This window comes from Bradyrhizobium sp. AUGA SZCCT0160, from assembly GCF_018130105.1.
Lineage (GTDB): Bacteria > Pseudomonadota > Alphaproteobacteria > Rhizobiales > Xanthobacteraceae > Bradyrhizobium.
The window spans coordinates 228,121-334,902 of the sequence record NZ_JAFCMD010000006.1 but is presented as its reverse complement, the minus strand read 5'-3'; the positions used below and the strand labels follow the sequence as shown (position 1 = coordinate 334,902).

Here is a 106,782-nt window from a genome sequence, read left to right as displayed (position 1 = left end):
AAGCGTACGGCAAAACCGTGTGGTCCTGGCGCCCGTTGCAGGCGTCAAGCTGTCGGGTAGGCGAGAGCCGAAACGGCAGCGACGGAGTCAACCAAGAACTCGTCTCCGGGGAGATCACGGCATAAGCCGTAAAGCCATTGCGCAGGGAAGGCCGGGTGTTCACCGCTGCCCTGTATGCTCGTGTGCAGCCTTTTTAGTGCAAACCGCACGCGAGACCGCGGGTGCAGCGCGCACCCGGTCTTCCCTGCGCCCTCCATTTGCAGAGGGCGGGAAGTTTCCAGCAAAGCTCGGGCGCAATGCGTCGCGAGAATGCGGCCACATATTCAACTGTCATCGCCCGGCTTGACCGGGCGACCCAGTATTCCAGAGAAGCCGATGATAGAACCGAGAAGCCGCGGCGTACTGGGTCCCCCGCTTTCGCGGAGGACGACGGTCACGGCATGGGGCGCATGACGAGTTCACGTCCCGCAGAACGTCTGCAACACGCGCTGCTCCGGCAATGGCGGATTGGCGTAGTCAGCAAACTCCGGCTGGTCCTCGAACGGCTTTGCCAGCACGCTCAGCAATTCCTCGAACGGCGCGTAATCGTCATTATTCATCGCGGCCTGGATCACGGCTTCGACGCGGTGGTTGCGCGGGATGAAGGCCGGATTGACCCGACGCATCGCGGCGTGTCGCTCCGTCGCCGATTGCGGTTCGTCAGCAATACGCTGCCGCCAGCGCGCCGCCCACTCATCGAACGCCGCGGGGTCGAGGAACTGGGCCCTGACGCTGTCGTCGTTCGCGTCGAGCGCGACATCGGCGAGGCGGCGGAAGGTGAGGGTGAAGTCGGCCTGGTTCTTGGCCATGGCGTCGAGCAGGTCCTGCACCAGCGCCTCGTCGCCGTCACGCTGGCTGAACAGGCCGATCTTGCCACGCAGTCCCGATTGATAAGCGGTGGTGAATTTTTCCGCGAATTCGCCGAGGATGAATTGCGCCTGTTCGATCGCCTTGTCCTTGTCGTCGGAAAGCAGCGGCAGCAGGCATTCGGCCAGCCGCGTCAAATTCCACAGCGCGATCTGCGGCTGATTGGCGTAGGCGTAACGGCCCATCTCGTCGATCGAGGAGAACACCTGCGCGGGGTCGTAATGGTCCATGAACGCGCATGGGCCGTAATCGATGGTCTCGCCCGAGACCGAGCAATTGTCGGTGTTCATGACGCCATGGATGAAGCCGACCAGAAGCCAGCGTGCCATGAGATCGGCCTGCCGCGCCACGACGCCTTCGAGCAGCGCGTGATAGGGGCGCTCAGCCTTGGCGGCCTCCGGATAGTGGCGCGCGATCGCGTGGTCGGCGAGCTGGCGCACGCCGTCGGTGTCGCCGCGCGCGGCAAAGAACTGGAAGGTGCCGACCCGGATGTGGCTAGAGGCGACGCGGGTCAGCACCGCGCCGGGCAGCATGGTCTCGCGCTGGACGCGCTCGCCGGTGATCACGGCCGCGAGCGAACGTGTGGTCGGAATGCCGAGCGCATACATCGCCTCGCTGACGATGTATTCGCGCAGCACCGGGCCGAGCGCGGCGCGGCCGTCGCCACGGCGGGAGAACGGCGTCGGGCCGGAGCCCTTGAGCTGGATGTCGCGGCGGACGCCGTCGGCGTCGATGACTTCGCCGAGCAAAATGGCCCTTCCGTCGCCGAGTTGCGGCACGAAATGCCCGAACTGGTGGCCGGCATAGGCCATCGCGATCGGGTCGGCCCCATCAGGGACGCGTTTGCCGGCCAGGATCTCGGCGCCCTCGGGGCTAGAGAGCACCTCCGGATCAAGGCCGAGATGGGTGGCCAGCGCCCGGTTCAGCTTGATCAGCCGGGGGGCGGCCACGGGGGTGGGCGCCACCCGGGCGAAAAAGTTCGCCGGCAGCGCCGCATAGGTGTGCTGGAACGGGAAATGGACGGTCATGACCACAAAGATAGGCGCGCCCGGGGGATAGGCAAAGGGGCCATCTTCGGCGGGTTCAAAACAGCGCTTTTGGGGCCAAAACGGGGGCCTCCACTGGTTGCCGCACCCGGTCTCGTCGGGTAAACCCTCCCGCAGTTCGAGAAGGGCTTTGGCCCTCGATTCGACCCCTCCAATATCAGTTTTTGGGATTTCCATGCATCGCTACCGGTCACACAAATGCGGCGAGCTCCGCGACATCCACATCGGCGAGACGGTCCGCCTCTCGGGCTGGTGCCATGTCGTCCGTGACCTTGGCGGTGTACTGTTTATCGACTTGCGCGACCATTACGGCATCACCCAAGTCGTGGCCGACGCGACTTCGCCAGCCTACAGGCACGCCGAAAAGTTGCGTTCGGAATGGGTGGTGCGGATAGAGGGCAAGGTTCGACGTCGGCCCGAGGGAACAGATAATCCGGAACTAGAGACTGGGACTGTCGAGGTCTACGTCAACGAAATTGAAGTATTGGGTCCAGCCGCCGAATTGCCGATGCCTGTGGCCGGCGAGCAAGAATATCCTGAAGACATAAGGCTTAAGTACCGTTTCCTCGACCTGCGTCGTGAGAAACTGCACCAGAACATCATGACCCGCGGCGCGATCGTCGATTCCATGCGCAAGCGGATGAAGGAGCAGGGCTTCTTCGAGTTCCAGACCCCGATCCTGACCGCGTCCTCGCCCGAAGGCGCACGCGACTTCCTGGTGCCGTCGCGGATTCATCCCGGCAAATTCTACGCGCTGCCGCAGGCGCCGCAGCAGTACAAGCAGCTGCTGATGATGTCGGGCTTCGACCGCTACTTCCAGATCGCGCCATGCTTCCGCGACGAGGACCCGCGCGCCGACCGCCTGCCGGGCGAGTTCTATCAGCTCGACGTCGAGATGAGCTTTGTCGAACAGGACGACGTGTTCGCGGCGATGGAGCCGGTCGTCACCGGCGTGTTCGAGGAATTTGCAAAAGGCAAGCCGGTGACAAAGGGCTGGCCTCAAATTTCCTACAGTGCATCAATTCGTGCGTTTGGATCAGACAAACCGGATTTGCGCAATCCGCTGTTGATCCACGATGTGACAAACGTGTTCCGCGGCTCAGGTTTTGGACTTTTTGCTAGGGGAATTGCCAGCAACGAGAATGTTCGAATTTGGGCAATTCCTGCTCCGTCAGCGGGTAGCCGCGCTTTCTGTGACCGCATGGATAGTTGGGCAAAGGGTGAGGGGCAACCGGGTCTGGGGTATGTCTTCTGGCGAGACGGAGATGTTTCCGGCGCTGGTCCGATTGCCAAGAACTTGGGAGCCGATCTGACCGCAATTCTAATGAAGGAACTTAATGGACGGAATGGTCAGTTCGTCCGGTTGCCAGTGCCCGTCGAAGAGCAGACCACGATAGACACTCTTTTCGCTGAGAATTTCCCTCTACAGGTTGCAAAACCGTATCGAGATATGCGGCCAGACGGTCTGTTAGATGGTGACGCGGTGTTCTTCGTGATGGGAACACCAAAAGATATTTACAAGTTTGCAGGCGCCGTTCGTGGCAAAATCGGCGAGGAAATGAATCTCATTGATAAAGATCGGTTTGAACTGGCTTGGATCATCGACTTCCCGATGTTCGAATACAACGAAGAAGAAAAGAGAATCGACTTTTCACACAATCCGTTCTCGATGCCGCAAGGAGGCTTAGGAGCGCTCATAAACCGCGATCCCTTGCGCATACCTGCCTTCCAGTACGACATCGTCTGCAACGGCTACGAGATCGCCTCCGGCGGCATCCGCAACCACAAGCCCGAGACGATGGTGAAGGCGTTCGAGATCGCGGGCTATGGTGAGAAGGACGTCGTCGAGCGGTTCGGCGGCATGTACCGCGCGTTCCAATACGGCGCCCCGCCGCATGGCGGCATGGCGGCCGGCGTCGATCGCATCGTGATGCTGCTGTGCGGCACCACGAACCTGCGCGAAATCTCGCTGTTCCCGATGAATCAGCAGGCCGTCGACCTGCTGATGGGCGCGCCGTCCGATGTCGCGATCAAGCAACTGCGCGAACTGCACATCCGGCTCAACCTGCCGGACAAGAGCTAGTGCAGGGTTAGAGTCCCGTCGAGGCCTCGATCCGGAATTGCGACAGCGCGAGCAACGGGTCGGTGTTCATGAACTGGTTGAGCTGCTGGAGCGGCAGCTTGCCGCGCGGCGTGAGTTTGACATTCAACGTCTGCCGCGGCGTCTCGATAAAGCGGGCGACGGCGTCCAGCGCCGCGAGCACGTCGGGATAGGCCGCGGCCGGTTCGCGTGCCGACCGGATCATGTCGACGATGGCGCTCCGCGCCGCCTCGCGGCTCACGTCCTGAAGGCGAGCATATTGGGCAACCGCGATGTCGATCGCGCCGGTGTCGCGCAGCACGAGCTCGATCGGGCCGGCCTCGATCTGCTCGGCCATCGCCGCCGCCTGCACCGGGTTGAGCGTGAACACGCCGCGAGGCACGTTGGTGAGCGACAGTTGCGCATTTGCCTTGAGGAGCCCGCCCAGTTCGAGCGACACCGGCTCAAGCGCGAACGTCTTCGTCGCCTCCGTCCAAACAGCGCCGACGTCATTATCGATGACTGCCTTGTCGAGGCCAGCCGCGATCAGCGCCATCAGTATAGGATCGGAGGCGTCGAGAGGCGTCGTCATCCTGGTGGTCATGCGGACCTTGGTCGGGATCGGGCCGACAAACTGCCCCCAGTCCAGGCTGAACTGTTCGATGCTGACCTGCTTGCCGGTGTTCTTGAAGGGGGCCACCAGTCCCCTGAGTTCAGCGCCCCCGATCAGCGGAATCATGTCCAGCGCCTTGTCGGGCGGCGGCGGCGAACCGGCGAATTGCGCCGACAGCCGCAGCAGATTGGCGACGTCGAGGGATTTGAGGGCAAAGCGGCCAAGCTTGACCGGCCCTTCGGGAGCGCGGCCATCGACGCCTTCGATCGCGAATTCGTTGACCTTGCCATTGTCCAGATCGAGCCGCATCGCCGACAGCTTGACGGGGCCTTGCGGGGTCTCCACGGAGAATCCGCGCATCTCGGCATTGCCGATCCGCATGCCCTCGTACAGCTTGGCCACCTTCTCGATCATCGCGCGCGCCTGCGCCGGCGTCGGCGGCGCGGCGCCGGGCGCAGGTATCATCGCCAGCAGATCCGGCACTTGCATGCGCGAGGGCCGCAAGCCCAGATCATCAATCGTGATGCCATCGATCCGCATGTTCAGGCCTTGCCCGGAGCTGACAACATAGGGCCCCGTCGTGATTTGGCGGTAGGCGCGGTAATATTGGTCGTCGCTGGCCTTCTGCGGATCGAACATCGCGGCCACCGCGCGGCTGTCGATGTCGTAGCCCGCGATATTGGCGAGGTTGCCGGTGAGCTTGTCCGGCTTGCCCCCCGCGCCTTGAGCGTTGACCGTGAACACCGCACCGTCGATCTTGGCGCTGGCGACCTTGCCTTCCTTGATGTCCTGCATCGCAAGGCCCGTATACGCGACCTCGCCACCGCCCGGCGTCGCAACGCCGGAGTTGATGGTTCCGGTCAGGCTAGGGGCCGTGATCGACGTCGCCGCAACGCCTGCGAACTGCTCGAGTACGGACCGGTAGATGTCGGCAAGGGCCGACGAGGCCGGCGGCCGCTGCAGGCTGGCGGGACCGGAATATTCCTTCACTGTGATCCGCGGCAGCTTGTAGGAGAGGTTCGATGGCGGCTGTGGGCCGATTGCAGCGCCGATATCGAGGTCGGCGATTTCGATGGTCTCGGCCGAGAACCGCGCCGCGTCCGGCTGGCTGACGCCGGATGCTGTGAGGTTGCCGATCTTGACGCTGACCGGCGGTTGCGCCGCCGACTGAGCCGCGATTTCGGCGATCGTGACCGTGCGGTTCAGGAGGTCGAACGACACCTTGCCGCGGCTCGCCTTGCCGCCCGCCGCGCGAACCTGCTCAAGTGCGGCGTCGACCTCGCTGGCTATTCGATGCTGGGTATAGAACTGAAAGCCGAAGAAACCGCCCACCGCGATCACGATTGCGGCAACCAGGCCGCTCAGAACCTTTACCATTCGGGCAGCTCCGGTTGCCGGTTGGGCGGAGGGCAATTTGCCGTTGTCGGTCGAATGACCGGGGATGGGGAGGGGCCATGCTACCGGGTTCGATCGTTTGCGTCGATCCGCCGGCCTCCGCGCCCTGTTGATGGGGGCGCCGTCAGCTGTTGCATCCAAGCGGTTGCGCGTGCTTCACATCCGGCTCAATCTGCCGGCAAACTGACCTCGTCCGGACGTGGCGAAGAAATAAAAGATCGGGACCGGGAACGCGGGAGTATGCATGTCGTCTTATTCTGAAGATCTCCATTCCGCAGCACTGGCGTACCATCGGCTGCCGCGGCCCGGTAAACTGGAAATTCAGGCCACCAAGCCGCTCGCCAACCAGCGCGACCTGGCACTGGCCTATTCGCCGGGCGTTGCAGCCGCCTGTACCGAAATCGCCAACAATCCAGCTGAAGCGGCGACCCTGACCGCCCGCGCCAACCTGGTAGCCGTGGTCTCCAACGGGACGGCCGTGCTCGGCCTCGGCAATATCGGCCCGCTGGCGTCCAAGCCGGTCATGGAGGGCAAGGCGGTCCTGTTCAAGAAATTCGCCGGGATCGACGTCTTCGACATCGAGATCGCCGCCGATACGATCGAGCGCGTGGTCGAGACGGTGGCGGCGCTGGAGCCGACCTTCGGCGGCATCAATCTGGAGGACATCAGGGGTCCGGAGTGTTTCGAGATCGAGGCGCAGCTCAAGGCGCGCATGAAGATCCCGGTGTTTCACGACGACCAGCACGGTACCGCCATCATCGTCGCCGCCGCGATCACCAATGCGCTGCTGCTGAACGGCAAGAAGCTTGCCGACATCAAGATCGTCTGCTCCGGTGCAGGTGCCGCCGCGATCGCCTGCCTCAATCTCCTGGTGTCGCTCGGCGCGCAACACAAGAACATCTGGGTCTGCGATATCGACGGCGTCGTGCATGAGGGCCGCAACACGCTGATGGATCGCTGGAAGGCGGTCTATGCGCAGAAGACCAGCGCGCGGGTGCTCGCCGACGTGATCGGCGGTGCCGATATCTTCTTAGGGCTATCCGCACCCAACGTGCTGAAGCCGGAAATGGTCAAGGCGATGGCGGATCAGCCGCTGGTGATGGCGCTGGCCAATCCGAATCCGGAAATCATGCCGGACGAGGCGCGAAAAGCGCGCCCCGATGCGATGATCTGCACCGGACGAAGCGACTTCCCGAACCAGGTCAACAACGTCCTGTGTTTCCCGTTCATCTTCCGCGGCGCGCTCGACGTCGGCGCCACCGGGATCAACGAGGAAATGAAGCACGCCGCGGTCGACGCGATCGCCCAACTGGCGCGCGATCCGCCGTCGGACGCGGTGGCGCAGGGCTTCGACAGCGGCGAAACCCAGGGCTTTGGACCCGGCTCGCTGATTCCGAGCCCGTTCGATCCCCGCCTGATCCTGCGCATCGCGCCGGCTGTCGCCAAGGCAGCGATGGATTCCGGCGTGGCGACACGGCCGATCAAGAATTTCGACGAATACACTGCGCTGCTGGAGCGCTTTGCATTCCGTTCCGGCCTCGTCATGAAGCCGGTATTCGCCAAGGCGAAATCCCAGCCGGTGCGCGTGATCTATGCCGAGGGCGAAGACGCGCGCGTGCTTCGCGCCACCCAGGTCGTGCTCGAAGAGAAACTGGCGCGGCCGATCCTGGTCGGGCGGCCCTCGGTGGTCGAAGCCCGGATCAAGCGGTTCGGGCTGTCGATCAAGGCCGGGCAGGATTTTGACCTCGTCAATCCCGAGGACGATCCGCGCTACCGGTCCTACGTCCAGACCTATATCGACGTCGCCGGAAGGCGCGGTGTCACGCCCGAGGCCGCGCGCACCGTGGTTCGCACTAACGCCACCGTGATCGCAGCGCTAGCGGTGGTCCGCGGCGAGGCCGACGCGATGATCTGCGGCGTCGAGGGCCGCTACATGAGCCATCTACGTCATGTCCGGGAAATCGTCGGCTTCCTGCCGGGCGTCAGCGATTTTGCGGCGCTGGCGATGATGATCACCAGCAAAGGGTCCTACTTCATCGCCGACACGCAGGTCAGGCCCAATCCGAGCGCCGAGGAATTGGCCGAGATGGCATCGCTGGCGGCGATCCACGTCCAGCGCTTCAACATGAAGCCCCGCGTTGCCTTCGTGTCACATTCCGACTTCGGCAGCTATGATACCGATAGCTCGCGCAAGATGCGTCTGGCCACCGCGCTATTGAAGGAAAAGCATCCGGAGATCGAGGCCGACGGCGAAATGCAGGGCGATACCGCGCTATCGGCGGCCGCGCGCAAGCTCGTGCTGCCGCATTCGAAGCTGGAAGGCGATGCCAACATCCTGATCATGCCGAACCTCGATACCGCCAACGTCGCCTACCAGATGATCAAGACGCTGGCGGATGCGCTGCCGGTAGGGCCGATCCTGATCGGACCGGCGCGTCCGGCGCATATCCTTACCCCGGGGGTGACCGCGCGCGGCATTCTCAACATGACGGCGGTTGCCGCCGTCGAGGCCCAGGAGCGTGCCGGCCGTGCGCAACCGACCCTGTTCGGCTAGCTGATGTCGACGGGTTCTAACGCGGATGGCTTCGATTTGATCGTTTGAAAAGCAGGGGCGAAACGCTCATAATCGCCTTGCGCGACCGCTTGTGACATTGCATTGCCATCCAGTGAGGCCGACCCATGCCAGCGTTCTTTACTTTCGGGCGAGTTTTGTTTGCCGTGCTCTTCATCTACACCGGAGCAACCAAGCTCTTCGGCATCCAGCAGACGGCGGATTTTATCGCGTCCAAGGTGACCATTCCCACGCTGCTCGCGCCCTATACTTCGCAGCTCGAAACCTTGACGGGCATGTCGACGCCGCAATTGCTGGCAATTTCGATTGGCGGGTTCGAGATCATCGCCGGGCTGATGATCGCGGTTAATTTCGGCGCGCGGTTCTTTGCGATCCTTCTGATCTTCTTCGTGCTGACAGCCACCTTCTATTTCCACGATTTCTGGAATCAGGCCTCGCCCGAGAACGCCAAGACGTTGATCGAGGCGTTGAAGAATCTCTCGATCATCGGCGCTCTGTTCATGATCGCGGGCTACGGCCGCGGGCCGCGATCGTCGGAACCTGCCTACGACGTCTAGAGCGGACGTGCTCAGGTCCGCCGCCACGGCGTGACGGTGACGTCAGCCGCCGGGTCGAGCATTTGCGGTTGTCCGGCGCGTAATCCGTGCGACGCCAACACCTGTTGCGGCGAGCGCGCGGGCACCCCGGGGAAGCAGGGCTCGCCGTCCGGCAGCCGCACGTGCGGGGCCTGTGACAGCCAGAACTCGTCGTAGCGGTCCATGAACATGCCGAACACATAAGGGCCGCCGATCACGGCGACTGTGCCGGCGCGAACCCCGACTTGCGTGCAGGCGGCCTCAAAGGAGGCGCCGGCCGGATTCCATAGCGTGGCGTTGGGATTGGAGGGATCGGGCGCAATCGCGCGAACCTTTCGCGTCAGGATCAGGCGCTTGCGCCGCGGCGAGTTCGGCTGGTCTTCGAAGGAATTGCGGCCGTGCAGGATCAGGTCGGCGCGGTCGAGCGCGGCTGTGAAGAACTGCTTGTCGCCTTCGAATTTCAAGTCATCAGGCATGACATTGCTGGCGTTCGCCAGCATGCCGTCCGCCGAGACGATAACGTAGCCTTCGATGCGCAGCGCCGGCATGGACTTGTCGCCGAGTCGAAGCCGATTATTCCGAGATCGTCTGCACGACGCTGGAAACCGGGCGCGAGCTTACGGTCGGCAGCTTGGCTTCCTTCAGCAGTTCTTCGTCGGATTGCGGGAGGGTCTGCACCGGCGTCTTGGCGCGCATCGCAACCACCTTGTAGCCGCCGGCCTTCAGCTTCTTCAAGAGTTCGGGCAGCGCCTCGGCGGTGTGCTTCTGGAAGTCGTGCATCAGGATGATGCCCTTGCCCAGCTTTTCGACCTTGCGCATCACGGTATCGACGATGGTCTGCGACTTGCTCGCCTTGAAGTCGAAGGAGTCGAGGTCACAGGAGAAGATCGCAATGTTGCGGGTGCCGAGATAGGTGACGATCTCAGGCGGATGCTGCAGCGCCGGGAAGCGGAAGAACGGTGCCGGCGAGGTGCCGCCGAGCGCCCACTTGACCGCGCTGAAGCCTTTTTCGATCTCGTCCTTGCGCTGCTGCTCGGTCAGCTTCTTGTTGACCAGGGCTGCGTGTGACCAGGTATGTGAACCGATCGCATGGCCGGCTGCATAGACCTGTTTGAGAATTTCCGGATAATAGGTGGCATGCTTGCCGATCGGGAAGAAGATGCCCGTGGTGCATTCTTCGGCGAGCGTCTTCAACACCGACGGCGTGTTGACCGGCCACGGGCCGTCGTCGAATGTCAGCACGACTTCCTTGTCGCGCAGGAAGTCCAGATCCTTGAAATGTTCGAAGCCGAAGCCGGGACCGCCCGTTGTGTCGATCTCCACAGTGCGGCCGACGCCGAGTGCGTTCGGGTTGGTGCAAGGAGGCCGAGTCGGAGCGGCCGCGGCCTTCGGGGCAGGTGCTGGCTGGGGTGCTGCGGCAGCAGGTGCTGGAGCTGCCGCCGGGGCCGCAGCGCCGCCCTTGGCTGGCGGCGTCTGCGACCAGGCCGCGCTCGAGGTCAACAACGAAACCGCGCCTGCAAAGATCAACCCTGCCGCAATACGCATCTTGTTTTCCTTAAATGATCCCGCGTCCGGTACCGGCTTTGCCGTCGTCCGGCCGCTTCCCGCCCCAACGCACAATAGCCTAGTTGCCGCTGCCTCGCCAAGGCAACGGCTGCCACACAGGCAGCCGATTTGTCGTCGAACCGGTTAATTCAGGGGATTATTTCCCGCTGCTTCGACGCGTGGCCCGCAGCGACCCGCTAGCCGCTTCGTTCGGAAACACTTGGTGCGAGCGCCCGCGCAATCGCGGTCTTCACCCGCGTATCCGAGGGGTCGACGGATTCCGGGAAGACTTCGGCGATATAGCCGTCGCGGCCGATCAGGTATTTGTGGAAGTTCCAGCGCGGAACATCCTTCGGCCGTGCTTCTGCTGCCCATTTGTAGAACGGATGCGCATTCGGCCCTTTCACGATGGCCTTGGCCGATATCGGGAAGGTCACGCCGTAATGGTGCTGCGCGGTTGTTGCGATTTCGGTCGCGCCGCCTGGTTCCTGGCCGCCGAAATCGTTGGAGGGAACGCCGACGATCATCAGGCCGCGGTCGCTGAACTGCGTCCACAATTCCTGCAGCCCCTTATATTGCGGCGTGAAGCCACAAAGCGAGGCGGTGTTGACGATCAGGAGGGGACGGCCGGCATATTCCGAAAGCCTGATATCGCCGCCGGCCAATCCGCCAAACGAAAACGCGTAGGCGGTGATCCGGCTCATGCCGGCCTGGGCGTTCGCGATCCGGGTTGAGCCCATACCCGCAATGGCGGCCAACGTTGCCGTCATCATGGTTCTGCGGTCGATCATGGCCGGCCTCGCGCGAGATTGATCGGCGCAAAGCATAGCTGAACCGGCGAACCGGCGCTCGTCAACAAGCTGTTATGCGAGTCAGCGCAGCGGAACGATGAAGTCGGTGCCTTCGCCGGTTTCGCCGGTATTGATACCGTGATCGGACACCACGATCGAGCCGCCCGTCGTCAGGGCCTCGGCGATGCGCGCCATCGCTTCCGGCGGCACGGTGATGCGGTCCAGTGCTTCGGCCGGGCTGTTCGGCGCCGGTGCCGGCTTGGCCTCGGCCGGGGCTCCGCCGGCGACCTTGCGCCGGCGCGCGGCGCGCTCGTCTTCTTCCTTGATGGCCGCGTTGCGGGCGGTCACCGGCAGTGACACCACCGACCAGCGCAGCAGATTGGGATCGTTCTTGTCGACTTCCGCCGTGAACACATGCGTGCCCAGCATCCGCTCGCTCGGCGCGATCGTCACGGGCACGTCGAACAGCGGGGTGAAGTTCTGCCGCACGTAGAGCTTGCCGTCCTTGCGGCTGACGAACACCGCGATCTGCCCGGTGCGCTTCGGTTCCGGCTTCGCCGCGGCCTTCTCGACGCCTGGCAGGCGCGACGGATCCTTTTTCGCATCGGGCGCAACGGCAGGCGTATCGGCGATTGCCTTGACGGGCTCGGCCGGTTTTTCGGCGGCCTTGGCTGCTTCAGCTTTCGGTGTCTCGACCTTGGGCGCGTCCGCCTTGAGCGTCCCGGTTCTCACCTCGTCCGGTTTCACGTCGGCCGATTTGGCCTCGACCGGGGCGTCGCTGGCGGAGATTTCGCTCTTGATCGTGTTGCCGGTCTCAACCGATCTGACCTCGGCCGTTGCAGCATCCGACGAATTGGACTCGGACGATGTCACTTCGGCCGGCTTGGTGTCGGTGGACGCGGCGTCGGCACTCTTGGCGGGCTCTGGCTCAGCGTCCGATTTCACCGGCTCGGACTTCGCGGCTTCGTTGGAGACCGGCATCCTGCTCGCCGAGGACGAAGCATCGGACATCGTCACGGCGGAATTGGTCGCCGGCATGGCTCCGCTGGCATCCGCAGTATGGGTTCGTTCGCGTAACGGCGTCCGATCGGGGGTGCCGTGACCGTGACCGACAGTCGATCGCAACTCGAGGCTCGTGTCTGAACTCGCGGACTTGATTGCGGATCCAGCGTCCGCGCCCTTGTCGGATTTCACCGCCGGCGCGTCCGACATCGGCTCGTCGGCGGCCACAGGTTGCGGCACGACCTTCTGCGCCACCAGCAGCGGGTGCGAGAAACTCGAAGGCGTCATCTCGCCGGGCGTGACGATGACCCGCGCGCCCATCTTGGTCCACTTCCACATCTTCGCGGCAAAGGCCATCGGCAAACGGATGCAGCCGTGCGACGCCGGATAGCCGGGCAGGGCGCCGGCATGCATCGCGACACCCGACCAGGTGATGCGCTGCATAAACGGCATCGGCGCGCCGCTGTAGATGTTGGAGTGGTGCATCTTGTGCTTCTGGATGATGCTGAACACGCCCATCGGGGTCGGATGACTTTTCGTGCCAGTCGACACCGGACTTTCCGCGAAAATTCCGTTGGCGTCGTAGACCCTGACCTTTTGCTGGTTGATCGAGATCGCGATGATCAGGGGGCCCTGCGGCTTGGCGCTGACTTCCTTTTCGGCGGCCATCATGGCCTTCGAGGGCTTGCGGGTCCGCTGCTTGCGCGGCTGGGCTGATGGTGCCGGCCGGTAGAAGCTGGGGTCGGAATCCTGCCAGTAATACAGGGCGGCGTCGGCGTGGGAGGAGGCGGCGATCGTGCCTGCGGCAACCAGAATAGCTATCTGCCAAAATCGCTGGTTCGCGCTGCTTACGCTCGTACTATTCAACCCAAAAAGCCGATGCCCGCTCACGCCCAAATTCCCTAAGTCCAGATCGTCGAATCCGATGTTCCGATAATCATTTGTTGTTGCAGACGCGAAAAGCGTTCACCAGCTTAAGCCCTCTAAACCCGCGCTTTTCGCCGCAAGCGTAGCAAAAAAGCCTCACATTCCGTTAAACGCGAGCTCCCCCGCACCGTTCCTCAGCCTTCCTGTGCGGCATTTGCACATTACATAACCGGTGGGTCCTTCAGCGGAGATAGAAATGACATTCAAGGCCATCGGTAAGTGTGACAAGTCATGGAGAAATCTGGCCTTGGGCGTATCGTTGGCGGTGTTGGCCGCGATGGTGTGGCAGGCCGGTCCGGCCTTTGCCGCCGACGAGCCGGACCTGATCTTCCGTCGCTCCACCGTGTTCAAATGGCTGAGCCCAAATGACAAGCTTGCGACCTACGGTGTCGATGACCCCGAGGTCGACGGCGTGGCCTGCCATTTTACGGTGCCGGAGAAGGGCGGTTACAAGGGCTGGCTCGGGCTTGCCGAGGAAGTTTCAGATATTTCGCTGGCCTGCCGCCAGATCGGGCCGATCCGGTTCAAGGGCAAGATGTCCCAGGGCGACGACATGTTTCGCCAGCGCCGTTCGCTGTTCTTCAAGAAAATGCAGATTGTCCGCGGCTGCGATCCCAAGCGGAACGTGCTCGTCTACATGGTGTATTCGGACCGACTGATCGAGGGGTCACCCAAGAACTCGACATCCTCGGTGCCGGTCATGCCCTGGGGAGCCGCCGACGCCGCGGTGCAGAAATGTGCCGAGTTCATCCAATAATGGTCCGGGCCAGGCGGCCGTCCCGGGACTTACCGTTTCACCGGATTGGGCTGTGGGCGGACCTCTGAGCCGGCGGGCCGGACCTTAGGCTCGTGGCAGCCAACCAGCCGCACGAACTTCTGTGGCGAGCACTGATTGTCGCCCATGACCGGTGCGCCCTGCTGCGACATCGCACCAGCCATCTGTTGCTGGCCGGATTTGCGGGGCGAGGATTGATTGCCAACACTGATGTTGCCATTGCCCACGACGGCTATCCTTTGTTGGATTGTGAACGGGAACAACGCCGAACCAACGGGAAAGGTTGCACGGGGTGTCTGCTTGAGTCGGGCGGACCGAGGCTTCGGTTCACAACTGAGTATGCTGCGCTGCGGCCTATTCAGCAGACAAAGATTAAGAACCTGGATTAAGAACTTGCGACGGCGTCGAACCACCTGACAGCAAGGGGCGTCTCATCGCCAGATGGTGAATGGAGACGTCAGATGCGCGCCCTCAGCTGCATAATTGCCCTTGTTTTCGTCCTGACCGACCCGTCACTGGCGGGCAGTGCCGATCGCGACATGCCTGGAGTAGGGACGTTCACCTATTGCGGATCGCCTGTCGTGACGCCCGAACCCGATTTGACTGCTGTCGACAGCGAGTGAGCCCGTTTCGCCTCCCTTCGGCGGTACACGGCAGGGCCCAGACTCAAAATCGCGAAAACAACCCCACGCAAAGTAGAATGGCCCCGGTTCGCAGGTGACCTGTAGCTCTATGCAGCCATTGATACTGAAGTCATTGGGTTTTTCTCGCTAATGTTTCGTCCCTGGCCGACCGACGAAACAATTCACCCCTGCAATGAAACCATTTTCCGCTTTTGGCGCAGATATCCGGAAACAGCCGTTGGCTATCACTCTGCCAACGAAACGGCGGGGACGCCGGCACCGAAACCGGAGACAGTCAAATGCGGACCATCAGCTTCATCCTCGCCTTCGCCTTCATCCTGGCTGGTCCCTCGGTCGCGGGCTCCTCGGATCAGGGCTTGCCCAGCATCGGCACCTTCTCCTACAACGGCGCGCCGGCGGCGCCCTCGGCTCCGCAGCCGATCGTTGTCGCAGCTGTCAACTGATCGCAGCTAACAGCTCGCAAGAGAATTTGCCGGTAAAGGCTCAGTATGTTTGTACGTTTTGGTGCCGCTGCGATTTTGGTTTCCTGCCTGCTGGGCGCTTCAGCCCAGGCCCAAACCCAGTTAACGGCGCAGATGCGGTTCCAGCAGGGGCCGATCGGCTCCATGTTCAAGCTCCCCGATCCCCGCGGTGAGTTTGTACGGCTGTGCGCGCCCCACATGGTCGGACGTTGGGCGCATCCCGAAACAGTTTGCACTTGCCTGCACGATCATGCGGCCGCGACCGTCGAGGATAACGATCTGCGCGAAGCCTTGCTGCGCGGCATCAGCGAGACCGGCGTGCCCACGATCGAGACCGCCTGGGTGCCAGCGTCGAAGCAGTCCGAAATCGGCCCGACCTTCACCAAGATCGCCAAGCCGACGCTGCAATGCATGTTCGAGCCGTCGAACTAGTTCGCGCGAGATCTCACGCAACCACTGGTTAACGGCGATCTCGATGCCGTCACGGGTTCGGCAAGCCGTCACCGCCATGATGTGCAATGTTGTTCGATGATCTCCGGGGAGCGCGATGGCGTTCGCCCCCGCGCGCGGGAGTCGGCCAATGCAGCAACGACGAATTTTTTCCACTTATCTCCTTGCATGCTTTCTTGGTGCCCTGGCAGTCCCGGCCTTTGCCGCCCCCGACGAGGACCTGCTCGGCAAGGACAAGGGCTATCCAGTCGGCACCCGCGCCAACTGGTTCTTCGATGAAGGTGTGCGGGTTGGATCCTTCAGTCATATTGACGAGATCTTTCCATACAACAGGCTGGGCAAGGCGGAATCTCCATTGCCTTTTGTTGCGGCCGGCGGCGAAACAAAGCTCGGCTACCGGTTCGAAAACCAGAGCTGGACCCTCGACGATTTTCTCGCGCACCAGCGCGTTACCGGGCTTTTGGTGATCAAGGACGGCGCGGTCCTGTTCGAGCGCTACCAGTACGATCGCAAGCCGTCCGACCGCTTCATCTCGCATTCGATGGCGAAATCCATCGTCAGCCTGGCTGTCGGGATGGCGCTCGCCGAGGGCCGCATCACTTCGCTGGATGATCTGATTTCGAAATACGTGCCCAAACTTGCCGGCAGTGCCTATGGCGAGACCACCATACGCAGTGCCCTGCGCATGTCGTCCGGCGTGCAGTTCAGTGAAATCTACGACGGCAAGGACGATCTGACGCGGTTCGTGATTGCCCGCGGCCGCGAAGGATCGATATCAGCGCTGCGCCAGTTCGAGACCCGCGACGCCGAGCAGGGCACGCGGTTTCACTATGCCTCCAGCGAGACCGTTCTGCTGGCCGTGCTGCTCCGCGAGGTCACCGGCACCACGCTCAGCCAATACCTGACCACGCGGCTCTGGCAACCGATGGGCGCCGAAGCCGACGCGACGTGGACCACGACGGCGGACGGCTCGGAAGTAGCGTTGGGAAATTTCAATGCGACGCTGCGCGATTACGGACGTCTGGGAATGCTGCTGGCCAATGATGGCGCGGTCGGCGGCAAGCAGATTGTGCCGAAGGACTATCTGCTGGATGCGACCGACTGGCAGCGGCAACCTCCGGCATTCGCGCCGGGGAAGGCCACGCCGTATTTCGGATACGGCTATCAGTTCTGGCTCTATCCCGGCGAGAAGCGGAGGTTTGCCTTGCTCGGTGTCTACGGCCAGTCGATCTTCGTCGACCCCGAGCTCAAGCTCGTCATGGTGGTCACGGCCGCAGCCAAAAACGCCAATGTCGGAAAGGAATCGTTCGCTTTCGAACGCGGTGCCGTCTGGCGCGGGATCGTCAGCAAATACGGCCGCTGGTAAGGCTCAACGGGCTGGCGAGACGGCGCGAAACGATGGCGGCCTTTACGACCACGCTTTAAGCGGCGAATTGATCTGACGTGACGCCGCCGCATGTCGGTTTCGTGCCAAAAGCGGTCGCATGGCGTGATTGCTGCGCGGTGACCCGTCAGTATGAACCTCTCTAGCCACTGAAGACACAAAGGGCGGGTATGTCGCGGAAGAACCGCGACGGAGGCAAATGTGATGAAGGCCATGAAAGCATCTATCCGCATTGCGGTCACCGCGCTGGCCCTGAGCCTGTCAGTCATCGTGCCATCCTACGCCGAGCAGGATGAGGCAAGCCGTCTCAACCAGGAATCCAAGGAACTCTATCGGGTCGGAAAGTACGCGGCAGCGCTTCCGCTGGCCCAGCGGTTGCTGGCCATGCGCGAGAAGGAGTTTGGTCCCGATGATGCAATGGTCGCGCTGCCGCTGAATGACCTCGGCACGATCCACTACAATCTGGGTCAATACGCCGTCGCCGAGCCGCTGTACAAGCGTTCATTGGCGATCAGGGAGAAGACACTCGGTCCGGATCATGCCGAAGTCGCAAGCGTGCTGAATAATCTCGGCGAACTCTACCGCGCGGTAGAGCGTTTTGCCGAGGCGGAGCCGCTGCTCAAGCGGTCGATCGCCATTCGTGAGAAAACGGACGGTCCCGACGATCCGGACATCGTGCTGGCGCTGAGCAACCTGGCCGCTCTCTACAGCAACCAGCGTCGATACGATCAGGCCGAGCCGCTGTTCAAGCGCGGGCTGGCCATTCTCGAGAAGGCGCACGGTCCGAGCGATCCAGAGGCCACGGTTTTGATGAACAATCTGGCCTATGTCTACATCAACCGGCATCGTTATGCCGATGCCGAGCGGCTGCTCAAGCGGTCGATGGCCGTGACCGAGAAAGCGTTCGGTCGCGACCATCCTGATGTTGCGCAGGCGCTGAACAGTCTGGCCACTGTTTATGGGCGACTGGGCCGTAACGCCGACGCCGAGCGGTTTTACAAGCGGTCGGTGGCCACCTTCGAAAAGACGCTCGGCCCTAACCATCCGGACCTCGCGGACGTTCTGCAAAACCTGGCCGGTCTCTACAAGGATCAGCGCCGCTACGGCGATGCCAACGCGCTTTTCAAGCGGTCGATGGCCATTCGCGCGAAGGCAGGCTCGCCTGCCTGAGATTGCGACTATCGCGGTTTAATGAGCACAGGCCCTACCGCCGCTGCTTCGTCCCCAGGCGCGGAATGCATTTGTGGGTGCGCAGCACGCCGGATGTGGTCATCTGCGAGCCCGAAACTTCCTTGATCTGTCCGGCAGGACATGTTCCGTCGTCGACGAGGATGCGCTGACCGAGCCGCAGATCGACAATATTCCGCTCGTTGGGGACGACCTGCTGCGCGGCGGCAGGTGAGGCGAGCAGACACAAAGCGAGGCCGGCAGAAAGTGCAAGAGCGGCGGCCGTGACGGCCTTCGTGATTGCCAAATTGGCCTCCCTCACTTGCTCTGGATCTTCAGCCCGTCGGGGCCGACATTGATCTGCACGCCCTCGGGCTGTTTCCTGGCCTGATAGAGATTGTAGCTGAGCACGCCGACGGCAACGACCAGCACACCGATAATCAGGTACATGACGTTGCGATTCGCTGGCATCCGGTGTCTCCATCGTGACGACGATTCAATGCATTTAGCGGATGCGGCGGCGATTCTCCTAGGGTGCTAAGCTAGCCCGCCGATCGGGATCGCGCCGACGCCGGCCTTCGCGATTTTCCGGTTCCGCCGCTGTCCGGCTTCCGGCTGGCCCGCATCGCCGCCAGCGATGCCTTGGCCAGTTTCTCGGCCGACGCTTTCAGTTGCGGAAGCGGGTGGCCGGCAAATCCCAGCACAAATCCCGGCAGCGGTCGGGCGCGAGCATAGGTGTCCGCCAGCAGCCAGCCCTCGACGCCGGCCGCGGATTTGGCGTGGGCTGCAACCTGCGCATCGATCGACGGATCAAACCGCGCCACCAGATGCAGGCCTTGCGACGGCACCGGCACGGTGAGGCGGCCCTCCGAGGCCGCCGACAGCGTCGAGGCCAGCACGTCGCGGGCCTCGCGGTAGAGGGTGCGCACCCTGCGCAGATTGGCAGCGAACGCGCCAGAATTCAGCATATCCGCGACAGCGCCTTCCAGCAGCGTGCCGGGAAAGCGGTCGAGCGCGGCGCGGGCCGTCGTCACCGGTCCGATCAATCTCTCGGGCAGCGCGCAATAGCCGATGCGCAATCCCGGAAACAGCGTCTTTGAAAACGTGCCCATGTAGATAACGCGCCGCAAATGATCGATGCCGGCAAGCGACAGCAATGGCGCGCCGTCATACCTGAACTCGCTGTCGTAATCGTCTTCCAGCACGAACGCGTCGGCGTCCCTGGCCCAATCCAGCAGTTCGAGCCGGCGGTTCATCGTCATCTGCACGCCAAGCGGAAACTGGTGCGAGGGCGTCACGTAAGCCGCGCGCGCCGATGGCGCTGACGTGCGGCCTTTGGCGACGATCAGGCCTGATGCGTCGACCGGCACCGGGGCCGGGCGGTAGCCGCAATGCTCGATGGCGCGCCGCGCGGCGGGATAGCCGGGGTCCTCGCACCAGACCTGATCGGCCGGCCTCAGAATGGCGCTGAGCACAATCCGCAGGGCGTGCTGGGTTCCCGATGCCAGCATGATCTGGTCCGGATCGCAGCGCAGCCCGCGTGCCGACAGCAGATGATCGGCGATGGCGGTGCGAAGTTCGTGGCTGCCGCGGGGATCGCCGTAGTGCAGGTGGTCGGTGCCGAAGGCGCGCATCCGTCGCCCGACAAAGGACCGGAAGCGCTGCAGGGCCCGCTCGTCAATATGCGTGCAGCCGAGCGACAGGGTGCCTTGTGGCGGCGTCTCGATGACGATCCTGGCCTTGCCGGCGCCGCTCACCTGCGCCGGGATGCGCGCGGCGACGAAGGTGCCGGAGCCGCCAATGGCCATTGCAAAGCCGTCTGATATCAGCCGCTCATAGGCCGTCGTAACCGCGTTGCGGCGAAAACCGGTCTGGCTTGCCAGCGTTCGCGAAGGCGGCAGCGGTTCGCCGGGCTTGACGATGCCGCTGACGATGGCGTGGCAAAGCGCCTGATAGAGCCGATGCGGCGAGGAGGCCCGCGGCGTCACATGCGGCCCGGAGAGGTCGAGCGGCAGCTCGGTCTTCCGCGGCGGCGCCGGAGAATTGGTCGGAATTTTTCGCATGGAATTGGCACTATCGCAGACCAAATTCGCCGCTACAACTCTCGTCATTGATTGATTTGACAGGAACTGCCGTGACCGAAATCGAAGCCACCAATTCGTATCCGGTGTCGCCGCGCAATCGGGTGAAGCGCCTCCATGAGCGCGGCCGCTACGATCACGCGACGGTCCACGGCCTGCTGGACGCCTCGATGCTGTGTCACGTCTCCTACGTGATCGACGGCCAGCCCTATTGCACACCGACGTTCTTCTGGCGGGAAGGCAGCAGGCTGTACTGGCACGGCAGCAGCGCCAGCCGCATGCTGGAGAACCAGTCGGACGGGCAGAAAGTGTGTTTGACGGTTGCGCATCTCGACAGCCTGGTGCTGGCAAGGTGCGGCTTCAACCATTCGGCCGACTACCGCGCCGTGATGGCGTTCGGCACCGCCTACATCGTCACCGACCCGGACGAGAAAGCGCGCGCGCTTGTCGCGATGGTCGATCGGTTCTTTCCGGACCGCACCGCCTCCTTGCGGCAAAGCACCAAGCAGGAAATCAAGGCGAGCGCCGTCATCGCGATGGAGATCGAGCAGGCGTCGGCCAAGATCCGCACCAAGGGCGTCGCCGACGATGATGAGGACTACGCACTGCCGATCTACGCCGAGCGCATTCCGGTCCGCACCGTGATCGGCGCGCCGGAACCTTGCCCGCGGTTGTTGGACGGCGTCAAACGGCCGCAATCGCTGCGCGCCTATTCGGAAGGCCGTCTGCTCGATGACGCCTTGCGGGAGACCCATCTTCTGCATTACCCCGGGGGCTGAGATCGGGCTAAAGTGCGCGTTCTCGTGACGCAATTCCCGATTGGAGCCGCCGCATGACCACCGATACGCAACAAAGAATCCTAGACGCCGTCGATGCCGGCTTTGATGCGCAGCTTGCGACGACTGCGGATTTTGTCGCGATTCCCTCGACGCGCGGCGCCGAGGGGCCGTGCCAGGACATGATCGGCGACCTCCTGCGCGCCCGCGGCTATGAGGTCGATGACTGGCATATCGACGTCGAGGATTTGAAGGACCTGCGCGGCTTCGGGCCGATCGAGCATGATTTTTCCAAGGCGCGCACGGTGGTCGGCACCTACCGTCCGCCGACCAATGGCGGCAAATCGCTGATCCTGCAGGGGCACTGCGACGTGGTGCCGGCCGGCCCGCTCGACATGTGGGAGACGCCGCCGTTCTCGCCCGTGATCAAGGACGGCAAGATGTATGGCCGCGGCGCCTGCGACATGAAGTCGGGCACCATCGGCGCGCTCTATGCACTGGATGCGATCAAGGCCGCCGGCCTGCGGCCGACCGCGCGGATTCACTTTCAATCCGTGATCGAGGAGGAGTCTACCGGCGTCGGCGCGCTTTCGACGCTGCAGCGCGGCTACCGGGCGGACGCCTGCTTCATTCCCGAGCCGACCAACGGCAAGATGGTGCGCTCGCAGGTCGGCGTGATCTGGTTCCGGCTGAAGGTGCGCGGCATTCCCGTGCATGTGGCGCAAGCAGGTTCCGGCTCGAATGCGATCATGGCGGCCTATCACCTGGTTCATGCGATCGGCAAGCTCGAGGCCGAATGGAACGAGCGCGCCAAGGCCGATCCGCATTTCAAGACACTGACGCATCCGATCAACTTCAATCCCGGCATCATCAAGGGCGGCGACTGGGCCTCCAGCGTGCCGGCGTGGTGCGACGTCGATTGCCGCATTGCCGTGCTGCCGGGCTGGTCGATCAAGGATTGCCAGAAGGAGATCCTGGCCTGCGTCTCCGCGGCCTCGCGCGACCACCGCTTCCTCTCCAACAATCCGCCCGAGGTGCAATGGTCGGGCTTCCTGTCCGAAGGCTATGAGCTGAAGGATGCCGCCGCGCCGGAAGCGGCCTTCGGCAAGGCGTTTGGCGTCGTCTATGGCGGCAAGGTCGAAGACCTCGTCTTCACGGCCCTGACCGACACGCGGTTCTACGGCCTGAACTACAACATCCCGAGCCTGTGCTTCGGCGCCAGTGGGGCTGCGATCCACGGTTTCAATGAATATGTCGATCTGGACTCGTTGCGCAAATCGACCAAGGCCACCGCGCTGTTCATCGCGGAATGGTGCGGGGTGGAGAAGGTGTAGCTCTAGATTTTTATTTTGACGCGTTTTCTTCACGCGAACCGGTATTCACTTCGCTCGAAAACGCTCTACGGCTTGCTTTGAAGCTTTCGACCATCGCTCGGAATTCCGGCAAGGCCTCGTCAAATCGCTCCGGCGGCGCCATGCCCAGCAGGACAAAGGGGCGTCCCGACGGATAGAGCGCAACGACGAGGTAGCGGAGCGGGCGGCCACCAGCGCCTTTGCCCTCTCCAAGATATTCGAAGCCGGCCATGTTCGACGTCGTGAGCGGTCTGGTGCTCAGAATTTTCTGGTCGGTGATTGTTCTCGAGCTGAGAAATTGCTGCTCTCCGAAGCGCTGCTGATCAGAGGGCGCAATGGTGGCTTCGGTCGCGAGACTGACGATGAAGCCGACGTCGTCCAGCTTCCCTTCCGGCGGAGGCGGCGTTTCCTTCAGCAACAGGCCTCTGCCGGCCAGCGGCTTGCGGTAAGCAAAGCGCGCTGCCGGCTCGATCGAGAACGGCAGGGCGGCGATCGGATCGCCCGAGGCCGTTGCATGGATGCGGACGCTGGCAAGCGCGGCGCGGATCACGGCATCCGACAACTGCTTTGGCGCAGGCTTTGCGATCGAGACGGTCAACATTCCGGTCATGTCGGGGCCGTTGATGACCATCAGCCATTTGTCAAAAACCTGATTGCCGGCGCGCTGCTCCGCACGCACGGTGATCTGCTCGTAGGGCAGCCCCTCGATCGTCTCCGTCGACAGCAGGCGCATGCCGCGCTTGACCATGGCTTCCGCGGTCAGACCGTTGCGGAACTGTGTGAACGCGACCGGAGGGAATTCCGCCATCAGGATCGATGCATGGTGCGCCTGATCCTGAAAGCCGGTGAATGTGGTGGCGACGACAAAGCCCTTCGGCGGCGCGAGACTGATGCGGCTGCCGGGTGGCGTGACCGGATCGGCAGCGTTTGCGAGGCCGGCGAAGAGGCCGCCGGCCAGAGCCAGGCCGAAAGCAAGATGTCGCTTCGCTGTCGATAGTAGCCACATGCTGCACAACTCTCTACGTCACATTCAACGCGATGATTCTGAGACCGTTTGTTTCAGAAGTGTCCGTGTCGGTTCAAAGTCGGCTGCGGTGAAATCATCCGCCTCCCGGCGGCCACAACGCCTTCACGATCGCATCGAGCCCGTCCGTCAGCGCGGCCGGACCCGGCTGCAGGATCAGCGGCGATTTGATCTCGACAATGCGGTTGTTGCGTACCGCCGGAATGTCGCTCCAGCCCGGCCGTTGCCTGATCCGCTCGGGCACGACCTTCTTGCCGCACCAGGAGGCCAGGATCACGTCGGGCGCGGTGTCGCGCACCGTATCCGCCGAAATGATGCGATCCTTGGCGGCCTGCTGAAACCGCAGCTTTGGCAACACGTCTTCGCCGCCGGCAATCTCGATCAGTTCGGACACCCAGCCGATGCCGCTGATGATGGGATCGTCCCATTCCTCGAAATAGACTTTTGGTTTGGGTGCGGGACGGGGCGTTGCGGCAATCGTCGCGAGGCGCCGTTCAAAGCTGGTCGCGAGCTGATCGGCGCGATCCGCGGCGCCGACCAGCGCGCCGAGGGTGCGGATCATCGCCAAAATGCCGGCGACGTCGCGCTGGTTGAAGACATGGATGGCGACGCCGGCGCGCACGAGGTCGGCGACGATGTTAGCCTGCAGGTCGGAGAAGGCGAGCACGAGATCAGGCTGCAGCGCCAAAATCTTCGGAATGTCTGCCGAAATGAACGCCGATACCCGCGGCTTCTCGCGGCGTACCTGCGGCGGCCGCACCGCATAGCCGGAGACACCGACGATGCGGTCCTGCTCGCCGAGCCAGTACAGCGTCTCCACGGTCTCTTCGGTGAGGCAGACGATCCGGCGGGGCGGGAACTGGCGCATCGGGACCATATGCAGAATTACCAGCCTCTTGTCACGGCACCATTACCTCAGAGGTCATTGCCTGATTTACCTGGCTCCTTCATGCTTCCTGCGGAATGGCTTGCAAGGAACAAGAAAAACCGGAGGACTCATGACGCTGCTGGAAAAAATCCAATCGATGAAGATGCCGTTTGCGGAATTGAAGGGCGTGACCTTTATCGAGGCCGACAAGGATCGCGTGGTGGCACGGATGCTGGTGCGCCCCGAGCTCTGCACGCTGCGCAGCACGATTCACGGCGGTGCGGTGATGGCGTTTGCGGATTCGGTTGGCGCAGCCGCGACCGTCATCAATCTGCCCGAAGATGCCAAGGGCACCACCACGATCGAAAGCAAGACCAATTTCATCGGCGGCGCCAAGGAAGGCAGCACAGTGATTGCGACCGCGACCCCGGTTCACCGGGGACGGCGCACCCAGGTCTGGCAGACCCGGCTCGAGACCGAGGACGGCAAGCTGGTCGCGATCGTCACCCAGACCCAGATGGTGCTGTAGGCGGGCGCTCTACGCGGCGTCCGCCGGCACGGCGTTCAGCATCCCGGTTCGCGGGTGGCAGTCCAGATATTCAAAGAAGGCTTCGTCGGCCCGCGCCACCGTGACCTCGTGATAGAGCCGCAGCTTCGCGGCAGGACCCAAGGTCGACAGATATTTCATCGCGGCACCAAAAATCCGGACATGGGTCGGATGCGATTCCGCCCATCGCTCCAGGGCGGCGAGGCTCTTCCACCAGCTCATGCCGTAGGATTTTTCGGTGCGTGCGCCGTCGGACGCGACCACCGTCATATAGCGGTTGGCGTAACAGCCGATCGAGCGGCCGTCATCGCGCAGGAAGTCCATGCCTTCCCGCAACACCGGCTCGACGTCCTCGAGGTACATCTTGCGTTCGGAGGCTTCGGTATCGCCCCAATCCTGGCCGGATCGGATCAGGCAGACATTGTCTGAAGATATGACCCTGATGCGGGCGCCATCACGGACAGCGGTGTTCGTTCCTGATGGCGCCATCTCGCTGGTTTGGGATTTGGGAATGCGATCGCGCATGCCGCCCCAATAGGCGTGCTCCTGAATTTCGCCGCTCATGCCGTCGGCGAGAACCGCGACGCCTTCGGGTCTTCCGAGGGAAGAGAACAGCGTCTCATAGCCTTCCACGGATGGACGCAGCACCTCGATGAACGTGCCTACACCGCCGGCGTTTCGCCGCTCCCCGGTCCAGCCATCGCGCGCCGCCGGGAACCAGCCGTCGAACCTCGTGCGATCGTCCCAATAGGCAACCGTCACGATATTGGAGTAACCGGCTTCGTCGACATAGCGCGCCCGGTCCCAATGCGTCGGGCCGCCATTCTGCCCGAAAGCGGCGACGATCCACGCCAGCGCCTGCTGCGCGGCATCCGACGGCTCGCCACGGGTCTGGACGCCGAAATAGGCCATCACCACCCGCGCCACTTCAGGCTTGTGGCGCGCCACGAACGACGGGTAGGGCGGTGCGTAGTCGTCAGGGACGCGGCGGTGGCGTGTGCGCGCGGTTCGCAGATGTTCGGGGATCGCGGATTCCATGGGTTCGCTCCTCGTCGGCTAGCAGCACCTCTTGAAGCTCTCAGGCCTGAAGCCTGATTTCGCTCATGACCTCGGCGTCGACGGGTAAGGTAAAATGCTCGACGCGGTTGGCGCGGGAGGTGTTGAGCAGCAGCCGCGTGACGTCAGGCCGGGAATAGTGTCCGGCGGGATCGGCGGCGTTCTTCGCCACCCCGATCATGCCGAGATCGATATCGGCATAGAGAATGCCTTCCTGATCGGGCGGCAGTTTTTCGGCGAGCGAACTGCCGTCCGGCCCATAGATCACGGCGTGGCCGCCACCGGCGTGCAGGAACGCGTGCTTCTCGGGGGAGTCGCAGAGCTCGTCGATCATGGCCTGCGAGACCACGGCGCAGGGAGCGAGGACGAAGCATGAGCCCTCGACCGCGTAGATCTTGCTCGCGGCGTTGTTGACCTCATGGCCGAGCGCGTGCGCGAACGGGTCGTACAGCGAGAAGCTCGGCCAGGCGCCGACGTGAACCTGCTCGTTCTGGGCGTACATCGCGTATTTCGACAGCGGCTGCAGATGTTCCCAGCAGCACAAGGCGCCGAGCCGCCCGACATCGGCGCGATCGTGCACGGCAAGGTCGCTGCCGTCGCCTTCGCCGAACACGGTGCGTTCGGCATGGGTCGGCCGCAGCTTGCGGCGCCTTGCGATGGTCTCGCCGTCGGGCCCGATCAGCCATTGCGCGATGTAGAGGCTGCCGCCGGCGCGTTCGGAGAGGCCGAGAACCGCGGTGAGTTTGGCGCGCTTGACGGCGTTGCGGATCTTGTCGGCCTGCGGGCTGTCATAAGCCAGCGAGTTGTCGAAATAGCGCTGCACAAAACCGCGGCCGATCGCCCAGGCGGGCGCGCCGAGCCAGATCTGCCACGGATATCCGGGAATGAAGGTTTCGGGAAACGCGATCAGCTTTGCACCCTGGCTGGCAGCCCGTTCGATCAGCGCGATCGTCTTGTCCACGGTCGCATCGAGATCGAGGAAGACCGGCGCCGCCTGAACCACCGCTACCTTGTACTTCTGGTGCACGAGACCCATCGAAATCATCCTTCTGCGTTGGGAGATAAGGCAATCGCTGGGTCGAAAGCCTACCGCCGCCCCTGGCCGTGGCGCTTGTCCGTGGCAGAACGAAAACTTGTCTTAACTTGCAATTGTCAGCTGCAAGGCGGAGAGCCGGGCGCGTCGCCGCAGGCCGGCGTTGTGCCGCCGCGGGAGGCCGGACCGATCGGAGGAGAGCTTATTGCGGCGGGTGCTCGCGCCATTCGCGCGGCGAGGCGCCGTACCTCTGCTTGAATATCCGGCTGAAATGGGCGAGGTCGTTGAAGCCCCACGCGAATGCGATGTCGCTGATGTGCCGGGCCGCATGCGCCGGGTCCGACAGGTCGCGCCTGCATCGCTCCAGGCGTTGCATCTGGACGTAACTGCGGAACGAGTGCTGCTCGTCGGCCATCAGATCGCTGGCATAGCGCGGCGAGATTCCGGTGGCCGCGGCAACCTGCGAGATCGAGAGGTCGGGATCGCTCAGGTGCGTCAGGATGTAATTCCTGAGCCGATAAAGCAGCGCAGAGCGGTGAAACGACTGATCCGACGAACGCGCATGCATCCGATCGGCGAAGGCCATGGCAATGAGATCCAGTCCCTGATCCAGGAGGCGGGATGCTGTGGCGGGATCGACGTGGTCGACGACCTTGCTGGTGCTGATCAGAAACTCGTAGGCCAGGCCTTCCAGGGGACGACTGCTGCAGAAGGTGGTCGCGGTCAGCGCGTCGAACGCGCCGATGCGTTGCTGCAAAAGTTTTCGCGGCATCTGCAGGATCGTCTGTGAAAAACTGTCGTCGAAGCGCAACTCGTAGGGCCGGGTGGTGTCGTAAATGACGAACTGTCCCGCGGAGACGACGGCATCGCGGCCGTCCTGATACACGCCGTTAACGCCGTGGTTGCCCAGCGCCACCAGCACGTAATCCTCGCTGGCGCGTGCGATCCGGGATGGCGTGCGGAACACCCGCTGGGCGCAGGAATCGACGCGGGTAAACGTCGCGCGGCCGACCGCGGATTGCGAGACCGCGCCCCAAAAACCCTCCCGCATATCGGAATGGCAGTCGAGACCGACAAAGGTGTCGCAGACGATGTCCTGCCAGACCGCCAGGCGTCGATCCGGAACTGAGGAACTCGTGTCGAGCACGACAGCCACGATGGGACCTCCGGGAACCGGCATAAGTGTGAGCCAAAGACCGGCTCAAATCCAGTGTCTGCAATTAGCTTGCCTGGCGCCGCGACTGGCGTCGATTTGGTTACCGAATTGTTAAGCTAAGAATGTCTTTTTATTAGGCATTTGAAGGGCTTGAACTTCATATTGCGACGCACAATATTGGAGGTCTAGGGATTCGACGCCTCCTCGAGGGCCACCACGAGGAGTTATGACTATGAACTACCAGACTACCGCTCCGAGCCGCGCCAAGGGTATCGCGGGCACCGTTCGGATTCTAAGCCAGCAAGAGGAATTGCCGCTTCTGCGCGATCACCTTTTGCGGCTCGACCGCACCAGCCGCCATGATCGGTTTCATGGCTTCATGGATGACAGCTTCATCGAACGCTACGCCGAAAAATGCGCCAACGATGGCACGGTCATCATCGCCTATTTCGAGGATGGCGTGGTGCGCGGCGCCGCCGAACTGCATCCGCCGGAGCAATCGCCTGACGCACTGCCGGAGATCGCCTTCAGCGTGGAGAGTTCGGTGAGGCGCAAGGGCGTCGGCAGCATCCTGTTCAGGAAGCTGATCGCAGAGGCGCGGGCCAAGGGATACAAGAGCCTGCGGATCACCACCGGTGCGCAGAATGAAGCGATGCGGGCGCTCGCCAACAAGTTTGGCGCACACCTGACGTTCCGCTACGGCGAATCCACCGGCAGCATCGATCTGGCCAAACAAAACCAGCCAGAGTCGGCGCCGTCCGCAATGGTGACGACGCTTGAAGCAGCCCGTGCGATCACGAACTTCAATCGCGCTTATTGGGCCATGATGCTGAGAATGTCCGGCTGGGGCCGGACGGCCTGACCGGAAGGCCAATCGACAGAGCCCCGTTCCGCTTGCATCGGAACGGGGCTCTGTATTTTTGATTTGACGCGTTTTCTTGACGCGAACCGGTGCCCACTTCGCTTGAAAAACGCTTTAGCGGCAACTCGCGGATCTGCTCGATCGCGCGAATTGCCCGGGGGCCTTTAACATTAGGATCTTCAGGAGTGGGTGTCAGGTACCGGTGCGCTTGTCGTTACCGAAGCGCCTGATCACCTTGCGCTCGACCACGACCGAGCGCTGAGCGCCTTGCTCACCCGTGATGACGCGGGTGGCGGTCCGCGCAACGGCGCGGCCGGTCTTCTTCACCTCAGCCAGCACTTCTTCGAACGGCAGCCCCATCAGCGCCGCGGCGATTTCCGCCTGCTGCTGCTGATCGTCGGTAATGCCGACGGCGGCGAAGATCGCTTCCTCCAGCGTCGGCGGATCGCGCCGTACGCGCCGGGTGCCGTATTTCGTGTTCCAGTCTTCGCTCATCGGGGCCTCGCATATGATGCGGAGATACCTATGTGCCCTTATGTTGCATTGCAATATGAAATTCGCATGGCATTACAGCCATGCGTTTATAATTTCTCCAGTCTGGTAGCGTCGTACAGTTCGATGGACGTGGCGGCCGCGGCCAGCGACTGCAGCGACTTGACGAAATCGCGCGAGGCGGGGACCGCGAAATGGTTAAGCAGCGCCGCGCGGTCGGCCCATTGCTCGAAAAACACCAGCCGCAGCGGGTTTTCGCAATCGACATGCACGGCGTGCGAGATGCATCCGGGCTCACCGCGCGAACGATGGACGTGCTCGAGGCTCAGCCGGCGAACCTCGTCGAAACTGTCCTGGCGCGCGGTCACACTGCCGGTAACCACGATCATTTTGATCCTCCTTGTGCCGTCGTTCCAGATACCGGCTTGCGCCGAGCTATTCGGCGGCGGTCAGATCCAGCGCGTGTTGCGGCCAGCGCTTGAGCGCGGCGTGTCCGGCATCGGTCAGGACGTAAATGCCGCGCTCGGCGCGATCGAACCAGCCATAGACATTGTGCAGTAGAATCTTGCCGGCGTCCGGCATCTCGATCCGCAAATCCTTCACGCGCCGCGGACCACCCGAAAGCGCCGCAGCGCAGGCCAGCGCCTGTTGGCGATAGGCCGTCATGATCGGCGCGCGCGTAGAGCCGCCCATCGCCGGATCGCCCTTGCGTCGCTCATGCTCCCTGATCAGCCGCGAGCGCTTCTTCGGGTTGCGGCGAGGGGCCGTCGTGGCGGGTTTGACGATCACCTCGACGTCGCCGGTGTTGGTGACCGCGAGCATACCGAAGCCGAGCCGACGACAGAGGTTGCGATAGCGGGCGTCACTTTCGCGGCCCTTGCCGCGTGCCGACAATTTGGCCGCCAGCCACACCTCGTCGCAGGCGCCGGCGCGATCGACCGCCTGCAGGATCAGTTCGAGGTTGAACGTGAGCTTCAGTTCCCCGATCACCAAGACAGGCGGATCGTCGCCGCTGAGCGCCACCAGGTCGCAACCGCCGATCTCGCCCTTGACCGTGAAGCCGAGCTTTTCAAGGAAGCGTTTGACGGGCAGATAAAGCGCGGTTTCCAACGACAGGCTCCGGCGGCAAAAGCGGCCGCGACTCAGTGTCACGAGTTTAGCCCGGATTTGGCCAATTCGCGCGTAAGCGGCTATCTTGCCGGCGGGACAGACAAACGGGCGCGATCCAATGCTGCGCCGGCTTGCAGACTGAGGATCTAAACCCGCCCGCTCACCGGCAGCAGCGCGCCGGTGACGGCGGAGGCGGCGTCGCTGGCGAGGAACAGGATGACGTCGGCCAGTTCCATTGGCCTTACCCATTTACTGAAATCGGCTTTCGGCATGCTGGCGCGATTGGCCGCGGTGTCGATGATCGACGGCAGCACGGCGTTGACCGTGATTTTGCCCTTGTGTTCGGCGGCGAGCGCTTCGGTCAGGCGATGCACGCCGGCCTTGGACGCGGCATAGGCGCCCATGCCGGCGCTCGCCTGCAGCGCGCCAAGCGCGCCGACATTGACGATACGCCCAGTGCCGGACGCGGTCAGATACGGGATCGCCGCGCGCGAGGCGTTGAGCGCGGTCGTTACGTTGAGCGCGTACATGCGCTGCCACGTCTTCGGATCGCCCTCAATGACCGTCTCGAATGCAAAACCGCCGGCGATGTTGATCAGCGCGTCGAGCCTGCCGAAATGCGATGCCGCGGCATCGATGGCCTTTTTCGCTGCCGCCGCATCGGTGAGGTCGACACCGCCGAGTTCGAACTGATTTGATGTCGCCGGTACTTGCGTCGGCGCGTGGTCCACGCTCGCGACTCTGGCGCCGGCCGTCAGCGCCTGGTCAACGACGATGCTGCCGAGTGCACCGAGGGCGCCGGTCACGACAATGACTTTTCCATCCATAATGGGCCTCCGCAATAAGAGCGACAACTATCGTCAGGGTTTTTTCATCAGCAATGCGGCGAATTTCACGTCCAAAAAGGCCGAACCGGCGTTGCGGACTACGTAAGAATACGGATCAAGGCCGATCGCTAAAATTTGCGGGAGTTGCGCAAGTCGATTGCAGGTTCCATTCACTACAAGGGGAGTCCAATCCAAGGCAGGGGCATCACGATGGGATCTCTACCCGACCACGGTTTACCGCTTGTTCAGCTTAAGGAGCAGCGGCGGGATCTGGTGGTCGCGCTGCAAAACCGCAACGGTCCGATCAAGGACTGGGAGCTGATGCAGATCGCGGCGATCCAGCAGGCAATCCAGGCATTCGAGGACGTCATCGCCGATCTCGATGCAGAAATGGAAATGGAAGCCGCGGCCTGAACGATCGCAAGACACATTCGCGCGGAAGCACGGCAGGCTTGCCGCACGGATGCGGCGGGGAAGGCCGATTAAATCAGGATTGCAAATAGAGCGCGGCAAGCGCCGCGCGCTCCTTTGCCCCAAGGCCGATGCCGTCGCGCAGGTAAGCTTCGAGGTCGCCATAGTCGGCGTCGATGGCTTCGAACGCAGCGCCCAGGAACGCTGTTTGCACCGAGCCCAGCACCTGCTTGACGTGATCGGGCAGGTCGCTGCTGGCGGCGGGATCCCGGCGGTAGAACTGGTTGGTCAACAGATAATCTTCCGCAATCACCTCGTCGGGGACGCCAAGCGTGTGCAGGATCAGTGCGCAGGCGAAGCCGGTGCGATCCTTGCCGGCGGTGCAATGGATTACCAGGGGCGCGCGATCTTCCAGCAGATGCGCAAACAGCGCGCGGAAGCGCGGCGTGTTCTGCTGCACATAGCTGCGGTAGGAATCGCGCATCACCTCGACGGCGTGGTCGGCCGACAGCTCCGTGCCGCCGGCGGCGATGGCGCGAAGTGCGGCGACCACCGTTGGCTCGACCGGCAGCGAATGCACGGTGATATCGGCGAGGCCACACAGCGCCTCGGCGCGCTCCGTCGTGCCGCGAAAATCGAACGCGCTCTTGACGCCGAGCGAGCGCAAGACCGCAGCGTCATCATCGGTGAGATGGCCGAGATGGTTGGACCGGAATATCTGCCGCCAGCGTACGGTGCGGCCGTCGCGGGTGAGATAGCCGCCGAGGTCGCGGAAATTGCTGGCGCCAGCAAGATTGAGATGACGGGCAGGGGAATCTGACATCGGGCGGCCTTATGGAATTCTTGATGGAATTCTTGGAGAAGCAATTCTTGTGCGGCGCTTGAGCCGGGGTGTGTCGCGTCTTGACCTCTGGTCTATACTCGGGCCGTCTGGAGGAGAATATGAATAATCGCAAGATCGCTGGTTTCGCGGCGGCGCTGTTCCTGGGAACGGTGGTTCTGGGAACGGCGGGCTCGGCCGCGTGGGCACAGGCGACCTTCAAAAACTATCGTTGCGCCGACGGAACGCAATTCATTGCCGGATTCTTCCGCTACGATTCACGCGCCCACCTGCAGCTCGATGGCAAGGCGGTGACGCTGAAAAAGGGGGTGGCGTTGTCGGGGGCGCGCTATACGGCCCGCGGGATTACCCTGAGAGTCACGAAGGCCGGGCTCACCACGCTCAAGCACGCCAAACGGCCGGTAACGGCGTGCGAGCAGACCTAAAGACAAGGTTTGCATGAAAAAGGGCCGAAACGATTTCGTTCCGACCCTTTTCTACTTCACTGACCGCGCCTGAACTCTTTGACGCGGATTTGCCGAACGTTGGGCTGGCATCAGTGGTCGCGCCCCGGCTTGGTTTCCTCGATGGCGGCCGCGTGGTACCAGCTGCCGCTGCAATCGGCGATATCGACCGCCGGCGCGGCAGCGTCGGACTTGGTCTCGCCGTAGCGGCGCCCCGCCAGGGCGGACCGACCCCCGGCTGGGAATTGATAGATCTTGGCAGACCCCTCATTCACACCTGTATTGACCATTTGAGTCTCTCCGTAGGTCGAGCGAACCACCATGGTGCGCCCGACTCGTTCTGTAGTCGTTACTGAAACCGCGATATCGTTTGCGCCTCCGGGAATGCAAGTTGCTCAAAAAAGCGCCGAGAATGTACATTTTGTAGGCACTTGCTGTTTTGCTTCGTGGGAGGCAATGGGCAGATGGCTAACGCTTGGGCCGGCGTGAAGGTTGCCGGTGGCGGCCGCCTTTGGCGTCGCATGGGCAGATCAGCTGCTGCAGCTTTAATCGGGCCGGAAAGCCGGGGGCAAAACTGCTGTAGAATCGGGCTTCAACCGGGGACCAAAGCGACTTTTGGCCGCCTGGCGCGCATGTCGGGCGCGCTCCTATGCCGCAGCAAAAAATGCACGCGCGACGGTGAGCATCTCGACGCCATCTGATGCCGCGCTGCAGCGATTGGCACTTTAATTGCTTGGTAGGAAGCGGCCTGACGTGGCCGGGTACACGTGTGCGGGGACGGCAGGGGCTTCTAACCTCCAAAGTCCGGGGTTTCCGCACTTTGCAGCACTAAACTCAAGAGAGGCTCAATGACCAAGTACAAGCTCGAGTATATTTGGCTCGACGGATATACGCCGACACCCAGTCTGCGCGGCAAAACACAGATCAAGGAATTTGCTTCGTTCCCGACGCTCGAGCAGCTCCCGCTGTGGGGCTTCGATGGCTCCTCCACGCAGCAGGCCGAAGGCCACAGCTCCGATTGCGTGTTGAAGCCGGTCGCGGTCTACCCCGACGCTGCGCGTGAAAACGGCGCACTCGTGATGTGCGAAGTCATGATGCCTGATGGCAAAACCCCGCACGCGTCGAACAAGCGTGCGACCGTCCTCGACGACGAAGGCGCATGGTTTGGCTTCGAGCAGGAATACTTCTTCTACAAGGATGGTCGTCCGCTCGGCTTCCCGACCGACGGTTATCCGGCGCCGCAGGGCCCGTACTACACCGGCGTCGGCTACAAGAACGTCGGCGACGTCGCCCGCAAGATCGTGGAAGAGCATCTCAATCTCTGCCTCGCTGCCGGTATCAACCACGAAGGCATCAACGCTGAAGTGGCGAAGGGGCAGTGGGAATTCCAGATCTTCGGCAAGGGCTCCAAGAAGGCGGCCGACGAAATGTGGATCGCCCGCTACTTGATGCTGCGCCTCACCGAGAGCTACGGCATCGACATCGAATTCCACTGCAAGCCGCTCGGCGACACTGACTGGAACGGCTCCGGCATGCACGCCAACTTCTCGACGAGCTACATGCGCGAAGTCGGCGGCAAGGAGTATTTCGAGAAGCTGATGGCGGCCTTTGAGAAGAATCTCATGGACCACATCGCCGTCTACGGGCCTGACAACGACAAGCGCCTGACCGGCAAGCACGAGACCGCGCCGTGGAACAAGTTCAGCTATGGCGTGGCCGACCGCGGTGCTTCGATCCGCGTTCCGCATTCCTTCGTGAACAACGGCTACAAGGGCTATCTGGAAGACCGTCGTCCGAACTCGCAAGGCGACCCCTACCAGATCGCTTCCCAGATCCTGAAGACGATCTCCGAGGTTCCGACCTCGGCCAAGTCGGCCGCGGCCTAAGCGACACTGCATACCCGGACGGGGCCGTTCGGCTCGCTACCCTGATCCGCCAAAGCGCGACCGCTTTGGCGGATCATTGCGTTGCGATGACCTTGCCTCAAATGTATCGATTCAGGCCCTTTGCCCGATTCAAGCCGTTCCCCTGCGTTATGAACCGCGCTAGATAGCGGATGCGCTTGCCGGGGACACGGCCATTGCTCGAGGGTTTCTACAAGATCCGGTTTCAGCTCAACGACGCGGTCGGCCGCAGCGTGATGTATGTGGGCGCCGGCAAGATGCTCGGCGGCAATTCCGCCTTTGCTCATATCGGCACTTATCAGGAAGAAGCCGATGGCGAGCTTGTCATCGAGATCAAGACCGTTCGCCATAATCCCGACCCGAATTACCGCGCGATGGCCGGCACCGACGACGCCACCCTGCTGGCGCGGGGCAAGCCGGACGGCAAAGTCTACCGGTTTGAAGGCGGCCTCAAGGAATTGCCGGGTGCGAAATTCAGCTCGGTCATGACGCCGATCGGGGAGGAGGAGATCCCGATCGCCGGAGGCGTCGGCCAGGATGGTATCGTCAATGGCCTCTATTCCATTCACATCCGCATGCTCGACGGCGTTGACGGCGGCCTGACCGGCGTGATGCTGCTCAATGAAGGCCGCATTCTCGGCGGCGACGCGTCGTTCTACTACATCGGCAGCTACACCTCCGAGAAGGGCCGCTGGAAAGGCCAGATCCTCAATCAGGAGCACACGCCGGCGAGAGGCGAGAACCCGGTGTTCGGCGGGCACGAGGTCGGCATCGGCTTTGCCGGTACCTGCGACGACCAGGGCGCGCTGCTGGAGGCCACCGCACTTGCGGGCAAGCGTAGCCTGCGGCTGACAGCCGTGCTCAAGCTGATGCATCGGGCGTAACGCCATGGACAATGCCGTGCGCGTGCTCTCGACACTGGCGCTGAAGGGCGCGGTTCACAATCTGGCTGGGCATTATCAGGCAGCCGGCGGTGTGCGCATCGATGCCGATTTTGCGCCGACGCTGGCGCTGCTGGATCGCCTGCGCGGCGGCGAGGGCGCAGACATCGTGATCCTGACCCGCGAGGGGCTCGACGACATGGTCCGCGAGGGTCGCGTGGTGGCGGATAGCTGCGTGGATCTCGCGCGATCCTATGTCGGCCTCGCGGTGAAGGCGGGCTTTTCCCATCCCGACATCGCAACCGAGCCCGCGCTGCGCACGGCGCTGCTTGCCGCCCGTTCGGTGGCCTATTCGCGGATCGGCGCCAGCGGCATTCTGTTCGCCCAGTTGATCGAGCGCCTGGGCATTGCGTCCGAGATCAATGCGAAAGCCTGCATCATCCCGTCGGGCTTTACCGCCGAACGGCTGGTGGCGGGGGAGGCGGATCTGGCCGTGCAGCAGATCAGCGAGTTGAAGCAGGTCGGGGGTATCGAGGTCATCGGCCCCATTCCCCGCGAGTTGCAAACGCCCGCGGTGTTCTCCGCCGGCCGCGTGGCGGCCTCTGCCAAGGCTGCTCAATCGGATCGGCTGTTGCGGTTTCTTGCATCGCGCGAGGTTGCGCCGGTGCTGCACGAGAGCGGGCTCGAGCCTTGAATTTGCGAGCCTTGAATTTGCCTGCCGGTCGACGCAACCTGCCGCCCCATGAGAAAGCTGTTTTACGGGGTCGCGGTTGCGATAGGTGTGTAGATGTTGCCCGTTCTGGCGCGCGCAAATCGGCCGATCTCGTGCTCTGCGGCCGGGTCGCCGCCGAGGAGGGCGGGGACTACTTCATGTAATAGCTGATGTAGTATCGGGCCCGCTGATAGGTTAGTTCGAGATATCCGGGATAATCTCTTGCCGCCAGCTCGACGGCGCGCTTGTAGCGTGCGCCGAACTCGCCCTTGATCTTGTCGAAGTAGCCAAAACAGGCATCGTCGAATCTCACCGCGGCAATGATGGCCTGCTTCACTTCCGCTTCATCCATACCGGGATGGGTGAGTTGCAAGCGGTCGAAGGTCAGACCGTCTTCGGGATGATCGTGCTCGAATTTGACCTCGATCGAATTCTCCGCCGGCCGCGACCGGAACACGTCACGCACGTTCGGCGGCATCGCCCGCCACGCGAGCAAGTCGAGCTTGGAGCACTCCCGCCACAGCAAATACGCCGCGTCCTTCAGCGGCAGCTCACTGGCCTCGGCGATGGTTCGGGCGATGGTCTCTTCATCTTCGGTCATCGGTATCACCGCAATGGAAATCGCCCATTGGTCGGCTGCTGCGGCCAGCCGGTTCACGACGGCGGTGCCGACTGCGTGAGGTATGACACGGAACGCCCAGAACCTGCGCTAAAACGACCGCTGGTACTGGTTCCCCGCCAGTGCTATGCCCCCGCGAGATGATGCAATGAAGCAGGAAATTTGCTTTGCTGGACGGGCTTTACAAGGCTGAGTACGGCGTGAACGATGCGTTCGGTCGCAGCATCATGTGCATGCATGAGGGCAAGCTGCTGGGCGGCAATTCCGCCTTCGCGCGCCTGGGGAGCTACCAGGAAAACGGCGATGAGATTCTCGGCGAGGTCATCACCCAACGTCATAATGAGGACCCACATTACAAGCCGCTGATGGACACCGACGTCGCCGCGATCAGTGTGCGGGGAACGACGGACGGCACCAATATCCGCTTCGAAGGCAGCGCCGCGCCCCGGCCGGGAGCACTGTTCTGGGCCAATCTCACCCGGCTCGATGACGAGGCATTGCCGCCGGTCGGCGAAGTCGGATCGGGCGGCATTGTGAACGGGCTCTATTCGATTCACATCCGCGCGCTCCACGGCGTCGATGCCGGGTTGTCCGGCGTCATGCTGCTGATGAACGGTCGCATCCTCGGCGGCGACGCGTTCTTCTATTACCTCGGTTCCTACAGCTCCGCCGATGGCCGCTGGAAAGGCGAGATACTCAACCAGGAGCACACACCGGCAAAGGGCGAAAATCTGGTGTTTGGCGGCTATGAGGTCGGCATCGGCTTTTCCGGCACGTGCGACGGCGAGGGCGCGGAACTCGAAGGCATCGCGCTCGCTGGAAAGCGCAGCCTGCGGCTGGCCGCCACCTTGAAGCTGATGCGGGCGGCCTAGAAAAACCCGATTGGCCCGCGCCTCGGATTAGGCTTTCCCCTGCGCGCTACATGGAATAAGAGCGGCCAGCAATTTCTATGTTTGGGTAACAATGATCCGTCTCGATAACGTCTCGAAGCAAGTCGGCCACCAGATCCTCTTCATCGAAGCTTCGGCAGCCCTGCAAAAGGGCGAGAAGATCGGCCTTGTCGGCCCGAACGGGGCTGGAAAGACCACGCTTTTCCGGATGATCTCAGGTCAGGAACTGCCCGACGAGGGGCAGGTGTCGCTCGATCGCGGCATTACCATCGGCTATTTCAGCCAGGATGTCGGCGAGATGGCAGGCCGCAGCGCGGTTGCCGAGGTGATGGATGGCGCCGGCCCCGTCAGCGTCGTGGCGGCCGAGCTTCGGGCGCTTGAAGGCGCGATGGCCGATCCGGATCAGGCGGATGAGATGGAAGACATCATCGCGCGCTATGGCGAGGTGCAGCACCGCTTTGAGGAGCTCGACGGCTATGCACTCGACGGCCGGGCCCGCGAGGCGCTTTCGGGCCTCGGGTTCAGGCAGGAAATGATGGATGGCGACGTCGGCGCGCTGTCGGGCGGCTGGAAGATGCGCGTCGCGCTGGCGCGCATTCTATTGATGCGGCCGGATGTGATGCTGCTGGACGAACCGAGCAACCATCTCGATCTGGAAAGCCTGATCTGGTTGGAGCAGTTTTTGCGTGGCTATGAAGGCGCGCTGCTGATGACCTCGCATGATCGCGAGTTCATCAACCGCATCATCAACAAGGTGGTCGAGATCGACGGCGGCACGCTGACGACTTTTTCCGGCAATTACGAATTCTACGAACAGCAGCGTGCGCTCAACGAGAAGCAGCAGCAGGCCCAGTTCGAGCGCCAGCAGGCGATGCTGGCCAAGGAAATCAAATTCATCGAGCGCTTCAAGGCGCGCGCCTCGCATGCCGCGCAGGTGCAGAGCCGGGTGAAGAAGCTCGACAAGATCGAGCGCGTCGAGCCGCCGAAGCGGCGCCAGACGGTCGCGTTCGACTTCCTGCCGGCGCCGCGTTCCGGCGAGGACGTCGTCAGCCTGAAGAACGTCCACAAGGGTTATGGCAGCCGCAGCATCTATGAAGGCCTCGACTTCATGATCCGCCGCCGCGAGCGCTGGTGCGTGATGGGCATCAACGGCGCCGGCAAGTCGACGTTGCTGAAACTGGTGGCGGGCTCGACCGAGCCTGATGACGGCACCGTCGTGGTCGGCGGTAGCGTCAAGATGGGTTATTTCGCCCAGCACGCGATGGATTTGCTCGACGGCGAACGCACCGTGTTCCAGTGGCTGGAAGATTGCTTCCCGCAGGCAGGCCAGGGCTCATTGCGTGCGCTGGCCGGCTGCTTCGGGTTTTCCGGCGACGATGTCGAGAAAAAATGCCGGGTGCTGTCGGGCGGCGAGAAGGCGCGGCTGGTGATGGCGCAGATGCTGTTCGACCCGCCGAACTTTCTGGTGCTGGACGAGCCGACCAACCATCTGGATCTCGCGACCAAGGAAATGCTGATCAACGCGCTCTCCGAATTCGAGGGCACCATGCTGTTCGTCTCGCATGATCGCCACTTCCTGGCGGCGCTTTCCAACCGCGTGCTGGAATTGACGCCCGAGGGCATCCACCAGTTCGGCGGCGGCTATACGGAATACGTCGCGCGCACCGGCCACGAGGCACCGGGCCTGCGGAGCTGATGCGCTATCTCCGTCGCACCAGCGGGGCGATTGTTTCGATTTCGTTGGTCCAGATGCCGCCGGAATATTTTTCGGGCAGCCGTTGCAAGAGCTCCGGCGTGTCGATGCCGGACGAAAACTCGCCACCGCTGTAGGGGCCCAGCACGAAGACCGCGCTGTTCGCCGCGTCCATGCGGTTCAGGAACCGGTCCGGCCAGCCCCACAGCCACGGCGCGACATTGATCGGCACCAGAACCATCGCGTTTGCGCACGCCCGCGGTACCATGCCAGTCCAGCCATATCCGATGTAGCTGACAAGACAGCTCTTGATGGCCGCGCGTGAAATCGTCCTGATGTCCGGCACCAGTCGCCGGACCGCTTCGATCGGCTCGTCGCCGCCATAGACCATGATGAGGCGGCGGCGCTCGGCGGGGAGGGCTCGAAGCACGGCCGCCAGCTTCTCGCCCTCAGACCGATCGCGGCTTTTGACGTTGATCAGCAACCGCTTGTCCGGGAAGGTCGCGAGCGTCTCGCCCAGCGTCGGCATCTGGCCGATGCCCTTGCCGCGGAATGGAAACGTCTTGCCGTTGTCGGCCGTGTATCCGTAACCGATGTCGCGCAATTTCAGTTCGGCCATCGCATGCTCGCGGGTAACCCCGCGTCCATCCGTGCGGCAGTCGAGCGTCCAGTCATGAAATACCGCAAACTCGCCATCGGTTGTCGGATGGACATCAATCTCGACGATATCGGCGCCGGCCGCAAACCCTGATCGCATCGAACGAATGGTATTTTCCAGATAGTCGTGCGTCGGCGGCAACATCCGTGCCGCCGTGCAGGTGTCGTTCTTCAAATCGCGTTCGTCGAAGCGCTGCGCCACGCCTCGATGTGCGAGAAGGACGGGAGGGCCTTCGCGATGCGCGGTCAGCAGATTGGTGTTGTTGATGGTGATGCAAGCGGCGATTGTAGCGATTGCTCCGGCGACGTACTTTATTTTCCTGCCCAATATCACACCTCTTTTGAGATGTGCTGCTAAGCAGTATTTCTGTTCGATTTGCGGCGGCGGCAAGCGACAGGACCAGCCAAACGCATTGGAGGCACGCGTGCACGCTGGCTTGAACCATCAGTGTCTGCCCGATACGCTTCTTGCAAAATTCGGGGGCAACGATGCGGCAGATCAGGATCGGCGACATCACCATCGACGCGGTGATCGAGCGGGAGGGGCCGTGGCGGCGGCCGCAGGATTTCTTCCCGGCCTATAACGAGGCTGTATTCAGGCGGCACCTGCCTGATATGGAGCCGGAATTCTTCGACACGGCGTCCGGCAAGATGTTCATCACCTACCAGACCTTTGTGGTCCGCACCCCGCGCCATACCATCCTGGTCGACACCTGCACCGGCGAGGACAAGGGCCACCCGCCGCCGTTCGATTTCCCGGGCAAGGAGCGCTGGCGCAATGAGCTGTTCGCACTCGGCGTGAGCTTCGAGCAGATCGACTACGTGTTCTGCACGCATCTGCACATCGACCATACCGGTTGGAATACCACGCTGCGCGACGGGCGCTGGGTGCCGACATTCCCGAACGCGAAGTACATATTCCACAAGAGGGAATACGCGGTGTGGGAAGCCGAATACGCCAAAGGCGCCGAGCCGCCCGGCAAGGTGTTTCGCGACAATTGCCTGCCGATCGTGGAGGCCGGGCAGGCGCTGCTGGTCGATGACGACTACGCGCTGGACGATACTGTCACGCTGACGCCGACGCCGGGGCATTCGCCCTGCCATTGCTGCGTCAACATCTTCTCGAAAGGGCAGCGGGCGGTGGTGGCCGGCGATCTGATGCACCATGCGATCCAGTGCCGCGAGCCCGACTGGTCGCCGGGCGTCGACTGGGACCCAAAGCAGTCGGCGGTGTCGCGCCGCACGTTCTTTGCCTCCGTCGTCGGCACCGATACGCTGATCCTGCCGGTTCATTTCCCGAATCCGACGGTCGGCCTGATCACGGCCGATGGCGATCGCTTCGATTATCGATTCAAACGAGATTAGCGCCATCGGCTGCGGCGCAACAGGGATTAAGGTAAACTCGTGGCCATTAGGGCAAGTTCGGCTTTGGCCTCGCCGAGCAGCGCCATGCCGCCTAACCGACCCAATTCGTCCGAACATTTCGCGCTCTTGCCGTAGCAGCCGAATGCAACCACTACGCGCTCCGAAAGCGGTCCGATGCAGGGCAGGCCCGTGTCGCCAAAGCTGGTCATGCACGGCACCACGCGGCGTTCTTCGAAATGGAGGTCGCGAATACGCTCAAGGATCTGCGTTTGCAGCCGATCAGCGACCTCAATCGACCCGCCCGATCGGAACCAGTTCTTGATATCCGCCTCGCTTTCGAGCGGAAGATCGACCGGATCACCGCCGAGCTTCAACCAGATTTGGCCGTCCGGATAGGCGATCGGCGGCAGAATATAGGGATTGTCGCCCTTGGGACCCAAACAAAGCATCGATGGCATTCCGTTCAGGCGTTGAGTCTCCGCCGCACCAAGCCGAAACATCGCCACGGTACGCCCATAGACCGTAACACCCAATGATCGACCGAGCAGCGATTGGGTATGCCCGCCTGCCGCCACGAGAACACGTTCGGCCTCGACACTGCCCGATCTCGTCCGGATCGTCACGCCCGCGCTGCTTTCCGAAATCCCCAGAGCCGGTTCGTCGATGATCCGGGCCCCGGCGCGCTCCGCCGCGATCGTCTGCGCGCGGACCAGGCGGCGCGGGCTGATGTATCCGGCATTGCGTGGCTGGAAATATCCCTGCACTCCCGCCGTCGATCTCAGAAACGGAAATCGCTCCGCGAGCCCCGCATCATGATATGCTTCGCACAGGATCCCGTCTTCGGCGCAGATCTTGCCAACCGAAGCGACGTTTGTCGTTTCGCTGTCGCCGACGTAAAGCGCACCGACTTCCCGGTAGAACGCCACACCGCTTTCCGCAGCAATCTCGCCGTAGCGCGAAATCGCAGCGCGGTTCATTTGCCGCCAAAATGGCTGCGGATCGTAACTCCGCGTGATACGGCCCTCATCGTAGTGACTGCCGAAGACGCCGTCATGGCGTGAAAAATCCGCCGGCTCATCGGGCCCGATCAGTGCAACATCGTGACCCATCTTGGACAGATGCCGCGCCGCCGCCGACCCGATCATGCCACGCCCGATCACCGCAAGTTTGATCGCTTTATTCGCGCTCACGATTAACTCCCGCGCCTTGCCGCTTGCTCTTTAAGACGGGCAATTGGCCCGAACGCAAGTCGATCATGCACAACCTCTCTCGATCCATCACAATCGACAAGTATCATTTTTAATCATGACAACAGCCAGTATAGTCGACGTTACCCAACACAGGACAGCATCATGGATCAGCGCGACCCAAGGACCGGAAAGGAACACCGGGAGTTCTTCAACATCGATCTTTCCTCGGGTTGGGAAACGATCGCGCCGGGTATCGAAGCGAAGACGCTAGCGGGATCGCTCGATGAAGCCGCCGGCAAGGGGCATCTCAATCGCCTCGCTCGCTGGGCGCCGAATGCCGAGATCGATGCCGTGCGCGCCCACGAGTTTTACGAGGAGGTCGTGGTTATCAAGGGAACGCTCCTTGTGGCCTCGCAGGAGCCGCCACATCGTTTCGAGGCGTTCCACGCTCCGGCTTTCGCTTGCCGCCCTCCGCATGCCAAACACGGCCCCTTCAAGGCAGGTCCGGAAGGCTGTTTGCTGCTTGAAACATCGTTTTTCTACTAGGGCGGGGGATTATCTCCAGCGCGCGCAGAACCCCTCGACGTCGCCGGACTGGAATTCCGGCAGGCGCTGAAAGATGGTTTCGGCCGGCCAATCCCACCACGCAATTGCTGCGAGCCGCGCGGCGATATCGCGACTAAAGCGCTCTCGGATCTGCTTTGCCGGAACACCGCCAACTATCGTATAGGGCGCCACGTCACGGGTAACCACGGCGCCGGCGGCCAGCACGGCGCCGTCGCCCACCGTTACGCCCGGCATCACAATGACGGCGTGCCCGATCCAGACATCGTTTCCGATCACGACGCGGTCGGCGCGGCGTTGCCGAAAGAAGGTATGATCCCGCTTTGCGTCGGCAGTGTAGTATTCAGGGCAGTAGGTAAATCGATGCTGCGACGGCCGGTCGAGGGGATGATTGGGTGCGCCGATGCGCACCTGCGCCGCGATCGCGCAAAACTTTCCGATCTCTGCGTCGGCGACCATGCAGCCCGGGCCGAGATAGGAGTAATCGCCGAGTTCGGTGTATTCGATGGCGGTATCGCCGAGAACCTCGCAGCAACGGCCGACGGTGACCTCGCGCAATTTGACCGTGGGCTCAATAACGGTTTCGGCAAGCTTTGGGCGCCGGGGAGCCAGTTGGTGCATAGCGACTTGCTCGTCAATCAGGCGGCCCAGTGCCGCTGATGTCATCTACCACAGCTGGCAGACGACCGCGCGTGAAGGTTAGGACGGGCAAGCATGCGCTGGCTGCAGCGGTCCCGCTTAGGCGGCGCGAACCTCGCTGAGGAAGCGGTTGACCTGGCCGGCGAGGTCCTTGGATTGCGACGACAATTGCTCGGCTGCGCCCAGCACCTGGGTGGCGGCGGAACCGGTCTCGTCGGCAGCGCGCTGCACGCCGGAGATGTTGGCGTTGACCTCCTGGGTGCCGCGCGCGGCTTCCTGGACGCTGCGGGAAATCTCCTGCGTGGCCGAACCCTGTTCCTCGATTGCGGATGCAATCGCAATGCCGATCTGGTCGATCTCGGCGATGACGTTGGCGACGTTCTGGATGGCCGTCACCGTCTCGTCGCTCGCGGCCTGAATGGCGGCGATCTGTTCGGAGATCTCGGTGGTCGCCTTCGCGGTCTGGCCGGCCAGCGATTTGACTTCGGAAGCGACGACTGCAAACCCGCGTCCGGCATCGCCGGCGCGTGCGGCCTCGATGGTTGCGTTGAGCGCGAGCAGGTTGGTTTGGGCCGCGATGCTCTGGATCAGCGTCACGACGTCGCCGATCTTCTGCGCGCCCTCAGCCAGCAAAAGGGCGGTGTCGCCGGTGCGGCGCGCGTTGTCGACGGCACGGGCCGCGATCTCGGTGGACTGCGCGACCTGGCGGCCGATCTCCGAAATCGACGAGGTGAGTTCTTCCGTGGCGCTCGCAACGGTCTGGACGTTGGTAGAGGTCTGTTCGGAGGCGGCGGCCACAATACCGGCCTGACGGTTGGTGGCTTCCGCGGTCGAAGACATCGACTGCGCGGTGCCTTCCATGACGGATGACGCCGCGGACAGCCCACCGACGAGTTCGGTCACCTTGGCTTCAAAACCGCGGGTGAGTTCGTCGAGCACCTGGGCGCGCCGCATCTTGCCGTCGTTCTCGGCGGCCTTTTCCGCCGACAGGCGTTCGGCCTCGATCATGTTTTCCTTGAAGACACGCACGGCAGCCGCCATCGCGCCGATCTCGTCGCCGCGCTCGGCGCCCGAGATTTCGTCGGAAACGTTGCCGCTGGCAAGGCGTGTCATGGTGGCGGTAAGGTCGACGATCGGTTTGCAGACGCGGCGGCGAACCATCAGGATCAAGCCGGCGCTGGCGCCGATGACGGCGAGCAGCCCTGCGAGCGCGATGATGAAGCTGAGGCGCGCCGAGGAATAGGAGGCGCCCAGGACCTCCTCGGCATTGTCGTAGAACGCGTCGCGCAGGGTAACAACCGAGCCGAGGCCGAGCTGGGATTCGGCGTAGTAAGTATCGACGCTATGCTCATACTTGCCGCTGATGGCGCCATCCTTGACCATCTTCAGCTCCTTGCCGAAGCGATCGACGTAGGCCTCGTTCATCTTGTCGAGCGCAGTGGCCACGTTGGCCGGTGTCGCGGGATTGCCTCGTAACTGCTGCAGCGACATCAGGATCTGGTCGTTGCGGCCCTGGGAGCGGCTGAGATCCATTTTTTCGGCGTCGGTCGCAACGCGGTTGGACCCGACGAGGTTCTTGTGCAGGCTGGCGTTGAGGCCGCCCACGTCACGCAGGGTCCAGGCGATGTTGGCGTAGCTGGCCTGCCGGTAGGCGTTGCCATCGAGCTGCGCCATCTTGCGCACCTGCTCGTCGAGCAGGGCGGTCACCGCGGTGTTGAACACGGCATTGTCGGCCACGATCTTCCGGGCGGCGTCCTTGCGGGCATCGGCGGGTCCATCGATGGCCTTGTCCATGGCCTCGCGCAGGCCGGCGAATTTAACATTCAGCGCGTCGATGCCGCTGCCGACAGCGGCGCCATCGTCAAGCGCAGAGAGGTCCTTGCGGAGCGCGTTCATCTTGTCGCGCGCGCCGTCCGTCTGCTTGCGGTACTTTTCGATCAGTTCCGACCGCATCTTCGGATCCACGACGGCCGGTCCGTACAGGATGTTGGTGGCAAAGCCGCGCTCTGGATTCATGTAGCGCGGGATTTCGCCGATGGCCCGGACCACCGCCAGCCGGCTCTGGGCCACGGAAACCTTGTCCATGGTCTGGTATTTCGTGACGGCCACATAGACGGCGAGGCCTCCGCCCACAGCAGAAAGCGAGACGATGGCGGCGGTCAGGAGGGTACCGATTTTCATGGGATTTGGGCCATTCACGATGGTATGGGAGTGCTGGCCTCCATCCTAAGTGGTGCGCATTAATCTTGGGTTACGGTGCGAAATCAGTGTGGCGGAAAGTACGGGACAAGGTAGCCGGTCTGCTGGAGCAGCAGCGCGAACAGCCCGGCGCCTGCAACCAGCCCGATCCAGAACAGCGGTGCCGGTATCTCGCGGCGAAAGCTACAGAGGCTCAGAACCATTCCGAAATAGAACACCATTGTCATGACCTGCCCGGTGTGCGGCGTCGGCGACAACAATTTCCAGATGAAATACCCGATCAGAAAGCAAGGCAGCAGGATCGAAACCACGCGGATGCCGGTGGTCGTGGATGGCTGGACTGGCGGATTGCTCATAATGGCCTCTTGGTTCGCGACGTCGCCTCTCAGGCAGTCGCGTCCAAGTGGCAATGCGTTCAAAGGCGGAGGTCGGTTTTCTGGCTGCGTTGCGGGGGCGCGAAGTGCCGCCTCGACTGCCACCCGCACTCGCGCAGAGATAACGTGAACTTGCTATCTCACGCTTCAGCGGTTCTCTTCATCCGTCTTTCGCGGCGGGGACTTGCGCGACGGGGCGGGAGCGCCGAGTTCCTGGCAGGGCAGTTCGGTCCACGATCCATCTGATGTCTGCTGGTAGGAATGGCAGGACGATGACGCCGGCTGCTCGCTGGTCTTCGGCGTCTCGGCGTTTTTGGCAAGCCCGGGTACCGCCGCCGCGAGCAGGGCGGCTATCGTCGCCACAAAGATCGCGTGTCCTAACCGCATGGAAATTCTCCTTTTTGAAAATGGAGTTCCTTTCGTAGCGGACATTGTGGATTTTTTTTGAACAGGAGCGTGCGTGCGCGCCGGTTTGATTAATGATCTCCAAATCGTGCGCGCTCGTTCACAGCCGCGTGACGCGCAACCGCAGGGCATTGCCGACGACGCTGACCGACGACAGCGCCATGGCCGCGGCGGCAATGATCGGCGACAGCAGGATGCCGAAGCCGGGATAGAGGATACCCGCAGCAATCGGGACGCCGGCGGCGTTGTAGATGAAGGCGAAAAACAGGTTCTGCCGGATGTTGCGCATGGTGGCCTGCGACAGTTTTCGTGCGCGGACGATGCCGCCAAGGTCGCCCTTCAAGAGCGTGATGCCTGCGCTTTCCATCGCCACATCGGTGCCGGTTCCCATGGCGATACCGACTTCGGCTGCCGCCAGCGCCGGAGCGTCGTTGACGCCGTCGCCGGCCATGGCGACGATCCGCCCCGCCTTCTGCAGCCTGGCGACCACCGCGCTCTTCTGATCCGGAAGCACTTCGGCCTCGACGTCGGCGATACCGAGCTGCCGCGCGACCGCTTGCGCGGTGGTCCTGTTATCGCCGGTCAGCATAATGACCTTGATGCCTTCTTCCGCCAGCGCCTTCAACGCCGCTTGTGTTGAAGCCTTGACGGGATCGGCGATGGCGAACAATCCGGCAAGTTTGCCGTCCACTGCCATATTGATGACGGTGGCGCCATCGGCGCGCATGCGCTCGGCATCGGAATCCAGCGTATGGGTGTCGACGCCAAGCGAATTGAGGAACTTCGAATTGCCGAGCAGAACAGATTTGCCGTCGACCTTGCCGGTCGCACCTTTGCCTGTCGGCGAGTCGAACGCCTCGACCTTGCCGAGTTCCAGTCGACGTTCCCTTGCGGATCGCACGATGGCGTCGGCGAGCGGATGCTCGCTGGCAAGTTCGACGCTGGCGGCAAGCCGCAGGATTTCGTTCTCGTCGTATCCCGCGGTCGCCACGATCGCTATGACCTTCGGCTTGCCTTCGGTCAGCGTGCCCGTCTTGTCGACCACCAGCGTGTCGACCTTTTCCATGCGCTCCAGGGCTTCGGCGTTCTTGATCAGCACGCCGGCCTGCGCGCCGCGCCCGACGCCGACCATGATCGACATCGGCGTCGCCAGGCCGAGCGCGCAGGGGCAGGCGATGATGAGCACGCTCACGGCGGCGACGAGGCCGAACGCCATGCGCGGCTCCGGCCCGAAATAGGACCAGACGCCAAAGGCGATCAGCGCCACGGCAATGACCGCGGGCACAAACCATCCCGCAACCTGATCGGCGAGCCGTTGGATCGGCGCGCGCGAGCGCTGCGCATCCGCCACCATCTTGACGATCTGGGACAGCAGCGTGTCGCGGCCGACTTTCTCCGCGCGCATCACGAACCCGCCCGATTGGTTCAGCGTGCCGGCAATCACCTTTGCCCCGGTCTCCTTGGTGACGGGCATGGATTCGCCTGTTACCAGCGATTCATCGAGCGAGGAGCGGCCTTCGAGGATGACGCCGTCGACCGGCACTTTTTCTCCGGGCCGGACGCGCAACATTTCCCCGACCGCGAGGCTGTCGATTTCGACTTCATGGTCGGCGCCGTCCTCGCTGATGCGGCGCGCGGTCTTCGGCGCCAACTGGAGCAAGGCCTTGATGGCGCCCGACGTCGCCTCGCGGGCGCGCAGCTCCAGCACCTGGCCGAGCAGGACGAGCACGGTGATGACGGCCGCAGACTCGAAATAGACCGCGACTGCGCCGCCATGACCGCGGAAGGCGGCCGGGAAAATTTGCGGAACAATGGTGCCGACCAGGCTGTAGAGATACGCGACCCCGGTGCCGACAGCGATCAGCGTGAACATGTTGAGATTGCGCGTCAGCAGCGATTGCCAGCCGCGCACGAAGAAGGGCCAGCCGGCCCAAATGACGACCGGCGTCGCGAACGCGAGTTGAATCCAGTTTGACAGCGCCGGGTCGACGAGGCCGTGACCGCCGACCAGATGCCCACCCATCTCCAGCACCACCGGCGGAACGGATAGCACGAGGCCGATCCAGAACCGCCGCGTCATGTCGGCGAGTTCGGGGTTTGGCGGCGTATCGAGGCTCGCAACCTCCGGCTCCAGCGCCATGCCGCAGATCGGGCAACTTCCGGGTCCGACCTTACGGATTTCGGGATGCATCGGGCAGGTGTAGATCGTGCCGTCGTCGGCGCCTTGAGGGACGGGCTTCGCCGATGATTTCTCGAGATACTTCTTCGGATCGGCTGCGAATTTGGTTTTGCAGCCCGCCGAGCAGAAGTGAAAGGTTTTCTCCTGGTGGTCGAAGCGATGCTTGCTGGTCGCGGGATCGACCGTCATTCCGCAGACGGGGTCGAGCACCTTGGCAACGGCGTGGTGATCCTGATGGCTGTGGTGCCCGTGATCGGTGTGGGCGTGATGATCGTGGCCATTGCAACACGATTTGGAGGTTGCGCCGTCCGGATTGGCCTTTGTGTCCGGGGTTTTGCTTTCCGGATTCTTGTCGTGGTGGTTCATCGCGAATGCAGTCCCTTGCAACCTATACCCTGTAGGGGTATATAGGCCGCATGAGAAAAGACATCAAGGCATCCTGTCAAAAACGTCTGAGCCGCATCGAGGGCCAGGTCCGCGGCCTGTCCAGGATGGTGGACGAGGACCGCTACTGCATCGATATTGTGACGCAGATATCGGCGGTGCGCGCCGCGCTCCGGCGCGTCGAGGAAGAGGTGTTGAAGGATCATGTCTCGCATTGCGTCGAACACGCGATTGCGAGCGGCGACAAATCGGATCAGCGCCAGAAGATATCGGAGCTGATGGCGGTCATCGGCCGGTCTGACCGATAAAACGCGATCTGTCACCGCCGACGGCGTGCAATCGCACCGGCAACGGTCTGCATGGTAATTCCCAAGACCCAGCCGAGCATGATCATCCAGGTCCAGGCGAGGTGCGGATCGTGACGGAGCACGATCACGCAGACGGAGGCAAAGGCTGCGCCCGCGGCGAGGAACGTGCCGACCGCGCTGAGCAATTCCGGCGCGTCGATCTTGCCATCCCAATGCCCGTCCGTCGGCTTGCCATCGGTGTCGAAGGGACGTTGCGGGGTGTCGATGCCCAGATAGAATCCGACGGCGCCGCCGAGCATCATCAAAAGCAGGAAAGCCTGCGACGTGAACTGCGGGATGCTGGTACCGACGAGTGCGGCCACAAACAATCCGCTTGCAGCGCCGGCCATCGCAAGGCCAAGGCGCTCCAGGACGTGCGCGGTCTTTCTGACGCGGGTTTGCATGGGGGCTCCCGCAGACTGTGAGCAGGGAAGGTTAGGACGTTTTGGCGCCGGTTGAAAGACGTCTACAAGTTGAAAGACGTCTACAAGGCGACGTGATACGCGCCGACGGATTCGTGTAAGCGGTGGCTACGGATAAGCGTGATGCAGCCAGCCCCGGTGAGGCCGCGCCACCGTCCTGCGAAACGCTTGCTAGTTCTTGGCGCGGATAAAGCCTGCAAGCCTGCCCTTCTGGGTCTCGCACCAGGTTGTCATGCCGATGCGCCGCTGGTCGAGGTCCGTCGTCCTCGTCGCGATGGCGACCTCCTGCAAGAGCAGGTCATCCGGGCGCTCACCCATTTTTCCGCCGGTATGCACGTACGCAATGGCCTTTCGGACTTGCTCGGTGGTGCCCTCCGGCTGCTGCATCTCCTGAGCCTTCTGCACCAGATCCTGATAGACGACATCCGTGCCGGGACATTCCACCTTGGCCGCGAACGCCTGCAGCATCATCGTCACATATTCGGAGCGAGGGCCGGCATGCGCCGCCGTCGCAACGAGAACCAAACCAACAAGCAACGCAGCACCGCGCATCATGACCTCTCCCTGACACTTTTCCTTAGGCTTTTACGGTTTTGGGTTTTCCGGTTTCGGGAAGGCTAGCGCCGACGGCAGCCCGGCACAACCTTCGAAAAGCGTCGGGCGCATCAAAGCGCCGTCAGTTCGCCCTTTGCCCAGATCTCGCGCAACTTGAACTTCTGGATCTTGCCGGAGCCCGTCAGCGGAAACGCTTCGACCACGAACCAGTGTTTTGGCGTCTTGTGCGGGGCCAGCGAGGCCCGCATGTAGGCTGACAGCTCCTCCTTGTCGATCACGGCACCTTGCGCCGGGCGGATGAAGGCGGCGACTTCCTCGCCCCATTTTTCGTGTGGCAGTCCGACCACGGCGACCTCGCTGATCTTGGGATGGCGGAACAACAGTTCCTCGAGTTCGCGCGGATAGATGTTCTCGCCGGCGCGGATGATCATGTCCTTGAGCCGGCCCTCGACGGTACAGTAGCCGCGGGCGTCCATCGCGCAGAGGTCGCCGGTATGCAGCCAGCCATCGGAGTCGATGGAAGCGGCCGTGGCGTCCGGCATCTCGAAATAGCCGAGCATGACGTGGTAGCCGCGCGTGCAGAACTCGCCGATCTCGCCGATCGGCACGGTCTTGCCGGTGTCGGGATTGACGATCTTGTTCTCCATGTTCGGCAGCGGCAGGCCGATGGTGCCGGCCTTGTCCTCGATGGTGTCCGACGTCTTGGTCATCGCCGCCACCGGCGAACATTCGGTCTGGCCGAACACGATGGTGAAGGGCGCGCCGAGTTCCTTTTCGAACCGCGTCACCAGTGCGGCCGGCACGGTCGAACCGCCCGAGCAGATCGCCTTGACCGACGACAGGTCTGTCGTGGCGAAGGAGGGATGCTCCAGCATCGCCACCAGCATGGTGGGAACGCCGACCATGGCGTTGCCGCGATAGGTCGCAAACATTTCCAGCACGAGGCCCGGCTCGAACGCTTCGATCAGCACCTGGGTTGCCGCGCGCGACACCGCGCCGAGCACGCAGCAAACGCATCCGCCGGTGTGGAACAGCGGCATCGTGGTGATGAAGACGTCGCCGGGCTCGACCCCCATCTGTACGGCGGTATCGGCGCCGTTATTGGCAAGCCCGCGGTGATGCAGCAGCGCGCCTTTCGGAAACCCTGTTGTGCCCGACGTGTACTGGATCATGACCGGATCGCTCGGCTTGACGTCCGGCAGCGCGATACCCTGGTCGTCGCCGGTGGCGATGAAGGAAGCCCAGTCGTCGAACGAGATGATCTCGCGCAATTCCGGGCAGCGGGCTGAGACTTCCCGCACGGTGTCCAGCATCGCATTGCCGCGGAACGCCGGCACCACGAAGACGCCGGCCGCGCGGGACTGCTTCAGTACATATTCGACCTCGTTGGCTCGAAAACCCGGGTTGACGGTGACCAGCACCATCCCGGCCATCGCGGCGCCGAACTCCATCATCACCCATTCCGGCAAATTATACGCCCAGACGGCGACCCGCTCGCCCGGCTTGAAGCGGCGGAGCAGGGCGCGCGCGGTGCGCTGGGCTTCGGTATGAAGCTCCACATACGTCCACTGGCGGCGCGCCGCGGGGTCGGGGACACCCGCAATCAGCGCGAGCCGGTCCGGCGCCGACCGCGCGGCCTGCTCCAGCAACTGGCCGAGCGTGACGTCGCGGACGGTGGTGGAAACTCCCGCGACGTGAGATTCCTTCAAGGCCATTGTCTCTCCCATGGGGTCTTTGCCGGTATGATGCCGATTTACGGCAATTGACCCGACTATGGCATCCGCCGCTTGTGTTTTGCAGCCGGGTTCCGAAAGAAATTGTGGTTCTTGCCGGTCGATGCGGTTCGTTGCGCTGGGCGTATTGGCGCAGACCGGTGCGCCGACTTATGCTTGATCGCGATACCGTCTGGGAGAACGCCATGAGCCTGCTCGGCAATCCATTCGACCCCGCACGCGAGGCGGCGCTGGTGACCGGCGCCGGCAACGGCATTGGCCGGGCCATCGCGCAGGCGCTGGCCGGCGAGGGCGTGCGGACCGTATTCGCCGATATCAGCGAGGAGCGGGTCGCGGCCGCGATCAAGGCTTCGCCGCGGCCGGAACTGGCCGTGCCGTGGGTCGGCGATATCGCCAGCGCCGCCGCGCGAGAAACGCTGCTGACGGACGCGCAATCCGCCGTCGGGCGGGTGACCCATTTCGTGCACAGCGCCTCGCCGCCGCGGCGGGAGGCCGATCATGCCATGGCCGTCAGCACCGAGACCTGGGCGCAGATGCATGCGGTCAATCTCGAGGCCGGCTTTCACCTTTCGCGCGAACTGGCGCGAAAGCTGATCGCGGCGAAACAGCCTGGCTCGTTCCTGCTGCTGACCTCGCTGCATTCAGGCACGCCGCGCAATCTGCCGCATTATTCGACCGCCAAGGCCGGGATGGCGATGCTGGTGAAGGAACTCGCGAAACCGTTCGGCCGCCACGGCATCCGCGTCAACGCGCTGGTGCCCGGTGCGATTGCCGCCGGCGGTTTTGTTGCCGATCCGTCGCTGGCAAAACACATTCCGCTCGGCCGTCTCGGGCAAGCCAGCGACCTCGCGCCGCTGGCGCTGGCGGTGCTTTCGAACCGGGTATCGGCCTATGTCACGGGGGCGGCGATCACGATCGATGGCGGCTTGTCGCTGACCAACTGGTTCGAACCGCCGGAGCTCGGAGAAATGTGAGGCGGACGCTCGATGGGGGTGCCCGGCGTGGAACGAGCGGGCCGGTTCGGCGGTTCTCACAACAGGCCGCAGCCTGCAGGGGAACCGGTTCCTGCGGCGCCAACCTCAGGGAGCGCGACATGACATCCGAGATGCAAATCCACACCATCGCGCGGCAAATGCTTGAAAAGCACGGCCCGGCGGCGATTGCCCAGGCAGCGCAGAACGCGGTCGCCTGCGAGCGCAAGGGCGAGAAAGAGGAAGCCAGTGAATGGCGCCATATCGAAGACGCCATGAAGATGATGCGGGGACCGCATCAGAGCTGAAGGTCGCCCCGGCGTCCGGTCCGGAGGACGACGGCAGTGAACCCTTTTCCATCCGCCGCGACCAAAGGGCATGGAAAATATACCTCAATACATCGGAGTGACGCTGATACTCGGCGTCTTTGTCTGGGGCATGATCGGCTTCTATCGCGGCCTGTCGATGCCCAGGAACGAGCATCGTCTGGATCGCTCGGGCGATACCTGGACCTGGTTGAGCTGAGCCAGCCCGATAGCGAACCCCCGGCGGCCGTGTTAGCCTGCCGCCGCCATGCCCCATCGCATTCTCGTATTCTACGGCTCCTATCGCTCCGACCGCATGGGCATCCGCCTGGCGCAGTTCGTCGTCGAGGGCCTGCGCGGCCGCGGCGACGATGTCGAACTGATCGATGCCAAGGCGGTCGGCCTGCCGATGCTGGACCGGATGTACAAGGAGCATCCGAAAGGCCAGGCACCGGCAGTGCTCGAAGAACTCGCGGGAAAAATCCGCGGTGCCGATGGCTTTGTCTTCATCACCGGCGAATACAATTGGGGCATGCAGCCCGGCCTGAAAAACCTCACCGACCATTTTCTCGAAGAGTGGTTCTGGCGCCCGGCCGCCATCGCCAGCTATTCGGCCGGCCGTCTCTCCGGTGCGCGCGCCGCGACCGCCTGGCACGGCACGCTCTCGGAGATGGGCATGGTTGTGATCTCTTCCACGATCGGGGTCGGGCCGATCGCGCAAACCCTCTCAGACGACGGCGAGCCGACCGGCGAGGCCGGCAAGGCACTGGAGCGGGCGTTCCCCCGCTTTGCGGATGATCTGGCGTGGTGGGTGGAAGCGGCCAAGGCGCAGCGGGCGAAGAAGGCGCCTCCGTACTGAGCGGCTAAATCAGATTGCAGCAGCGGCTGCCGCGCCATGCTTGGCGTACCATTTCGGCCCCGGGCCGCGCATGTAATGCCGCTCGGGCCGGTAACCGTCGAATGCGCGGTCGATCAGCCGATGCCAGCCCGTGACGATCCGGTCGAGGCGGCGGAACAGCGGCAGGGCGATTTGCGCGGTGCTCATGACACCCTCAATTCGGCTTGCCGAGAACCGACGAGAAGGAGACTTCGAAGATCTCATCGTCGAAATCGTCGCTGACATGCACGACCCAGTCGCGCCAGTCTTCCGCGCTTTGTTCCATGATCAGCGATCGCACCACGCAGGCGGCGCGGTCGCGCGCCTCGGCGAGGTTGCTCACCACCGCGCCGAACTGATCGACGCGAACTTCGCGGGAGCTGGAGCAGTGGAAATAGACCTGGGCCATTTTCGGTCTCCTTCACAAAGCGAATCGAATCTGCGGTTCAAAAATAGCAGCGGCGGATTCCGCTGGATATTCCGGTAGATCCCCGACGGGGAATTACGGGGATGTCCCGCAACGTGACACCAAACCTACCGGGACGAATCGCGCCCTTCCGTGATTCACATCACGCCGATTCCGTTAAGGTTTGATTAACCAGGTTCGCGCAGGATTTCTGTTATGGAATCGCAGCGGAACCGGACCCGAGCCGGCAGTTGCAAGAGAGGCCGGTGGCGTAACGCCCGCCGGCCTTTTCTCTTTGTGGCGCTCGGTTGTCGTCTGGTTCGAGCATCAAACAAGCGTGATTGCTAATCCCCTCCAGGATGCGGCGATCACGCTCACGTCAGGGATGACGTAGGCATAGGGGAGTTCGTGATGGCTTACGCGCGCGCGTTGCGCGCAAAGGTCATGCTGATCTCGGAGCGCGTCTTGCTGACGTTGGAGAGGATCTCGCCCATCAGCTTCAGGTTGGTCATCATCTCCTGGATCAGGAAGCCACCCGCCACGAGCTCGAGCTGTTCGGGGGCAAGCTGCTGCACCTTTGTATCGTGATCGCACGTCATGGCGTTCTCCTTGCGGGTTGACGTAGGGGATTGCATCCACGCGCGGCAGCCTCGTCCAGAAACACGGGCTCGGCCGTGATCCCGATCACGTTGTGGGAAAATCGCCTTGGCCTTTCGCCTTCGGGCGCTACGCCGGGACCGGTCGCTCGCAATGACGATTTTTTGACGTCAGGAGTGCTTCGCAAGGGATCGCTTAGCGGGTGTTCCCGCCGCCTTCTTTGCGGTAGCATCGGCGCATGAGCGAAACCGAGACCTTGTTTGCCGCGCTGCGCCAGTCGGCCGACGAAACCATCGTGGACGTGATCGAGCGCATGGTGCGGGACGCCCCGGACCATGCCTTGAACAAGATGAACGCGTTGGAGATCGCAACCAAAGAAGGGCTCGACGAGGAGCGGGTCATCGCAACACTCCTGAATGCGGTCGGGCTCGGCATGTTCGAGATGACATGGAACGTGATGTGCCCGAGTTGCGCCGGGGTGCTTTCCGCCAACAGGAGCCTGAAGACGCTCAACAGTGCGCAGTACAATTGCGCGTTCTGCGCCGCGGGCTACGAGACGACGCTCGACAATCTGGTCGAGGTGACCTTCACGGTGAGCCCGCGCGTTCGGAAGATCGCGGCCCATAGCCCTGACGAGTTGTCGGCGGCTGAATATTATCGCCAGATCTTCTGGAGTTCGGCGATCGATCTTCCCGGCGATGTCGAGAAGCTGCTGGGTGAGGTCACGCTCGAAATTGTCGACTTGCCGCCGGGCGAAAGGGCCATCCTTTCCCTGCACGCGCCGGAGGGCACCTTGATCGTGTTCGATCCCGTGACGCATGCGGCGCAGTTCATCGAGGTCAAGGGCGAGGAGACCGGCGAGCGCCAGAATCTGTCCGTGATGTTCAACAAGGTCCAGGTTCCCGTCGACACCGTTGCCTTGCGCCTCGGACCGCTGCGGCTGGCGCTGGAAAACCGTACCGACGGCCGCGTGTTGCCGGCGGTATGGGTGGCGAACGCGGCGCTGGACGCCATCCTGACGCGACGCAAGCCCGTGCTCTCCGCAACGCGTCTCCTCACCAACCAGACTTTTCGCGATATCTACCGGACCGACACGCTCGCGATCGGCCAGAGGCTCAAGATCCTGAGCCTGACGTTCCTGTTCAGCGATCTCAGGGGCTCCACCGAACTCTACGAGCGCGTCGGCGACCTCACGGCCTTCGATCTCGTCAACGAGCATTTCCGCCTGCTGCAGGAGATCATCGCGTCCGAACGGGGCGCCGTCGTCAAAACCATTGGCGATGCCGTGATGGCGACCTTCGAGACGCCGGACCGTGCCATTGCCGCCGCGATCCGCATGCGCGAGGCGATGAGCGATCTTGGCGCCGAGCGGCAGCATCAGAGCCTGAGCTTGAAGATGGGCATCCATGAAGGATCGTGCCTTGCGGTGACGCTGAACGCCCAGCAGGACTATTTCGGCCAGACGGTGAATATCGCTTCGCGCGTTCAGGGCCTTGCGGCGTCACGCTCGATCGTGGTGACGGAGCAGGTGGTGGAGAACGCCAAGGCCCGGTCTTTGCTTGAGACAAAGGGGCTGAAGCCAACACCCAGAAGCGTGGCCCTGAGCGGCATCGCGGACAAGGTGTCGGTCTACGAGATATCCTGAGCCGGCCATTGCGTGTGAACTGTGGAACCGCGACCGGGCAAGTTCCCTTAGCTGCCGGTGCGAGATCTGCTCCAGGCATCTTTAGCGTGTTGCCGCGATTTGCTATTGTTGCGGTGCAACCGAGCCTAGATTCGCATATTTTACCGAGGGTTTTACCAATGACCGCTATCAAGTCAGGCGATCTCGTGGTGCTCAAATCCGGCGGGCCGACAATGACCGTCGATACGGTCAACACGGATATTTTCGACGACAACAAAATCACCGGTGTGCTTTGCGTATGGTTCGTTGGGGACAACCTCCAGCGCGTGAGGTTCGATCATGGCGCTATCGAGCCTGTACAATTGAAGTCAGCGCAATTGGAGAAAGCCCTTCCCGATGATGCGCCTTCGCAGGAAGCGAGCGTTGATTACAAAGCGGTCCTTGAAGAGATGGTTGATGCCTTGAACCTCCCGGCGGAGGAGGCGAAGGCAGCTTCTAGCGCTGTCCCCGGAAAATCGAAGCGCGCGAGGGCTCCCAAGCAAAGCGAAATTGTTCGACACAACTAACTGACGACGTCCGGTTCACCGGGCAAAAGCCGGCAACCGGCCGCCCTGCGCTGTGGCCCAATCACCACACTGCAACGGAATTGCGCTGGCGGACCGGGCCTGACTTGTTCCGGCCCCGGTTCCGCCCCGATTGGATTCGGAACATTGGGCGTGGTGGTTTTCGGCTTGGGCTGGGGCGCAAGTTGGGGATTGCAACATGTCCATCGAGCGCGCTGGTATTTCGTACGTCGACATCGGAACCGACCGCACGCTGCGCTGGGCGCATTCGCCGGCCGCAGGGAAAATAATTCGGCTGCTTGCCGTTGCCGTAGCAGCGGCGTCGCTTGCGGCCTGTCAGACTTCGGCCGTCAGTCAGAAATCCGAATTGCGCGCCAGCCGGGTAGCCTCGCTCGACAACGAACGGGCGACGTCCCCCATGATCAAGCGGCGCGTGGCAGCGACCAGAAGGTATACAAGGTTGGCCGCGCGCAGGAATGGCGGCGAACCCAAGACGACGGCCTCGCATGGCGTGGCGAGCTTCTACACCGAGGGCACCAAGACGGCGAGCGGCGAACGGTTCAACACGATGGACATGACCGCGGCGCATCCGACTTTGCCTTTTGGCACCAAGCTACGCGTGACCGATGTCGCGAGCGGCAAGTCGGTGACCGTGCGGGTCAATGACCGCGGTCCCTACGTTCCGGGGCGCGTCGTGGACGTCTCCTATTCAGCGGCGGACGCGCTGGGAATGGTCGGAAAGGGCCTCACCAACGTCAAACTCGATGTGGTTCAGTAGCCGACAGGGACAGGCCGAATTGCGCGTCAATCGAGCAGCAGGCGGCCGACAGGCTCAACGCCGCCGGCGTTTCCGCCGCGGACCACGACGATCTCGCCGCTTGCCGGCGAGATGCCGGTGAGCGCCGATATGTTCGCGCCGTGGGTCACGACCAGCAAGTTTCCGAGCCCGTTCCATTTGCCGATCACCGCGCGGGCACCGGCGGTCAAAGCCTCGGTCTGATCGCGCAGCACGACCACATTGCCGAACGTCGGCGCGGTTTCAACCGGGCCGAGTTCCAGCAGGGTTGCCGTGTCCATGCAGCGACACCATGGCGAGGCGAGGATTTGCTCGACTGCGATTCCCTCCGACTTGAGCCGCGCACCGGTCCGTTTGGCATCGGCACGGCCCTTGGCGCTGAGATTGCGCTGGGTGGCGCAGTCCTCGACCCGGAAGCCGGGCGGATCCCCGAAGCCGCCCGGCGCATCGGCATGGCGCATCAGCGCGACATGCCGGCCCGCGCGCAAGGCTGACCAGGCTGCGGCCTCGTCGGCCCGCGCGATCTCAGCCGCGGTTGCAAGGCCGAGGAAAAGGGCGACGATGGCGAAGCGGTTGCGGCGCATGCCGGCGACCTCCTCATAGATAAGCGATCAGGCGCCCGGCGCAGACGGCGCCGAGCCACAGCAGCAGCGACACCAGCGCGGTGACCTTGGCGCCGGCAGGGGCTTTGTCATGCCAGAGCGCCACGCGCCGCCACGGGCCGGCATGGGCGATCACGACATTGACCAGGGCGGCGGCGATCAGCAATAGCTTGGCCTGGAAGGCGGGGTTGCGCACCACGTGCGATGCATCCGCGCTGAACAGCAGGAAGCCCATGCTGATCGCCAGCAGAAAACCGATCCGCGACAACGGCAGCAGCAATTTCGCCATCGGCGCGATCGGGATTGCGCGCCCCCATCCGAGCAGCCGCAAATCGAGCGCGAGGATCGATCCCACCAGCACGACGAAGCCGAGTATATGCAGGATTTCGACCGCGGGATAAAGCGCGGGCGACGAGCGCATCAGATGACCCATCGCGCTTTCCTGCAAGGCCAGGAAGATCGACGCGGCGGGTTGCTGTTCCACGCGGGTTTATCGCAATTCGATGCGCTTGCCGTCGAGAATGACGTATTCGATGCGCGCTTCGTCCGGCTTGCTGCTGTGGGGATAGCCGAACACGGTGCAGGTCTTGCCGGGCGCGATGAGGTCCGCGGTGATGCCGCGCGCCTGCATGCGCGAAGGCGGCGCCAGCACAAAGTGCCAGTGCTTGCCATCGACCACCATCTCGATCTCGCAGTGCGGGTTCTCGAAGGTCGATTTCAGGATCTTGCCGGTGACGGTGAACGATTTCGAGGTGTCGTATCCGCCCCAGCCGTGGTGGGCGGCCGCAACGCCCGGCGCAACGGCAGCCGCCAGCGAGAGGAACAGGCGTCGGGTGATTGTTGTCATGACGGCCTCTGCACGATGAAGGACAACACCGATCCGCTGCCGGATTCATAGCGCGTTTTGCGTGACCATTCAAACGATCCGGACCAACGCACGTCACGATCAGGGTGTCGAAGGGGCAACGATTGAGCCCGTCAAAAGTTCTATACGGGATGTTCGAGGAGTGCCGTCCGGTTCATTGCCGCGGCAGTGCGGCCAAGGCGACAAGGAGATACCGGCGGTGCGCAGGATTGAGGGTCAAAGTTTTCTGTTGTTGCTGCTCGTGGTCAGCGTCGCGTTTGGCTGGATTCTGAAGCCATTTTACGGCGCAATTCTCTGGGCCACCGTCGCAGCGGTGATTTTCGCGCCGCTCAACCGGAAACTGGTGGCGAGAACGGGCGGGCGCTCCGGGATCGCCGCCCTGGTTACGGTCCTGATCATCATCGCCATGGTCATTTTACCCCTGGCCATGATCGCGGCCTCCCTGACACAGGAAGCTTCCAGTCTTTACGCCAAGGTCCAGTCCGGCGAGTACGACTTTGCCCGCTACGTTCAGCGGATATTCGATGCCCTACCGGCCTGGGCAACAGGTCTGCTCGATCGCTTCAACCTGAACAATCTCCCGGCGGTTCGCGACTGGCTGGCATCCGGTGCGGTGAAGGGTGGACAGGTCCTCGCGCCGCAGGCGCTGAGCATCGGTCTGAACACTTTCGACTTCATGATTGGCCTCGGCATCATGCTCTATCTTTTGTTTTTTCTGTTGCGTGACGGCAAAGCGCTGGCTGATCGGATCAGGCGGATCGTTCCCCTTCGCGCCGATCAAAAGGCGGCACTGTTCGGCAGATTTGCCGACGTCGTCCGCGCCACGGTGAAAGGTGGCATCCTGGTTGCCATTGCCCAGGGCACGCTTGGCGGGTTGGCGTTCTGGTTTCTGGGGATTCACGCGCCGTTGTTGTGGGCGGTGTTGATGGCTTTCCTGTCCCTCCTGCCGGCGATCGGATCCGGACTGGTCTGGGTGCCCGTTGCAATTTACCTGTTGGCTAGCGGCGCCGTGTGGCAGGGCGTTGCCCTGATCGTGTACGGGGTGCTCGTCATTGGACTGGTGGACAATCTGCTCCGTCCATTCCTGATCGGGAAAGACGCCAAGCTGCCAGACTATGTCGTGCTGATTTCCACGCTGGGCGGCATTGAAGTGTTCGGCTTGAATGGCTTTGTGATCGGCCCGGTGATTGCAGCGATGTTCATGGTGACGTGGGAAAGTTTCTCCGCCGCCCGGCAGGGCAACGACGCCGGGGCTACGGGCTAGCTCGCCAAATCGGCCGCTTGCGGAAAATCGATCGCGGGGCGATATGACGTTACGGGAACGCTACGTCCGTCTCCCGGACAATTCCTTGCCGCGCTCCGCCAGCTTCACCATCACCTGCAGCGCCTGATTGGTCGGCGTGGGAATGCCGAGTTCAGCGCCCTTGCGCACCACATAGCCGTTGAGAAAGTCGATCTCGCTGGGCTTGCCGCGCGCCAGATCCTGCGCGGTGGAGGACATCTGGTTCGGCATGTTGGCGGGGATCTTCATGATGTGCCCGGTGATGTCGTCGGGGATCGCGACCCCGCTGGCGCGGGCGACCGCGATCGCCTCCTGAACCGCGCGGGCGACGACATCGCTGACGCCATCGACTTCCAGCATCGGTCCATAGGAAATGCCGGCCACGGCGGACAGCGCGTTGAAGGCGCAGTTGATGATCAGCTTGCTCCACAGCGTGACTTCGATATCGTCCGATATCGTAATGCCGACACCGGCGGCTCGCAGCGTTTGCGCCAGCGCTTCGCTGGCGGCCGAGGCGCCGATCGCAAGGTCGCCGCCGCCGTGATGCCTGACATGGCCGGGCCCGGCCATCTCGCTGCCGACATAGACGACGACGGGAATGACGGCGTGGCCGATGATAGCGGCGAGGCGCGGCGCGTTGTCGACGCCGTTCTGCAGGCTGAGCACGGAGGTTTCCGGCCGCACGCGTCCAGCCAGCGACCGCCCGGCCTGCTCGGTATCGGCCGACTTGACGCACACCAGCACCAGATCCGGCGAGGCGAGGGCGCCAGCGTCGGTTGCGGCTTTGGCGGGCAGATGTCCCTTGAACGTCCTGGTGTCGAACAGCAGGCCGTTTGCGTTGATGGCATCGACATGCGGCTGCCGGCCGATGAACGTTACCTCATGTCCGGCCCGCAGCAGCAATCCTCCATAGTAGCAACCGACCGCTCCGGCGCCGACGACCGCGATTTGCATGCTGTTCCTAGCCCTTGAAGGTGGGCTGGAGTGGATGCACGTAATCCTTAAAACTGTCAAAGCCCTTCCACGCCGGCTCGGGCGCCTCATATCCGGCGCGCGGCGCGTAAACCGAGGGATCGTTGAGCTGCATGTCCGGGATGTAGCGCGGACAATTCGGAAAGATCACGCGCGCGGCGACGCGGACGATCAGCTGCGCGCCGACGGTGCTGGCGAGAAGCGGATCTTCGCGGCTGACGGTTGCCGTACCGTTGACACGCAGGCGCTGCGGCCTGCCATGCATGGCAATGAACAACAGGCCGACATCGGCGTTCACCAGAATATTGCCGAGGCTCTTGAACATGCCATTGCCGTCGTAATCGGGGAAGGCGAGCTCGGACGGCCCGGTGACAGTCACGAAGCCCGGCATGCCGCCCTTGAACGAGCAATCGGGCCGGCCCTCGGCATCGGCGGTCGCCAGGAAGAAGTACGGCTGGTTCTCGATGAACACCCGGTCGTCAGGTGTGAATTCCTCGCGGGAAAATTCCTCCAGACGGTCGGAAATCCGGCGGCTGTCGAATTGATCCTGCAGCCGGCGATTGCCCTCGTGAAACATGACGGTATCGGTCATCGCTTGCCTCGTCGGTCACAGGGGGCGTGCAGGTGCTTACAGCAGCTTTGCCAGCACCGCGACCAGCTCGGCCTGCCGGTGCACGCCGGTCTTGGCGAAGATGCTCTTGAGCTGGCTCCGCGCGGTCTCCTTTCCGATCCCGAATTGATCGGCGACGTTTTCCAGGGACTCGCCGCGCGACAGCTGCGTCGCGAGCCTGGCTTCCGCCTGGGTCAGGCGAAACACCGTACGCAAGTTCGTTTCCGGCGTTGGAGATCGGCTATCGGGATCGATCAGAATGACCATGGCCTGGCAATCAGCCAGTGCATTGGCGGTCGAACTGGAAAGTCGCGCCGGGTACGCAAGCAGCGGCCGGCCGGTCGCACGAGGCAACGCGACCGGCGCGGAAAGGCCACCGGTCGGACGCCACAGCAGATTGTGCAGGGCGCGGTTCAAGGCCGTCGTCGCCCGCGCATCCTTGGCGGTCAGCTGGCCCTGTACGATCCTGACATCATCGACCAGAAGACGCTCGGCCGACGCATTGGCCTTCAATACGTTGCCATGGCGGTTGATCAGGACCACCGCCGTGCCGCTCATTTCAAAAGCTTCCAGCGCGCCTGACGCGGCCGACGCGCTGAGCGCGCGGGCGATCGCGGCGCCGCTCGAAAGCCGACTCGATATGCGCGCCAACTCGTCCTTCTCGTCGGCCGAAAACGGTCCCTGATCGATCGTTCGCTGCAGCGCCACCGCCCACAGGTCGTCGCCGCAGGCGACCTTGACGCCGGCGTACCAGCGCAGCCGGTGCGGTCCGAGGAACTCCTGGTAATAGGGATGTTTGGCGATCTCATCGGCGCTGTGGCCGTCGAAATCGTCAGCGACCCCGCGCTGCGTCAGGGTCGGGACGGTGCGCATTCGCTCGTCCTGCGAGTGCCAACCATCCCGGAAATAGTCTTCCATCACTCTGGAAACACTTTCCGTATAGGGAACATTCGGGAGGGCATCGCCCGACAGTGGCAGCATGACGGCGCCAAAGCTCCCGGTGGCCGCGGCCACGGAAGTGAGCGCCTGGACCCAGCGCGCGGGATCAAGGCCAGCCTCGGCAAATTCCTGTTCGGCGGGGCCGAAATTCCACGCTGGCAAGGGTTCTCCCGATCGCAAGCTAGAATCTGAAGCTGCTCAGAAATTACGCCGGGGTCGCTGGGAAGGCAACAACCAGCCCGATTTTCCGGCGCCAACCTTGCCCGTTACGCGCTACCCAGGATTTCCGACAGTGCCGACAACAACCGGTCGGTTTGCCCGTCGGTACCGACCGTGATCCGCAGATAGTCGGATATCCGGGGCGCGGCAAAATGGCGGACGATCACCGCACGCTGGCGCAGCGCTGCAGCCAGCGCCGCGCCCTGATGCGCCGGATGGCGTGCGAACAGGAAGTTGGCGGAGGACGGCAGCACCTCGAAGCCAAGCCGGGCCAGGCCGTGGGAAAGCCGCTTGCGGCCTTCGATCACGCTGGCGCGGCTCTGCTGAAACCAGGCTTCGTCTTCCAATGCGGCGATGGCGCCGGCTTGGGCAGGGCGGCCGAGCGGATAGGAGTTGAAGCTGTCCTTTACCCGCGTCAGCGCTTCGATCAGACCGGCGTCGCCGATCGCATAGCCGACGCGCAAGCCGGCGAGCGCCCGCGACTTCGACATGGTTTGCACGACCAGCAGGTTCGGGTGCGAGGCGACCAGCGGGATCGCGGTCTCGGCGCCGAAATCGACATAGGCCTCGTCGATGACAACGGGCGCATCGGGGTGTTGCTGCAGCAGGGAAGCGATCTCGGCCCGCGACAGCGCCACCCCGGTCGGCGCATTTGGATTGGGCACGATGATCGCGCCGGCGGGGCGGCGATAATCGACGAGCCAGATCCGCATGGCCTCATCGAGCGGCACGGCCTCATAGGCGATGCCGAACAGGCGGCAATAGACCGGATAGAAGCTGTAGGTGATGTCGGGGAATAGCAACGGCGCATCGTGCTTGAGGAGGGCAGCGAAGGCGTGGGCCAGCACCTCGTCCGAGCCGTTGCCGACGAACACCTGCTCGGGGCGCACCTGGTGGTAGGTGGCGAGGGCCGCGCACAGCGCTGACGCCTGCGGATCCGGATAGAGGCGCAAGCTATCGGCGGCCTCGCCACGGATGGCTTCCAGCACGCGCGGGGAAGGGCCCAGCGGGCTTTCATTGGTGTTGAGCTTGACCAGATCCGCGATGCGGGGCTGTTCGCCCGGCACATAGGGTTTCAGGTCGTGCGTCAGGCGGCTCCAGAAACGGCTCATGTCTTCTCCAGCGGGCGTCGTCATTCCGGGTTCGGAATGACACTATCAATTGCGCGCCGCAATGGCATCGAAAACACGTCTCGGGTGGACGCACGCGCCAACGGGCGTAATCCGCCGCTCCGGACAACCCCAGAAGCGGCGGATTACGCTGTCGCTAAGTCAGCCTAAGACTTCTGCCTGTCCATCATCATCCGAATCTCGAGGAGGAGTTCGTACTGCTTCAAACTCACCTGATGGCGTCCACCTGACACGGCGTTGAGTTCCTTGTCGGAGAGCGCATCGATCTTGGCATTCACAGCTTTATCGGCGTTCATGGCATTTCTCCCTGTGGCAGGGGGTGCGCGACCACCGCGTCCCGTTCTGTGATCTGGAGCATGCCGCCTGCCGAATGCGAGTTCCGTGACTCACGTCACGCCTGGCCGGTTGGGGTTTGAACCCACGATCCGCCAATGGCGACCGCGTCGAACCGCCGCTTCGGATTAACAAGCTCCGGCCCGCTCTCGACAATCCGCATTTCCTCCGTCCCGCGCGCCGCGGTGCGCTCCAGCACGGCTGATATGGCCGACGCCGCGTGGCCGAGCGCTTCCGGTGTGGCTTTGTTCTGAACGCGCGCGGAAGCGAAGAGCGCGGCGAACAGGTCGCCGGTGCCATTCGGGCTGATGGGCAGTTTCGGCGTGCGCACACGCCAGGCGCGTGTCCGCTCGATGGCGAGGGTTTCGATCTCGCCGTCAGGCGTATCAGACAATTCGGCCGACGTGACGACGACCGTCGATGGACCGCGCGCCATCAGTGCGCGCGCTGCTTCGATCATTTGATCCGATGTGGAGGCCTTCGCCCCGCACAGCCACTCGAACTCGAAATGATTGGGCGTGATGATGTCGGCGAGGCCGCACAGCCGGTCGCGCACCAGCGGCGGGATGTCGGCTTTCACGAACAGGCCGCGGTCGCGATCGCCAAGCACCGGATCGCAAACATAGCAGAGGGCCGGGTTGCGGGCCCTGGCGCGTGCGACGAAGTCGGCGACGACAGCGGCAATGTCAGCCGAGCCGAGATAGCCCGACACGATCATCTGACAAGTATCGACCGCCTCACGCTCCTCGATTCCGAGCAGGAGATCGGCGACCAATTGCGCCTCCAGCACCCGGCCGCGGATGGTTGGATAGCCCGGCCGGTTGCTCAGCAACGTCGTCGGCACCGCAATCACGTCGATGCCGTGCATCTGCATCGGAAACACCGCGGCAGAATTGCCGACATGGCCGTAAGCGACCTGGGACTGGATGGAGATAACGGTCATGAAATCGAATGTAGCCCGGATGGAGCGCAGCGCAATCCAGGATGCTCACTTGTTTCCCTCTCCCCTTGTGGGCGAGGGTGGCTTCGCGAAGCGAAGACGGGTGAGGGGTTCTATCCCCACGATAAAGCCTGCCGTAAGGAGAGAACCCCTCATCCGGCGCTTCGCGCCACCTTCTCCCACAAGGGGAGAAGGGAAGACAACAGATCATCCAACGCTACTAACTCAAAACACAGGCTCGCCGATCGCCACCTCGCTGCGCGGGCCGAGGACGATCACGCTGCCATCAGCGTCCTTTGCGCCGAGGATCAGCAGTTCGGATGTGAAGCCCGCGATGTTCTTCGCACCCAGATTGCAGACGCAGACGACCAGCGAGCCGAGCAGGGCTGCGGGCTCATAGTTCGTGATCTGCGCGCTCGACCACATGATCCTGTCAGCGCCGACGTCGACGCCGACCTTGAAGGAGGGATTGCGCGCGCGGGGGAACGGCTGCATATCCACGACCTTGCCGATCCGGATGTCGAGACGGGCGAAATCGTCGTAGGTGGCCGGGGGTTTCAGAGCGGACATGTCCTGCGTATGGCATATTCGCGATGTCACCGGAAGTGAGTTGCGCAGGCAACCCAGCCGATGGACGTCTCGTGCAAGGCGGCGAGGCGCGGTAGCCGCCATTTTCGTTTCAGCCAAGGCGGCGGACTACGCCTGCGGCTCAATCCGTCCTACTGACTTTTTTCGATATTTTGATCGATACAGATCCCCGGCGCATGTCGGTGATCCCTGACGATCTGAGAAAGGCACGCCGCTGGACGAAACCCTCATCGGGGTCTGCGGTAATACAGCCATCCTGCAGCTCATCGTCGAGGAATACTCTGACATCATAACCGTCCGCGATGAGCGCCAGATGATTGCGGTAGCCGGGATCGAACATCACAGACGATATACGGCCAAGGAAATGCTGTTGTACAAAGCGGCGGAGTTCAAATGCGTCCGCGGTCATCACACATAGCTCCAACTCGATGCGTGATGCTGGCTGAATAATGCTTTGGCCTCGGATTTGTTCCTCCGGAATCTCTCCCGCTAATCGTCCCCGCGTACGTGTTCGCAGGGACGACAAGCAGCGGGCTACTTGCTCATTAGAGGTTGCACAGGGATCGGTTCTGCGGAAAATTGCAGGCGATCTCGCAACTCGCGATATCTGTCACGGGGCACCTGTAAACAATGACCACCAACATTTCCATCTTCGACGGCCACAACGATGTCCTGCTGCGTCTTTACAAGTCTGAATCCAGCGACGTGGTGTCCGATTTCCTTGATGGCGAAGACGCCGGCCATATCGACCTGAAAAAAGCCAGGGTCGGAGCTTTGGTCGGCGGTCTGTTCGCGATGTACTCGCCATCGCCAGGCAACTTTGCGTCGCTCAGCAAGCAGATGACGGGCGGCCGTTATGCGGTGCCGCTTCCCGATCCACTTCCCATCGAAGAGGCACGGAAATCCGTCGCCGGTGAGCTGGCGATCCTGATGCGGATTGTCAGGGGATCGCAGGGCGCCGTGGCGCTTTGCAAGACGACCGCGGAGATCCATTCGGCGATCGAGCGCGGAGCGCTGGCGGTGGTGCTGCATCTGGAAGGCGCCGAAGCGATCGACGGTGATCTGCATTTTCTGGAGGTGCTGTATGCAGCGGGCCTGCGCTCGCTGGGGCCGGTCTGGAGCCGGAATAACATTTTTGGTCATGGCGTCCCGTTCCAGTTTCCCGGCGGGCCGGATACCGGCGACGGGCTGACCGTATCAGGTGAAAAGCTCGTCAGCGTCTGCAACGAAATGAAGATCCTCATCGACCTCTCGCACATCACCGAAAAGGGCTTTTGGGATGTCGCGCGGCTTTCCAAGGCGCCGCTGGTCGCGACGCATTCCAACGCGCATGCGTTGTGTCCTTCGCCGAGAAACCTGACCGACCGGCAATTGGCCGCGATCCGCGATTCCGGAGGAATGGTCGGTCTCAACTTCGCGACCTGCTTTCTTCGCCCTGACGGCAGCATGGCCGCCGATACGGATGTCGAACTGATGGTGCGCCAGCTCGACTATCTCATCGACAAGCTCGGCGAGGACCACGTCGGATTTGGATCGGATTTCGACGGCGCGACCGTGCCGGCGAAAATCGGCTCGGCGGCTGGGCTGCCGGTGCTCATCGGGGCTCTCCGGCAAAATGGATACTCCGAACCGCTGTTGAAGAAGCTGGGCTCGACCAATTGGCTCAATCTGCTCGAGCGAACGATTGGCTGAAACCGGCAGTCGTCGCTCCCGACCACGCCTGCTGCCTGTCGTTCGCGCGATCCTCGGAAAATTCGGGGTACTCCGAAAGGGTAGCTTTTGGTCGCGCAACTTTGCGGACCTGCTTCACGCAAACAGGTCGGCGCCGGCGGGCGTGAACTTCACTTCGGGGGCGGACTGGTGTTTCCAGAGCCAGCCCTTGGACCGCCCCACGATCCGTTATTCGAGATCGGGGTGATAAAATCCCTGTGCAGGGCCGTTGGTCTGGTGGCGCCATCGAACAACACGGTAACGCCCGTGTTGCTATGGCTCACTTCGACAACGATCCCAGTTTGCCCGGCCAGTTCCGGGCATCGAGCGGCACCGAGTTCACTCATCTTAAAACGAGTGCCGGCGACCAATCTGGTGGTTTCCTGATCCATCCCTGAAACTATGCAATGGTGAAAAGGTCTTTCCGGCTAAAATGCAATGATGCCAACTGGTTATAATAATTAATTGCGCGACTCAGGCAGTGACCAATTTAAGTACGTTCCGGGTTCGGTCGTCTGTTCGATATCCGACATTACGGGCGCAGTTACCACTCTTTCCCGGGAATTCGATTGAAGCGAGCGACCTCGAAACCGGGAACGCGGCGCGTGTACGGCGCGGATTAATATTGGTCGCAGGCTGCGCGCTTTTGGTTCAAAGGGCGGGGCCTCAGCCCGCGCTCCTGACCGATTGCCGCAGGATCGTCTTGAGCTTTTCCGGCGGCATCCGGCGTGCATCGCTGAGATAGATCTCGTGATGCGGCCCCGCAAACGTCATCCCCATCGCAGGCATTGCCCTTGCAATGGCGCAATCCATCGCTTGAGACAGGTAGCGGCGGATTACGCTCCGCGAATCCGCCGTGCAGGCTGCGAATGGTTGGCAAACATGTCGCCAACGTCAAGCGCGACGTGGTGCGCTAGCAGGCGAGGGCGGCGCCTCTCATCCGAGAGGCGGCGCATTCATGCTTGGTCTTTGGGCACGTATTTGCCCGCGATGCATTTGTATCGCTGCAGTTTCCATTGGTGATACGGACCCTTGGCGAGCCATTCGGCAATGCCGATTTGCGCGTTGACCATACAGGCGGTCATGGTGATGCCTGACTGCTCACTGTTGGTGACGACTTTCTCCAGGCATAGCTGGCCGTTGCAGAGAACGGCGACAAGAGTAACGAGCATGGTGTCCTTCGTTGATAGGAAATTCCCGGTCAACTAACTCCATGCAGGTTGCATGCCATGATTCTGCATGCGCCGTACGCAGCCAAAGGCTGTCCCGGTAGAACTACGGGCGCGCGAATCCAAACGCCGCAAGCGCGCTCCTCGGTAGGAGATTGGCGCAATGGATCCGCGCAAGGCGCGGCCCACCTATGGCTCTACGGGCTGCGCGGCGACCATGGCCATGACACTGACGATTGCGGTTTTTTGGCTTGCGGCCGCGCCGCGGCTGGCGCCGGCTTTTGCGTCTGGGCGACATTGGCCGGCTGCCGCGGCCGCGGCAGTGGCGTTCCGGGCATCACCTTTGGCTCTTCAGGGATCATCTTTGGTTCTTCAGACATCGCCTTTGGCACTTCGGACATCGCCTTTGGCTCTTCGGGCAGCGTGTTTAACTCTGCCGCGCTGGCGATGATGCGGGCGAGTTGTTGCTGGCTTGCGTTGACGCGTTCGGTCAGCGTCTGGCTTTCGCGCGCCATCTGGATCTGGGTCGCCCTAAGCTGTTCGATGATGCCGTTGTTGCGCGCGATTTCTTCCCGCCCCGCCGCCAACTGGCTTCTGAGATTTTCATTGTCGCGGATCAGTTGGTCTTGCGTCGCCTTGTGCTGTTCGAGTGATTGCCTCACGGCAGCGAGATCGCGCGCCATCGGTTGGAGTTGCTGCTCCAACGCGGCAGACGGGGCAATAGCGACAGGTGCGGCGTCCTTCGGTGCAGCGGCTTCCGGCGCCGCCTGTGCCAGAGCTATCGGAGCTGAGGGGGCTGCCGTCATCGCGGTATTAGGGGAGGATGACCACCACCACGCGACGACACCCATGCATGCCGCCAACAGGCAACCGGCGACAGCCACATGGCGCCAATCCGCCAAGCGATGCTTCGTTGCCGGCGGGGCGTGAGGCGTCCGCGGCGGGGTAGAAGGATTAAATCCCGCCTCGCGCGCCAGGTTCGAAAGCTGCTCCTCCAGGCTCGCGATCTGCCCTTCGGCGAGCCTGTTGCTCATTGTGGAATCCATTTGGTGCTCCGTATCACATGCAATGGCACCCGCCTGATAGCGATCCGCACATCTGCGTTTTAACGCAGCCGAGGAGGCGGAACTATGTTCACGGCCGGAGAACTACGGAAGGAACTCTGACCTTTGCGAGCGCGCCGCATCCGTCGCCAGCCAGCGTAGCCCGCACGCGAAACTTGCAGCGAAGCTTCTCGGTTCATCACATTCCAGCATCACATTATTGTGCGTTGCAGCATTGAACTATTGCGACGCAGCAAATGACACCTAGATCCCCGTTCCAAGCCATCGAAGGAGAATTGCCGTGAAGAAGATTTCCCTGTCCGTCGCTGCCGCCGCCATGTTCGCGATCACGGCCGCTGGCGGCGCTGTCGCAGCCGAGTTGCCGTCTTACGAAAAGGCAGGCTTGCCGGTCTCGGCCGTGCAGCTTCAGGTGATGGGCGCTGAAAACGTCCAGCAAGCATCGCCGGCCGCCACGTCGGTCACATCAGTTCAGCTCAGCGTCCTGACACCGCGGAGCAAGATCACGACCGCCCAAGGCCGCAGCGAAACCATCGGCCGCGCCATTCAGTGAGGACAGATGCTTGGTCGGCGCTTCAACCGGCGTCGACGCACGAGCACCCTGTCGCGCTTGCAAGAAGCCCGCGATGTCGTCGCGGGCTTTTTGTCGTGACGAGCGCGCACAACGGCGAGGCAACGTGTTGTTAGGAATTGATCCGCGCTGATTTGCGCGATTCCGATTCGTTCCTTGCGAACAAACTGGAGTCGGATGGAGAACAAAGCCGCCTTGGCTGATCCATGCTGCGCAGGGGCCAGGCCGGTAGGGCGCTTCGCTGGTTTCGATCATGACAATGATGGTCCATGCGTCCGCGATCTCGCGGCGTGAAGCGTCCGAGTTTTGCGACTTGACCCTCCTGAAGGAGGGCGCAGGGAATGCCGGATGCGCGCTGCACCCGCGGTCTCGTGTGCGGTTTGCACAAAACAAAGTGCACACGAGCATACAGGGCAGCGGAGAACATCCGACATTCCCTGCGCAATGGCTTTACGGCTTATATCGCGCTCTCCCCGGAGACGAGTTCTTGATTGACTCCGTCGCCCCTGATCAGCTTTTGGCCTCACAGGAACTTAACGCCAGCAACGGGCGCCAGGACCACGCGTCTTCGCCGTACGCCTCTGTCGCGTTACGTCTCCGCAACATCGGCGTCCACCGCAACCCGTCCAACGTCCGTGACGACGGCCGACGCCCTTCTGAGTAGGACGGGATGGCGAAAGATATGCACCTGATTTTCATTCTGGTAAACAGAAATATTTTTTATTTCGGGGCTTGACAGGATTTCCGTAAATCAGAAGTGATTTGCCCGTCGGGTTGATTTGTCGCAGCTGGTGCACGCAAAGCGGTCTTGACTGTTTTGGCATGCGTGTCGGGTATCATTCCGGACACAGCGGTACTTGTGAGCGCACGCCAAACTTTTGCTGAACTCCGCCAAAAGCGCACAGCATCCCCGAGCAGGTTACCGCTGGCCCCATGCGACACGCGACAGCGCTCACCGCCTTTGTGTACTTGTCGTACACAAAATTAAAGCCGGGAATGCGCGATCGCAAACATCCTCAAACGTCGCGGTCGCGCGGTACCCGCATCGGATTTTCGGCCTTCACCGTACCTTGCCGCCGACTGCGCAGGTCGCCATCCTTACGACGGTCCCGCGCCGACAGTCATCACGCCGCGTCGGCCTGCACCCGGTGCGCTTACCCCTGTTGGGTCAGTTGCTGCATAATCTGCTGAAACATTTGGGCCGCATCGTTCTGACCACCCGCACCACCGCCCGTTCCTCCGCCTTTGATTTCCAGCACTTTGACCGCCACTAGGGGGAGCCGCATAAAGCCGCCAGACACCGCATCAAGCTCGCGCACATTCAGAACTTCGCTCGCGTCATTATTGGTCATCATAATTCCCCTTTGAAGCCAGCGGGATTGCTGGTGCGGCCACCTTTAGCGGTACCGTTCTCGTCGCGATGTGACGGCGATCACACTGCCAGCCCTCGCGACCGGCGACAGCGGCAGTCCAGGCGCAACCGGGCAACGGGCCGCAGCATAGCCCACGGTGGTGCACGAAATTTGAATTGCGCGCGAAGCGACGCAGCGAGCGGAGCGGTCTACGCCTTCGCCTCAGCGCATCAGTCGGCGTCGGCGATCTGCCGCTCGTAGTCGGAGGCATTGGATTTATCCGTCATGACCTGCGGACAGCGGAAGCAGGCCTCCTTGCCTTCCTGACGAAACCAGCGACAGGTGGATCTGATCTGGCACGAAGGAAGCGCGTTGACCACCACAGGGGTGCCCGCAACGATGCGTTCGGCCAGGCTGCACGCGTTGCCTTTGAAGTGCTTGCAGCCGCCGCTGGCGCCGGCGCACGGTGCCGCAATTCGGAAAAGTTGCGTGGGCTTGGCCGGTCCTGCCAGCGCCAGCAGCTTTTCGGAGACCGGCAGGGTCTCGGTGAGATAGCCGACCCTGTGTTCTTCAGGTGTGCCTGTCATGACGCCAAAGACGCGCGCGCCATCAGCGGTTGCCTGGGCACTCGGGCAGTCGATCTCTTGGCTGGATGCTCGGGACATCAAACGACCCTCCGGTTCAAGGCCGGTGCCGATCGATTGCCTCACCGCAGTTGGGTGTGCAGTGGGAAGCGCAATCCGCGGCTCTGCCTTGAACGCTCAGTCTCGCAAATGCTTATCTGAAAAGCCTTCGAGACGGCGTCCGGCGCATCACGCGCCAAACGCCATCCCGCATCTGGAATCAACTAACTTGTCAGCTTGGTGGTGGTCGTCTTCGGCCCAACGGCGCCTGTCGTGGTCGTGCCGGTGCCCTTGGGATCGGTGCGCCTGATCATGCCGCCTGCGACGGCTTCGAGTTGCTCCGGCTTGAGCTGAACCGGCGCTTCGACCTTTTTGTCGGCGGACTTCTGGGAGTTCGTATCAGACTTTTTCATCTGCGCTTCTCCTCTGCCGAGACGAAGCGACTATCCGCTTCGACTGTGGACGGATGCTATCACGGACTGGATGATTTACCAGATCGCACAGCGGTGCTGCTGTGTGACCACCATCACAACGCGGCGCCAGCAGACGCGGGGCTTCGGCCCCGCGCCTTCGCTGCTTGCTTGTCGGCGAGGCACAAATGCTTTTCACTGCTTCATGACAGCCATGGCGACTATCGCTTCGAGCATGAAGGACGTGTTCAACAGGCACGCCGCAGCGAAAACCTTGGTCGTCGTATCCATCCCGCCAGCGACCGAGTCCAGTTCGTCCATCGTCAGTTCAGTCGACGTCTCATTCGAATTTGCGCGTGCCATGTTGTCTTCTCCTGTTGCCGTTCCGATGCACCATTGCATCGGCATGGACAGGACAATGACGGATCGACGAGGTTCGCCCTGTTACGCGGGGAACGGCAACGCGGTCGGGCGAATGGTTCGCATCACACCTAACGCTTGTTAATTTGCTCCAATTGGCCCTAGAAAGCCTGCCGCGCGCCACAGCGTAAGCGGGTTGGTCCGAGCGCAAGGAGACCTTTCACATGTCAGGGTCTCTTCACCCAACATGAACCGCCCGCGACGGAAAGCGTCGTCGGAGGCCCGGTGATCACATGCGGGACAGGCAAGTTTCATATTTCGACTTTTCCATCGCTCGAGAGGCTTGTGAAACCACGATCTCATGGTCATCTCCGGGTTTGGCAATCAACCAATGCTACCAGAGCGGGAAAGTACAGGTGCGTTGCTCGAATACGCAATCCGCCGCTTTGGCTGAATCCTTAGCGGCGGATTACGCCGGAGCCTGTCATGGGGCCGCGCCTTGCGCGGACCCGTTGGGCTCCAATCCGCCCTACACGCTGGCGCCGATACGCGAGCGCCCGCATGCGAAAGCCCGCGACGTCGTCGCGGGCTTGTCGTGATGAGCGCGCACAAACGCGAAGCAACGTGTTGTTAGGAATTGATCCGCGTCGATTTGCGCGATTCCGATTCGTTCTTTGCGAACAGACTGGAGTCGGATGGAGAACAAAGCCGGTGCTGCTGCGTGGTTCTCTGCAGTCGATGTCTCAATCGTCGGAGCTTACGCCTCTTCATGAGCTGCTGCGGACAAGCCGCTTCGAATCGTGCGCGCTGTGAGACTTGCGACTCCTTGCCGGAGGTGGTCATTTCGGCCCGGGGACAGGCGGAGGCTGATATGACACGAATTCTTTTGGCGATGTTGCTGCTCGCCGGCTTTTGGGCGGTGCCGGCGCTGGCGCAAACCAAGGTTGGCGACTGGGAGGTGGAGAAGCGCAGCGGAGACGATCATTGCAATGCGGCCCGCGCCTATACCGACAAGGACGATGACAACAGCGACTACGTAATCGTGCTGAGCTACTCGAAGGAAGCGATCGTCGTGGCCGTGATTTACGACGGATGGGGGTGGGAAAAGGTCGGCAAGATCCTGCTGGCCGATGTCGGCACCGACGACAAGGACATCATGAAGAAGGCGAAATGGGAGGTCGTCGACAAGACCGCCATCCGCGGCACCTTCGAATTCCAGCAATCGATCCTGGACAAGCTCGCCAAGGCAAAACTGCTCACGATCGATTTCGAGGACGACGAGGACAACAGCGTCGAAATCAAGATCCCCCGCATGGGCGAAGCGCTGGCGGCGCTGAAGTTTTGCGAGGAGAACAAGAAGTAAGGGGGAGGGTGTGCGTCATCCGCCACTCTCGAACCGATTCATCGAATTCGCGTCGCTAGCCGTCAGCCATCACGCGAACAACCCGGCGCCGGCCGGTTTCTGCCACGAAGTTCGGCTATCAACGATTCGGTCAAACCGGCGCCCCTCAACCCCGCTATGGTTTGACTGGCCCGGCGCGTGGTGGAAACGCAGCGTCGCGCGTCGGGCCACCTGATCTTGGCAATGATCGTGCGGCGGCGGTGCACGTGATTCAAATCACGGAAACTGAATCGCCGTGGTCTCATCCTGACCCGATGGATCGAAGGATGATCCTTCTTTCTTATCCAACGGAGCAGAACATGAAGACGCGGAACGATGAACTCGGCTACATGGAGAGCACGGTCGAATTGTCGGTTGCCGACCTGGACCAGGTGAGCGGCGGCCGGCGCGCGATCGAAGGCGAGATCCAGTACCTGAACTGGGTCAAACAGTTTTATTCGCCCTGGGCGAACATCAACTTCGGCGGCGGCCGGACTATGGTCGCTTAGCGAGTAGGGCGGATTGGAGCGAAGCGTAATCCGCCGCTTTCGAAAACGCGTAACGGCGGATTACGCTGCGCTCCAATCCGCCCTGCGAGCTGACCGGTGGGGCTTTTTCTTCTTGTGTGATGCACGTCACGGCGGCTCCGGTCCGCGCCCGGCATGCTCCCCTCCAGTTCAACGGCGCACAGCGCCACAACACGGAGCGGGGCAATGAGCAAAAAGGTAGTTTGGTTGAGCGATGCGGATCTCGAATCCGTCACCGGTGGCGACACCAAGTCTCCGCCCGTTACGACCGTAAGCCGGGTGAAAACCTCCGACAAAATGCAGCAAGCCGTGCTGGCGTTCATTAAGGGGTGAGCCATGAAGACCGAGCAGGTTCAATCGACCGACAAAATCTCCGACGAACAACTCGATAACGTCACCGGAGGACGCAAAGCCGGCGAAGGGCAGAAGGACTTTCTCGTCGTGAAGCTGAGAGAGGCTTTTGTGGCAAGCTACAGCCTTTGATCTAAAGCTTTCCGCGCTCGCTTTCCTGCCTGCGAAAACAAACGGCCCTCGCGTTTACGCACGAGGGCCGCGTCGCCGGTGCGGTTCAAGTGGGACCGACAACGGTTGTCGTGACGCTCTTTTCACCTTCCTTCCGCGAGGTGATGATAATCCCGCCACCTGGCAGGTGAAAATTTCCTACCCACATCTGCTTGCCGTCATTGCAGGTGAGTACCAGCCGCCAGCGACCGCATCGAGTTCGCTTGCAGAAAGCGGCCGGATGTCTCCGTTTGTATTGATATCAGTGTTCACGATATCGCTCCTCCGGTGATCGTCCCGGGACTATCCCGTGACTGTCGGGCAGCACATCTGATGCTTTGTCGGACCGCAGTGACGGCTGTCACATCTTGACCGATACGAGCGCGGTATGGCGGATTAGCGAAGCGTAATCCGCCGTCTTGGGGAATCCGAAACGGCGGATTACGCTTCCGCCTTCGCTCTTTGAGCTACGGCGGACAGGTCGCTCCAATCCGCCCTACGAGCTCTAGTCCGTGGCTTCGGTAAACTCATTGAACCGATCTCTTGCTGGGGTCGTCCAACAAGCGTTCCACTTCAAACCGAGGCCGCCGGAGCGGGCCTCACGAAAGGATCGACTATGAGCACGACCAAAAAGCTGCGTAAGGACGACGTGATCGAGGTTCGCAAGCTGCACCTGGCAGCTGGCAGGCTCTCGAACGATGAACTCGCTATCGTGACGGGCGGCGGATCGATCCGCATCGTTTGCGATGATCATAAGGTGATTGGGACGCGCCCCACCAAATAATTCGCCTTGCTACCACGCGCCGGGCCGAGCAGTATCGGCGCCGCGTTTCCACACGGCACCTCGCTCCCGGTTCGCCAGTTCGGTGGGCCGGGAGTTCTGGTCTGGCGAGGCCATTTTGTATTTTGCGGGATCGTGACCGGCGTCCTCGCCCCCAAACTTGACCGATCACAGCCTCAGCACCACGCACGAGCGCCACGCAGAAGCCCCGCAGGGCCCGCCTTCGTTCCGCTCTCCGGTCAAATCTGCCAGCGGGGTAGGGCGGATTAGCCGAAGGCGTAATCCGCCGCCTTGGCTGAATCCGAAAAGCGGCGGATTACGCTTCGCTCCAATCCGCACTACGGGCTCTGAACTAAGGATAGCGTCCTTCCACCCCAGAACATCCATGAACGCTAGCAATCGGCGTTCGTAAGCAATGGGTGCGCTCCGGGCATACACGTTGAGCACCTGCTCGGCTTTGTCTGAATCGCCAGAGTTCGACATCTCTTTAATGCTTTCGGCTCTAATCTGCTTACGAGCTAAACCTGTCAGCAAGCTTGATGCTTGCAGTGCCGAAGCGAAAATTTACGTACTCGCCCAACCAGATCAATTTTTCGGCTAGAATTGGATTTCCAATTCCACGATCAATGAGTGACTGGGCGATCTCAATCTGATTTCTGTCCTCTGGATCAAGATAGTCAACAAACGCTAACCCGTCTCGCTCTCTAACGAGAAAATTCGTGGCGTGTTCTTGGAACAAGTCCATCAGATCGGGAGAGACAATAATTCGGGGCGTTCGGGCTTTTTCAACTTCGAGCAGATAGGCGTCCACCAATCCTCGGCTAAAAAGAAAGTCGGCGTCACTAAAGTGTTTCCCAAAGGAAATTCCCCCACGGACTAGAATGCTTTCCGCGAGAAATTGGGACTGAAGATCGCGACATGCCTTGCATATTTTCTGGAAGGACGCAAACACAGGTGCGGTCGACAGAACCACACAATCAGAGAAGAACTTTAGATCAATCGCTGGATCGACCATTCCTTTTACTTGCTTCGAAATTTTGTAGAGCTTGTCGACGTATTGATTTGCGCCTGCTGCGGCCTCCGAGTCGTGAATTACCATCTCCTTGTAGCCAAGCAAGTCTACGAAGGCGACGATGCGGGTCTCTAATGTGATCATATGCTCATAATAGCGGTCGAGATGGTTTTCAGTTCCACCTCATAAAGAGCCATGCGGGTTTGAGCGTCTTGCCATACACTTCCCTGCCACGGGCCGCCGTCAATGATAGCAGTGTCTTCCTGTGTGATTGCAAAGACTGGCTTTCCGGTCGCCTGCATCATGGGTGCGAGGCTTTCGAAGTAGGGGATATTTGAAATGATCGTGTGGCCACCCAATCCATTGGTGAGATCATCGGTAGGTGTAGAATGCTTTTTCAAAACATCGATCAGCTTGGAGTCGAAGCGTCCGGGAAGCTTGTTCATCCAATATGCGAAGCTTTTCTTGGGTTTTCCTTTGTACAGCTTGAATCCTTGAATGATTCCACCGAGGAATTTCGGCCTTCCCGGCGAGATAGGAAGTGAGAGTTCCTTAAAGTCACTCACAATTTGCGCGTGCTCAGACAGCCATCGATCAACAATTGCAGACAATGTCTGAACTGCTTGCACGTTGAATCGGTCGGGCATCGTCGGAACAAGAAATCCATCGCAGCTTAAAAAGCAGGTTCTGGTCAAGGCGCCGGAACTGGGGCCGACATCGATGAGTACCGCCTGAAATCCCTGGGAAGCAGCTAGCCGCCTAAGAGCGTCTGCCAAAGCTACATATGTTCGCTTCTCGTGAATTTTTGTCGAGAAGCGCTGAATATGTGCTTCAGCTAGCGCATCTTCGACCGTGCTCAAATTGACGTCGCCTCGGAGAATAGACAGATTGTCTGTTATTGGAACAATGTCCTCCTTCTTGATTTCAATCGACGCTGTCTCTCCCGATATACGGGGCTTGAGCAAGTCGAGGAGGCTCTTTCCGGGTAGATCTTCGATGCCTTGTTCGTCATATTCCTCGATCGTCTTGAACATTAGTAATTCAGTCATATTGCACTGCGGATCCGCATCCACCACGAGCGTCTTCACTCCGGAGCGGGCCAAATCGTGAGCCACATTGAAGGTTGTGGTCGTTTTGGAGACCCCTCCTTTGTGGTTATAGAGCGTAACAATTCTACTCATCGTTTTTCCTGGCGGTGCTTTCTTGAAGAAAAGGCCGCTCTTTCGAGCGGCCTTCCCATTTCTTCTTTGAATTCGTCGATCACGAACACCCCGTCGTACTTCCACACGTATCGCACTTCATGCAGGTCCCGTTGCGGACGAGGGTGAAGTTCCCGCACTCCGAGCACATCTCGCCTTCGTAGCCGCGCGCCTTGGCCTCCGCACGGCGTTCGGCTTTGGTTACGGTGGGCTGGGCGGCTTGTGCCGCGCCGGCCTTGCTCCATTGCAGGGCTTCCAGCTTTTCCGTCGGTGACAGGTCGTGCTGGGCTTCCTGCTTCAGCGCGACGGCGCCTTCGACGGCGTCGGCGGCGCGGGAGGTTGCGCCGTGGGAGGCGAGCGAGGTGACGCGGGAGCCGCCTGTCGGCGCCTGGTCGGAGCCGGAGGAGACGGCGGTCGAGCCGCCGCGCATCACAACCAGATTATCCGTGCGCGAGCGGGTGAGGCCCTTGGACAGATACTTGGTCGCCTGCTGGCCGTGGTCGGCCGGCTCCTTGCCTTCCTCGACGCCCTTGCCGAGCGCGTCGAAATTCGACTCGGTGGGATCGACATGGGCGAGGTCGAAGCGGCTCATGTAGCTGACCGCAAGCTCGCGGAACACGTAGTCGAGGATCGAGGTCGCGTACTTGATTGAGTCGTTGCCCTGCACGGGACCCGCCGGCTCGAAGCGGGTGAAGGTGAAGGCGTCGACATATTCTTCCAGCGGCACGCCATATTGCAGGCCGAGCGAGACCGCGATCGCGAAGTTGTTGATGAAGGAGCGCAGCGCCGCGCCTTCCTTGTGCATGTCGATGAAGATCTCGCCGATCCGGCCGTCGTCATATTCGCCGGTGCGGAGATAGACCTTGTGCCCGCCGACGACCGCCTTCTGGGTGTAGCCCTTGCGGCGATCCGGCATCTTCTCGCGCTCGCGCATCACGACGATACGCTCGACCAGCTTCTCGACGATCTTTTCCGAGACCTGCGCGGTGCGCGCGGCCATCGGCTTCTCGTAGAGCGCCTCCACCGCATCATCCTCGTCGTCATCATCAGAGATGAGCTGCGAGTTCAGCGGCTGCGACAGCTTCGAGCCGTCGCGGTAGAGCGCGTTGGCCTTCAGCGCCAGTTTCCAGGACAGCAGGTACGCAGACTTGCAATCCTCGACGGTGGCGTCGTTCGGCATGTTGATGGTTTTTGAGATCGCACCCGAGATGAAGGGCTGCGAGGCCGCCATCATGCGGATGTGGCTCTCCACCGACAGATAGCGCTTGCCGATTTTGCCGCAGGGGTTGGCGCAGTCAAACACCGCATAATGTTCTGCCTTCAGATGCGGTGCGCCTTCCACCGTCATCGCGCCGCAGATGTGCACGTTGGCGGCTTCGATTTCACGCTTGGTGAAGCCGACGGCGGCGAGCAGGTCAAAGCCGGGGGCGGCGATCACTTCCGGCGCGAGCTTCAGCGTCTCGCGCAGGAATTCTTCACCAAAGGTCCACTTGTTGAAGGCGAACTTGATGTCAAAGGCGGTCGGCAGCGCGGCTTCCACCTTTGCCAGGGCTTCGTCGGTAAAGCCCTTGGCCTTGAGGGTGGAGACGTTGACGCCGGGCGCGTTGGAGAGCGAGCCGTGGCCGACGGCATAGGCCTCGATCTCGGCGATATCAGCTTCGCGGTAACCGAGCGTGCGCAATGCCACGGGGACGGCCTGGTTGATGATCTTCCAGTAGCCGCCGCCGGCGAGCTTCTTGAATTTCACCAGCGCGAAATCAGGCTCGATGCCGGTCGTGTCGCAATCCATCACGAGGCCGATGGTGCCGGTCGGTGCCACCACCGTGGTCTGCGCGTTGCGGTAGCCATGGGCTTCGCCCAGTTGCAGCGCGAGGTCCCAGGCGGCCTTGGCGTGCTCGACGATGTCGGTCTGCGGCACGCTGGCGTAATCCAGCGGCACCGGATTGACCGCGAGCGCCTCGTAGCCGCGGCTTTCACCATGGGCGGCGCGGCGGTGGTTGCGGATCACGCGCAGCATGTGCGCCGCGTTCTTCTTGTAGCCGGGGAAGGGGCCGAGCTCCTTGGCCATCTCGGCCGAGGTCGCATAGGACACGCCGGTCATAATCGCGGTCAGCGCGCCGCACAGCGCACGGCCTTCCTTTGAGTCGTAGGGCAGGCCCATGGTCATCAGGAGGCCGCCGATATTGGCAAAGCCGAGGCCGAGCGTGCGGAACTCGTAGGAGAGTTCGGCGATCGCTTTTGAGGGGAACTGCGCCATCATCACGGAGATTTCCAGGACGACGGTCCAGAGCCGGCACAGGTGCTCATACGCCTCGACGTCGAAGCGTTTTGTCGTCGTCGAGTAGAACGTGATCAGGTTCGCGGACGCCAGATTGCAGGCGGTGTCGTCCAGGAACATGTATTCCGAGCACGGATTGGAGGCGCGGATGTCGCCGGACGCCTTGCAGGTGTGCCAGTCGTTCATGGTGGTGTTGAAGTGCAGGCCGGGATCGGCCGACGCCCAGGCGGCGTGACCGATCTTCTCCCAGAGATCCCGGGCCTTCAGCGTCTTCGTCACCTTCTTGCTGGTGCGGCCGATCAGATTCCAGTCGCCGTCGGTTTCGACAGCACGGAGGAAATCGTCCTTCAGCGAGACCGAGTTGTTGGAGTTCTGGCCGGATACCGTGAGGTAAGCTTCCGAATCCCAGTCGGTGTCGTAGGTCGGGAAGTCGATGTCCTTGTAGCCCTGCTTCGCGAACTGGATCACGCGCTTGATGACGTTGTCGGAAACCAGCGCGCGGCGCGCGAGCTTGATCTCGCGGCGGAGCGCCGGGTTCTTTTCCGGGTCGAAGCAGTCGTCGCCGGAGCCTTCGCAATTGACGCAGGCCTTGAGCACGGCTTTCAGGTGTTTCTGGTTGATCTTGGAGCCGGTGACCAGCGCCGCGACCTTCTGCTCCTCCTTCACCTTCCAGTCGATATAGGTCTCGATATCGGGGTGATCGGCGTCGACCACGACCATCTTGGCCGCGCGGCGCGTGGTGCCGCCGGACTTGATCGCGCCCGCCGCACGGTCGCCGATCTTGAGGAAGCTCATCAGGCCGGACGAGCGGCCGCCGCCGGACAGGCGCTCGCCTTCGCCGCGCAAACGCGAAAAATTGGAGCCGGTGCCGGAGCCGTATTTGAACAGGCGGGCTTCGCGGACCCAGAGGTCCATGATGCCGCCCTCGTTGACGAGGTCGTCATCGACGCCCTGGATGAAGCAGGCGTGCGGCTGCGGATGCTCGTAGGCCGATTTCGATTTTGTGAGTTTGCCGGTCTTCCAGTCCACATAGTAGTGGCCCTGGCCGGGGCCATCGACGCCGTAGGCCCAATGAAGTCCGGTGTTGAACCACTGCGGCGAGTTCGGCGCGACCATCTGTTTTGCGAGCATGAAGCGCAACTCGTCGAAGAACGCCTGCGCGTCTTCTTCGCTCGAGAAGTAGCTGCCCTTCCAGCCCCAATAGGTCCAGCAGCCGGCGAGGCGGTCGAACACCTGCTTTGCCGAGAGTTCGCTGACGAAGCGCTCGTTCTCAGGCAGCAGGGCCAAGGCCTCGGTGTCGGGCACCGAGCGCCACAGCCACGACGGCACGGTCTCTTCCTCGACCTTCTTCAAGCGTGCGGCGACGCCCGCTTTACGAAAGTACTTCTGCGCGAGGACGTCGGAGGCGACCTGCGACCAGAACTGCGGCACCTCGACATTTTCCAGCCGGAACACGATCGAACCATCGGGATTGCGAATCTCCGATGTCGTTAATCTGAAATCAATCCCTGCGTAGGGTGACTGGCCTTGAGTCGTGTTGCGCCGTTCGATTCGCATGGTCGTGCCCCGTCTTCTTCTGACCGGTCCGCTCTACCGCGGGTTCCGGAATGTTATCCTTGAGCGGACCTCCCGAACCATGGCTGCCGTCGGGACTATAAGAATAGCCCGGGCAACCCTGATCCCTTGATCCGCAGCTCAACCGGTGAACCCGGTCTGTCTCTCTGGCACTTCCTGCCGGGCCCGATCCGGGCCTTCCAGGTCATGCAATCAACGCCCCAACGCTCCACTTACCGCGTCACTTTGAGCCTGTTCCGGCCCGTTTTTTCACGCCCCGAACTGCCCGGTTTTTGAGGGCAGAAAGTCCTCACCCGCAGCCTTAACCGGCGGGCGGAGTGGTCGTTTCGGAACCCATTTGGGATGACCGGCGGGGACCCAAAACACACTCGCGCCGAACAGGAAGAAAGCTAGGCCAAGTCCGTTGCGCCCGTCAAGGACTAGTACGAGTTCCTGAATCAAATACTAAATATGGTGGAAAGAGGGGGATAACAGGGGGTGATCGCGCGCCTGTGATCGGCCCAAGTATCAGTGAGTCCTCACAGATTCGACAAGGAAAAAAATGTTCAGGGCCTGTGGAGCGAAGGCTTCTCCCGGCTGTTCACAGGGCAAGTATTTATTCACCGCTTCCGGGCCTTCCGGGATTGCGCTCCTGAGACTCACGTAAGGCTACGGAGAACTCCACCCTGACATGCCGGGGAGCCGGTGGTCGCGGGCCCCGATAAGGGCCAAAGTCGCCGCGATTCCCCCGGCCGATTCTCGAGCCGATTCTCTTTTCACCGATTCCTTTTCGGTCCCTGCCGATCGTCCATGACAGAGCCTGTGCCACCAGCCGCGCGTGCGCGTATCGCACCCGCCGGCCTCATGTTCCTCGCCATCACCTCGGTGGGCTGGGGCTTTAACTGGCCGGTCACAAAATTCCTGCTCGGCGAACTGCCGCCGCTGACCCTGCGCGGCGTCACCGGCGTGATCGGGGCCTTGCTGCTGGCGGCGCTGGCGCTGGGGCGGGGGCAGACCCTGCGGGTCGACCGCGCGCTGTGGCCGCGGCTGATGCTGGCCGCAACACTCAACGTCACCGGCTGGATGGTGCTGATGGGGTTGGCGCTGCTCTGGCTGCCGGCCAGCGAAACCGCGCTGATCGCCTACACCATGCCGGTCTGGGCCTCGCTGTTGGCCTGGCCGGTGCTGGGCGAGCGGCCGACTTTATTGCGCACGGTCTCGCTGGTGATGGCGTTCGCAGGGTTAGCGGCCATCATGGGCGGCAATGGCGTGACGGCCTCTGCGGCCAAACTGCCGGGGATATTGATGGCGCTGGCCGGCTCGATGGGCTTTGCGCTCGGCACTGTGCTGGCCAAGAAACTGCCGCTCGACATGCCGCCGATCCCGGCCGCCGCCTGGCAGATCGGGCTCGGCTGTTTTCCGGTCGCCATCGTCGGCCTCGCAATCGAGACCACGGATTTGGGCAAGGTCAGCCAGATCGGCTGGTGGCTCTTGATCTATTCCACCGTGATCCAGTTCTGCATCGCCTATGTGAGCTGGTTTGCCGCGTTGTCGCGGCTGCCGGCCTCGGTCGCCGCGATCGGCACCATGGCGGTGCCGGTCATCGGCGTGGTGGCCTCGGCCGCAGCCCTGGGCGAGCCGCTGGGCCCGGTCCAGATCGTGGCGCTGCTGTTCACGCTGGCGGGCGTCGTGCTGGCGACGCGGTCGTGACGGCTCACAAGCCTCGTATCACTTGCGCTTACTTCTCGCGGCTCCACGGAAACAGATTGGCCGGGAAATCCGCGGCGTAGCGGTGTCCTTTGCGCAAATGGGGTTCTTCCTCCTGTGGGGGATTGGGGTCCGGCTCCACCACTTTCCGGTACAGATGCCAGGTGGCATGACCGAGCACCGGCAGAACGACGGCCAGGCCAACGAACAGCGGTAGCGAACCGATCACCAGCAGCGCCGCGACGATCAGCCCCCACGCGGCCATCGCAACCGGATTTTTCATCACCGCCCAGATCGAGGTCCGGATCGCGTCTATCGCCGTCGCATGCCGGTCAAGCATCAATGGAAACGACACGACACTGACGCACAGTGCCACGACCGCGAACAGAAAACCGACGCCGCAGCCAACGATGATGAGCGACCATCCTTCCGGCGTCGTCAGCACGCGCGTTGCGAAGTCAGGGATGCTCGCAGCCGGAGCATGGCCGAAGATTGAAACGTAGATGGCGTTCGCTACGCCGATCCAGGCTCCGAACAGGACGAGCAGGAGCACGCCGAGTTCGATCATGGCGCCGAATGCCGGCGCGCGCAGCACGTGAAGCGCTTTCGATACGTCGACTTCCTCGCCGCGCTCGCGGCGGCGGCTGAGCTCGTAGAGGCCAATCGCTGCAAAGGGTCCGAGCAGGGCAAACCCGGCTGCCAGCGGAAACAGCAGAGGCAGTACCGAATAGCCAAGCACCATCCTGAACAGGGCAATTCCGAGAACCGGATAGATCACGCACACGACGACCGCGTGGCTTGGCATTGCCTTGAAGTCTTCCCAGCCCAGGCGCAGCGCCTCGTGCAGGTCGGACAGTCCGATTTTGCGAATCGGATATGTGGCGGCGTCGCCGAATACGTGCCGTCCAACTTTTGCGATGTTGTCGGAATACATGGTGGCCATGAACGCACCTCCCGTGCTGAAAGCCGTGGCGGTGACACCGACGCGGTTTTCAGCCACGCGTGTCCGCCGCAAAGTGCGAGAAACGCGATCGAGCCGAGTGCGGCAAACCCGAGGTCAACGAAGAGGAGCTTAGCCGGACGAAACTTGTCGCGACCTGCAGAGGCAGATTAACGCGATTGGGATCAGGCGGCGCTCACGGTTCGGTGAAGTGTGCACGTTCCCGGTCATTTGGTGCGTTGCGTTATCCTCAAGCGATCGAGCCGGCTGACACGCGCTGCTTGCGGCATCAGCCTGGCGCTCCGACGAGGTAGTCCTCTATCATCTATTGACGCGCGGCTGGACGCGTACCATCTTACTCTCTGACGCCCCGGATCCGATGGTTAGCGGTCGTAATGTGTGCTCCGTGCCACGTTTGGATGTCGCGACCGGTCATATGGGCGAGGCAAGACACACTGCGATGGCGCATGTGAAGTCGGCCATCGAGACAGTGAGCTGCGCCCTTTAATCCGTCTCCGTTGCCTTGAATGGCAAGGAGGACTGAAGGATGGTTGTCGCACTCATACTGCTTCTGGTCGCAGTCGGCTCGGTGCTGTTTCACATCTACAGCCCGTGGTGGTGGACGCCGATCGCCACGAACTGGAGCTACATCGACCACACCATCAGCATCACCTTCTGGATCACCGGAGCGGTGTTCTTCGCGGTGATTGCGTTCATGGCCTATTGCGTCTTCCGCTTTCATCACAAGGAGGGAAGGCGGGCAGCCTACAATCCCGAAAACAAGAAGCTCGAATGGTGGCTCACCATCGGGACTGCGGTCGGCGTCGGAGCCATGTTGGCGCCCGGCCTGGTTGTCTGGCACCAGTTCGTCACGGTTCCGGCTGATGCCACCGAGATCGAGGTCATGGGCCAGCAGTGGCAATGGAGCTTCCGCCTTCCGGGGAAGGATGGCCGGATGGGCACAACCAATGTCCGCAACATCAGTCCCGAAAACCCCATGGGCTTGAATCGCGACGATCCGAATGGACAAGACGACGTCGTGATCGACAGCGGCGACTTGCACCTCCCGATCGGGAAGCCGGTCAAGGTTTTGCTCCGCTCGCTCGATGTCCTGCACAATTTCTACGTGCCCGAGTTCCGGGCCAAGATGGATATGGTTCCAGGCATGGTGACCTATTTCTGGATGACCCCGATCCGGACCGGAACGTTTGATGTTCTCTGCGCCGAGTTGTGCGGCGTGGCACACGCGCAGATGCGGGCCAAGGTCATCGTCCAGGAGGTGAGTGAATATCACGCCTGGCTGGAGACGCAGAAGACGTTTGCAGAACTGTCAGGCCGAAACGCCGTGACGAAGGCGACGTACAAATCGGGCGGCAAGTAGGAAAGCGCCGCTGCAAAGATCAATCGGGCGCGTGAACGGATCGCCCCCGATGGAAACGACCAAGGAGGGTTTTCTATGGTCGATGTCCCATATGACGCACGCGCGGACGCGCCGCCTGCCGAAGTGCCGGAGGTTGAGCTCTATCATCCCAGAAGCTGGTGGACGCAGTACGTCTTTTCGCAGGACGCCAAAGTCATCGCCATCCAGTACTCGCTGACGGCGTCCGCAATCGGGCTGGTGGCCCTGGTACTGTCGTGGCTGATGCGACTGCAACTGGGATTTCCCGGCACGTTTTCCTTTATCGATGCAAGCCAATATCTCCAGTTCATCACCATGCACGGTATGATCATGGTGATCTATCTGCTCACGGCATTGTTCCTGGGAGGTTTCGGCAACTACCTTATCCCGCTGATGGTCGGCGCCCGGGACATGGTTTTCCCCTATGTCAACATGCTGAGCTACTGGATCTACCTGCTCGCGGTCCTGGTGTTGGCGTCGACCTTTTTCGTGCCTGGCGGGCCCACCGGCGCCGGCTGGACGCTCTACCCACCGCAGGCGGTTCTCTCCGGTACCCCCGGGCAGGATTGGGGCATCGTTCTCATGCTGGTCTCGCTGATCCTGTTCATCATCGGCTTCACCATGGGCGGGCTGAATTATGTGGTGACGGTACTGCAGGCGCGCACACGCGGCATGACGTTGATGCGGATGCCGTTGACGGTGTGGGGCATTTTCACGGCCACCGTGATGGCGCTGCTGGCCTTTCCGGCGCTGTTCGTTGCCTCGGTCATGATGCTGTTCGACCGTCTCTTGGGAACCAGCTTCTTCATGCCGGCACTCGTCGAGATGGGCCAGCAGATGAAGTATGGCGGGGGCAGCCCGATCCTGTTCCAGCACCTTTTCTGGTTCTTCGGCCATCCGGAAGTCTACATCGTCGCCTTGCCGGCCTTCGGCATCGTTTCCGATCTGATCTCTACCCACGCGCGAAAGAACATCTTCGGCTATCGCATGATGGTCTGGGCGATCGTCGGAATCGGCGCTCTCAGCTTCGTCGTGTGGGCGCACCACATGTATGTGAGCGGCATGCACCCGAAATTCGGGTTCTTCTTCGCCACCACGACGCTCATCATCGCCATCCCGACCGCCATCAAGGTCTACAACTGGGTGCTGACCCTGTGGCGCGGCGACATTCATCTCACCGTTCCGATGCTGTTTGCCCTCGGCTTCATCATCACGTTCGTGAACGGCGGGCTCACGGGCCTCTTCCTCGGCAACGTCGTCGTGGACGTCCCGCTGTCGGATACCATGTTCGTCGTCGCGCATTTCCACATGGTGATGGGCGTGGCGCCAATCATGGTCGTGCTGGGCGCGATCTATCATTGGTACCCCAAGGTCACCGGGCGGATGCTGGATGACTGGATGGGCAAGTTTCATTTCTGGGTGACGTTCCTCGGCGCCTATCTGATCTTCTTCCCTATGCATTACATTGGACTGCTCGGCGTTCCGCGCCGGTATCACGACATCGGCGAGGCGGCGTTTATCCCGTCATCGACCCATACGCTCAATGCCTTCATCACCGTCATGGCCTTGATCGTGGGCTTCGCCCAGATGGTGTTCCTGTTCAATCTGGTCTGGAGCCTGTTCAGGGGCAGGCCTTCGGGCGGCAATCCATGGCGGGCGACAACACTGGAGTGGCAGACGCCGGAAACCCCGCCCGGGCACGGCAACTGGGGCAAGGAGCTCCCGGTGGTCTACCGGTGGGCATATGACTACAGCGTGCCCGGTGCCGCGCAGGACTTCATTCCGCAGAACCAGCCGCGGACGACGCCGGCCGTTCAGGGAGCTGCTCCGTGAGCGCCATCATCCTGTTCATGGCTGTCATAGCGGTCATCGCCGGATGGTGGCTCTCGCAGCAACGGCTGACAGCCAAACCCTGGCTGGAAGAAGGTTCGATCGACGATTTCCCGGGCACGGGTGCAATCACCTTGCCGGCAGCCAAGCTCGGACTGGGCGTGTTTCTCGCTGTCGCCGGCTCGCTGTTCGCGCTCTTCATCAGCGCTTACTCCATGCGCATGAACATGATGGACTGGCGCGCGATGCCGGTGCCTTCGCTGCTGTGGTTCAACACGGGCGTCCTGGTCCTGAGCAGTGTCGCGCTGCAATGGGCACACGTGGCCGCACGCCGGGACGACATGGACGGTGTGATCGTCGGTCTTTGCGCAGGCGGTGCGTCCGCGATTACATTCCTGATCGGGCAACTGCTGGCGTGGCAACAGCTGCGCGCAGCGGGCTATTTCGTCGCGTCCAATCCAGCCAATTCCTTCTTCTACATGATGACGGCGGCGCACGGCCTGCACCTGATGGGCGGCCTGGTGGCGCTCGGCAGAGCGACTGCCAGGGTCTGGCGCGGCGCCGAGATGGCGCAGGTGCGCCTGAGCGTGGAGCTCTGCACGATCTATTGGCATTTCCTGCTGTTGGTCTGGCTGGTCTTGCTTGGCCTGCTGACGGGCTGGACGGACGATTTCGTCGACATCTGTCGCAGGTTGCTCACCTAGGAGAGACCAGATGGCAGAGACTGTGCTGACAAACCCTGGAGAATCGCCCGCGCGGGCCGCCGGCTTGCGGGGCATTGCCGACGACTGGTCGTCGGATCAGCGCACGTTCAAGAATGTCTCCTGGGGGAAGGCCATGATGTGGATCTTCCTCCTGAGCGACACCTTTATCTTCAGCTGCTTCCTGCTGTCCTACATGACCGCGCGAATGTCCACGACTGTGCCGTGGCCGAATCCGAGCGAGGTATTCGCTCTCACGATTGGCGGGCATCATATCCCGCTCATCCTGATCGCCATCATGACCTTCGTCCTGATCTCCAGCAGCGGCACCATGGCGATGGCCGTCAATTTCGGTTACCGCCGCGATCGCGTCAAAACCGCAGTCCTGATGCTGGTCACAGCGGCGCTTGGCGCAACGTTTGTCGGAATGCAGGCCTTCGAATGGACCAAGCTGATCACGGAGGGCGTCCGGCCCTGGGAAAACCCCTGGGGCGCGGCGCAGTTCGGCTCGAGCTTCTTCATGATCACCGGCTTCCACGGCACTCACGTGACGTTCGGCGTGATCTTCCTGATCGCCATCGCGCGAAAGGTCTGGCGGGGAGACTTCGACGTCGAAAGGCGCGGCTTCTTCACGAGCAGAAAGGGACACTACGAGATCGTCGAGATCATGGGCCTTTACTGGCACTTCGTCGATCTGGTGTGGGTGTTCATCTTTGCATTCTTTTATCTTTGGTGAGGTCGGCGCATGACAAACGTGGCGGTACATCTGGAAGCCCAGCAACCTTCGCTGCACGCGCATGTGCATGACGTGCCCGCATCAGGAGCCACGCACGCAGAGGGCCAGCAGCACCCGATCAAGCTCTATCTCGTGGTCTGGGGATGGCTGTTCGTTCTCAGCGCCTGCTCCTATCTCGTCGACTACTTCCACTTCCAAGGCTATCTCCGATGGTCGCTGATCCTGTTGTTCATGGTGTTGAAGGCCGGCTTGATCGTCGCCGTCTTCATGCACATGGCCTGGGAGCGGCTGGCGTTGAGCTATGCCATCCTGCTGCCGCCGGTGCTGGTGTTGGTGTTCGTGGCGATCATGGTGTTCGAATCCGACTACACGCACCTCATCCGGGTCGTGTTCTTCGCGCCTTCGACGTAGGCGCTGTTGCCTCGTGCCAAATGGAGGATGGCCATGACCACATATGTCATGCTTGCAAACTGGACCGAGCAAGGCATTCTGAAGGTGAAGGACTCGCCAAGCCGCCTGGACGCAGCAAAGAAAGCGCTCAAGGATATGAGCGGCGAGTTTAAATTCTTTTTCCTTACCATGGGCGACTTTGACATCGTCGCGATCTATGAGGCTCCCGATGACGCCGTGGCGGCACGTTTCAGCCTGCAACTGGGCATGCAGGGAAACATCCGGACGCGCACGCTGAAAGCGTTTCCTGAAACAGCCTATCGGGAAATCATCAAATCGCTGGGCTAGACGGCACAAGGGTGTGCTGGTGAAGTTTTCAGTCCTGGTTTTGCAAAGGGATATTTCAGGACGATTGCATCGTTTTTTACTACGCAGACGCCGCCATGTCGCCGGCAAGAGGAGGCATTAATCTCATGCAAATCAATCGTTCGATGCTCCTTCGCGGGAGCTACGCCGGCATCGGGGACTATGTCGCGCTGACGAAACCGCGCGTTATGTCGCTGGTCGTCTTTACCGCATTGGTTGGTCTCATGGTCGCACCAGGCGACATCGATCCCTTCGCCGGTGCCGCTGCTCTTCTTTGCATAGCTGCCGGAGCGGGCGCTGCAGGTGCGCTCAATATGTGGTACGACGCCGACATCGATGCGGTGATGGCGCGCACCGCCATGCGTCCGATTCCCAGCGGCCGCGTATCGCGCCCGGAAGCATTGGTTTTCGGATTGATGCTTGCAAGCTGCGCCATCCTGGCCCTCGGCACGTTGCTGAACATGGCCGCGGCTGCGCTGCTGGCTTTCACAATTTTCTTCTATGTCGTCGTCTACACGATGTGGCTCAAACGCCGAACACCGCAAAATATCGTCATTGGCGGTGCGGCTGGCGCACTTCCACCGGTGATCGGCTGGGTTGCGGCCACGGGAAGCGTCGGGATCGAGCCGCTCATCCTGTTCCTGATCATCTTCCTTTGGACGCCACCTCACTTCTGGGCATTGTCGCTCAATCTTGCCGGAGAATATGCCAGAGCCGGGGTGCCGATGTTGCCGGTCGTAGCCGGCAAGGCCGAAACAAAGCGCCAGATTCTTCTCTATAGCGTTGTTCTGGCTCCGATCGCGCTGACACCCTGGGCACTGGGGTTTGCGGGCGCCATCTATGGCGCGGCTGCAGCGATGCTCGGCGCGATCATGATTTTTCTCGCATGGCAGGTACGTCGGAGCGACGACGGCAAGGAAAGGCGGCCCGCTCGTCGCCTGTTCGTGTTTTCGATGCTCTATCTGGTCCTTCTTTTTGGTGTGTTGCTGATGAATGCTGTTCCTTCCGTTCAGTCTCACTAGCCAGCGCTTATCGACAAGAAAGGCCCCGGATCGCTCCGGGGCCTTTGGGTCATTGGCGAGGCTAGAAACCGGACCCCGACACCAGCAGAATTGCGCCGATCACCATAAGGAGAATGCCCGGCCAGTTCGTTGCCAGGCCCAGGAATCGGAGGCTGCGCCGTGGCGGCTCCAGAGTGCCGCGAACCGGCCGGGAGGAGTCCGGGCCGCTAAGCGATCCCCGCCAAATGGCGGTGCGGGCCATGTACAACATTCCGCCGAGAACGAGCAGCGCGCCAAGCCCCATCAGGAACATTTTCGCCTCTCAGTTCATGGTTGCCACGCAGAACAGAACCGGGATTCAAGCGCCAGGTGGTACGGTTGGTTCCTACGCGGTAATGAGTCCGCGGTTCTGATTCAATTTGAACTGATAAGGCTCTAGTCCAGCGCCTGGCGGATCATTTTTGCCAGCTGCGACTTGCGATAGGGCTTGCTCAGCAGCAAGACGCCGGGGTCGAGCCGCCCCTGGTGCACGATCGCGTTGTCGGTATATCCAGAGGTATACAACACTCTTATACCGGGCCGGTGTTTGACGACTTCGTCGGCGAGCTGCCTGCCGGACATGCCGTTGGGCAGGATCACGTCGGTGAAGAGCAGGTCGAAAGGCAGGCCGTTTTTCACGGCCTGCAGCGCCGAGGGACCGTCTGCGGTATCGAGGGTTTGGTAGCCGAGGGTCTGCAACTGCGTGGTGACGAAGTTGCGCACCAGATCATCGTCCTCCACCACCAGGATGGTTTCGGCGCCGCCGACCAACGGGGCGGCCGCCACCACGGCGGCCGGCGCCTGGCCGCGGGCGGGCGGCAGATACAGCTTGATCGTGGTGCCGTGGCCTTCCTCGCTGTAGACCCGGATGTGGCCGCCGGACTGCTTGACGAAGCCGTAGACCATGCTCATGCCGAGGCCGGTACCCTTGCCGACTTCCTTGGTGGTGAAGAACGGCTCGAACACCTTGTCCTGGATCTCCTTGGACATGCCGGTGCCGGTGTCGCTGACCGCCAGCATCACGTACGGGCCGGGCAGCACGTCGGGATTGGCCTGTGCATAGGCCTGGTCGAGCACGACGTTGCGGGTCTCCAGCAACAGCTTGCCGCCTTCGGGCATCGCATCGCGGGCATTGATGGCCATGTTGAGCAGCGAATTCGCCAGCTGCGAGGGATCGATATGCGCGGCCGCAACCTCCGGCTCGAGGATCGAGTCGATCTCGATGTGTTCGCCGAGGGTAGGGCGCAGCAGCTTGGCGATGTCGAGGACGGTGCCGTTGACGTCGATATTGCGCGGCTGAAGCGGTTGCCGGCGCGCGAATGCCAGCAGATGCTGGATCAGCTCGATGCAGCGTTCCGCCGCCACGTCGATCAGCTCGGCGGTTTTTTTCAGTGCCGGCTGGTCCTCGAGTGCGGCGACCAGCCGTTCGGTGGTGCCGGTGATGACGGTCAGCATGTTGTTGAAATCGTGGGCGACGCCGCCGGTCAGTTTGCCGATGGCGTCGAGTTTTTGCGACTGCTGCAGCTTGCGCTCGATTTCGCGCGTCGCAGTGATGTCGTGATAGAGCAGCGCCGCGCCGCTGATGGCGCGCGATGCGTCGCGCAGCGGGCGGCCGCTGATGACGAGGTGAACCGGCGCGCTGCCGCTCTTGGGCCGCACCACGATTTCGGTGGCGTCGAACTCCTCGCCGCGCAGCGCGCGCGCCGCCGGCATCTCCCGGGTAGGCAGCGGCGTGACGCCATCGGCGCGAAAGACGGTGCTGAGCTGCCGCAGCAGTTCCACGGTCATGCCCGGACGGTAGCGCAGCATCTTTTCCGCGGCCGGGTTGGAGAGCAGCACGCGGCCCTTGGCGTCGATGACGAGCACCGCTTCCGCCATGCTGTGAAAGGTGCTCTGCATCACTTCGGTCGAGTGTCGGAGTTCCTCGTGTGCCGTGACCAGGTGCCCGGTGCGTTCGGCGACCGCGGCCTCCAGCGCCTCGTTGGTGGCTTTGGTTGCAGTCAGGGATTCTTGCAACTCACGGCGCGACCTGCCGCTCGAGCGCGTAAGGACGGTCGCAAGGATCAGGATCAGCAGCACGCAGGCCAGGTCAACCGCCAGCAGGAAGCCGCCGTTGGTTTCGGACTGGGTGCGCCGCAGCGTGAGACGCCTGCGCTCTTCGGCGACGGTCTTTGCCAGATTTTCACCGATCGTCTCGGTGGCCTTGCGGTCTTCGTCATTGGACAGCAATGCGGCGATTTTTGCCTGGTCGCCCGCATTCTTGAGCCTGATCAACTCGCCGCCCGTCACAATCTGGCGGGCCACCTGGGCCTTGGCTTCCTCGATCAGCCGGGTTTGTCCGGGATTGCCCTCGACGGTCTTGATCAGGTCATCGAAGGCCGGCAGGATTGCGTCACTGGACTCGTTATATTCCTTCACGAAGTCCGGGTTGCCGGTGAGCGCAAAGCCGCGCGCAGCGCTTTCGGCGCGGCGCAGCAGCGGCCGGATATCCGAGATTCGCTTCAGCACTTCCAGGGCATGGTCGACCGAAGCCGTATCGGCCCGCGACTTCAGGTCGAGACCGATGGAAGCAGCACCGATAAGAAGAAGGATCGCGAGGCCGATTCCAAGGATGATACGCTGCGGGAGCATTGACGCTTTTATTTTCATCTTTTTGAGAGGCGCGCAGACTGTATCGGTTTCGTGAGGCATTCGTTGACGCTGGTCAACAGCGCGTTGGGCGTGAACGGCTTGCGCAGGCAGCATGCCGCGCCGAGTTCGATGGTCATCCGCAGCAAATCGGGCTCGCGGTCGGTGTTGGCGAAGGCGTAGCCCGACATCGCAATGATCGGAACCTCGGGCCGGCGCTCGTGGAACGTCCGAATTGATTCAAACCCGCGCATGTGCGGCATGAAGACGTCGATCAGCATCACGTCGAAATCGGACGCTTCGAGCGCCTGCATCCCGGCCTCACCACCATCGGCAATGGTGACCTCGAAACCCTGGCGCTGCAGACAAACTTCGATGGCAACGCAAACCATCGGGTCGTCATCGACCACGAGAACGCGCGGCACGCGGATTCCTTTTGCTCGGGCTGCAGTCGGCGACTCGCAAAAAACCCCTGACAAGGATTAAGGCGGAACGTCGACTGGCCGTCTGTATGATAGAGTGCATATAAGATTTGCCTAGAGGCGAATTCGGTAGTCTGTGTCAGAACGAGAACAAATGCGTCCCCGGTTCCGGATCTAAACCCGCCGTGTCCATCCATCGCCCAGCGGGTCGTCCCCGAATGTCGCCGCTCGGCCTCATCGTCCTGTCGATCGCCTCGGTGGGGTGGGGCCTCAACTTCCCGATCATGAAACATCTGCTGACGGAGTGGCCACCGCTGTCGTCGCGCGGCCTGTGCGGCATCGTCGGCGCTGCAGCCCTCGCGTTGATCGCGCTGGCGCGGCAGGAGACGCTCCGCGTTCCCAAGGGAATGTGGCTGCGGCTGTGGCTGGTTTCCACGTTGTCGCTCGGCGGCTGGGTTGCGTTCATGGGGCTCGCATTGTTGTGGCTGAGTGCCAGCGAGGCTGCGGTGCTCGGAATCTCGATCCCGGTCTGGGTGGCGTTTCTGGCGTGGCCGATCCTCGGCGAACGGCTGTCGCTGTTGCGGGCCATATCCTTGACGGTCTCGCTGGCCGGCATTGCGGTGCTGCTCGGCGGCAACGGCTTCGACGCCAGCGTCGAGAAGCTGCCGGGAATCCTGTTCGCCCTGGCCGGCGCGGTATGCACCGCGCTCGGCACCGTGCTGACCAAGCATTTCCCGCTCGCGATGCCGCCATTGTCGCTCGCCGCCTGGCAGGTCGGCCTCGGCTGCCTGCCGATCGCGATCGTCGGGCTAGCGGTCGAGCAGCCGCAATTGGCTGCGCTGTCATCGATCGGCTGGGCGTCGATGATCTATATGACGGTGATCCAGTTTTGCTTGTGTTACGTCTGCTGGTTCGCCGCCCTTGAGCGGCTGCCGGCGGCGACCGCATCGATCGGCACCCTGCTGGTACCGGTGGTCGGCGTGCTGGCGGCGGCGGCCATGCTGAATGAGCCGCTCGGCTTGCGCGAGGTCGCGGCCCTGGTGATCACGCTCGGCGGCGTCGCGGTGGCGCTACGCGCATGAAAAGAGCAGCGCACCGGAATGCGCCGCTCTTCCAATTCAGGTTAACTGGCCGGCGTTACGGGCAGGGATGCCGCCGCCCGTCATAGCCGAGATAGGTTTGCGTCCGGACATTGTAAGAGCGATATTTCGCCCTGCAGGAAGCAACGGTGTCGCCGCCCGGGACGACCGCGACCACGCCGTCATCGACATATTCGTCGCCGTAGTAGTAGGGGTCGTTGTAGTAGCCGTAGCTGCTGCCGTAATAGCCAAGCCCGCTGCCGATAACGACGCCGGTTGCGAAACCGGGGTAGAAACCGCCGTGGCGATGGCGATGATGATGGCGATGACCGCCATGATAGACGCCTCCGCCGCCGCTAAACCTCGGGCCGGGGGCCACACCGCCGCCGATGACGCCGCCGCCACCGCCGCCACGAATGCCGCCCGCCATCGGTGGGGGTGCACCGCCGCCGCCTCGGAAGGCGCCGCCACCGCCACCAACCATCGCGCCGCCACCGCCACCAATCATCGCTCCGCCACCGCCACCGCGGAAACCTCCGCCGCCACCGATAGCGGCTCCGCCGCCGCCACCACCGCCGACAGCCGCTCCACCGCCGCCACCTCTACCACCAATGGCCCCCCCGGCGCTCGGAGGCGCCTGGGCGAAGCTCGGGTTGGGCAGCACCGTCGGTGCAACAAGCACCGCGATCGCTGCCGCGGAACATAGAATTTTCAGATTGATCATTGTTGGCTCCATCTCCGGGATACGGACCCTAACCATTTGAGAAGGAGGGCGTTCCCGAGCCCGCGCACCGGTCGTGCGCAACAGCGAGCCTGTCAGATCGGAACTGTATGTCGAATGAACAGGTCGTTATGATTCCGCGACATTTGGACGCCAAAAACGGCCGGAACAGCGACCGGGCAAAGTGTCGCCGCAATTGGCGATCGCGTCTGGACAATCGGGCGCGCCGATGGCATCACCGGCCCACGCCTTCTCGAACCGGCCGAGCCCTCATGAAGCTGTTTCTGCTCAAAATATTCACCTGGTGGAACGGCCAGACCTTCGGCACCCAATTGTGGACGTGGCGCTTCGGCGAGCTGGTCGGCCAGGACGAGCAGGGCAACACCTATTATCGCACCAAGGGCGGCAAGATCGATCCGACGCTCGGCTTCCAGCGGCGCTGGGTGGTCTACGACGGCTATGCCGAAGCGACGAGGGTGCCGCCATCGTGGCACGGCTGGCTGCATCACACCGTCGACGTCGCGCCGACCGAAGAGACGTACACCCCGCGCGAGTGGGAAAAGCCGCACCAGCCGAACCTGACCGGCACGTCGGCGGCCTACCGTCCATCCGGCTCGACGCTGGCGAGCGGCCGCCGTCCGAAGGCGACCGGCGACTACCAGCCCTGGACGCCGGGAAGCTGATAGACAGCTGATTCACCGTTATGTTGAGCGCGGACCACCGCGCGGCAAGGCACGCGTCGTGAACGCGGATGCGTCGCTCGCCTGTGAATAACGGGAACAGCGGGGACATCGGCCGCTGCGTGGTTGCGCTCTTGCCCCATTCGCCGTTCAATGAACCCATCTTACGGAGATGGGAAACCATCGCGTACGGTTCGGGCTCCAGTTCGCGACTGTCCCGATGAGCAGCGGCACCCGATCAGGATACGGCTGGGAGATAGGCCCCCGGTGCAGAAGTTCTGAAATCGCCCGTCAATGTGGCGCCGCCGTAGGAAAGGAAAGGCCGTCTGGGCAACCAGGCGGCCTTTTTCTTTTTGCCTTAGCGCAGGCGGCGCGTTACGTCATCCTTGCCGCGGCGCGGCCGATCATTTCGGTGCGGCGGGCTTGCGCGGGCGCGATCTTGTCTTTCATCAGGGCGAGGATTTCCGGCGGCGCGGTGTCGGGCGAGCCTGAATTGAACGGCGGCGCCGGGTTGTATTCGAGCCGGAGCTGGATCGCTTCGGCGGTCCGCCGGTCGACCAGCAGCGACACCAGCGTCAGCGCGAAATCGATCCCTGCGGTGACGCCGCCGCCGGTGACGCGATTGCGGTCGACGCAGACGCGGGTCCTGGTAGGGATCGCGCCGAACGCGGAGAGAAAATCCATCGCGGTCCAGTGCGTCGCTGCGCGGTATCCTTTCAGCAGGCCGGCCGCACCCAGCACCAGCGATCCCGTGCAGACCGAGGTGATGAATTTGGCGCCGTCCGCCTGCTTGCGCAGGAACGCCAGCATCTCATCGTCATTGATCATGTCGTCGGTGCCGAAACCGCCGGGCACGCAGATGACGTCGAGCTGCGGGCAATCCGCAAAGGTCACCGTCGGCGTGATCGTCAGGACGGAGTCGCTGGGCACAGGCTCGATGCGCTTCCAGATCAGATGCACCTGCGCGCCCGGCACGCTGGAGAACACCTGCAGCGGCCCGGTGAAGTCGAGCTGGGTCACCTTTGGAAACAACACGAGACCGATCTGAAGCGGCGGCGACATGAGGACCTCTTTGCTTTGCGAGTTCTACCAGCAGTTCGTCATTGCCGGGCTTGACCCGGCAATCCATCCACTTCGCAAAGAATCTTGCGAAGAACGATGGATGCCCGGATCAAGTCCGGGCATGACGACCGCGGCCTTGACTTGTGCATCCTAACATGATGGCCTCTTGTCAGAAATGCCATATTTCCCTCATTTAAGGACATAACCTCAAATGATCGGTGTGCTGATCTTTCCGGACTTTCAGCTGCTCGATGCCGCGGGGCCGATTTCGGTGTTCGAAATCGCCGCGCGCTTCTCGGGGGCGGCGCCTGCGATCAGGACTTTGGCGGCGACGCCGGATCCGGTGCGCAGCACCTCCGGCGTCGAGATGCTGGCGCGTGGCTTCAAACCTTCCAGCGCGATCACGACGTTGATCGTGGCGGGTGGCGAGGGCGTGCGAACGGCGGCGATCTGCCCGAAGACGCTGGCCTTCGTGCGGGCTTTGGCTAGGCGCGGCGTCCGCGTCGCCAGCGTTTGCTCCGGCGCTTACGTTCTGGCCGAGGCCGGTCTGCTCGACGGACGTCGCGCCACCACGCATTGGCAACGCACGCGGCACTTCGTGTCGGCCTATCCGAAAGTGAAGCTGGAAGCCGATCGGATCTACACACGCGACGGCAATGTCTGGACCTCGGCGGGGATCTCAGCGGGCATCGATCTCGCGCTCGCGATGGTCGTCGAGGATTACGGAGATGAAATCGCGCAGCGCACCGCCAAGCAGCTCGTTCTCTATCATCGCCGCAGCGGCGGCCAGTCGCAATTCTCGTCGCTGCTGGAATTGAAGTCGCCGACCGGACGGTTCGGACCGCTGCTGGCATGGGCGCGCGAACATCTCGATGCGCCGCTCACGGTGGAGGACCTGGCCGAGCAGGCCGGCATGAGTTCGCGGCATTTCACCCGCGCTTTCATTGCCGAGACCGGCACTACGCCCTCAAAGGCGGTCGAGCGGTTGCGGATCGAGGTGGCGCGGCAGCGCGTGCAGTCGTCCAGCGAGGCGATCGAACGCGTCGCCGAGATCACCGGCTTTCGCGATCCGGAACGGATGCGCCGCGCCTTCATCCGCGCCTTCGGCCAGCCGCCGCAATCGCTGCGGCGCGCGGCACGCGCGGGGTGATGCGCTGATGCGGCGAGATCAGCCGACATGATCCGGAAGGCGAATGAACACGACGCGTCGACGCTCGCTGCGGTGAGCATCGAGGTCTGGATGAACACCTATCTTCGAAAGGGCATCAGTGCCCACTTCGCGGACTATATTCTCTCGGAATTTACGGCGCAGAATCTTCGCGATGCGATCGGCGATCCCGGCAAGGCGAGTTGGGTCTCGGAGAACGGCACCGGAATTGACGGGTTCGTGACCGTGTGTTCGTCGGCAACGCCGCCTTTGGCCGATTGCTCGCCGCTGGAAATCAAAACCCTCTTTGTTCGGCCGAGGCAGCAGTCGGGCGGAAGGGGCACCGCATTGTTACACTGTGCGCTGGAGCATTGCCGGGACCTCGGCGGCGAGAGCGTCTGGTTGACGGTCAATGCCAGGAACAGCCGAGCGATCGGCTTCTATCTCAGGCATGGCTTCAACAAGATCGGCACCACGCAGTTTCGGATCGGCGACCAGGCTTACGAAAACGACGTGATGAAAATCGATCTTCGGCGTCCGGTCGCAACGTAGACCACCGCCGGCATATGTGTGCATTCGCAGCGGCGTGGGCGAGGCGAGCGATGCGCTAAAGCGGCGCGTCGGGACGCCAGCCGAGAATGGCGAGCATGACGAAGAATCCGACGACGTAGGCAACCGCAATCGGCCAGCCCTGGGTGATCCATCGGCCGACGGATTTTGCTTCCGGATACATGTTCGCCAGCGCGACGCCCGCGGAGGAGCCGAACCAGATCATCGATCCGCCGAAGCCGACGGCGTAGGCGAGATAGCCCCAATCATAACCGCCCTGTTTCAGCGCGAGCGCGGTCAGCGGAATATTGTCGAACACCGCGGAGACAAAGCCGAGCCCGAGCGTCGTCGGCCACGAGGCGGCGGGGAGTTTCTCGACCGGCATCATCGATGCCGCCGTCACCAGCGCCAGCAGGAAGATGGTGCCCTTGAAGGTCTCCGGCATCACCGACCAGTCCGGCTTGCGCAACGCCGCGGTCGACAGGATCACGGCCCACACCGCGATGCCGAGCACGGGGAGGACGTCGAGCAGGTCAGGGAATTTCAGATTGGCAGTGATGTTGGCGGCCAGTGCGGCCACGAGTATGGCGGCGACGATGAACACCCTCATGGAGTCGATCTTCACTCCGCTCGGTGGATTCTTGACGATCGGCGAATAGCGCTGCTGCTGCAGCGACGCCGGCACGGCGAAGATCAGCATCGCGGCGATGGCGGCAATATAGGCCTCGACGACGGCGAGGGGACTGACCCCGGCGATCCACATCATCGTGGTGGTGGTGTCGCCGACGACGCTGCCGGCGCCTCCCGCATTCGAGGCCGCGACGATGGCCGCGAGATAGCCGATATGGACCTTGCCCCGGAAAACACTGCGCGCCACGGTGCCGCCGATCAGGGCGGCGGCGATATTGTCGAGGAAGCTGGACAGTACGAACACCAGCACCAGGAGAATGACGCCGCCCTTCCAGTCTTCCGGCAGCAGCGCCGGCATTTCGGCGGGAATCCGGCTCTCCTCGAAATGCCGCGACAGCAGCGCAAATCCCATCAGCAGCAGGAACAGATTGGCCAGCGTCACCCATTCATGCGCCATGTGGTGGCCGAGGCCACCAAGGCCGGCGCCGTGTTTGAAGCCGGTGAAGATCAGCTTGTAGAGGATGATGGCCGCAAGCCCCGTCAATGCGACAGGCAGGGTGTGGCGATGAAACAGCGCCACGCCGAGCAGCGTGAGCGCGAACAGGATGAAGTCGACGGGTATCCCGAAGATGAGCATGGTTGCCGTCAATTCTGTCGCGCGAGCGAGTTTGTCAATTCAGCGCCTTCATCCAGTTCGCGATCTCGGTGACCGCGACATTGGCCTGTGGCAACAGCTTGCCCATGGTGAAGAATCCGTGGAACTGGCCGGGGAAGTGCTTGTAGGTCACGGGTACGCCGGCCTGCTTCAGCCGCGCGGCGTATTCGTCGCCTTCGTCGCGCAGCGGATCGCCGCCGGCGGTCAGCACATAGGCTGACGGCAGTCCTTCAAGCGTTTTGGCGCGCGCCGGTGAGGCCTGCCAATTGTCGATGTCGGCGGGGCTGCTGAGATAATGGTTGCAGAACCATTTGATCACGGAATGCGTCAGCAGAATGCTGGTCTCGGGCTCGCTGTGCGAGGGATGCTTCATCCCAAAATCCGTCGCGGGATAGATCAGCACCTGACCCGCGAGCTTTGGCCCATCGCCGTCACGCGCCGCGAGCGCGACTACGGCAGCGAGATTGCCGCCGGCTGAGTCGCCGCCGACCATGATGCGGGCCGTGTCGATGCCGAGGTCCTTCGCATTGGCCGCGACCCATTTCACCGCCGTCACCGCGTCGTCGACGGCGGCGGGGAATTTGTGTTCGGGGGCGAGGCGATAGTCGATCGAGATCACGATCAACTCGCCCTCATGCGCGAGCTTGCGGCAGACCACGTCGTGAGAATCCAGATCGCCGATCACCCAGCCACCGCCGTGATAGAATACCAGGCAGGGCGCGAGGCCGCCGGTTTTTCGCAGGCTCTTCGGCGTGTAGATGCGCCCCGGGATCGCGCCATGCGGGGCGGGGATTGAGAGCGGTGTAGCGGATTCCAGTTCGGGCGGTTCGGGATTGGCGACAGGCCGAGCGGCCAGATACATCAAACGGGCCTGGGTCGGTGTTCCCGACTCATAAGGCGGGCGGCCGGCTTCCTGGAAGGCCTTGTAGACGGCGGCGGCATCGGGATCGAGAACGACGGGCATGGGGATGAAGACCTCTGGTGTTTTGTGCTGTCATTCCGGGGCGCTCGCGAAGCGAGTGAACCCGGAATGACGAAGGCTAGGCAGCCGTCCGGCCGCCGTCGACGGTGTAGGAAGAGCCGGTGACGTAGCTGGCCTCATCGGACGCCAGGAACGCCACGACGGAGGCGACCTCGGAAGCATGTCCGAGCCGCCGCGCCGGAATCCGGTCGACCATCTTTTCGATCGGCATCGGGGCATTGCCGCCGTTGCGTCCCTGATAGATCGTCGACAGCATCCGGCTGTCGATCAGGCCTGGACAGACGCAGTTGACGCGGACGCCGGTGCCGGTGCATTCCCAGGCTGCGGTCTTGGTTAGTCCGATCACCGCATGCTTGCTGGCGCTGTAGACGGCGATGTAGGGCGATCCCATCAGGCCCGCGATCGAGGCGGTGTTGATGATGCTGCCCTTGTTCTGTTTGAGCATCACCGGCAGCACATGCTTCATACCGAGGAAGACGCCGACCACGTTGACGTCGAGCACCCGGCGAAAACTCTCCAGCGAATATTGTGGGATCGGCTTGATGTCGCCCTCGATGCCGGCGTTGTTGTAGAAGGCGTCGATGGTGCCGAATTTGTCGACGCTGGCGCGGACATAGTCGGCGACTTCGTCCTCCTGGGTGACGTCAGCGGCGATCGCCAGCGCCTCGGCGGAGGCCGGCAACTCCTTGATGGCGGCCTTGAGGTCGGCCTCCTTGCGGTCGACGGCGACAATGCGTGCCCCGCGCTCGGCGAGCAGCCTGATGGTGGCGGTTCCGATGACGCCGGCCGCACCGGTGACGACGGCGACCCGGCCGTCCAGGCGAATTCGATCGGTCATGTCTGGGGTTTCCTCTGGCTCGTCCGGTTGTCCCGGATTTTGACGGTTTTCGCACGAGGGACCGCGCAAGCGCTCGCTCGGGGCGACTATTTCATTTGTGGCGGGGGCTGACCAGAGGTCGCGGGGCGGGCGAAGCCCGTCCCTAGAGAGGGGTAACCGCCCTTTCCCCGCCGTATTCCACGTGTTAACCGGTGGGCACGCGAGCGGCGGATAGATTGTACTATGTCGCGAGCCCGATTCGCCCTTTAAAGCCGCGCGAGATGTTTCGAACCATTGCCCTGACTGGTATTGCGGCCCTGGTGGCCGCCTCGACAATGTCGCTTGCGCCGCCCGCGCGCGCGCAGATCGGCAATATTTTTTCCGATCCGCCGCTGCGGCCGCCAGGCGCGATTCCCCGTGGCAACCAGCAGCAACAGCAGCAATTCGACGACGAGGAGGAAGTGCCCGAATTGCCGCGCGGCCGGCTGTTGCCGACGCCGAACCGCCCCGCTCCGGGGCAGGGCGTACCTCCGCCCGGCAGCGTGCAGACCCAGCCGCTGGCGCCGCCGCCCGGCACCACCGTCGTTCCGCAGAACACCCAGCCGGGGATCGCGGTAGCGCCGCCGCAGCCGGGTGCGCCGGGCGCCGCGCCGCCGCCACCGGGGCAGCGCCAGCCCAAGGGGCCCGTTCCGCCGGCCTCGGCGAGCCTGCAGCCGGGCGACGAAGTGGTGTCCGAGCCTCCGGCGTCGAAGGTTACCAACAAGAAGGCGAGCTTCTCCGGCCTCGACAAGATCACCGGCCGGATCATCAATTTCGACGAGGACATCGGCGAGACGGTGCAGTTCGGCGCGCTGCGCGTGAAGACGTCGGCCTGCTACACGCGGCCGTCCACCGAAGCTGCCAATACCGACGCCTTTGTCGAGGTCGACGAGATCACGCTGCAGGGCGAGGTGAAGCGGATCTTCTCGGGCTGGATGTACGCCGCGAGCCCCGGGCTGCACGGCGTCGAGCACCCGGTCTACGATATCTGGCTGACCGACTGCAAAGGCCCCGACCAGACCATCGTCAGCGCGCAGCCTGAACTGCCGAAGCCGGCTCCGCCGCCGCCTGCCGCCAAGCGCCCGCCGGCGCCGAAGCAGGCCGCGCCGCGTCCGCCGCCGTCGGGGCTGCCGCCGCAGCCGCAGTTCCAGCAGCAACCGCCGCCACCGCCGCCGCAGCAACAACGGCCCGGCGGGCTGTTTGGTGGCTTGTTCGGGAATTAGGCGGCGTCCCCGCCGCATCGGTTCTCGTCGATGCCAGCAGACATACGACAAGGCGAATATTCTCAGCCGGGATCGGCACGCTCCGTAATCGCTTATAGCGGCGCGCCCTGATAGGCCGCTTGCGTCTTTGGCAGCACGGGCACGCTACGCGAAGCGGGAGCAGATGGCGCCGGCGCCGCGGTTGCCACCGGCTTCGGCGGCTGCGGGTTGAAGATCGACGTCACCACGCGCTCGCGCAGCAATTCGCTCTGTTCGGGAAACCACATGCCCGAGGGACCCGCGCTGTTGGCGCGTTCGGCGAAGGCGGCGTTCGCGTGCAGATGGCGCTGCTTGCCGCCGAGGAACATGATGGTGCAGGCGGAAGCGCATTGATGGGTAACGTAGGTCGACAGGCCTCGCGCCTTGATCAGGTCGGAGATCTTCTGCGCCTCCGCGACGCGCCCGCCGTTCGAGTTCAGCCGCACGGTGCACACATTGTCCAACGCCTTCAGAATGGTCTCGAACTCCTTCGCCGTGCCGAACGAGATACCTCCGGAGAAATCCAGCATGGTGCCGTTATTCAGCACCTTGAACTGGTGTGACGCGAGGCGCGCATCGCCGGCCGCGATCTCGTAGATGCCGAGGCCCTGCGGAATCGCGACGTAGTAGACACTGTAAACGAGGTGGAAAGCGCCGAGCGCCATGGTCGCCTTGGCGGCGGTGCCCCAGAAGCGCTTTCCTGTCTGTCGGTAGGCGGTCGCCGCGCGCCAGACGCCGATCGCGCCCCAGATCGTGAACAGGATGATCGCGATCCAGGTCAGGCCGTGGGAGATCAGCCAGCGCACCGGCTGTTCGCCGACGCTTGGGTTGATCGCAGCGCCCAGAACGGCGGACGCAAGTCCGAAGCTCGTGCCCAGCACCACATAATTGATCCAGTAGGAGCGCGGCAGCGAAAGTTCGCCGCGCCAGTGCCGCGCGATGACGTTCTGCGCCGGGCGCTTGGGCAGCGGCGGCGGCAACCGGGGCGG

The 106,782-nt window shown here is 62.4% G+C and carries 116 protein-coding genes (1 of these 116 only partly in view); 51 read left to right on the top strand and 65 right to left on the bottom strand.

Annotated features, from left to right (window positions below; all coding sequences use genetic code 11):
* Positions 1–458 precede the first annotated feature (458 nt).
* The gene (locus tag JQ558_RS13400; protein ID WP_212293903.1) at positions 459–1,934 is read right to left on the bottom strand and encodes a YdiU family protein; all 1,476 of its coding nucleotides are present in this window, start codon (positions 1,932–1,934) and stop codon (positions 459–461) included.
* Positions 1,935–2,127: 193 nt separating this feature from the next.
* Between JQ558_RS13400 and aspS the strand changes: the two genes are divergently transcribed.
* Positions 2,128–4,035: an aspartate--tRNA ligase gene (gene aspS, locus JQ558_RS13395; RefSeq protein WP_212293902.1), complete on the top strand. Its 1,908-nt coding sequence runs from the start codon at positions 2,128–2,130 to the stop codon at positions 4,033–4,035.
* 7 nt (positions 4,036–4,042) lie between these two features.
* Here the strand turns inward: aspS and JQ558_RS13390 are convergent, their stop codons facing one another.
* The gene (locus JQ558_RS13390) at positions 4,043–6,022 is read right to left on the bottom strand and encodes a hypothetical protein (RefSeq protein ID WP_212293901.1); all 1,980 of its coding nucleotides are present in this window, start codon (positions 6,020–6,022) and stop codon (positions 4,043–4,045) included.
* A 262-nt stretch (positions 6,023–6,284) separates the two neighbouring features.
* On the opposite strand from JQ558_RS13390, the gene JQ558_RS13385 reads away from it, so the two are divergent.
* Both JQ558_RS13385 and JQ558_RS13380 read left to right on the top strand, forming a co-directional pair.
* On the top strand, positions 6,285–8,594 hold the full coding sequence (locus JQ558_RS13385) for an NADP-dependent malic enzyme (protein WP_212293900.1): 2,310 nt from the start codon (positions 6,285–6,287) through the stop codon (positions 8,592–8,594).
* Between the two features lie 125 nt (positions 8,595–8,719).
* Positions 8,720–9,169, top strand: coding sequence for a DoxX family protein (locus tag JQ558_RS13380; protein WP_212212684.1), 450 nt, complete (start codon positions 8,720–8,722; stop codon positions 9,167–9,169).
* Positions 9,170–9,180: 11 nt separating this feature from the next.
* On the opposite strand, the gene JQ558_RS13375 is transcribed toward JQ558_RS13380, so the two are convergent.
* The 4 genes from JQ558_RS13375 to JQ558_RS13360 all read right to left on the bottom strand — a co-directional run bounded on the left by JQ558_RS13375 (position 9,181) and on the right by JQ558_RS13360 (position 13,392).
* The gene (locus JQ558_RS13375) at positions 9,181–9,735 is read right to left on the bottom strand and encodes a dihydrofolate reductase (protein ID WP_212293899.1); all 555 of its coding nucleotides are present in this window, start codon (positions 9,733–9,735) and stop codon (positions 9,181–9,183) included.
* Positions 9,736–9,760: 25 nt separating this feature from the next.
* Positions 9,761–10,732: a polysaccharide deacetylase family protein gene (locus JQ558_RS13370; RefSeq protein WP_212212687.1), complete on the bottom strand. Its 972-nt coding sequence runs from the start codon at positions 10,730–10,732 to the stop codon at positions 9,761–9,763.
* A 197-nt stretch (positions 10,733–10,929) separates the two neighbouring features.
* Positions 10,930–11,523, bottom strand: a complete 594-nt coding sequence (locus tag JQ558_RS13365) for a glutathione peroxidase (protein WP_212293898.1) — start codon at positions 11,521–11,523, stop codon at positions 10,930–10,932.
* A gap of 81 nt (positions 11,524–11,604) precedes the next feature.
* A complete protein-coding gene (locus tag JQ558_RS13360) occupies positions 11,605–13,392 on the bottom strand; it encodes a L,D-transpeptidase (protein WP_212293897.1) in 1,788 nt (595 codons plus the stop codon).
* 337 nt (positions 13,393–13,729) lie between these two features.
* Here JQ558_RS13360 and JQ558_RS13355 point away from each other — a divergent pair, with 337 nt between their 5' ends.
* The gene (locus JQ558_RS13355) at positions 13,730–14,209 is read left to right on the top strand and encodes a CreA family protein (RefSeq protein ID WP_212273175.1); all 480 of its coding nucleotides are present in this window, start codon (positions 13,730–13,732) and stop codon (positions 14,207–14,209) included.
* Between the two features lie 29 nt (positions 14,210–14,238).
* Here the strand turns inward: JQ558_RS13355 and JQ558_RS13350 are convergent, their stop codons facing one another.
* A complete protein-coding gene (locus JQ558_RS13350) occupies positions 14,239–14,454 on the bottom strand; it encodes a hypothetical protein (protein WP_312014613.1) in 216 nt (71 codons plus the stop codon).
* Between the two features lie 234 nt (positions 14,455–14,688).
* Here JQ558_RS13350 and JQ558_RS13345 point away from each other — a divergent pair, with 234 nt between their 5' ends.
* From JQ558_RS13345 to JQ558_RS13325, 5 genes are all read left to right on the top strand, one after another.
* Positions 14,689–14,850 (top strand): hypothetical protein, encoded by a 162-nt coding sequence (locus JQ558_RS13345; RefSeq protein WP_212293896.1) that lies wholly within the window; start codon positions 14,689–14,691, stop codon positions 14,848–14,850.
* 299 nt (positions 14,851–15,149) lie between these two features.
* Positions 15,150–15,314, top strand: a complete 165-nt coding sequence (locus tag JQ558_RS13340; protein WP_212293895.1) for a hypothetical protein — start codon at positions 15,150–15,152, stop codon at positions 15,312–15,314.
* Between the two features lie 45 nt (positions 15,315–15,359).
* Entirely contained in the window at positions 15,360–15,764 is a 405-nt protein-coding gene (locus tag JQ558_RS13335; RefSeq protein ID WP_212212698.1) for a hypothetical protein, read from the top strand.
* A gap of 148 nt (positions 15,765–15,912) precedes the next feature.
* Positions 15,913–17,148 carry a serine hydrolase gene (locus JQ558_RS13330; RefSeq protein ID WP_212212701.1) on the top strand — a complete coding sequence of 412 codons (1,236 nt, stop codon included), beginning with the start codon at positions 15,913–15,915 and terminating at the stop codon, positions 17,146–17,148.
* A gap of 222 nt (positions 17,149–17,370) precedes the next feature.
* Complete coding sequence (locus JQ558_RS13325; protein WP_212293894.1) at positions 17,371–18,336, top strand: tetratricopeptide repeat protein; 966 nt, start codon at positions 17,371–17,373, stop codon at positions 18,334–18,336.
* A gap of 34 nt (positions 18,337–18,370) precedes the next feature.
* Here the strand turns inward: JQ558_RS13325 and JQ558_RS13320 are convergent, their stop codons facing one another.
* From JQ558_RS13320 to JQ558_RS13310, 3 genes are all read right to left on the bottom strand, one after another.
* Positions 18,371–18,640, bottom strand: coding sequence for a DUF6719 family protein (locus tag JQ558_RS13320; RefSeq protein WP_212212706.1), 270 nt, complete (start codon positions 18,638–18,640; stop codon positions 18,371–18,373).
* A gap of 11 nt (positions 18,641–18,651) precedes the next feature.
* On the bottom strand, positions 18,652–18,804 hold the full coding sequence (locus JQ558_RS13315; protein WP_212212708.1) for a hypothetical protein: 153 nt from the start codon (positions 18,802–18,804) through the stop codon (positions 18,652–18,654).
* A gap of 71 nt (positions 18,805–18,875) precedes the next feature.
* Positions 18,876–20,396, bottom strand: coding sequence for a PLP-dependent aminotransferase family protein (locus JQ558_RS13310; RefSeq protein ID WP_212293893.1), 1,521 nt, complete (start codon positions 20,394–20,396; stop codon positions 18,876–18,878).
* Positions 20,397–20,467: 71 nt separating this feature from the next.
* Here JQ558_RS13310 and JQ558_RS13305 point away from each other — a divergent pair, with 71 nt between their 5' ends.
* Both JQ558_RS13305 and JQ558_RS13300 read left to right on the top strand, forming a co-directional pair.
* Positions 20,468–21,193, top strand: a complete 726-nt coding sequence (locus JQ558_RS13305; protein ID WP_212273049.1) for a pyridoxamine 5'-phosphate oxidase family protein — start codon at positions 20,468–20,470, stop codon at positions 21,191–21,193.
* A gap of 53 nt (positions 21,194–21,246) precedes the next feature.
* Positions 21,247–22,524, top strand: a complete 1,278-nt coding sequence (locus JQ558_RS13300) for an ArgE/DapE family deacylase (protein ID WP_212293892.1) — start codon at positions 21,247–21,249, stop codon at positions 22,522–22,524.
* Between the two features lie 10 nt (positions 22,525–22,534).
* Here the strand turns inward: JQ558_RS13300 and JQ558_RS13295 are convergent, their stop codons facing one another.
* Both JQ558_RS13295 and JQ558_RS13290 read right to left on the bottom strand, forming a co-directional pair.
* The gene (locus JQ558_RS13295) at positions 22,535–23,548 is read right to left on the bottom strand and encodes a hypothetical protein (RefSeq protein WP_212293891.1); all 1,014 of its coding nucleotides are present in this window, start codon (positions 23,546–23,548) and stop codon (positions 22,535–22,537) included.
* 94 nt (positions 23,549–23,642) lie between these two features.
* Complete coding sequence (locus JQ558_RS13290) at positions 23,643–24,434, bottom strand: cobalamin-binding protein (protein WP_212293890.1); 792 nt, start codon at positions 24,432–24,434, stop codon at positions 23,643–23,645.
* Positions 24,435–24,564: 130 nt separating this feature from the next.
* Between JQ558_RS13290 and JQ558_RS13285 the strand changes: the two genes are divergently transcribed.
* Positions 24,565–24,963 (top strand): PaaI family thioesterase, encoded by a 399-nt coding sequence (locus tag JQ558_RS13285; RefSeq protein WP_212212725.1) that lies wholly within the window; start codon positions 24,565–24,567, stop codon positions 24,961–24,963.
* Between the two features lie 9 nt (positions 24,964–24,972).
* Here JQ558_RS13285 and JQ558_RS13280 read toward each other — a convergent pair whose 3' ends face one another.
* The 3 genes from JQ558_RS13280 to JQ558_RS13270 all read right to left on the bottom strand — a co-directional run bounded on the left by JQ558_RS13280 (position 24,973) and on the right by JQ558_RS13270 (position 28,226).
* Positions 24,973–26,019 carry a phenylacetaldoxime dehydratase family protein gene (locus JQ558_RS13280; protein ID WP_212293889.1) on the bottom strand — a complete coding sequence of 349 codons (1,047 nt, stop codon included), beginning with the start codon at positions 26,017–26,019 and terminating at the stop codon, positions 24,973–24,975.
* 40 nt (positions 26,020–26,059) lie between these two features.
* Entirely contained in the window at positions 26,060–27,073 is a 1,014-nt protein-coding gene (locus JQ558_RS13275; protein WP_212293888.1) for a carbon-nitrogen hydrolase family protein, read from the bottom strand.
* Between the two features lie 199 nt (positions 27,074–27,272).
* Entirely contained in the window at positions 27,273–28,226 is a 954-nt protein-coding gene (locus JQ558_RS13270; protein ID WP_312014614.1) for a helix-turn-helix domain-containing protein, read from the bottom strand.
* 232 nt (positions 28,227–28,458) lie between these two features.
* On the opposite strand from JQ558_RS13270, the gene JQ558_RS13265 reads away from it, so the two are divergent.
* Positions 28,459–29,088, top strand: coding sequence for a GNAT family N-acetyltransferase (locus tag JQ558_RS13265; protein ID WP_212212736.1), 630 nt, complete (start codon positions 28,459–28,461; stop codon positions 29,086–29,088).
* Between the two features lie 192 nt (positions 29,089–29,280).
* On the opposite strand, the gene JQ558_RS13260 is transcribed toward JQ558_RS13265, so the two are convergent.
* The 4 genes from JQ558_RS13260 to fabG all read right to left on the bottom strand — a co-directional run bounded on the left by JQ558_RS13260 (position 29,281) and on the right by fabG (position 31,517).
* On the bottom strand, positions 29,281–29,583 hold the full coding sequence (locus JQ558_RS13260) for a hypothetical protein (protein WP_212212739.1): 303 nt from the start codon (positions 29,581–29,583) through the stop codon (positions 29,281–29,283).
* Positions 29,584–29,669: 86 nt separating this feature from the next.
* Positions 29,670–29,969 carry a putative quinol monooxygenase gene (locus tag JQ558_RS13255; RefSeq protein WP_212038120.1) on the bottom strand — a complete coding sequence of 100 codons (300 nt, stop codon included), beginning with the start codon at positions 29,967–29,969 and terminating at the stop codon, positions 29,670–29,672.
* A 46-nt stretch (positions 29,970–30,015) separates the two neighbouring features.
* The gene (locus JQ558_RS13250) at positions 30,016–30,690 is read right to left on the bottom strand and encodes a DUF2161 domain-containing phosphodiesterase (RefSeq protein WP_212293887.1); all 675 of its coding nucleotides are present in this window, start codon (positions 30,688–30,690) and stop codon (positions 30,016–30,018) included.
* Between the two features lie 146 nt (positions 30,691–30,836).
* Positions 30,837–31,517 carry a 3-oxoacyl-ACP reductase FabG gene (gene fabG, locus JQ558_RS13245; protein ID WP_212273058.1) on the bottom strand — a complete coding sequence of 227 codons (681 nt, stop codon included), beginning with the start codon at positions 31,515–31,517 and terminating at the stop codon, positions 30,837–30,839.
* Positions 31,518–31,661: 144 nt separating this feature from the next.
* Between fabG and JQ558_RS13240 the strand changes: the two genes are divergently transcribed.
* Positions 31,662–31,931: a hypothetical protein gene (locus JQ558_RS13240; RefSeq protein WP_249119535.1), complete on the top strand. Its 270-nt coding sequence runs from the start codon at positions 31,662–31,664 to the stop codon at positions 31,929–31,931.
* Positions 31,932–32,004: 73 nt separating this feature from the next.
* Here the strand turns inward: JQ558_RS13240 and JQ558_RS13235 are convergent, their stop codons facing one another.
* Positions 32,005–32,751, bottom strand: a complete 747-nt coding sequence (locus tag JQ558_RS13235; protein ID WP_212273059.1) for a tyrosine-protein phosphatase — start codon at positions 32,749–32,751, stop codon at positions 32,005–32,007.
* A 119-nt stretch (positions 32,752–32,870) separates the two neighbouring features.
* Here JQ558_RS13235 and JQ558_RS13230 point away from each other — a divergent pair, with 119 nt between their 5' ends.
* Positions 32,871–33,194, top strand: a complete 324-nt coding sequence (locus JQ558_RS13230) for an MliC family protein (protein WP_212212773.1) — start codon at positions 32,871–32,873, stop codon at positions 33,192–33,194.
* Positions 33,195–33,304: 110 nt separating this feature from the next.
* On the opposite strand, the gene JQ558_RS13225 is transcribed toward JQ558_RS13230, so the two are convergent.
* Positions 33,305–33,502, bottom strand: a complete 198-nt coding sequence (locus JQ558_RS13225) for a DUF2735 domain-containing protein (protein WP_212212775.1) — start codon at positions 33,500–33,502, stop codon at positions 33,305–33,307.
* Positions 33,503–34,060: 558 nt separating this feature from the next.
* Here JQ558_RS13225 and JQ558_RS13220 point away from each other — a divergent pair.
* The 3 genes from JQ558_RS13220 (at position 34,061) to JQ558_RS13210 (ending at position 36,691) form a co-directional block, all read left to right on the top strand.
* Positions 34,061–35,098: a glutamine synthetase beta-grasp domain-containing protein gene (locus tag JQ558_RS13220; protein WP_212293886.1), complete on the top strand. Its 1,038-nt coding sequence runs from the start codon at positions 34,061–34,063 to the stop codon at positions 35,096–35,098.
* 194 nt (positions 35,099–35,292) lie between these two features.
* Complete coding sequence (locus JQ558_RS13215; RefSeq protein ID WP_212293885.1) at positions 35,293–36,000, top strand: GrlR family regulatory protein; 708 nt, start codon at positions 35,293–35,295, stop codon at positions 35,998–36,000.
* 4 nt (positions 36,001–36,004) lie between these two features.
* Positions 36,005–36,691: a substrate-binding domain-containing protein gene (locus tag JQ558_RS13210; protein WP_212293884.1), complete on the top strand. Its 687-nt coding sequence runs from the start codon at positions 36,005–36,007 to the stop codon at positions 36,689–36,691.
* Between the two features lie 169 nt (positions 36,692–36,860).
* Here JQ558_RS13210 and JQ558_RS13205 read toward each other — a convergent pair whose 3' ends face one another.
* Positions 36,861–37,310, bottom strand: a complete 450-nt coding sequence (locus JQ558_RS13205) for a hypothetical protein (RefSeq protein ID WP_212212781.1) — start codon at positions 37,308–37,310, stop codon at positions 36,861–36,863.
* A 185-nt stretch (positions 37,311–37,495) separates the two neighbouring features.
* On the opposite strand from JQ558_RS13205, the gene JQ558_RS13200 reads away from it, so the two are divergent.
* The gene (locus JQ558_RS13200; RefSeq protein WP_212293883.1) at positions 37,496–38,200 is read left to right on the top strand and encodes a hypothetical protein; all 705 of its coding nucleotides are present in this window, start codon (positions 37,496–37,498) and stop codon (positions 38,198–38,200) included.
* 91 nt (positions 38,201–38,291) lie between these two features.
* Positions 38,292–39,914 carry an ABC-F family ATP-binding cassette domain-containing protein gene (locus JQ558_RS13195; RefSeq protein WP_212293882.1) on the top strand — a complete coding sequence of 541 codons (1,623 nt, stop codon included), beginning with the start codon at positions 38,292–38,294 and terminating at the stop codon, positions 39,912–39,914.
* A 4-nt stretch (positions 39,915–39,918) separates the two neighbouring features.
* Here the strand turns inward: JQ558_RS13195 and JQ558_RS13190 are convergent, their stop codons facing one another.
* Positions 39,919–40,896 (bottom strand): glycerophosphodiester phosphodiesterase family protein, encoded by a 978-nt coding sequence (locus JQ558_RS13190; RefSeq protein WP_212293881.1) that lies wholly within the window; start codon positions 40,894–40,896, stop codon positions 39,919–39,921.
* 161 nt (positions 40,897–41,057) lie between these two features.
* Between JQ558_RS13190 and JQ558_RS13185 the strand changes: the two genes are divergently transcribed.
* A complete protein-coding gene (locus tag JQ558_RS13185) occupies positions 41,058–41,933 on the top strand; it encodes an MBL fold metallo-hydrolase (RefSeq protein ID WP_212293880.1) in 876 nt (291 codons plus the stop codon).
* Positions 41,934–41,959: 26 nt separating this feature from the next.
* Here JQ558_RS13185 and JQ558_RS13180 read toward each other — a convergent pair whose 3' ends face one another.
* Entirely contained in the window at positions 41,960–43,093 is a 1,134-nt protein-coding gene (locus tag JQ558_RS13180; protein WP_312014986.1) for an FAD-dependent oxidoreductase, read from the bottom strand.
* Positions 43,094–43,285: 192 nt separating this feature from the next.
* Here JQ558_RS13180 and JQ558_RS13175 point away from each other — a divergent pair, with 192 nt between their 5' ends.
* Entirely contained in the window at positions 43,286–43,669 is a 384-nt protein-coding gene (locus tag JQ558_RS13175) for a cupin (RefSeq protein ID WP_212212789.1), read from the top strand.
* Between the two features lie 9 nt (positions 43,670–43,678).
* On the opposite strand, the gene JQ558_RS13170 is transcribed toward JQ558_RS13175, so the two are convergent.
* The 5 genes from JQ558_RS13170 to JQ558_RS13150 all read right to left on the bottom strand — a co-directional run bounded on the left by JQ558_RS13170 (position 43,679) and on the right by JQ558_RS13150 (position 49,849).
* Positions 43,679–44,308, bottom strand: a complete 630-nt coding sequence (locus JQ558_RS13170; protein WP_212293913.1) for a DapH/DapD/GlmU-related protein — start codon at positions 44,306–44,308, stop codon at positions 43,679–43,681.
* Positions 44,309–44,425: 117 nt separating this feature from the next.
* The gene (locus JQ558_RS13165; protein ID WP_212293878.1) at positions 44,426–46,507 is read right to left on the bottom strand and encodes a methyl-accepting chemotaxis protein; all 2,082 of its coding nucleotides are present in this window, start codon (positions 46,505–46,507) and stop codon (positions 44,426–44,428) included.
* 83 nt (positions 46,508–46,590) lie between these two features.
* Positions 46,591–46,881 (bottom strand): hypothetical protein, encoded by a 291-nt coding sequence (locus tag JQ558_RS13160; protein WP_212212795.1) that lies wholly within the window; start codon positions 46,879–46,881, stop codon positions 46,591–46,593.
* A gap of 165 nt (positions 46,882–47,046) precedes the next feature.
* Positions 47,047–47,286: a hypothetical protein gene (locus tag JQ558_RS13155; protein WP_212212797.1), complete on the bottom strand. Its 240-nt coding sequence runs from the start codon at positions 47,284–47,286 to the stop codon at positions 47,047–47,049.
* Between the two features lie 118 nt (positions 47,287–47,404).
* Positions 47,405–49,849 carry a heavy metal translocating P-type ATPase gene (locus tag JQ558_RS13150; protein ID WP_212293877.1) on the bottom strand — a complete coding sequence of 815 codons (2,445 nt, stop codon included), beginning with the start codon at positions 49,847–49,849 and terminating at the stop codon, positions 47,405–47,407.
* Between the two features lie 50 nt (positions 49,850–49,899).
* Here JQ558_RS13150 and JQ558_RS13145 point away from each other — a divergent pair, with 50 nt between their 5' ends.
* Positions 49,900–50,175, top strand: coding sequence for a metal-sensitive transcriptional regulator (locus tag JQ558_RS13145; RefSeq protein ID WP_212038387.1), 276 nt, complete (start codon positions 49,900–49,902; stop codon positions 50,173–50,175).
* Positions 50,176–50,186: 11 nt separating this feature from the next.
* Here JQ558_RS13145 and JQ558_RS13140 read toward each other — a convergent pair whose 3' ends face one another.
* The 3 genes from JQ558_RS13140 to JQ558_RS13130 form a co-directional block, all read right to left on the bottom strand.
* Positions 50,187–50,618, bottom strand: coding sequence for a hypothetical protein (locus JQ558_RS13140; RefSeq protein ID WP_212212803.1), 432 nt, complete (start codon positions 50,616–50,618; stop codon positions 50,187–50,189).
* Positions 50,619–50,807: 189 nt separating this feature from the next.
* A complete protein-coding gene (locus JQ558_RS13135) occupies positions 50,808–51,188 on the bottom strand; it encodes a hypothetical protein (protein ID WP_212273177.1) in 381 nt (126 codons plus the stop codon).
* 113 nt (positions 51,189–51,301) lie between these two features.
* On the bottom strand, positions 51,302–52,906 hold the full coding sequence (locus JQ558_RS13130; protein WP_212293876.1) for an AMP-binding protein: 1,605 nt from the start codon (positions 52,904–52,906) through the stop codon (positions 51,302–51,304).
* Between the two features lie 203 nt (positions 52,907–53,109).
* On the opposite strand from JQ558_RS13130, the gene JQ558_RS13125 reads away from it, so the two are divergent.
* The 4 genes from JQ558_RS13125 (at position 53,110) to JQ558_RS13110 (ending at position 55,059) form a co-directional block, all read left to right on the top strand.
* Positions 53,110–53,898 carry an SDR family NAD(P)-dependent oxidoreductase gene (locus JQ558_RS13125; RefSeq protein WP_212293875.1) on the top strand — a complete coding sequence of 263 codons (789 nt, stop codon included), beginning with the start codon at positions 53,110–53,112 and terminating at the stop codon, positions 53,896–53,898.
* A 119-nt stretch (positions 53,899–54,017) separates the two neighbouring features.
* Positions 54,018–54,203 carry a hypothetical protein gene (locus JQ558_RS13120; protein ID WP_212038383.1) on the top strand — a complete coding sequence of 62 codons (186 nt, stop codon included), beginning with the start codon at positions 54,018–54,020 and terminating at the stop codon, positions 54,201–54,203.
* A gap of 70 nt (positions 54,204–54,273) precedes the next feature.
* The gene (locus tag JQ558_RS13115) at positions 54,274–54,420 is read left to right on the top strand and encodes a hypothetical protein (protein WP_212293874.1); all 147 of its coding nucleotides are present in this window, start codon (positions 54,274–54,276) and stop codon (positions 54,418–54,420) included.
* Between the two features lie 48 nt (positions 54,421–54,468).
* On the top strand, positions 54,469–55,059 hold the full coding sequence (locus tag JQ558_RS13110) for an NADPH-dependent FMN reductase (protein ID WP_212293873.1): 591 nt from the start codon (positions 54,469–54,471) through the stop codon (positions 55,057–55,059).
* 9 nt (positions 55,060–55,068) lie between these two features.
* Here JQ558_RS13110 and JQ558_RS13105 read toward each other — a convergent pair whose 3' ends face one another.
* From JQ558_RS13105 to JQ558_RS13095, 3 genes are all read right to left on the bottom strand, one after another.
* Positions 55,069–55,245 carry a hypothetical protein gene (locus JQ558_RS13105; RefSeq protein WP_212212814.1) on the bottom strand — a complete coding sequence of 59 codons (177 nt, stop codon included), beginning with the start codon at positions 55,243–55,245 and terminating at the stop codon, positions 55,069–55,071.
* Between the two features lie 7 nt (positions 55,246–55,252).
* Positions 55,253–55,486 carry a DUF6894 family protein gene (locus tag JQ558_RS13100; RefSeq protein ID WP_212212817.1) on the bottom strand — a complete coding sequence of 78 codons (234 nt, stop codon included), beginning with the start codon at positions 55,484–55,486 and terminating at the stop codon, positions 55,253–55,255.
* A 413-nt stretch (positions 55,487–55,899) separates the two neighbouring features.
* A complete protein-coding gene (locus JQ558_RS13095; RefSeq protein WP_212212820.1) occupies positions 55,900–56,082 on the bottom strand; it encodes a hypothetical protein in 183 nt (60 codons plus the stop codon).
* Positions 56,083–56,318: 236 nt separating this feature from the next.
* Between JQ558_RS13095 and JQ558_RS13090 the strand changes: the two genes are divergently transcribed.
* The 3 genes from JQ558_RS13090 to JQ558_RS13080 all read left to right on the top strand — a co-directional run bounded on the left by JQ558_RS13090 (position 56,319) and on the right by JQ558_RS13080 (position 59,045).
* Positions 56,319–57,725, top strand: a complete 1,407-nt coding sequence (locus JQ558_RS13090; RefSeq protein ID WP_212293872.1) for an adenylate/guanylate cyclase domain-containing protein — start codon at positions 56,319–56,321, stop codon at positions 57,723–57,725.
* Positions 57,726–57,883: 158 nt separating this feature from the next.
* On the top strand, positions 57,884–58,270 hold the full coding sequence (locus JQ558_RS13085) for a YodC family protein (protein WP_212273095.1): 387 nt from the start codon (positions 57,884–57,886) through the stop codon (positions 58,268–58,270).
* Between the two features lie 196 nt (positions 58,271–58,466).
* Positions 58,467–59,045: a septal ring lytic transglycosylase RlpA family protein gene (locus tag JQ558_RS13080; protein ID WP_212212829.1), complete on the top strand. Its 579-nt coding sequence runs from the start codon at positions 58,467–58,469 to the stop codon at positions 59,043–59,045.
* A gap of 26 nt (positions 59,046–59,071) precedes the next feature.
* Here the strand turns inward: JQ558_RS13080 and JQ558_RS13075 are convergent, their stop codons facing one another.
* Genes JQ558_RS13075 through JQ558_RS13065 form a run of 3 tightly spaced genes read right to left on the bottom strand, consistent with a single transcriptional unit; the run spans position 59,072 to position 60,512 of the window.
* Entirely contained in the window at positions 59,072–59,647 is a 576-nt protein-coding gene (locus tag JQ558_RS13075) for a histidine phosphatase family protein (protein WP_212293871.1), read from the bottom strand.
* Positions 59,648–59,660: 13 nt separating this feature from the next.
* Positions 59,661–60,149: a DUF6644 family protein gene (locus JQ558_RS13070; RefSeq protein WP_212293870.1), complete on the bottom strand. Its 489-nt coding sequence runs from the start codon at positions 60,147–60,149 to the stop codon at positions 59,661–59,663.
* Between the two features lie 6 nt (positions 60,150–60,155).
* On the bottom strand, positions 60,156–60,512 hold the full coding sequence (locus JQ558_RS13065) for a DUF6152 family protein (RefSeq protein WP_212293869.1): 357 nt from the start codon (positions 60,510–60,512) through the stop codon (positions 60,156–60,158).
* 217 nt (positions 60,513–60,729) lie between these two features.
* Between JQ558_RS13065 and JQ558_RS13060 the strand changes: the two genes are divergently transcribed.
* Positions 60,730–61,794, top strand: a complete 1,065-nt coding sequence (locus tag JQ558_RS13060) for an AI-2E family transporter (RefSeq protein ID WP_212293912.1) — start codon at positions 60,730–60,732, stop codon at positions 61,792–61,794.
* Positions 61,795–61,854: 60 nt separating this feature from the next.
* On the opposite strand, the gene JQ558_RS13055 is transcribed toward JQ558_RS13060, so the two are convergent.
* The 8 genes from JQ558_RS13055 to JQ558_RS13020 all read right to left on the bottom strand — a co-directional run bounded on the left by JQ558_RS13055 (position 61,855) and on the right by JQ558_RS13020 (position 67,952).
* Positions 61,855–62,766 carry a ketopantoate reductase family protein gene (locus tag JQ558_RS13055; protein ID WP_212293868.1) on the bottom strand — a complete coding sequence of 304 codons (912 nt, stop codon included), beginning with the start codon at positions 62,764–62,766 and terminating at the stop codon, positions 61,855–61,857.
* Between the two features lie 7 nt (positions 62,767–62,773).
* Entirely contained in the window at positions 62,774–63,376 is a 603-nt protein-coding gene (locus JQ558_RS13050) for a pyridoxamine 5'-phosphate oxidase family protein (protein ID WP_212293867.1), read from the bottom strand.
* A 36-nt stretch (positions 63,377–63,412) separates the two neighbouring features.
* A complete protein-coding gene (locus tag JQ558_RS13045) occupies positions 63,413–64,495 on the bottom strand; it encodes a helix-turn-helix transcriptional regulator (RefSeq protein WP_212293866.1) in 1,083 nt (360 codons plus the stop codon).
* A 104-nt stretch (positions 64,496–64,599) separates the two neighbouring features.
* Entirely contained in the window at positions 64,600–65,664 is a 1,065-nt protein-coding gene (gene hisC / locus JQ558_RS13040) for a histidinol-phosphate transaminase (protein WP_212293865.1), read from the bottom strand.
* Positions 65,665–65,828: 164 nt separating this feature from the next.
* Positions 65,829–65,978 carry a bacteriocin gene (locus tag JQ558_RS13035; RefSeq protein WP_212212852.1) on the bottom strand — a complete coding sequence of 50 codons (150 nt, stop codon included), beginning with the start codon at positions 65,976–65,978 and terminating at the stop codon, positions 65,829–65,831.
* A gap of 95 nt (positions 65,979–66,073) precedes the next feature.
* Positions 66,074–66,958 carry a pyridoxal kinase PdxY gene (pdxY, locus tag JQ558_RS13030; protein WP_212293864.1) on the bottom strand — a complete coding sequence of 295 codons (885 nt, stop codon included), beginning with the start codon at positions 66,956–66,958 and terminating at the stop codon, positions 66,074–66,076.
* 222 nt (positions 66,959–67,180) lie between these two features.
* Positions 67,181–67,525 carry a tRNA-binding protein gene (locus tag JQ558_RS13025; protein WP_212273112.1) on the bottom strand — a complete coding sequence of 115 codons (345 nt, stop codon included), beginning with the start codon at positions 67,523–67,525 and terminating at the stop codon, positions 67,181–67,183.
* A 139-nt stretch (positions 67,526–67,664) separates the two neighbouring features.
* Entirely contained in the window at positions 67,665–67,952 is a 288-nt protein-coding gene (locus tag JQ558_RS13020) for a hypothetical protein (protein WP_212212860.1), read from the bottom strand.
* Between the two features lie 221 nt (positions 67,953–68,173).
* Between JQ558_RS13020 and JQ558_RS13015 the strand changes: the two genes are divergently transcribed.
* The gene (locus tag JQ558_RS13015) at positions 68,174–69,235 is read left to right on the top strand and encodes a dipeptidase (protein ID WP_212293863.1); all 1,062 of its coding nucleotides are present in this window, start codon (positions 68,174–68,176) and stop codon (positions 69,233–69,235) included.
* Positions 69,236–70,209: 974 nt separating this feature from the next.
* Here JQ558_RS13015 and JQ558_RS13010 read toward each other — a convergent pair.
* Both JQ558_RS13010 and JQ558_RS13005 read right to left on the bottom strand, forming a co-directional pair.
* Positions 70,210–70,425: a hypothetical protein gene (locus tag JQ558_RS13010; protein ID WP_212212866.1), complete on the bottom strand. Its 216-nt coding sequence runs from the start codon at positions 70,423–70,425 to the stop codon at positions 70,210–70,212.
* Positions 70,426–70,619: 194 nt separating this feature from the next.
* Entirely contained in the window at positions 70,620–71,456 is an 837-nt protein-coding gene (locus JQ558_RS13005; protein WP_249142444.1) for a hypothetical protein, read from the bottom strand.
* Positions 71,457–71,766: 310 nt separating this feature from the next.
* Between JQ558_RS13005 and JQ558_RS13000 the strand changes: the two genes are divergently transcribed.
* Positions 71,767–72,036 carry a hypothetical protein gene (locus JQ558_RS13000; protein ID WP_212293861.1) on the top strand — a complete coding sequence of 90 codons (270 nt, stop codon included), beginning with the start codon at positions 71,767–71,769 and terminating at the stop codon, positions 72,034–72,036.
* 1,172 nt (positions 72,037–73,208) lie between these two features.
* Here JQ558_RS13000 and JQ558_RS12995 read toward each other — a convergent pair.
* The 4 genes from JQ558_RS12995 to JQ558_RS12980 all read right to left on the bottom strand — a co-directional run bounded on the left by JQ558_RS12995 (position 73,209) and on the right by JQ558_RS12980 (position 74,802).
* Entirely contained in the window at positions 73,209–73,406 is a 198-nt protein-coding gene (locus tag JQ558_RS12995) for a hypothetical protein (protein ID WP_212293860.1), read from the bottom strand.
* 230 nt (positions 73,407–73,636) lie between these two features.
* Positions 73,637–74,071, bottom strand: a complete 435-nt coding sequence (locus JQ558_RS12990) for a hypothetical protein (RefSeq protein ID WP_212293859.1) — start codon at positions 74,069–74,071, stop codon at positions 73,637–73,639.
* Between the two features lie 182 nt (positions 74,072–74,253).
* The gene (locus JQ558_RS12985; protein ID WP_212206595.1) at positions 74,254–74,442 is read right to left on the bottom strand and encodes a hypothetical protein; all 189 of its coding nucleotides are present in this window, start codon (positions 74,440–74,442) and stop codon (positions 74,254–74,256) included.
* A 192-nt stretch (positions 74,443–74,634) separates the two neighbouring features.
* Positions 74,635–74,802 carry a hypothetical protein gene (locus JQ558_RS12980; protein ID WP_212293858.1) on the bottom strand — a complete coding sequence of 56 codons (168 nt, stop codon included), beginning with the start codon at positions 74,800–74,802 and terminating at the stop codon, positions 74,635–74,637.
* Between the two features lie 868 nt (positions 74,803–75,670).
* Between JQ558_RS12980 and JQ558_RS12975 the strand changes: the two genes are divergently transcribed.
* From JQ558_RS12975 to JQ558_RS12955, 5 genes are all read left to right on the top strand, one after another.
* Entirely contained in the window at positions 75,671–76,162 is a 492-nt protein-coding gene (locus JQ558_RS12975) for a hypothetical protein (RefSeq protein WP_212293857.1), read from the top strand.
* 338 nt (positions 76,163–76,500) lie between these two features.
* Complete coding sequence (locus JQ558_RS12970) at positions 76,501–76,689, top strand: hypothetical protein (RefSeq protein WP_212273123.1); 189 nt, start codon at positions 76,501–76,503, stop codon at positions 76,687–76,689.
* A 204-nt stretch (positions 76,690–76,893) separates the two neighbouring features.
* Complete coding sequence (locus JQ558_RS12965; protein WP_212293856.1) at positions 76,894–77,040, top strand: hypothetical protein; 147 nt, start codon at positions 76,894–76,896, stop codon at positions 77,038–77,040.
* 3 nt (positions 77,041–77,043) lie between these two features.
* Complete coding sequence (locus tag JQ558_RS12960; RefSeq protein WP_212206601.1) at positions 77,044–77,190, top strand: hypothetical protein; 147 nt, start codon at positions 77,044–77,046, stop codon at positions 77,188–77,190.
* A gap of 634 nt (positions 77,191–77,824) precedes the next feature.
* The gene (locus JQ558_RS12955) at positions 77,825–77,992 is read left to right on the top strand and encodes a hypothetical protein (RefSeq protein WP_212206605.1); all 168 of its coding nucleotides are present in this window, start codon (positions 77,825–77,827) and stop codon (positions 77,990–77,992) included.
* A 508-nt stretch (positions 77,993–78,500) separates the two neighbouring features.
* Here JQ558_RS12955 and JQ558_RS12950 read toward each other — a convergent pair.
* From JQ558_RS12950 to JQ558_RS12940, 3 genes are all read right to left on the bottom strand, one after another.
* Positions 78,501–79,145, bottom strand: coding sequence for a hypothetical protein (locus JQ558_RS12950; RefSeq protein WP_212293855.1), 645 nt, complete (start codon positions 79,143–79,145; stop codon positions 78,501–78,503).
* Entirely contained in the window at positions 79,142–80,182 is a 1,041-nt protein-coding gene (locus tag JQ558_RS12945) for a ParA family protein (protein WP_212293854.1), read from the bottom strand. Before JQ558_RS12945 ends, JQ558_RS12950 begins: the two co-directional genes overlap by 4 nt.
* Positions 80,183–80,261: 79 nt before the next feature.
* Entirely contained in the window at positions 80,262–84,035 is a 3,774-nt protein-coding gene (locus tag JQ558_RS12940) for a vitamin B12-dependent ribonucleotide reductase (RefSeq protein ID WP_212293853.1), read from the bottom strand.
* A gap of 807 nt (positions 84,036–84,842) precedes the next feature.
* On the opposite strand from JQ558_RS12940, the gene JQ558_RS12935 reads away from it, so the two are divergent.
* On the top strand, positions 84,843–85,742 hold the full coding sequence (locus JQ558_RS12935) for a DMT family transporter (RefSeq protein WP_212293852.1): 900 nt from the start codon (positions 84,843–84,845) through the stop codon (positions 85,740–85,742).
* A 28-nt stretch (positions 85,743–85,770) separates the two neighbouring features.
* Here JQ558_RS12935 and JQ558_RS12930 read toward each other — a convergent pair whose 3' ends face one another.
* Positions 85,771–86,682 carry a DUF2189 domain-containing protein gene (locus tag JQ558_RS12930; RefSeq protein WP_212206614.1) on the bottom strand — a complete coding sequence of 304 codons (912 nt, stop codon included), beginning with the start codon at positions 86,680–86,682 and terminating at the stop codon, positions 85,771–85,773.
* A 544-nt stretch (positions 86,683–87,226) separates the two neighbouring features.
* On the opposite strand from JQ558_RS12930, the gene JQ558_RS12925 reads away from it, so the two are divergent.
* The 7 genes from JQ558_RS12925 to JQ558_RS12895 all read left to right on the top strand — a co-directional run bounded on the left by JQ558_RS12925 (position 87,227) and on the right by JQ558_RS12895 (position 93,123).
* Positions 87,227–88,060 (top strand): cytochrome c oxidase subunit II, encoded by an 834-nt coding sequence (locus JQ558_RS12925; protein ID WP_212206616.1) that lies wholly within the window; start codon positions 87,227–87,229, stop codon positions 88,058–88,060.
* Between the two features lie 75 nt (positions 88,061–88,135).
* A complete protein-coding gene (locus tag JQ558_RS12920; protein ID WP_212206618.1) occupies positions 88,136–89,911 on the top strand; it encodes a cbb3-type cytochrome c oxidase subunit I in 1,776 nt (591 codons plus the stop codon).
* Positions 89,908–90,612, top strand: a complete 705-nt coding sequence (locus tag JQ558_RS12915; protein ID WP_212293851.1) for a cytochrome c oxidase subunit 3 — start codon at positions 89,908–89,910, stop codon at positions 90,610–90,612. The genes JQ558_RS12920 and JQ558_RS12915 overlap by 4 nt, the downstream gene beginning before the upstream one ends.
* 10 nt (positions 90,613–90,622) lie before the next feature.
* Positions 90,623–91,345 (top strand): heme-copper oxidase subunit III family protein, encoded by a 723-nt coding sequence (locus JQ558_RS12910; protein ID WP_212206622.1) that lies wholly within the window; start codon positions 90,623–90,625, stop codon positions 91,343–91,345.
* 9 nt (positions 91,346–91,354) lie between these two features.
* Positions 91,355–91,756, top strand: a complete 402-nt coding sequence (locus tag JQ558_RS12905) for a cytochrome C oxidase subunit IV family protein (RefSeq protein ID WP_212206624.1) — start codon at positions 91,355–91,357, stop codon at positions 91,754–91,756.
* A gap of 33 nt (positions 91,757–91,789) precedes the next feature.
* Positions 91,790–92,083 carry a GYD domain-containing protein gene (locus tag JQ558_RS12900; protein ID WP_212273142.1) on the top strand — a complete coding sequence of 98 codons (294 nt, stop codon included), beginning with the start codon at positions 91,790–91,792 and terminating at the stop codon, positions 92,081–92,083.
* Positions 92,084–92,208: 125 nt separating this feature from the next.
* The gene (locus JQ558_RS12895; protein WP_212293850.1) at positions 92,209–93,123 is read left to right on the top strand and encodes a heme o synthase; all 915 of its coding nucleotides are present in this window, start codon (positions 92,209–92,211) and stop codon (positions 93,121–93,123) included.
* 61 nt (positions 93,124–93,184) lie between these two features.
* Here the strand turns inward: JQ558_RS12895 and JQ558_RS12890 are convergent, their stop codons facing one another.
* The 3 genes from JQ558_RS12890 to JQ558_RS12880 all read right to left on the bottom strand — a co-directional run bounded on the left by JQ558_RS12890 (position 93,185) and on the right by JQ558_RS12880 (position 96,194).
* The gene (locus tag JQ558_RS12890) at positions 93,185–93,415 is read right to left on the bottom strand and encodes a hypothetical protein (RefSeq protein WP_212206630.1); all 231 of its coding nucleotides are present in this window, start codon (positions 93,413–93,415) and stop codon (positions 93,185–93,187) included.
* A 122-nt stretch (positions 93,416–93,537) separates the two neighbouring features.
* Positions 93,538–95,772 carry a CHASE3 domain-containing protein gene (locus JQ558_RS12885; protein ID WP_212293849.1) on the bottom strand — a complete coding sequence of 745 codons (2,235 nt, stop codon included), beginning with the start codon at positions 95,770–95,772 and terminating at the stop codon, positions 93,538–93,540.
* A gap of 14 nt (positions 95,773–95,786) precedes the next feature.
* Positions 95,787–96,194, bottom strand: coding sequence for a response regulator (locus JQ558_RS12880; protein ID WP_212293848.1), 408 nt, complete (start codon positions 96,192–96,194; stop codon positions 95,787–95,789).
* A 215-nt stretch (positions 96,195–96,409) separates the two neighbouring features.
* On the opposite strand from JQ558_RS12880, the gene JQ558_RS12875 reads away from it, so the two are divergent.
* Positions 96,410–97,273, top strand: a complete 864-nt coding sequence (locus JQ558_RS12875; protein WP_212293847.1) for a DMT family transporter — start codon at positions 96,410–96,412, stop codon at positions 97,271–97,273.
* A gap of 55 nt (positions 97,274–97,328) precedes the next feature.
* Here the strand turns inward: JQ558_RS12875 and JQ558_RS12870 are convergent, their stop codons facing one another.
* Positions 97,329–97,994: a BA14K family protein gene (locus JQ558_RS12870; protein WP_212293846.1), complete on the bottom strand. Its 666-nt coding sequence runs from the start codon at positions 97,992–97,994 to the stop codon at positions 97,329–97,331.
* Positions 97,995–98,263: 269 nt separating this feature from the next.
* On the opposite strand from JQ558_RS12870, the gene JQ558_RS12865 reads away from it, so the two are divergent.
* A complete protein-coding gene (locus JQ558_RS12865; RefSeq protein ID WP_212293845.1) occupies positions 98,264–98,674 on the top strand; it encodes an NADH:ubiquinone oxidoreductase subunit NDUFA12 in 411 nt (136 codons plus the stop codon).
* 372 nt (positions 98,675–99,046) lie between these two features.
* On the opposite strand, the gene JQ558_RS12860 is transcribed toward JQ558_RS12865, so the two are convergent.
* On the bottom strand, positions 99,047–99,733 hold the full coding sequence (locus JQ558_RS12860) for a DJ-1/PfpI family protein (RefSeq protein ID WP_212293844.1): 687 nt from the start codon (positions 99,731–99,733) through the stop codon (positions 99,047–99,049).
* 211 nt (positions 99,734–99,944) lie between these two features.
* Between JQ558_RS12860 and JQ558_RS12855 the strand changes: the two genes are divergently transcribed.
* Both JQ558_RS12855 and JQ558_RS12850 read left to right on the top strand, forming a co-directional pair.
* Positions 99,945–100,883 carry a GlxA family transcriptional regulator gene (locus JQ558_RS12855; RefSeq protein WP_212293843.1) on the top strand — a complete coding sequence of 313 codons (939 nt, stop codon included), beginning with the start codon at positions 99,945–99,947 and terminating at the stop codon, positions 100,881–100,883.
* Positions 100,884–100,910: 27 nt separating this feature from the next.
* Positions 100,911–101,432 carry an N-acetyltransferase gene (locus JQ558_RS12850; RefSeq protein WP_212206660.1) on the top strand — a complete coding sequence of 174 codons (522 nt, stop codon included), beginning with the start codon at positions 100,911–100,913 and terminating at the stop codon, positions 101,430–101,432.
* Between the two features lie 55 nt (positions 101,433–101,487).
* Here the strand turns inward: JQ558_RS12850 and JQ558_RS12845 are convergent, their stop codons facing one another.
* The 3 genes from JQ558_RS12845 to JQ558_RS12835 form a co-directional block, all read right to left on the bottom strand.
* Positions 101,488–102,696 carry a citrate transporter gene (locus tag JQ558_RS12845; protein WP_312014985.1) on the bottom strand — a complete coding sequence of 403 codons (1,209 nt, stop codon included), beginning with the start codon at positions 102,694–102,696 and terminating at the stop codon, positions 101,488–101,490.
* Positions 102,697–102,730: 34 nt separating this feature from the next.
* Positions 102,731–103,678 carry an alpha/beta hydrolase gene (locus JQ558_RS12840; RefSeq protein ID WP_212293841.1) on the bottom strand — a complete coding sequence of 316 codons (948 nt, stop codon included), beginning with the start codon at positions 103,676–103,678 and terminating at the stop codon, positions 102,731–102,733.
* 76 nt (positions 103,679–103,754) lie between these two features.
* Positions 103,755–104,534 carry an SDR family NAD(P)-dependent oxidoreductase gene (locus JQ558_RS12835; protein ID WP_212293840.1) on the bottom strand — a complete coding sequence of 260 codons (780 nt, stop codon included), beginning with the start codon at positions 104,532–104,534 and terminating at the stop codon, positions 103,755–103,757.
* Positions 104,535–104,794: 260 nt separating this feature from the next.
* On the opposite strand from JQ558_RS12835, the gene JQ558_RS12830 reads away from it, so the two are divergent.
* A complete protein-coding gene (locus JQ558_RS12830) occupies positions 104,795–105,775 on the top strand; it encodes a DUF2155 domain-containing protein (protein WP_212206675.1) in 981 nt (326 codons plus the stop codon).
* Between the two features lie 92 nt (positions 105,776–105,867).
* Here the strand turns inward: JQ558_RS12830 and JQ558_RS12825 are convergent, their stop codons facing one another.
* On the bottom strand, positions 105,868–106,782 hold the 3' portion of the coding sequence (locus JQ558_RS12825; protein WP_212293839.1) for a hypothetical protein. 114 nt of this gene lie beyond the right edge of the window; 915 of the gene's 1,029 nt are visible here — the last part of the coding sequence; its start codon lies off the right edge, out of view; its stop codon occupies positions 105,868–105,870.

Coding starts and splice junctions, on each gene's coding strand:
- JQ558_RS13400 (WP_212293903.1), bottom strand. CDS start 1,934: ATGACCGTCCATTTCCCGTTCCAGCACACCTATGCGGCGCTGCCGGCG.
- aspS (WP_212293902.1), top strand. CDS start 2,128: ATGCATCGCTACCGGTCACACAAATGCGGCGAGCTCCGCGACATCCAC.
- JQ558_RS13390 (WP_212293901.1), bottom strand. CDS start 6,022: ATGGTAAAGGTTCTGAGCGGCCTGGTTGCCGCAATCGTGATCGCGGTG.
- JQ558_RS13385 (WP_212293900.1), top strand. CDS start 6,285: ATGTCGTCTTATTCTGAAGATCTCCATTCCGCAGCACTGGCGTACCAT.
- JQ558_RS13380 (WP_212212684.1), top strand. CDS start 8,720: ATGCCAGCGTTCTTTACTTTCGGGCGAGTTTTGTTTGCCGTGCTCTTC.
- JQ558_RS13375 (WP_212293899.1), bottom strand. CDS start 9,735: ATGCCGGCGCTGCGCATCGAAGGCTACGTTATCGTCTCGGCGGACGGC.
- JQ558_RS13370 (WP_212212687.1), bottom strand. CDS start 10,732: ATGCGTATTGCGGCAGGGTTGATCTTTGCAGGCGCGGTTTCGTTGTTG.
- JQ558_RS13365 (WP_212293898.1), bottom strand. CDS start 11,523: ATGATCGACCGCAGAACCATGATGACGGCAACGTTGGCCGCCATTGCG.
- JQ558_RS13355 (WP_212273175.1), top strand. CDS start 13,730: ATGGTGTGGCAGGCCGGTCCGGCCTTTGCCGCCGACGAGCCGGACCTG.
- JQ558_RS13345 (WP_212293896.1), top strand. CDS start 14,689: ATGCGCGCCCTCAGCTGCATAATTGCCCTTGTTTTCGTCCTGACCGAC.
- JQ558_RS13340 (WP_212293895.1), top strand. CDS start 15,150: ATGCGGACCATCAGCTTCATCCTCGCCTTCGCCTTCATCCTGGCTGGT.
- JQ558_RS13335 (WP_212212698.1), top strand. CDS start 15,360: ATGTTTGTACGTTTTGGTGCCGCTGCGATTTTGGTTTCCTGCCTGCTG.
- JQ558_RS13330 (WP_212212701.1), top strand. CDS start 15,913: ATGCAGCAACGACGAATTTTTTCCACTTATCTCCTTGCATGCTTTCTT.
- JQ558_RS13325 (WP_212293894.1), top strand. CDS start 17,371: ATGAAGGCCATGAAAGCATCTATCCGCATTGCGGTCACCGCGCTGGCC.
- JQ558_RS13315 (WP_212212708.1), bottom strand. CDS start 18,804: ATGCCAGCGAATCGCAACGTCATGTACCTGATTATCGGTGTGCTGGTC.
- JQ558_RS13310 (WP_212293893.1), bottom strand. CDS start 20,396: ATGCGAAAAATTCCGACCAATTCTCCGGCGCCGCCGCGGAAGACCGAG.
- JQ558_RS13300 (WP_212293892.1), top strand. CDS start 21,247: ATGACCACCGATACGCAACAAAGAATCCTAGACGCCGTCGATGCCGGC.
- JQ558_RS13295 (WP_212293891.1), bottom strand. CDS start 23,548: ATGTGGCTACTATCGACAGCGAAGCGACATCTTGCTTTCGGCCTGGCT.
- JQ558_RS13290 (WP_212293890.1), bottom strand. CDS start 24,434: ATGCGCCAGTTCCCGCCCCGCCGGATCGTCTGCCTCACCGAAGAGACC.
- JQ558_RS13285 (WP_212212725.1), top strand. CDS start 24,565: ATGACGCTGCTGGAAAAAATCCAATCGATGAAGATGCCGTTTGCGGAA.
- JQ558_RS13280 (WP_212293889.1), bottom strand. CDS start 26,019: ATGGAATCCGCGATCCCCGAACATCTGCGAACCGCGCGCACACGCCAC.
- JQ558_RS13275 (WP_212293888.1), bottom strand. CDS start 27,073: ATGGGTCTCGTGCACCAGAAGTACAAGGTAGCGGTGGTTCAGGCGGCG.
- JQ558_RS13265 (WP_212212736.1), top strand. CDS start 28,459: ATGAACTACCAGACTACCGCTCCGAGCCGCGCCAAGGGTATCGCGGGC.
- JQ558_RS13260 (WP_212212739.1), bottom strand. CDS start 29,583: ATGAGCGAAGACTGGAACACGAAATACGGCACCCGGCGCGTACGGCGC.
- JQ558_RS13255 (WP_212038120.1), bottom strand. CDS start 29,969: ATGATCGTGGTTACCGGCAGTGTGACCGCGCGCCAGGACAGTTTCGAC.
- fabG (WP_212273058.1), bottom strand. CDS start 31,517: ATGGATGGAAAAGTCATTGTCGTGACCGGCGCCCTCGGTGCACTCGGC.
- JQ558_RS13235 (WP_212273059.1), bottom strand. CDS start 32,751: ATGTCAGATTCCCCTGCCCGTCATCTCAATCTTGCTGGCGCCAGCAAT.
- JQ558_RS13230 (WP_212212773.1), top strand. CDS start 32,871: ATGAATAATCGCAAGATCGCTGGTTTCGCGGCGGCGCTGTTCCTGGGA.
- JQ558_RS13225 (WP_212212775.1), bottom strand. CDS start 33,502: ATGGTCAATACAGGTGTGAATGAGGGGTCTGCCAAGATCTATCAATTC.
- JQ558_RS13220 (WP_212293886.1), top strand. CDS start 34,061: ATGACCAAGTACAAGCTCGAGTATATTTGGCTCGACGGATATACGCCG.
- JQ558_RS13210 (WP_212293884.1), top strand. CDS start 36,005: ATGGACAATGCCGTGCGCGTGCTCTCGACACTGGCGCTGAAGGGCGCG.
- JQ558_RS13205 (WP_212212781.1), bottom strand. CDS start 37,310: ATGACCGAAGATGAAGAGACCATCGCCCGAACCATCGCCGAGGCCAGT.
- JQ558_RS13195 (WP_212293882.1), top strand. CDS start 38,292: ATGATCCGTCTCGATAACGTCTCGAAGCAAGTCGGCCACCAGATCCTC.
- JQ558_RS13185 (WP_212293880.1), top strand. CDS start 41,058: ATGCGGCAGATCAGGATCGGCGACATCACCATCGACGCGGTGATCGAG.
- JQ558_RS13175 (WP_212212789.1), top strand. CDS start 43,286: ATGGATCAGCGCGACCCAAGGACCGGAAAGGAACACCGGGAGTTCTTC.
- JQ558_RS13170 (WP_212293913.1), bottom strand. CDS start 44,308: ATGCACCAACTGGCTCCCCGGCGCCCAAAGCTTGCCGAAACCGTTATT.
- JQ558_RS13165 (WP_212293878.1), bottom strand. CDS start 46,507: ATGAAAATCGGTACCCTCCTGACCGCCGCCATCGTCTCGCTTTCTGCT.
- JQ558_RS13160 (WP_212212795.1), bottom strand. CDS start 46,881: ATGAGCAATCCGCCAGTCCAGCCATCCACGACCACCGGCATCCGCGTG.
- JQ558_RS13155 (WP_212212797.1), bottom strand. CDS start 47,286: ATGCGGTTAGGACACGCGATCTTTGTGGCGACGATAGCCGCCCTGCTC.
- JQ558_RS13150 (WP_212293877.1), bottom strand. CDS start 49,849: ATGAACCACCACGACAAGAATCCGGAAAGCAAAACCCCGGACACAAAG.
- JQ558_RS13145 (WP_212038387.1), top strand. CDS start 49,900: ATGAGAAAAGACATCAAGGCATCCTGTCAAAAACGTCTGAGCCGCATC.
- JQ558_RS13140 (WP_212212803.1), bottom strand. CDS start 50,618: ATGCAAACCCGCGTCAGAAAGACCGCGCACGTCCTGGAGCGCCTTGGC.
- JQ558_RS13135 (WP_212273177.1), bottom strand. CDS start 51,188: ATGCGCGGTGCTGCGTTGCTTGTTGGTTTGGTTCTCGTTGCGACGGCG.
- JQ558_RS13130 (WP_212293876.1), bottom strand. CDS start 52,906: ATGGCCTTGAAGGAATCTCACGTCGCGGGAGTTTCCACCACCGTCCGC.
- JQ558_RS13125 (WP_212293875.1), top strand. CDS start 53,110: ATGAGCCTGCTCGGCAATCCATTCGACCCCGCACGCGAGGCGGCGCTG.
- JQ558_RS13120 (WP_212038383.1), top strand. CDS start 54,018: ATGACATCCGAGATGCAAATCCACACCATCGCGCGGCAAATGCTTGAA.
- JQ558_RS13115 (WP_212293874.1), top strand. CDS start 54,274: ATGGAAAATATACCTCAATACATCGGAGTGACGCTGATACTCGGCGTC.
- JQ558_RS13110 (WP_212293873.1), top strand. CDS start 54,469: ATGCCCCATCGCATTCTCGTATTCTACGGCTCCTATCGCTCCGACCGC.
- JQ558_RS13105 (WP_212212814.1), bottom strand. CDS start 55,245: ATGAGCACCGCGCAAATCGCCCTGCCGCTGTTCCGCCGCCTCGACCGG.
- JQ558_RS13100 (WP_212212817.1), bottom strand. CDS start 55,486: ATGGCCCAGGTCTATTTCCACTGCTCCAGCTCCCGCGAAGTTCGCGTC.
- JQ558_RS13095 (WP_212212820.1), bottom strand. CDS start 56,082: ATGACGTGCGATCACGATACAAAGGTGCAGCAGCTTGCCCCCGAACAG.
- JQ558_RS13090 (WP_212293872.1), top strand. CDS start 56,319: ATGAGCGAAACCGAGACCTTGTTTGCCGCGCTGCGCCAGTCGGCCGAC.
- JQ558_RS13085 (WP_212273095.1), top strand. CDS start 57,884: ATGACCGCTATCAAGTCAGGCGATCTCGTGGTGCTCAAATCCGGCGGG.
- JQ558_RS13080 (WP_212212829.1), top strand. CDS start 58,467: ATGTCCATCGAGCGCGCTGGTATTTCGTACGTCGACATCGGAACCGAC.
- JQ558_RS13075 (WP_212293871.1), bottom strand. CDS start 59,647: ATGCGCCGCAACCGCTTCGCCATCGTCGCCCTTTTCCTCGGCCTTGCA.
- JQ558_RS13065 (WP_212293869.1), bottom strand. CDS start 60,512: ATGACAACAATCACCCGACGCCTGTTCCTCTCGCTGGCGGCTGCCGTT.
- JQ558_RS13055 (WP_212293868.1), bottom strand. CDS start 62,766: ATGCAAATCGCGGTCGTCGGCGCCGGAGCGGTCGGTTGCTACTATGGA.
- JQ558_RS13050 (WP_212293867.1), bottom strand. CDS start 63,376: ATGACCGATACCGTCATGTTTCACGAGGGCAATCGCCGGCTGCAGGAT.
- hisC (WP_212293865.1), bottom strand. CDS start 65,664: ATGAGCCGTTTCTGGAGCCGCCTGACGCACGACCTGAAACCCTATGTG.
- JQ558_RS13035 (WP_212212852.1), bottom strand. CDS start 65,978: ATGAACGCCGATAAAGCTGTGAATGCCAAGATCGATGCGCTCTCCGAC.
- pdxY (WP_212293864.1), bottom strand. CDS start 66,958: ATGACCGTTATCTCCATCCAGTCCCAGGTCGCTTACGGCCATGTCGGC.
- JQ558_RS13025 (WP_212273112.1), bottom strand. CDS start 67,525: ATGTCCGCTCTGAAACCCCCGGCCACCTACGACGATTTCGCCCGTCTC.
- JQ558_RS13020 (WP_212212860.1), bottom strand. CDS start 67,952: ATGACCGCGGACGCATTTGAACTCCGCCGCTTTGTACAACAGCATTTC.
- JQ558_RS13015 (WP_212293863.1), top strand. CDS start 68,174: ATGACCACCAACATTTCCATCTTCGACGGCCACAACGATGTCCTGCTG.
- JQ558_RS13010 (WP_212212866.1), bottom strand. CDS start 70,425: ATGCTCGTTACTCTTGTCGCCGTTCTCTGCAACGGCCAGCTATGCCTG.
- JQ558_RS13005 (WP_249142444.1), bottom strand. CDS start 71,456: ATGAGCAACAGGCTCGCCGAAGGGCAGATCGCGAGCCTGGAGGAGCAG.
- JQ558_RS12995 (WP_212293860.1), bottom strand. CDS start 73,406: ATGACCAATAATGACGCGAGCGAAGTTCTGAATGTGCGCGAGCTTGAT.
- JQ558_RS12990 (WP_212293859.1), bottom strand. CDS start 74,071: ATGTCCCGAGCATCCAGCCAAGAGATCGACTGCCCGAGTGCCCAGGCA.
- JQ558_RS12985 (WP_212206595.1), bottom strand. CDS start 74,442: ATGAAAAAGTCTGATACGAACTCCCAGAAGTCCGCCGACAAAAAGGTC.
- JQ558_RS12980 (WP_212293858.1), bottom strand. CDS start 74,802: ATGGCACGCGCAAATTCGAATGAGACGTCGACTGAACTGACGATGGAC.
- JQ558_RS12975 (WP_212293857.1), top strand. CDS start 75,671: ATGACACGAATTCTTTTGGCGATGTTGCTGCTCGCCGGCTTTTGGGCG.
- JQ558_RS12970 (WP_212273123.1), top strand. CDS start 76,501: ATGAAGACGCGGAACGATGAACTCGGCTACATGGAGAGCACGGTCGAA.
- JQ558_RS12965 (WP_212293856.1), top strand. CDS start 76,894: ATGAGCAAAAAGGTAGTTTGGTTGAGCGATGCGGATCTCGAATCCGTC.
- JQ558_RS12960 (WP_212206601.1), top strand. CDS start 77,044: ATGAAGACCGAGCAGGTTCAATCGACCGACAAAATCTCCGACGAACAA.
- JQ558_RS12955 (WP_212206605.1), top strand. CDS start 77,825: ATGAGCACGACCAAAAAGCTGCGTAAGGACGACGTGATCGAGGTTCGC.
- JQ558_RS12950 (WP_212293855.1), bottom strand. CDS start 79,145: ATGATCACATTAGAGACCCGCATCGTCGCCTTCGTAGACTTGCTTGGC.
- JQ558_RS12945 (WP_212293854.1), bottom strand. CDS start 80,182: ATGAGTAGAATTGTTACGCTCTATAACCACAAAGGAGGGGTCTCCAAA.
- JQ558_RS12940 (WP_212293853.1), bottom strand. CDS start 84,035: ATGCGAATCGAACGGCGCAACACGACTCAAGGCCAGTCACCCTACGCA.
- JQ558_RS12935 (WP_212293852.1), top strand. CDS start 84,843: ATGACAGAGCCTGTGCCACCAGCCGCGCGTGCGCGTATCGCACCCGCC.
- JQ558_RS12930 (WP_212206614.1), bottom strand. CDS start 86,682: ATGGCCACCATGTATTCCGACAACATCGCAAAAGTTGGACGGCACGTA.
- JQ558_RS12925 (WP_212206616.1), top strand. CDS start 87,227: ATGGTTGTCGCACTCATACTGCTTCTGGTCGCAGTCGGCTCGGTGCTG.
- JQ558_RS12920 (WP_212206618.1), top strand. CDS start 88,136: ATGGTCGATGTCCCATATGACGCACGCGCGGACGCGCCGCCTGCCGAA.
- JQ558_RS12910 (WP_212206622.1), top strand. CDS start 90,623: ATGGCAGAGACTGTGCTGACAAACCCTGGAGAATCGCCCGCGCGGGCC.
- JQ558_RS12905 (WP_212206624.1), top strand. CDS start 91,355: ATGACAAACGTGGCGGTACATCTGGAAGCCCAGCAACCTTCGCTGCAC.
- JQ558_RS12900 (WP_212273142.1), top strand. CDS start 91,790: ATGACCACATATGTCATGCTTGCAAACTGGACCGAGCAAGGCATTCTG.
- JQ558_RS12895 (WP_212293850.1), top strand. CDS start 92,209: ATGCAAATCAATCGTTCGATGCTCCTTCGCGGGAGCTACGCCGGCATC.
- JQ558_RS12890 (WP_212206630.1), bottom strand. CDS start 93,415: ATGTTCCTGATGGGGCTTGGCGCGCTGCTCGTTCTCGGCGGAATGTTG.
- JQ558_RS12885 (WP_212293849.1), bottom strand. CDS start 95,772: ATGCTCCCGCAGCGTATCATCCTTGGAATCGGCCTCGCGATCCTTCTT.
- JQ558_RS12875 (WP_212293847.1), top strand. CDS start 96,410: ATGTCGCCGCTCGGCCTCATCGTCCTGTCGATCGCCTCGGTGGGGTGG.
- JQ558_RS12870 (WP_212293846.1), bottom strand. CDS start 97,994: ATGATCAATCTGAAAATTCTATGTTCCGCGGCAGCGATCGCGGTGCTT.
- JQ558_RS12865 (WP_212293845.1), top strand. CDS start 98,264: ATGAAGCTGTTTCTGCTCAAAATATTCACCTGGTGGAACGGCCAGACC.
- JQ558_RS12860 (WP_212293844.1), bottom strand. CDS start 99,733: ATGTCGCCGCCGCTTCAGATCGGTCTCGTGTTGTTTCCAAAGGTGACC.
- JQ558_RS12855 (WP_212293843.1), top strand. CDS start 99,945: ATGATCGGTGTGCTGATCTTTCCGGACTTTCAGCTGCTCGATGCCGCG.
- JQ558_RS12850 (WP_212206660.1), top strand. CDS start 100,911: ATGATCCGGAAGGCGAATGAACACGACGCGTCGACGCTCGCTGCGGTG.
- JQ558_RS12845 (WP_312014985.1), bottom strand. CDS start 102,696: ATGCTCATCTTCGGGATACCCGTCGACTTCATCCTGTTCGCGCTCACG.
- JQ558_RS12840 (WP_212293841.1), bottom strand. CDS start 103,678: ATGCCCGTCGTTCTCGATCCCGATGCCGCCGCCGTCTACAAGGCCTTC.
- JQ558_RS12835 (WP_212293840.1), bottom strand. CDS start 104,534: ATGACCGATCGAATTCGCCTGGACGGCCGGGTCGCCGTCGTCACCGGT.
- JQ558_RS12830 (WP_212206675.1), top strand. CDS start 104,795: ATGTTTCGAACCATTGCCCTGACTGGTATTGCGGCCCTGGTGGCCGCC.